The organism is Pseudomonas sp. NBRC 111143 (assembly GCF_001320965.1).
In the GTDB taxonomy this organism is placed as follows: Bacteria; Pseudomonadota; Gammaproteobacteria; order Pseudomonadales; family Pseudomonadaceae; genus Aquipseudomonas; species Aquipseudomonas machongensis.
This window is the reverse complement of the sequence record NZ_BCBT01000025.1, coordinates 1-83,269: the sequence shown is the minus strand read 5'-3', so window position 1 is coordinate 83,269 and position 83,269 is coordinate 1. Positions and strand designations below refer to the sequence as shown.

Annotated in this window: 70 protein-coding genes and 2 pseudogenes; 43 read left to right on the top strand and 29 right to left on the bottom strand. The window is 57.4% G+C overall.

Annotated features, from left to right (window positions below; translation table 11 throughout):
* Positions 1 to 394 precede the first annotated feature (394 nt).
* The 4 genes from efeO (APH44_RS15405) to efeU are packed head-to-tail and all read right to left on the bottom strand — an operon-like array spanning position 395 to position 4,607.
* Positions 395 to 1,207, bottom strand: a complete 813-nt coding sequence (gene efeO / locus APH44_RS15405; protein ID WP_054893471.1) for an iron uptake system protein EfeO — start codon at positions 1,205 to 1,207, stop codon at positions 395 to 397.
* 30 nt (positions 1,208 to 1,237) lie between these two features.
* Positions 1,238 to 2,536 (bottom strand): iron uptake transporter deferrochelatase/peroxidase subunit, encoded by a 1,299-nt coding sequence (gene efeB / locus APH44_RS15400; RefSeq protein ID WP_054893470.1) that lies wholly within the window; start codon positions 2,534 to 2,536, stop codon positions 1,238 to 1,240.
* Positions 2,537 to 2,553: 17 nt separating this feature from the next.
* Positions 2,554 to 3,762 (bottom strand): iron uptake system protein EfeO, encoded by a 1,209-nt coding sequence (gene efeO / locus APH44_RS15395; RefSeq protein WP_054893469.1) that lies wholly within the window; start codon positions 3,760 to 3,762, stop codon positions 2,554 to 2,556.
* A gap of 2 nt (positions 3,763 to 3,764) precedes the next feature.
* Positions 3,765 to 4,607, bottom strand: a complete 843-nt coding sequence (efeU, locus tag APH44_RS15390; RefSeq protein WP_054893468.1) for an iron uptake transporter permease EfeU — start codon at positions 4,605 to 4,607, stop codon at positions 3,765 to 3,767.
* Between the two features lie 243 nt (positions 4,608 to 4,850).
* Between efeU and APH44_RS15385 the strand changes: the two genes are divergently transcribed.
* The 3 genes from APH44_RS15385 to APH44_RS15375 all read left to right on the top strand — a co-directional run bounded on the left by APH44_RS15385 (position 4,851) and on the right by APH44_RS15375 (position 6,654).
* Positions 4,851 to 5,450 (top strand): TetR/AcrR family transcriptional regulator, encoded by a 600-nt coding sequence (locus tag APH44_RS15385; protein WP_054893476.1) that lies wholly within the window; start codon positions 4,851 to 4,853, stop codon positions 5,448 to 5,450.
* A gap of 3 nt (positions 5,451 to 5,453) precedes the next feature.
* Positions 5,454 to 6,044 (top strand): HD family hydrolase, encoded by a 591-nt coding sequence (locus APH44_RS15380; protein WP_054893467.1) that lies wholly within the window; start codon positions 5,454 to 5,456, stop codon positions 6,042 to 6,044.
* 106 nt (positions 6,045 to 6,150) lie between these two features.
* The gene (locus APH44_RS15375; RefSeq protein WP_054893466.1) at positions 6,151 to 6,654 is read left to right on the top strand and encodes a hypothetical protein; all 504 of its coding nucleotides are present in this window, start codon (positions 6,151 to 6,153) and stop codon (positions 6,652 to 6,654) included.
* A gap of 48 nt (positions 6,655 to 6,702) precedes the next feature.
* On the opposite strand, the gene APH44_RS15370 is transcribed toward APH44_RS15375, so the two are convergent.
* A complete protein-coding gene (locus APH44_RS15370; protein WP_054893465.1) occupies positions 6,703 to 8,073 on the bottom strand; it encodes a gluconate:H+ symporter in 1,371 nt (456 codons plus the stop codon).
* Between the two features lie 206 nt (positions 8,074 to 8,279).
* On the opposite strand from APH44_RS15370, the gene APH44_RS15365 reads away from it, so the two are divergent.
* Entirely contained in the window at positions 8,280 to 8,786 is a 507-nt protein-coding gene (locus tag APH44_RS15365; RefSeq protein WP_054893464.1) for a peroxiredoxin, read from the top strand.
* Positions 8,787 to 8,799: 13 nt separating this feature from the next.
* Here APH44_RS15365 and APH44_RS15360 read toward each other — a convergent pair whose 3' ends face one another.
* Positions 8,800 to 9,213, bottom strand: a complete 414-nt coding sequence (locus APH44_RS15360; protein ID WP_054893463.1) for a helix-turn-helix domain-containing protein — start codon at positions 9,211 to 9,213, stop codon at positions 8,800 to 8,802.
* A 67-nt stretch (positions 9,214 to 9,280) separates the two neighbouring features.
* Between APH44_RS15360 and APH44_RS15355 the strand changes: the two genes are divergently transcribed.
* Positions 9,281 to 10,564: an MFS transporter gene (locus APH44_RS15355; RefSeq protein WP_082420883.1), complete on the top strand. Its 1,284-nt coding sequence runs from the start codon at positions 9,281 to 9,283 to the stop codon at positions 10,562 to 10,564.
* Here APH44_RS15355 and APH44_RS15350 read toward each other — a convergent pair whose 3' ends face one another.
* Positions 10,565 to 11,464: an SDR family oxidoreductase gene (locus APH44_RS15350; RefSeq protein ID WP_054893462.1), complete on the bottom strand. Its 900-nt coding sequence runs from the start codon at positions 11,462 to 11,464 to the stop codon at positions 10,565 to 10,567.
* A 313-nt stretch (positions 11,465 to 11,777) separates the two neighbouring features.
* Between APH44_RS15350 and APH44_RS15345 the strand changes: the two genes are divergently transcribed.
* Positions 11,778 to 12,788: an alginate lyase family protein gene (locus APH44_RS15345; RefSeq protein WP_054893461.1), complete on the top strand. Its 1,011-nt coding sequence runs from the start codon at positions 11,778 to 11,780 to the stop codon at positions 12,786 to 12,788.
* 80 nt (positions 12,789 to 12,868) lie between these two features.
* Here APH44_RS15345 and APH44_RS15340 read toward each other — a convergent pair whose 3' ends face one another.
* The 5 genes from APH44_RS15340 to APH44_RS15325 form a co-directional block, all read right to left on the bottom strand.
* Positions 12,869 to 15,067 carry a xanthine dehydrogenase family protein molybdopterin-binding subunit gene (locus APH44_RS15340; protein ID WP_054893460.1) on the bottom strand — a complete coding sequence of 733 codons (2,199 nt, stop codon included), beginning with the start codon at positions 15,065 to 15,067 and terminating at the stop codon, positions 12,869 to 12,871.
* Positions 15,064 to 16,065, bottom strand: a complete 1,002-nt coding sequence (locus tag APH44_RS15335; RefSeq protein ID WP_054893459.1) for a xanthine dehydrogenase family protein subunit M — start codon at positions 16,063 to 16,065, stop codon at positions 15,064 to 15,066. The genes APH44_RS15340 and APH44_RS15335 overlap by 4 nt, the downstream gene beginning before the upstream one ends.
* On the bottom strand, positions 16,062 to 16,589 hold the full coding sequence (locus APH44_RS15330) for a (2Fe-2S)-binding protein (protein ID WP_054893458.1): 528 nt from the start codon (positions 16,587 to 16,589) through the stop codon (positions 16,062 to 16,064). Before APH44_RS15330 ends, APH44_RS15335 begins: the two co-directional genes overlap by 4 nt.
* A gap of 67 nt (positions 16,590 to 16,656) precedes the next feature.
* On the bottom strand, positions 16,657 to 16,782 hold the full coding sequence (locus APH44_RS30400) for a hypothetical protein (RefSeq protein WP_256216421.1): 126 nt from the start codon (positions 16,780 to 16,782) through the stop codon (positions 16,657 to 16,659).
* A 48-nt stretch (positions 16,783 to 16,830) separates the two neighbouring features.
* Positions 16,831 to 17,043: a hypothetical protein gene (locus APH44_RS15325; protein WP_054893457.1), complete on the bottom strand. Its 213-nt coding sequence runs from the start codon at positions 17,041 to 17,043 to the stop codon at positions 16,831 to 16,833.
* Positions 17,044 to 17,449: 406 nt separating this feature from the next.
* On the opposite strand from APH44_RS15325, the pseudogene APH44_RS30700 reads away from it, so the two are divergent.
* The 7 genes and pseudogenes from APH44_RS30700 to APH44_RS29770 all read left to right on the top strand — a co-directional run.
* A pseudogene (locus tag APH44_RS30700) lies at positions 17,450 to 17,683 on the top strand (AraC family transcriptional regulator); the annotation flags it as partial.
* Between the two features lie 465 nt (positions 17,684 to 18,148).
* Complete coding sequence (locus APH44_RS15315) at positions 18,149 to 19,132, top strand: hypothetical protein (RefSeq protein ID WP_054893455.1); 984 nt, start codon at positions 18,149 to 18,151, stop codon at positions 19,130 to 19,132.
* Between the two features lie 1,378 nt (positions 19,133 to 20,510).
* Complete coding sequence (locus APH44_RS15310) at positions 20,511 to 22,373, top strand: Mu transposase C-terminal domain-containing protein (protein ID WP_054893454.1); 1,863 nt, start codon at positions 20,511 to 20,513, stop codon at positions 22,371 to 22,373.
* 182 nt (positions 22,374 to 22,555) lie between these two features.
* The gene (locus tag APH44_RS15305) at positions 22,556 to 23,461 is read left to right on the top strand and encodes a TniB family NTP-binding protein (RefSeq protein ID WP_256216422.1); all 906 of its coding nucleotides are present in this window, start codon (positions 22,556 to 22,558) and stop codon (positions 23,459 to 23,461) included.
* Position 23,462: 1 nt separating this feature from the next.
* Positions 23,463 to 24,317 carry a hypothetical protein gene (locus APH44_RS15300; RefSeq protein ID WP_054893453.1) on the top strand — a complete coding sequence of 285 codons (855 nt, stop codon included), beginning with the start codon at positions 23,463 to 23,465 and terminating at the stop codon, positions 24,315 to 24,317.
* A gap of 35 nt (positions 24,318 to 24,352) precedes the next feature.
* A complete protein-coding gene (locus APH44_RS15295; RefSeq protein ID WP_054893452.1) occupies positions 24,353 to 25,381 on the top strand; it encodes a hypothetical protein in 1,029 nt (342 codons plus the stop codon).
* Positions 25,371 to 25,883: a hypothetical protein gene (locus tag APH44_RS29770; RefSeq protein ID WP_156343759.1), complete on the top strand. Its 513-nt coding sequence runs from the start codon at positions 25,371 to 25,373 to the stop codon at positions 25,881 to 25,883. The genes APH44_RS15295 and APH44_RS29770 overlap by 11 nt, the downstream gene beginning before the upstream one ends.
* 201 nt (positions 25,884 to 26,084) lie before the next feature.
* Here APH44_RS29770 and APH44_RS15290 read toward each other — a convergent pair whose 3' ends face one another.
* Positions 26,085 to 26,540: a helix-turn-helix domain-containing protein gene (locus tag APH44_RS15290; protein WP_054893451.1), complete on the bottom strand. Its 456-nt coding sequence runs from the start codon at positions 26,538 to 26,540 to the stop codon at positions 26,085 to 26,087.
* Positions 26,541 to 26,759: 219 nt separating this feature from the next.
* On the opposite strand from APH44_RS15290, the gene APH44_RS15285 reads away from it, so the two are divergent.
* From APH44_RS15285 to APH44_RS15275, 3 genes are all read left to right on the top strand, one after another.
* Positions 26,760 to 27,491 carry a metallophosphoesterase gene (locus APH44_RS15285; protein WP_054893450.1) on the top strand — a complete coding sequence of 244 codons (732 nt, stop codon included), beginning with the start codon at positions 26,760 to 26,762 and terminating at the stop codon, positions 27,489 to 27,491.
* A 490-nt stretch (positions 27,492 to 27,981) separates the two neighbouring features.
* Positions 27,982 to 28,479 carry a hypothetical protein gene (locus APH44_RS15280; RefSeq protein ID WP_054893449.1) on the top strand — a complete coding sequence of 166 codons (498 nt, stop codon included), beginning with the start codon at positions 27,982 to 27,984 and terminating at the stop codon, positions 28,477 to 28,479.
* A 53-nt stretch (positions 28,480 to 28,532) separates the two neighbouring features.
* The gene (locus tag APH44_RS15275) at positions 28,533 to 29,168 is read left to right on the top strand and encodes an HAD family hydrolase (RefSeq protein ID WP_054893448.1); all 636 of its coding nucleotides are present in this window, start codon (positions 28,533 to 28,535) and stop codon (positions 29,166 to 29,168) included.
* Positions 29,169 to 29,242: 74 nt separating this feature from the next.
* On the opposite strand, the gene APH44_RS15270 is transcribed toward APH44_RS15275, so the two are convergent.
* The 3 genes from APH44_RS15270 to APH44_RS15260 all read right to left on the bottom strand — a co-directional run bounded on the left by APH44_RS15270 (position 29,243) and on the right by APH44_RS15260 (position 33,416).
* A complete protein-coding gene (locus tag APH44_RS15270) occupies positions 29,243 to 30,466 on the bottom strand; it encodes a hypothetical protein (protein ID WP_054893447.1) in 1,224 nt (407 codons plus the stop codon).
* Between the two features lie 419 nt (positions 30,467 to 30,885).
* Positions 30,886 to 31,989 carry a PIN domain-containing protein gene (locus APH44_RS15265; protein ID WP_054893446.1) on the bottom strand — a complete coding sequence of 368 codons (1,104 nt, stop codon included), beginning with the start codon at positions 31,987 to 31,989 and terminating at the stop codon, positions 30,886 to 30,888.
* A gap of 308 nt (positions 31,990 to 32,297) precedes the next feature.
* Positions 32,298 to 33,416, bottom strand: coding sequence for an NAD(P)-dependent alcohol dehydrogenase (locus APH44_RS15260; protein ID WP_371105610.1), 1,119 nt, complete (start codon positions 33,414 to 33,416; stop codon positions 32,298 to 32,300).
* Positions 33,417 to 33,806: 390 nt separating this feature from the next.
* Here APH44_RS15260 and APH44_RS15255 point away from each other — a divergent pair, with 390 nt between their 5' ends.
* The 4 genes and pseudogenes from APH44_RS15255 to APH44_RS30695 all read left to right on the top strand — a co-directional run.
* Positions 33,807 to 35,177, top strand: coding sequence for a hypothetical protein (locus tag APH44_RS15255; protein WP_054893445.1), 1,371 nt, complete (start codon positions 33,807 to 33,809; stop codon positions 35,175 to 35,177).
* A 376-nt stretch (positions 35,178 to 35,553) separates the two neighbouring features.
* Positions 35,554 to 36,483, top strand: coding sequence for an ATPase (locus APH44_RS29765; protein ID WP_156343757.1), 930 nt, complete (start codon positions 35,554 to 35,556; stop codon positions 36,481 to 36,483).
* A gap of 127 nt (positions 36,484 to 36,610) precedes the next feature.
* Positions 36,611 to 37,954 (top strand): RES family NAD+ phosphorylase, encoded by a 1,344-nt coding sequence (locus APH44_RS15240; RefSeq protein WP_054893442.1) that lies wholly within the window; start codon positions 36,611 to 36,613, stop codon positions 37,952 to 37,954.
* Between the two features lie 36 nt (positions 37,955 to 37,990).
* Positions 37,991 to 38,143: pseudogene (locus APH44_RS30695) on the top strand (methenyltetrahydrofolate cyclohydrolase); the annotation flags it as partial.
* Positions 38,144 to 38,263: 120 nt separating this feature from the next.
* On the opposite strand, the gene APH44_RS15235 reads toward APH44_RS30695, so the two are convergent.
* The 3 genes from APH44_RS15235 to APH44_RS30385 form a co-directional block, all read right to left on the bottom strand.
* A complete protein-coding gene (locus tag APH44_RS15235; protein WP_054893441.1) occupies positions 38,264 to 38,632 on the bottom strand; it encodes a histone-like nucleoid-structuring protein, MvaT/MvaU family in 369 nt (122 codons plus the stop codon).
* Positions 38,633 to 38,854: 222 nt separating this feature from the next.
* Positions 38,855 to 40,453 carry an LA2681 family HEPN domain-containing protein gene (locus APH44_RS15230; protein WP_054893440.1) on the bottom strand — a complete coding sequence of 533 codons (1,599 nt, stop codon included), beginning with the start codon at positions 40,451 to 40,453 and terminating at the stop codon, positions 38,855 to 38,857.
* A gap of 89 nt (positions 40,454 to 40,542) precedes the next feature.
* Complete coding sequence (locus APH44_RS30385; RefSeq protein WP_054893439.1) at positions 40,543 to 40,857, bottom strand: hypothetical protein; 315 nt, start codon at positions 40,855 to 40,857, stop codon at positions 40,543 to 40,545.
* Between the two features lie 132 nt (positions 40,858 to 40,989).
* On the opposite strand from APH44_RS30385, the gene APH44_RS15220 reads away from it, so the two are divergent.
* The gene (locus APH44_RS15220; protein ID WP_054893438.1) at positions 40,990 to 41,805 is read left to right on the top strand and encodes an NADPH-dependent oxidoreductase; all 816 of its coding nucleotides are present in this window, start codon (positions 40,990 to 40,992) and stop codon (positions 41,803 to 41,805) included.
* A gap of 931 nt (positions 41,806 to 42,736) precedes the next feature.
* Here the strand turns inward: APH44_RS15220 and APH44_RS15215 are convergent.
* The 4 genes from APH44_RS15215 to APH44_RS15200 form a co-directional block, all read right to left on the bottom strand.
* Positions 42,737 to 44,098, bottom strand: a complete 1,362-nt coding sequence (locus tag APH44_RS15215) for a cytosine permease (RefSeq protein WP_054893437.1) — start codon at positions 44,096 to 44,098, stop codon at positions 42,737 to 42,739.
* Positions 44,099 to 44,111: 13 nt separating this feature from the next.
* Entirely contained in the window at positions 44,112 to 44,786 is a 675-nt protein-coding gene (locus APH44_RS15210; RefSeq protein ID WP_054893436.1) for an isochorismatase family cysteine hydrolase, read from the bottom strand.
* A gap of 538 nt (positions 44,787 to 45,324) precedes the next feature.
* Complete coding sequence (locus APH44_RS15205; RefSeq protein WP_054893435.1) at positions 45,325 to 47,196, bottom strand: UvrD-helicase domain-containing protein; 1,872 nt, start codon at positions 47,194 to 47,196, stop codon at positions 45,325 to 45,327.
* Positions 47,193 to 49,502, bottom strand: a complete 2,310-nt coding sequence (locus tag APH44_RS15200; protein ID WP_054893434.1) for an AAA family ATPase — start codon at positions 49,500 to 49,502, stop codon at positions 47,193 to 47,195. Before APH44_RS15200 ends, APH44_RS15205 begins: the two co-directional genes overlap by 4 nt.
* A gap of 355 nt (positions 49,503 to 49,857) precedes the next feature.
* Here APH44_RS15200 and APH44_RS15195 point away from each other — a divergent pair, with 355 nt between their 5' ends.
* Positions 49,858 to 50,076, top strand: a complete 219-nt coding sequence (locus APH44_RS15195; protein WP_054893433.1) for an MbcA/ParS/Xre antitoxin family protein — start codon at positions 49,858 to 49,860, stop codon at positions 50,074 to 50,076.
* A gap of 303 nt (positions 50,077 to 50,379) precedes the next feature.
* Here APH44_RS15195 and namA read toward each other — a convergent pair whose 3' ends face one another.
* Positions 50,380 to 51,420 carry an NADPH dehydrogenase NamA gene (gene namA, locus APH44_RS15190; RefSeq protein ID WP_054893432.1) on the bottom strand — a complete coding sequence of 347 codons (1,041 nt, stop codon included), beginning with the start codon at positions 51,418 to 51,420 and terminating at the stop codon, positions 50,380 to 50,382.
* A 112-nt stretch (positions 51,421 to 51,532) separates the two neighbouring features.
* On the opposite strand from namA, the gene APH44_RS15185 reads away from it, so the two are divergent.
* The 6 genes from APH44_RS15185 (at position 51,533) to APH44_RS15160 (ending at position 63,735) form a co-directional block, all read left to right on the top strand.
* The gene (locus APH44_RS15185) at positions 51,533 to 51,916 is read left to right on the top strand and encodes a helix-turn-helix domain-containing protein (RefSeq protein WP_054893431.1); all 384 of its coding nucleotides are present in this window, start codon (positions 51,533 to 51,535) and stop codon (positions 51,914 to 51,916) included.
* A gap of 490 nt (positions 51,917 to 52,406) precedes the next feature.
* Entirely contained in the window at positions 52,407 to 55,259 is a 2,853-nt protein-coding gene (locus APH44_RS15180; RefSeq protein ID WP_218187340.1) for a UvrD-helicase domain-containing protein, read from the top strand.
* Between the two features lie 273 nt (positions 55,260 to 55,532).
* Positions 55,533 to 59,474, top strand: a complete 3,942-nt coding sequence (locus APH44_RS15175) for a hypothetical protein (protein WP_054893430.1) — start codon at positions 55,533 to 55,535, stop codon at positions 59,472 to 59,474.
* 462 nt (positions 59,475 to 59,936) lie between these two features.
* Positions 59,937 to 60,374, top strand: coding sequence for a MazG nucleotide pyrophosphohydrolase domain-containing protein (locus APH44_RS15170; RefSeq protein ID WP_054893429.1), 438 nt, complete (start codon positions 59,937 to 59,939; stop codon positions 60,372 to 60,374).
* Positions 60,371 to 61,534 carry a hypothetical protein gene (locus APH44_RS15165; RefSeq protein WP_054893428.1) on the top strand — a complete coding sequence of 388 codons (1,164 nt, stop codon included), beginning with the start codon at positions 60,371 to 60,373 and terminating at the stop codon, positions 61,532 to 61,534. Before APH44_RS15170 ends, APH44_RS15165 begins: the two co-directional genes overlap by 4 nt.
* Positions 61,534 to 63,735, top strand: coding sequence for a hypothetical protein (locus APH44_RS15160; RefSeq protein ID WP_054893427.1), 2,202 nt, complete (start codon positions 61,534 to 61,536; stop codon positions 63,733 to 63,735). Before APH44_RS15165 ends, APH44_RS15160 begins: the two co-directional genes overlap by 1 nt.
* 580 nt (positions 63,736 to 64,315) lie before the next feature.
* Here the strand turns inward: APH44_RS15160 and APH44_RS15155 are convergent.
* Both APH44_RS15155 and APH44_RS15150 read right to left on the bottom strand, forming a co-directional pair.
* Positions 64,316 to 64,885, bottom strand: a complete 570-nt coding sequence (locus tag APH44_RS15155) for a hypothetical protein (protein WP_054893426.1) — start codon at positions 64,883 to 64,885, stop codon at positions 64,316 to 64,318.
* 276 nt (positions 64,886 to 65,161) lie between these two features.
* Positions 65,162 to 66,493, bottom strand: coding sequence for a hypothetical protein (locus APH44_RS15150; RefSeq protein WP_054893425.1), 1,332 nt, complete (start codon positions 66,491 to 66,493; stop codon positions 65,162 to 65,164).
* 157 nt (positions 66,494 to 66,650) lie between these two features.
* Between APH44_RS15150 and APH44_RS29760 the strand changes: the two genes are divergently transcribed.
* The 3 genes from APH44_RS29760 (at position 66,651) to APH44_RS15140 (ending at position 69,140) form a co-directional block, all read left to right on the top strand.
* Entirely contained in the window at positions 66,651 to 66,800 is a 150-nt protein-coding gene (locus tag APH44_RS29760) for a hypothetical protein (protein ID WP_156343756.1), read from the top strand.
* Between the two features lie 1,260 nt (positions 66,801 to 68,060).
* Positions 68,061 to 68,675, top strand: coding sequence for a trans-aconitate 2-methyltransferase (locus APH44_RS15145; protein ID WP_054893472.1), 615 nt, complete (start codon positions 68,061 to 68,063; stop codon positions 68,673 to 68,675).
* Between the two features lie 261 nt (positions 68,676 to 68,936).
* A complete protein-coding gene (locus APH44_RS15140) occupies positions 68,937 to 69,140 on the top strand; it encodes a hypothetical protein (protein ID WP_054893424.1) in 204 nt (67 codons plus the stop codon).
* Here the strand turns inward: APH44_RS15140 and APH44_RS15135 are convergent.
* Complete coding sequence (locus APH44_RS15135; protein WP_054893423.1) at positions 69,131 to 70,042, bottom strand: LysR family transcriptional regulator; 912 nt, start codon at positions 70,040 to 70,042, stop codon at positions 69,131 to 69,133. The genes APH44_RS15140 and APH44_RS15135 overlap by 10 nt on opposite strands.
* Before the next feature lie 119 nt (positions 70,043 to 70,161).
* On the opposite strand from APH44_RS15135, the gene APH44_RS15130 reads away from it, so the two are divergent.
* Entirely contained in the window at positions 70,162 to 71,016 is an 855-nt protein-coding gene (locus tag APH44_RS15130) for an NmrA family NAD(P)-binding protein (protein WP_054893422.1), read from the top strand.
* A gap of 113 nt (positions 71,017 to 71,129) precedes the next feature.
* On the opposite strand, the gene paaX is transcribed toward APH44_RS15130, so the two are convergent.
* Both paaX and paaY read right to left on the bottom strand, forming a co-directional pair.
* Positions 71,130 to 72,053, bottom strand: a complete 924-nt coding sequence (gene paaX, locus APH44_RS15125) for a phenylacetic acid degradation operon negative regulatory protein PaaX (RefSeq protein ID WP_177339347.1) — start codon at positions 72,051 to 72,053, stop codon at positions 71,130 to 71,132.
* 77 nt (positions 72,054 to 72,130) lie between these two features.
* Positions 72,131 to 72,730, bottom strand: coding sequence for a phenylacetic acid degradation protein PaaY (paaY, locus tag APH44_RS15120; RefSeq protein ID WP_054893420.1), 600 nt, complete (start codon positions 72,728 to 72,730; stop codon positions 72,131 to 72,133).
* A gap of 304 nt (positions 72,731 to 73,034) precedes the next feature.
* Between paaY and paaF the strand changes: the two genes are divergently transcribed.
* From paaF to paaE, 11 genes are all read left to right on the top strand, one after another.
* Positions 73,035 to 73,808 carry a 2,3-dehydroadipyl-CoA hydratase PaaF gene (paaF, locus tag APH44_RS15115; protein WP_054893419.1) on the top strand — a complete coding sequence of 258 codons (774 nt, stop codon included), beginning with the start codon at positions 73,035 to 73,037 and terminating at the stop codon, positions 73,806 to 73,808.
* A gap of 37 nt (positions 73,809 to 73,845) precedes the next feature.
* Entirely contained in the window at positions 73,846 to 74,637 is a 792-nt protein-coding gene (gene paaG, locus APH44_RS15110) for a 2-(1,2-epoxy-1,2-dihydrophenyl)acetyl-CoA isomerase PaaG (protein WP_054893418.1), read from the top strand.
* 1 nt (position 74,638) lies between these two features.
* Positions 74,639 to 76,156: a 3-hydroxyacyl-CoA dehydrogenase PaaH gene (gene paaH, locus APH44_RS15105; protein ID WP_054893417.1), complete on the top strand. Its 1,518-nt coding sequence runs from the start codon at positions 74,639 to 74,641 to the stop codon at positions 76,154 to 76,156.
* Positions 76,149 to 76,604 (top strand): hydroxyphenylacetyl-CoA thioesterase PaaI, encoded by a 456-nt coding sequence (paaI, locus tag APH44_RS15100; protein WP_054893416.1) that lies wholly within the window; start codon positions 76,149 to 76,151, stop codon positions 76,602 to 76,604. Before paaH ends, paaI begins: the two co-directional genes overlap by 8 nt.
* Entirely contained in the window at positions 76,597 to 77,817 is a 1,221-nt protein-coding gene (gene pcaF / locus APH44_RS15095; protein WP_054893415.1) for a 3-oxoadipyl-CoA thiolase, read from the top strand. Before paaI ends, pcaF begins: the two co-directional genes overlap by 8 nt.
* 111 nt (positions 77,818 to 77,928) lie before the next feature.
* Positions 77,929 to 79,248, top strand: a complete 1,320-nt coding sequence (gene paaK, locus APH44_RS15090) for a phenylacetate--CoA ligase PaaK (protein WP_054893414.1) — start codon at positions 77,929 to 77,931, stop codon at positions 79,246 to 79,248.
* Positions 79,249 to 79,509: 261 nt separating this feature from the next.
* Positions 79,510 to 80,499 carry a 1,2-phenylacetyl-CoA epoxidase subunit PaaA gene (gene paaA, locus APH44_RS15085; protein WP_054893413.1) on the top strand — a complete coding sequence of 330 codons (990 nt, stop codon included), beginning with the start codon at positions 79,510 to 79,512 and terminating at the stop codon, positions 80,497 to 80,499.
* 26 nt (positions 80,500 to 80,525) lie between these two features.
* Positions 80,526 to 80,807, top strand: coding sequence for a 1,2-phenylacetyl-CoA epoxidase subunit PaaB (paaB, locus tag APH44_RS15080; protein ID WP_004374528.1), 282 nt, complete (start codon positions 80,526 to 80,528; stop codon positions 80,805 to 80,807).
* Between the two features lie 8 nt (positions 80,808 to 80,815).
* The gene (paaC, locus tag APH44_RS15075; protein WP_054893412.1) at positions 80,816 to 81,574 is read left to right on the top strand and encodes a 1,2-phenylacetyl-CoA epoxidase subunit PaaC; all 759 of its coding nucleotides are present in this window, start codon (positions 80,816 to 80,818) and stop codon (positions 81,572 to 81,574) included.
* Positions 81,561 to 82,094 (top strand): 1,2-phenylacetyl-CoA epoxidase subunit PaaD, encoded by a 534-nt coding sequence (gene paaD, locus APH44_RS15070; RefSeq protein ID WP_054893411.1) that lies wholly within the window; start codon positions 81,561 to 81,563, stop codon positions 82,092 to 82,094. Before paaC ends, paaD begins: the two co-directional genes overlap by 14 nt.
* 15 nt (positions 82,095 to 82,109) lie before the next feature.
* Positions 82,110 to 83,186, top strand: a complete 1,077-nt coding sequence (gene paaE, locus APH44_RS15065; protein WP_054893410.1) for a 1,2-phenylacetyl-CoA epoxidase subunit PaaE — start codon at positions 82,110 to 82,112, stop codon at positions 83,184 to 83,186.
* The last annotated feature ends 83 nt before the right edge of the window (positions 83,187 to 83,269 follow it).

Genomic DNA, 83,269 nt, shown 5'->3' with positions numbered 1-83,269 from the left:
GAACTTAAAGTCATCAGTAGGTTCGCGACATTCGTTGGGACTGACTTATTCGCCTTGAGAACTTGCCCGGATAGACAATCTCTGTTTAGCGCAGCGCCTATCCGTTCAAAGCTGAAAGTGGCGCAGCCATGCAGCGCAGCGCCGGCCGCCACTCGTTGCGGCGCAGGTCCGGGAGCGGACATGGCGAGCGGCGCGCCATTCTCCACGCTTTATGCCTGGGGGACGATGAATAGAAGGGGAGATTGGCCGGGTTTTCGATGAAACAAAGTTTAGAAAAGGGGCTGGCCGTGGGGAGTTTTAAATATATTTCATTCGCGCGGTAGTTAGGGTGGAGGTGAGGGTGTTGTTCTGTTCGCGGGCGTGCCTGCGAACAGAACAACACTGTTATTGAAGATCAGTTCAAACCCAACTTCCCGCGCAAGGTCGACAAGTCTTCGGCCAGGGTGTTGACCGGCCCGACCATGGCCTTGCGATCACGCTCTGCCACCTTGTCGTAGGACTGGAACCCGCCGTCCTGGGTCTTGTACTTGGCCAGCAGCTTGTTGACGGTGGCGAAGTTCTTGTCGACCTTGGCGACGAACGCCTTGTCCTGGGATTCCAGGTGGGTGCGGAACAGCTCGAAGATCTTCTGTGCCCCGTCGATGTTGCCCTGGAAGTCGTACAGGTCGGTGTGACTGTAGCGATCCTCCTCACCCGAAACCTTGGTCGCGGCCACTTCTTCGAGCAACGCTGCCGCACCGCCGACGACTTTCTCTGGCGGGAAGGTCAGGGTGGCAATACGGCCCTGCAGGTCTTTCACGTCAGCGATCAGCTTGTCGGCAATCGGGCCTTGGCCGTCGGTGGTGTTCTTGTCGAACAGCGCGTACTCCAGGCGATGGAAGCCGGTGAAGTCATCGGCCTCGACACCTTTTTCGTGATCGTCCACCCGCGAGTCGATGGCCGCGTCCAGGTCGCTGAACAGCTCGGCGATCGGCTCGACGGCCTCATAGTTGACCCGGGTCGTGGCATACAGCGCCTTGGCCTTGGCCAGGTCTCCCTTCTTCACAGCATTGGTGAACTGCTCGGTGTCGCTCACTAGCTGATCGACCTTCTCGGTGACATAGATCTTGTAGTCCGATACCGGCTGCACCAGGGTCAGCGGGTCAACCGCAGCATTGGCGAACAGCGGGGCAAGCGTGAGCAACAGGGCGAGGCGGGTCTTGTTCATGGCGATGTCCTGATCCGTTTCTGTGTCGTGTCATGCGGTTTTTATGGGGGTGGCAGCGTCGAGCAGCGAACGACCGACGAAGTCGTGATCGTTCTTTACGCCGGGGAGGGCGAAGAAGTACCCGCCCCCGACCGGCTTGATGTATTCCTCCAGCGGCTCGCCGTTGAGGCGGTTCTGGACGGTGATGAAGCCCTTTTCCAGGTCGGCCTGATAGCAGATGAACAGCAGCCCCATATCCAGTTGCCCGTTCTTGTTCACGCCGCTGGAGTAGTTGAAAGGCCGGCGCAGGACCAGGTTGGGCTGGCTGGCCGCAGTGCGCGGATTGGCCAGGCGAATATGGGCCTCCAGACGGGTCAGCTTGCCTTCCGGGTCCTTGGTGTAATCAGGTACGTCGGTTTCGCGCTGGCCGTCCATGGGCGCGCCGCTGGCTTTCTTGCGGCCGAAGATCGACTCCTGCTCCTGCAATGGCGTGCGGTCCCAGCGCTCGACCAGATTGCGGATGATCCGCACCACCTGGTAGGTGCCATCGACCGCCCAGGCAGGTTCGTCGCCATGCTGTACCCAGACCAGCTGGTTCATCAGTGCCGCGTCGCTGGAGTCGGGGTTGGCCGAGCCGTCACGAAAACCGAGGAAGTTGCGGGCACTCTGCTCGGGCTCCGCCGCCTTGCGAGGTGCCTGCGGCGGCACCGAGCCTTCCTGTTTCCAGCGTACGTAGAGCAGGTCAGGCAGGTTCTTGATGATGTCGCGCAGAGCGTGGATGTTGGTGTCCGGCGCGTTGGAGCAGAACTGCAACCCCAGGTCGCCATGGCAGCGCTCGGCCTCCAGCGCGTCGTTGGGGAAGCCGAGCATGCGGCTCAGGCGCTTGGGCTTGGCGCCGGTGAGGCCGAATCGCTCGTCGAACAGCGATTCGCCGACCGACACCGTGATGGTCAGGTTGTCCGGCGTGACGACCGGGCCGAGGATGCCCGAGTCCGCTGGCGGAAGCTTCGGGTCGACCTGGGGGACCGGGCCGCCGGCCATCAGGAAGCGAATGCGCTGGTCCAGCGTGCGGAACAGGCGCTCGAGATCCTGCTTGTCCTGCGCCAGGACATCGAAGGCGACGAACATCCCGGCGGTAGGACGCGGCGTCACCACCCCCGGTTGATGTTCGCCGATCCAGGCGTTGCGCTCTTGCGTGCGGTCGCTGTGCGGGGCTTCGGTGACCTTGGCCGGTGAGGGAGCAGCCAGCGCGTTGCCGGTGGCCATGGCGACGCCTGCCACACCAAGGCCTGCCAGCAGGCGGCGGCGCTCTTGGGATTGCGGGGCGTTACGGGTATCGCGGTCTGTCATCTGAGGCTCACTTGTCTTTACTGGTCGGCCAAGCCCAGGGCCTGATCGATGGCCGCGATCGCGTTGGCCAGTGCGTCGGCATCGGCTGCGATCTGCTGTTTCTGCGCCTGCGGCACCTGGTCGTAGGGCAGGTAGCCCTCGGCGCCGCGCAGGGCCTGCAGGTGCTGCTCGAAGCGAGTCATGGCGCTATCGATTGTCGCCAACGGCTCAGAGCCGTTCCTGGCCAGCAAGGGGCGCAACAGATCGATCACTTTGCACACACCTTCGAGGTTGGCGGCAAAACCCGGCAGGTCGAGGTGGCTGTAGCGTTCCTCTTCGCCACTGCTGCGGATCTGTGCAAGGTTGTGCAGGCTGCGCACCACCGCCTCGGTGAATTGCTGCGGCGCGATGGACTGGGCAAGCAGTTGCGTCTTGAGTTCGCCCAGGTCGAGCAGCAGCGTCTCTGCCACCGGCGCCAACCCTGCGGTGGTGCGCTGTTGGAACAGGCCGTACTCGATGCGATGCAAGCCCGTGAACGCCGGGTCCTGCTCACGCTGTTCGAAGTAATCGGCGCGAGCATTGATCCGGTTGTCCAGTTCAGCCAGACGCTGGCTGGCCGGGGCGATGCGCTGGTAGATCACCCGCGCTGCGCCATAGGCAGCTTGCGCCTGCTGCAGGTCGCCGGCCTGGATCGCATCCTTGAGCGCTTGGCCTGCCCGCACCAGGGCGCTGCCCTGACTGGCCAGGTAGACGCGGTATTCGGACAGCGGCCCGATAAAGGCAGTCAGTGCGGGGCGCGCCTTGGCAGCCGCTTCGGAGGCGGCGGTCGGGGTGACGGTCAAGCTGCCACGGGGGTTGCTGAGCAAGCCGCAGGTGATCGCGTAGCGTCCCGGCTGCAGTGTGGCGTTGATCACCTGTGACAAGCCCGGCGCGATGTTCTCGCGCTCCTCGATCACCAGCACGCCATCGAGAATCTCCCACTCGACGGCGCGTTGCGACTGGTTGACGATGCGGAAACTGTTCGGCCCGGCCGGGACGCTCAGGTCGTTCGGCTCGCAGGCGTGATCGCGGATGGTGATCAGCGTTTCATGTCCGGCGTTGGCCGCACGCCTGGCCTGGGCCTGGTGCGAGGCATAGAAGAACACCAGGCCCGCACCGACCATCAACAGGGCACTGCCGGCAACCGCCAGGCGCAGTACACGGGGGGAGGGGGGCTTGCCGGCGGCGCCGGTCTCGTGACTGGTCATGCTTACCCTTGTTTCTGTGCAACGTGGGAAGAGGAAGGCTTGGCCGGTGCCGGCCAGAAGAACAGCACCAGCGCACCGACCAGATAGAGCAGGTAGGCCCCGAGGGTGCTCACGGTCGGGGTGTCCTGGTAACCGAACATCCCCGCCAGCACCGATCCGGTCGGGCCATCCATCGGCAGGCTGTGGCTGATATCGAAGACCACCCCCTGCAGCGCATTCCAGACCCCGGCCTCGTGCAGCGCCTGCACCGAGTTGGCGAGGATGCCCGCCGCCACCACGAGGATGAACAGGCCTGTCCAGCGGAAGAACTGCGCCAGGTTCAGGCGCAGGCTGCCGGAGTACAGCGCCAACCCGACCAGGATCGCCACCACCAGCCCAAGCAGGGCGCCCAGCGGTGCTGTCGGGCCCTCGCTCTGCTGGAACACCGCCAACAGGAAGAACACCGTCTCCAGGCCCTCGCGAGCGACGGCGAAGAACACCATGGCGATCAGCGCCCAGGCCTGGTGCTTCGAACCCGCGAGCGCGGCATCAAGCGAGACGTGCAACGCGTGCTTGATCGAACGTGCCACTTTGCGCATCCACAGCACCATGGAGCTGAGGATCACCACCGCGACCAGCCCGACCAGCGCTTCGAAGAGTTCCTGCTGTTTCTGCGGGAACTCGCTGCTCATCAGCTCAAGGCCGGCGCCGACGAAGAGGGAAAGGGCTGCGGCGAGAAACACGCCGATCCACACGGCCGGCATCCACTGGCCACGGCCGGTCTGGCGCAGGTAGCTGGCGATGATGCCGACAATCAGCGCGGCTTCGATGCCCTCGCGGAGCATGATGAGGAAGGGAACTAGCATGATTCTCCCGGGATGGCTGAAGGCATCGACCCCAGGTCGAGGTCGCCGGGAAATCTACTTCAATGAGAATCATTAGCGCATGTGAATAATATTTTAACTTCTGCCATTTCCACCCTGGCCAGCCCCGGGAAAATGGGCTTTGCAACGGCGGAGTACAAATGTGCTCTGCTGTGATTACCGGGCTGAATGAAAGAACACTCACGGCGGTTGACCATGTCCCTACCAGGAGGTAGGGTGCCGTTCATGAGCACTCAATCCACGACCTACTCCGATATTCTCCAGTGCGCTCGCACCCTGATCATCACGGGCGGGTACAACAGCTTCAGCTACGCCGACATCGCCGAGAGCGTCGGGATACGCAAAGCCAGCATCCATCACCATTTCCCCACCAAGGCGGAGCTGGTGCGCGTTCTGGTCGCGCAATACCGCGAAGAGGCCAAAGCCGGCATGGCTGCCCTGGGGCGTTACTTTCCCGCCCCCGTCGACCAGCTCAAGGCCTATGTAGGCTATTGGCTGGAATGCGTCGGCGAGGCCAGCAAGGGCTATTGCGTGTGTGCCTTGCTCGCCACTCAGATACCGGTATTGCCTGCCGAAGTCGCCACTGAGGTGAGGGCGCATTTCCGCAGCCTCTCGGCCTGGATTACCACAGTGCTCGAGCGCGGCGCGCAGGTGGGCAGCCTGACCCTGTCCGATACCCCTCAGGCTGAGGCTGAACGTTTCATGGCTGCCGTGCATGGCGCGATGTTGTCTGCCCGCGCCTATGGCGAGCCTGGCGTGTTCGGGCTCATCACGCAGCCGCTGATCGACAGGCTTGTCACACCGATTCCGCCCCCCGGAGCCTGAGCCATGCTGCCAAGCCCACTGGAACAGCAACTGGAATTCCTGCGCCAGATCGACCAGTTGAAAAGCGTGCGTCGCCAATCACCGTTGCTGGACCAGAGCCGCAAGGAAAACTCCGCCGAACACTCCTGGCACCTGGCCATGTATGCGTTGATCCTCAATGAGCATGCCAGCGGGGCAGTGAACAGCGACCGGGTCATCCGCATGCTGCTGTTGCACGATATCGTGGAGATCGACGTCGGTGACTACCCCATTCATGGAGGCTCGTCCAGCCAGTTGCAGGCCGAGCAGGAAGCCGAGGCCGCCCAGCGGCTGTTTGGCCTGCTGCCGCAACCACAGGCCACGCAGATGCTGGAACTGTGGCAGGAGTTCGAGCAGGCCGAGACCGCAGATGCGCGTTTCGCCAAGGCGCTGGACCGTTTTCAGCCACTGCTGATCAACATCTTCACCGGCGGTGGCACCTGGTCCGAAAGCGGTGTTTCGCGCCAGCAGGTCATCGAGCGCTACGGGCCGGTCATCCAGCGCGGCGCACCCGAGCTCTGGGCGCTCTGCGAGCGCTGGATCGCGCGGCATTTCGCGGGTGATGGACAACCCTGAGGTTTTCACGGTGAAAAGCCGCTGTGCAGGCGCAGCGGTTTTTTTTGCAGCTATATGCCTACCTACTAGTCGGTAGTAGTCCATTCATAAAGACGGAGTCACAGCCATGCCACACCCTGTATCCACCCTTGGCGCCATCCATACCGCCGTCAGCGTGGCGACCTTCGTCGCCGGGCTTTACAGCTATGCGCGTCATCATCAGATCGAGCCCCGGGCGCCAGTTGCACGCGGCTACCTGTTCGGGATGCTGGTGTCGGTACTGACGGCGTTTGGCCTTTCCAGTACCGGCGGATTCAACGTCGGGCATGCGCTCGGCATCCTCGCGTTGCTGGTGGTCGGAGCGGCGCTGGTCATCCCCAAGCTCAGCCTGCTGGGGCGTGCGCGGCCCTACCTGGCGCAGCTGGCATTCGCATTCAGCTTCTTCCTGCTGCTGGTACCAGGGATCAACGAAACCCTGACGCGACTGCCAAGCGGCCAGCCATTGGCGGACGGCCCCGAGTCGCCGCTGGTGCGCGGCGCGTTGGCCGGATGGTTGGGGATTTTCGTGGTAGGCGCAGCGGTACAGGCCTGCTGGATCAGGTTGCAGCGCCGCAGGGCACCAGCGCTCTGATCGCCGAGGCGACAGCGCAGCCACTGTGGCTGCGCTGTCACTAGCCGCTTACTGGAACCATTGCCACAGCAGCAGGGTGCCGACCAGCCCAACCACCGAGACGATGGTCTGCAGCACCGACCACACCCAGATCGTCTGCTTGAGTTGCAACCCGAAGTACTCGCGGACCATCCAGAACCCGGCATCGTTGACATGGCAGAAGAACACCGAGCCGGCACCGATGGCCAGTGCCACCAGCGAACTCTGGGTGGTCGCCAGGCCCGCCATCAATGGCGCGAGAATACCGGCAGTGGTGGTGGTCGCAACGGTGGCCGAGCCTGTCGCCTGGCGCAGCGCCACCGCGATCAGCCAGGCCAACAGCACGTACGACAGGTGCGCGCCACTGGCCACCTTGCTGATCGTGTCGCTGATCCCGGCTTCGAGCAGGGTCTGTTTCAGCCCACCACCGGCTCCGATGGTCAACAACAGCACGGCGATCGGCGCCAGGCTCTTGCGCAGTACGCTGCCGACCTGGTCACGGGCCATACCGATCGACCAGCCCAGGCAGATCACCGCAGCGATCACCGCCAGCCCAAGGGCAATCAGCGGCTCACCGAGAAACTTGAGGGTCAGCGCCAGGGTGCTTTGCGGCGCCATGGCGACCTTGGCCAGCGTACTGCCCAGCATCAGCAGCACTGGCAGCAGGATGATCAGCAGCGATACGGCAAAGCTTGGCTTGCGCCGGGTCTCGACCTTGGCGGTGAACAGCGCTCCCAGTTCCGCGGGTTCCTGCACATCCAGGCGTTTCGACAGCCAGATGCCATACAGCGGGCCGGCGAGGATCACCGCCGGCACGGCGATGCACAGACCCAGCAACATGGTCATCCCCAGGTCTGCATGCAGGGCGCTGACTGCGATCAGCGGCCCAGGGTGGGGAGGCATCAACGCGTGCAGGGTGGTCATCCCGGCGAGCGCCGGGATCGCCACCTTGAGCAGCGGCTGCCCAGACTGACGGGCGATGACGAAGATCACCGGCACCATCAGCACCAGGCCGACTTCGAAGAACAGCGGCAAGCCAATGACCATCGCCACCAGCGCCATCACCCAGGGCAGCGCCTTGCCCCGGGCATGGCGTAACAGCGTCGAGGCAATACGATCAGCGGCCCCGGACTCGGCCATCAGTGCGCCGAGCATCGCGCCCAGGGCAATGATGATCCCGGCCTCGCCCAGCAGACTGCCAGCGCCTTTGCCGAACGCCTTGGCCACCTCCTCTGGCGGCAGGGCAGCGCCCAGGCCGGCCACGAAGGTACCGATCAGGATCGAAAGGAAGGGTGGCAACTTGGTGACGCTGATCAACACGATGATGGTGGTGATGGCCGCCAGGCAACAGAGCACCAGGCGGGTGTCGTGGGCAAGCCACGCGGCATGTGAAATATCCAACGGAAACCCCTTCTTGTAATGTCTTGTTACGTCTCTTGAAGGAATATACCGGATGGATTCATATAGACGACTAGCTGATCCCGTTTTTCAGGGTTGCAAGACATGAAAGTTTTTTCAGAAACCGCGTAACCCTGCATCGTCCTCGCAAACCTGCTAAAACTGGCCGCCGCGCGCCACGCGCAGCCCACCCACCCTAGGAGAGAGTCATGATCAAGACCGGCGATTCACTGCCTGATATCACGCTGTACGCCTACAGCAACGGGGAGGGCGCCTGCGCGATCGGCCCGAACGCCTTTTCCATCCGCGAGCGCTGCCAGCAGCGCAAACTGGTGATTTTCGCCTTGCCTGGCGCCTTCACACCTACCTGTTCCGAACGTCACGTCCCCGGCTATGTCGCTGCGGCCGACGCGTTTTCCGCGGCGGGTATCGACGAAATCCTCTGCGTTTCCGTCAACGATGCCTTCGTCATGAATGCCTGGGGTAGCAGCCTGCAAGTGGGTGATGCGGTGAAGATGATCGGCGACGGCAATGGTGAGTTCGCCAAGGCCCTGGGCTTGAGCCAGGATCTGTCGGCTCGCGGCATGGGCCATCGTTCCCAGCGTTACGCGATGCTGGTCGAAGATGGCGTGGTCAGGCACCTCGCGGTCGAGGCGCCCGGCAAGTTCGAGGTCAGCGATGCGCAGAGCATGTTGAAGTGGGTTCAACAGTTATAGGGCCAGGTAGCGTTCAGCCTTTTTCATATGGCAGGCCCTCAGGGCAGGCCATACGCAGCAACTTGCGAAACTTCGGGCAGACCAGGTGCGACGGCGCCGGGCATTCGGCGACGTGTCGCAGCAAGCTGCTGAGCGCTGTCATCCTGCGGACCTGGCGGTCGAGCTCATCGGCGCGCTGGTGCAGAGCCGGGCGGGGCAGGTCCGGCTTGCGGTCCTTGCCGAACATGCCCTTGATCTCCTCCAGCGAAAAGCCGGCGGCCTTGCCCAGCGAAATCAGGGCAAGTTGCAGCAGGGTGTCTTCGCTGTACTGGCGACGCAGCCCACTGCGGCCAACGGACTGGATCAGCCCGACTTCCTCGTAGTAGCGCAGGGCAGAGGTCGTCACACCGCTGCTTTTCGCCAGCTCTCCGATATCGACGATTTTCATGCTTGACTTCAAGTTGACTTGAAGTTGCATCGTAGGCCATCGCCTTTCGATCAACAAGAAGTCAACCATGAACGATGAACCAGTTACAAAGATGAACAAGCCTGTACTGGCCGCGCTGGCAGGCTCGATCCTGCTGGCCTCGCTCGGGGTCAGCATCGCCACGGTAGCGCTCGCGAGCCTGGCGCGGGTGTTTTCGGTCAGCGTGCAGCAGGTGCAATGGGTCGTGCTGGCCTACTTGCTGGCTTTGACGGCAGCCATCATCGTGGCGGGGCGGATGGGCGATCTGTATGGCAGTCGCCGCGTACTGCTCATCGGCCTGGCGGTGTTCACCTTGGCCTCCGGTGCCTGTGCCCTGGCCCCAGGGCTGGATTGGCTGATTGTTGCGCGGGCAGTCCAGGGGCTGGGCGCGGCGGTGCTGATGGCGCTGCCGCTGTCCATCGCCAAGGGCCTGGTGGCCAAGGAACGCCTGGGTACGGCAATGGGCCTGCTCGGAACGATGTCAGCCATCGGCACAGCGCTGGGGCCCTCCCTGGGCGGCGTGTTGATTGGCGCCTTCGGTTGGCGTGCTGCATTCGTTCTGTTGTTGCTGTGCGGCGCCAGCATGCTGGTGCTGACATTGACCGGCATACCCCGGACCAAAGCCCCCAGTGCACGCATTACGCGGTCCTCAACCCGTCCGCTGATACCGCTGGCCGTACTACGCAGGCCGGGGGTCGCCACGTCGCTGGCAATGAACATCCTGGCAGGCGCGGTGATGATGTCCACGCTTGTGGTGGGCCCGTTTTTCCTTTCGTTCGGCTTGGGGCTTAGCGATGCGCAGATGGGGGTGGTGATGGCTGCCGGGCCGATCGGCGCGGCAGTCTCAGGTGTTCCCGCCGGGCGCGTGGTTGACCGGTTCGGAACCCGTCGAACCCTGCTCGGCGGCCTGCTGGTCGCCAGCGCAGGCCTGGTGTGTTTCGCCGTGCTGCCCAGGCTTATCGGCGTTGCAGGCTATGTACTGGCTTTGGTGTTGGTCACACCGGGATTCCAACTGTTCCTCGCAGCCAACAACACCGCCGTGATGGCCAATGCCACGGAGGAATACCGGGGCCTGCTGTCAGGGCTGCTCGGTCTGTCGCGCAACCTGGGCTTGATGACCGGCGCCGCCGCTCTGCCGCTGTTGTTTGCCTGCCTGCTCGGAACTCATGGCCTGGCCGACAGTTCGGCGCAGGTCATTGGCACAGCCTTCTCCATCACCTTCCTGTCGGCAGCGGGTCTGTGTGTGCTTGCCGTCGCGCTTGCGCTGCTGGATCAGCGCAAGCGCGGCCCCTATGCGTCTTCTGTCGCGCAAACGGGCAATCACAACGGGTAACTAGCCAATCACTGCCGGCGACAGCAGATCCTGCAGATCGATGGCGTAGTACATCTCGCGGCGAACCCGATCAGCCACGGCGTTGACCACTTCTGCGCCATCCTGGGACGGATCGACGTGCACACGGAACGGGCGCTTGCCCAAAGGCAGGCCAACCACCCGCACGATCTCGCGCGCCACTTCAGCAGGGTCGGCGTCGTCAGGCTCCAGATGCTTCAACCCGTCTAGCACCTTGCCCGGCACATCGGCATAGGGGCCGTTCTCATATTCAGCGGCAATGGCGGTGTCGGCCGGCTTGCCCGAATGGGCGAAGTGGTTGGTCCCTTTGGTGAACGCGCCTGGCACCATGATGGTGGTCTCGATGCCCCAACGCGTCAGCTCGGTCGAATAGGCCACGGCCAATGCATCCATCGCAGCTTTCGCCGCGAAGTAGGGCGCCAGGAACGGTGGTGTGCCGCCGCGCGTGGACGAGGACCCGACCCAGACCAGCAACCCCTTGCCCTGCTTGCGCAGGTGGGGCAGGGCAGCGCGGTTCACCCGTTGCGTGCCCAGCACATTGACGTCGTATTGCTGCATCAGTTGTTCCGGCGTGAACGCCTCCGCCGGACCGAACACCATATGGCCGGCATTGTGCACGAGCACATCGAGGCGCCCGGCGTCTTTCATGATGTGTGCGATGGCCGCCACGGAGGACGCATCCGATTGCACGTCCAGCTCGACGGTGCGCAGGTCCGAAGCGTTATCCCTCGACCATTGGGCGAGCTCCAGCACTCGCGGTGCATTACGGCCCTGGGTTTCGCGCATCGAGGCGTAAACGGTATGACCGGCGTGGGCCAGGGCCTTGGCGGTCATAAGGCCGAAGCCAGATGACGCGCCGGTAACGAGGATGATCTGGGGCATGTCATGTCACTCCTGGGAGACAAGAAAGGGAGGAGCTATCCGGATCTCATCGCGCTGTCGTGGGTATGCACCGCGCTACCGAGTGGGATATGAACCCTACAGTACGGGATGCATGGGCATGAATAATCACCGAGAATTCGTTATTAGAATTCCATCTACGTGAACAGTTATCGTCAGTGACAAAAGGGGGTAAATTCGCGCGCGTGGGGGCTGAAAGTTTAATGTGCAGCAGCATTGACGCCGCTGCCGAAGCAGCAGAGCCTTGTTCACCAATACGACTCGACATTCCCTTGTCAATCTGGGTGCGCGCAGCATGATCAATCGCTTGGCTTTGATGTATCTGCTGTCTTCAGGCCTGCTGTCGGGGGCATCCTCGATGGCGTTGGCGCAGGAGTTCGCATGCAACGCACCGCCACCCGCCGAGACTTCAATCGGCGGCATCGGCTACTACACCGATGCCGCGCATTCCGAGGTCGATCCGCGCCTCAAGGCCGAGAGCGAGGCAGAGCTCAAACCCTTTCATGACTTCTCTGACCGGTTGACGGCCATGACCGACGACTACCTGGGCAAAAACGATCAAGGGGCAGGGCGCTGCGCATTGGCCTGGCTGAATGCTTGGGCGAGCGCAGGCGCGATGCTTGGGGACATGGTACATACGAACAACGACCAGCCCGACTACACCCGGCAATGGACTCACGGCACCGCTGCGCTGGCTTACTTGAAGACAGAGGCGCTTGCGACGGTCGAGCAACGCAGGGTCATAACCAATTGGCTGCGAAGGTTAACGGCGCTCAATCTGGCCTATTGGGAAAACCCGAAGCACAAGCGCAACAATCATTACTACTGGACCGGCATCGGTGTAATGGCGACGGCCGTGGCAACCCATGACCCTGATCTGTTGCAAAAAGCGAAGGGGATCTATCGCACCGGCATCAATGCCATTCAACCGGACGGCAGCCTGCCCATGGAAATGGCCCGCAAGCGCTTAGCATTGCATTATCACGACTATGCCATCGCGCCGTTGGTGCTCATGGCCGAGTTGGCACGAATCCAGGGCGAGGATTGGTACGCCTACAACGGCCGGGCCATTGAGCGGCTTGCCGACCGAGTGGCTGAGGGTTATGCGAACCCAAGCGGGTTCAAACGAGAGACTGGGGTCAAGCAAGCGCAAGCAAAACCCAGAGGGTCCAGTGGTTGGGTGGAGTTCTACCGTCTGCGCACGCGCCATCCCGAATTGTTCGACATGATGCATGCTGCCGGCCCATTTCGTGAGCCGCGACTGGGTGGGGACCTTACGTTGATGGCCAGTCGCGGATTACGCTGAATTCAAGATCGAAGCGATCAAGCAAGAGACCGAGCGCGCTGCCGACAGCGCAAGGCGGGTGGGGACTTGGCCCCACCCGATCAGAGCACTTTATCGAGCGTGATGGGAAACTCCCTCACACGCTTGCCCGTGGCATGGTAGACCGCGTTGGCCACCGCAGCGGCCACCCCGACGACGCCAATTTCGCCCACGCCCTTGGACCCGAGCTCATTGACAATCTCGTCGTGCTCTTCAACGAAGATCACGTCGATATCCTCGATGTCTGCGTTCACCGGGATGTGGTACTCCGCCAGGTTGTGATTGACGATGCGGCCCAACCGATGGTCGGTCAGCGCTGCTTCATGCAAAGCCATGCCCACCCCCCATACCACGCCTCCGAGGATCTGACTGCGCGCGGTTTTCGGGTTGACCACGCGCCCAGCCGCCACGGCGCTGACCACACGTACCACCTTGATCGTGCCGAGGTCTTCGTCGACGTGGACTTCCACGAATACCGCCGAATGCGTGGCGGTGGAGAACGGTTGGCGTCGGGCGCCGGGCTCGGCGTCGATCTGCACCTCGAACTCACCGTCGGGGGCGCTCGCCACGATGTCCGCCAAGGCCCAACGCTGGCTACCAGCGTGCAAGTAGCCATTGGCGAAAACGATCTGCTCCGAGGGGGTGCTGGCCACCTGGGGATACCTGTTGCGCGCATGTTCCAGCACCTTGGTGCGCAGAACCTGGCAGGCCTGGCGCACGGCCGAGCCCACCGACGACACCGTGAACGATCCGCCCTGAAGCGGTGCGGTGGGCAGTGAAGAGTCCCCCAGCACGAAGGTGACGTCCTCCACCCTGGTGCCGGCAGCATCGGCCGCGATCTGTGTCATGACGGTATAGGTGCCGGTCCCGATATCGGTGGTGGCACTGCTGACGGTGAGGTGGCCCTTGGCATCGATGCGCGCCTTGGCGCTGGCCTTCATCTGCATGGCTTCCCAGACGCCACCGGCCATCCCCCAGCCGATCAATTGGTTGCCATTGCGCATGCTGCGCGGTTGGGGGGTGCGCTCATGCCAGCCAAAACGTTCGGCACCTTGCTGGTAGCAGGCCAGCAATTCCTTGCTGGAGTAGGGCTTGCCCTCGTTGCCATTGTTGGCGGCGAAATTGCGCCGGCGCAGCTCTACCGGGTCGATCTTCGCTGTACAAGCGAGCTCATCCATGGCGCATTCCAGCGCAATCATCCCGGACCCGGCCCCAGGTGCCCGCATGTCCAGCGGGGTGTACACATCGAGCGAGGCCAAGCGATAGCTGAGCGCGACGTTGTCGCACTGGTAAAGCATGCCGCTCCATTCCACCAGGTGCTCGGTGAAGTCCTCGAAGCGGGAGGTCTGGCCAAGCGCATCGTGAGCGATTGCCAGCAAGCGCCCGTTTGCGTCTGCCCCCAGGCGCAAGCGTTGCTCGGTGCGGGGCCGGTAGCCAAAGGTGAACATCTGCTGGCGGGTCAGGGTCACGCGCACCGAGCGCTTCAGGTGCAACGCCGCCATCACTGCCAGCGGCAACTGGTACTGCGGGCGCAAGCCCGAGCCGAAGGCTCCGCCGACGAACGCCGCGCGCACACGAATATTGGCCTTGGGCAGGCCGAACACCTTGTGCAGGTAGTCCTGGCAGTTCTGCGTGCCTTGGGTCTTGTCGTGGATTTCCAGCGTGCCGTCGGCCTTGTAGTGCACGGTCGACGCATGGGGCTCCATCGGGTTGTGGTGCTCGTTGGCCGTCAGGTAGGTCGCATCCACCTGCACCGGCGCACCGGCAAACTGCCCGGGGAAGTCGCCACGTGGCGCCGGCGTTTCGGCGGGTGCCGGATGCGACTGCTGGCATGCGCCCAGGTCTGTCTGGTGAGCCTCGTCGGCATAGTCGATCTTGAGCAGCGAGCCTGCATACCGGGCCAGTTCGAGGGTTTGAGCAACCACCAGCGCTACCGGTTGCCCGCTGTAGAGCACTCGATCATTGAACAAGGGCCGAAACGGCGAGCCCTCGGCAGAGTCGGCATCGCTGTAGTCGTCGTCATAACTCGATATATGCGGACGATGGCCATGGTCGAGCACGGCGATTACCCCGGATACGCGCAAGGCCTGCGTACTATCGATGGCGAGTACCCGACCGCGGGCGATGGTACTGGACACGACGCTGCCGTGTAGCAGGCCGGCCTCGGGGTATTCGCCCGCATAGCGGGCCTGCCCGGTGACCTTTGCCACGCCGTCCACCCGGTCCATTGGCGTGCCGACTACTGGTGTGCTTTTGATCATGGTCGTGCTCCCCCGTTAGCGGCGCCGCGCGCCGCGTCATCCAAGGCACGCACGATTGCTCGCTGAGCGAGCGTTACTTTGAAACCGTTGTGGCTCAGGGGTTGTGCACCTTGCAGCAACGTTTGCGCGGCGCGGGTGAAGAGTGCTTCTGAAGGCACCTGGCCGACCAACATGCGTTCGACAGCCAGGTCTCGCCAAGGCTTGTGGGCAACGCCGCCCAACGTCAGGCGCGCCTGTTGGATCACTTCGCCATCGAAGTTCAAGGCTGCAGCGACTGATACCAGCGCGAACGCGTAGGAGGCGCGGTCGCGTATTTTCAGATAACGGTAATGGTGTTCGAACATTGGGGGCGGCAGTTCGATGCCTGTCACCAGTTCATCGAATGCCAGTTGATTGTCGCGCTCGGGGGTGTCCTCGGGGAGGCGATGGAAATCCGCGAAGGGTATCTGCCGTTCACCGGACGGCCCCTGTACGTGCACCACGGCTTCGAGCGCTGCCAATGCCACGCACATGTCCGAGGGATGGGTCGCGACACAGGCATCGCTGGCGCCGAGAATGGCATGCATGCGGTTCATGCCCGTACGGGCAGGGCATCCGCTGCCCGGTTCGCGCTTGTTGCAGGGGGTGCCGGTGTCGTAGAAGTAGTAGCAGCGGGTACGTTGCAGCAAGTTGCCACCGGTACTGGCCATATTCCTCAACTGCGGCGATGCCCCAGCCAGGATCGCGTCGGACAACAGTGGATAATGCTGCTCGATCATGGGGTGCCAGGCCAGGTCGGCATTGCTCACCCGTGCACCGATCAGCACGCCGCCGCCGGGAGTAGGGTGGATATCGTTCAGCCCGAGTCCGGAGATGTCGATCAGGCGCGTGGGGCGAACCACGTTTTCCTTCATCAGGTCGACGAGGTTGGTACCACCCGCGATGAAGTGCGAGCAGGCGTCAGCCAGGTTTACCGCTTCGCTGACCGAGTTTGGCTTGTGGTAGCTGAAGGGTGTCATGGATTCTGCCCTCGTTGTGGCTCGATCCCATCCCTCATCAACGGCAGGGCTTCTTCCACCGCCGCGACGATGTTGCCATAGGCACCACAGCGGCAAAGATTGCCGCTCATCTGCTCGCGAATGGCCTCCCGGTTGTCGGCACGGCCCTCATGAGCCAACCCGACTGCCGAGCAGATCTGCCCCGGGGTGCAGTAACCACACTGGAACGCATCGTGGGTAATGAAGGCGCGCTGCATGGGGTGCAGGACATCGCCGCTGGCCAGTCCTTCGATGGTCACCAGGTCGGCGCCGTCGCACATGATGGCCAAGGTCAGGCAGGCATTGACGCGCTTGCCATCACGCAGCACCGTGCAGGCGCCGCACTGGCCATGGTCACAACCTTTCTTGGTACCGACCAGGTCCAACTGCTCACGCAGCAAGTCGAGCAAGGTGACCCAAGGATGCACCTGCAGTGTTCGGGACTGACCATTGAGGGTCAGGCAGATGGGGTGCGTATCAGCCCCATTGGAAGAGATCGCGCTCATGGTGAGGTCCTCACGGTCAGGGTACGCGCAGTGTGCTGCGTCTCTGTCGTGCGACAGGCACGGCTGACTAAACGTTCAGCCGGGTCGCCGAGGTGGCGGTCACTTCTTGCCAGGCAGCACCGTCTGCATGGTCCATGCGGGCATCGTAGAGGCTGGTGAGCAGGTGCAAGGCGCCTGGGCCGGAGGTAGCCATGCGAACACCGAGCTCGCTGCATGAACAATCGCAGTAGCAGCGCAACCCCTAGACGAATGCCAACACCCGCTTCACATCCGGCGGCGAGTCGCCAGCAGTGGCCTTCTGCGCCCAGCGCAACGCGCTCGCACTGGCGATTTCCGAGCGTGACTCGATGCTCCTGGCCACGCCACCGACCGAACGATCGGCGAAACCTAGCAGCGAGCAACCATTGTTGATCAGTACGAAGAAGGCAATGACCCAGAATCTTGCTCGAGTCATGACAGCAACCCCTGGGCATTGATGGCCGTGAGCGCGAGCATGAACAGGATGTAGCCAAGGATCGCGGCGTAGGCGCCTTGCTTGAACGAGGTGAGAAGGGCGGTGGCCATGCTGGCAGCTCCAGATGTTGCGCGTGGGGCCAAGCATGGCGAAGTTGAGCATTGTCGGGAAACGATGTTCGACAATTCAAACTATCGATCAAGTTGATTATTGAAACGGCTAATCTGCCTCATAGATATCGACAACCAAGATGATTGCGTTGCCGCGCGGTTTTACTCATCCCGAGCGCGGCACAGACGCCGACCCGAGCGCGCTGTTCGATAGCACGGCGGGCGTCGGACCAGGCGGCGCGGGTGGCGCGGGTGGCGCAGTTTCCCGCGCCGCAGGTGGTACGGCCGAGCGGCAAGGCCGTGACCTGGAGCGTGTGGATCGGGCGCGCAGGCTACTTGAAACGCGGCCGGAGCATGACTGGACCATCGAGCCGCTGGAGCAGTGTGTGGAGCTCAATACCCGCAAGTTGAAGGAAGGCTTTCGCCAGCTGCATGACAGTAGCGTATATGGGTACCTGCAGCGGGTACGGATCGAGCGTGCCGCCGGGTTGCTGGGAGGACGATGTTCGGTGAACGAGGTGGCACCGGCTGCGCCAATCGCGATTTGAGTGGAACCCCCCCCCCCCCGTATTCCCTGATCCAAACACAGCCATTCGACAAATGAGTGGAATGCTTCATGGTTTGTCCACTGAAGAAACGAAATAAATCGTGATTTTCCAGTCATTGTTTTTTTCAGATTCGTGATTTTCCACCAGTTGATTCAAACGATTTTTTATCAATATATGAGTAAACCTCTGGCACGTTCAAAGCGCATTGCCAGACCCTGCGCCACCTCTCAGTGTCAACGCTGACGCTGCTCAGAATCGCTGGCCCCCTACCATCCAGATAACCGAAAATATCACCGATGGATAGGGCGGGATGTCCACGTAACGCCTGATTTCCTTTGCTATCATCAAGCTGGAATCCGCATCAGAGCGTGCGAATACATCTGAGATGGTCATGCGCAAGCGCCCATCTCAGGGAATGGCTTTCTTAAACGGAAATAGGATAAACACGTGGCTCAAGGAAACTTCTTCGCCATCGGTGCCAAGGAATTTGTTCATGCCTGCTCTCTAGGCATCAACAGCGCCGTAGCTCTTCTTGTAATGGCCCGCGGCTCCGGTAGGGACAATGCGACAACTTCTTGGAGCGCGCTGTCAATTTTCACCCGTACAGGTATGGCTCGTCGTAGAGCCCAGGTGGCCATTGAGTCACTGATTGAAGCAAAGCTCGTCGAGGTTCTTCAGGTTGGAAAGAGACCTAGGGACAAACTGCACAAGCCTACAGACGATGCTGAGCTGCTCTGGCTCCCAAACGAGCTCATCGACGGCGCCGGCGCAGAAATCCCGCCAGTAACAAAGCTCCGGGAAGCTGGAAACATTGAGCTTTTGCAGAAGCTAATCGAGCTGTATGGCGTCCATGACCTGGATAACGATGGAGGGCTGCCCCGATCTCTGGTCTGGGCGCACTTTGAGAGAAGCACCATCTGCCCCGTGGGATTATTCACTCTGTATGGATTTCGCAATGAGACACGCCGGGCGGCTGCGACTGGGCTGTTTGCTGACTACGCGAATCGTGAGGACGAACGCGGTAACCGTGGCGCTTGGATGGTGCTTACCCCTTTGGTGGATTTGGGGCTGATTGAGCTCTCATTGTACATGGCTGAGTCGCAGAGCCCCGATGCTGAGCTGATCTATCCAGTAGGCCCGCATGGAACCGGCGATGCCATGTATGACCTCATACAGTGGCTGGAGGATACAGGTGGAAAGGGGTATGCCTTCGAGGCACAAACTCATGATGCGCTGGGCATCGCTATGAAGCACATCGAGAATGCCAATCTTGTAGGGCTGTACAGACTTAGGTATCGCCCTAAAACTGGCAAAACGTCGCGGTGGTGGGCGCTGGAGCTTCAGCAAGCCGAGGCAATGGTCGAGATGGTCAGACAGCAATGTAGCGGTGAGAAAGTCCGGCCTGTTCATATCAAGGCTTTTCAAGGCTGATCAAGGTTATTCAAGGAACGTAAGTGTTCATATCAAGGCTAGTGAAGGGAAGTAAGAGCAGGTGCATTGCTGCGCAACGCACGTTCAGTCGAGACATCAACGAATCGTTGAGACATCTACCTACGCTAGTACTATTACGAGCCCCAGATTCCGATGGGCATGGCTACCGGAGTGAATAAACGCTAGAAAACACGCCGCTATCATCCTGGCTGCCCTTGACTGCCGCGCTGTAGGTCGAGCAGATGAGGGGCACTGGCAACTGGAAAGCGCTCCGCGGTGGTAGCAAGGCTGAACGGGGAAGGGCTGCATGATTAACTGAACAGCCAGACCCGTGATCTGAGCGTGGCTAATTGTCAGGATAATGGGGGGCTGATTGGGCTGCCGAGCGCTCCGTTTACTGGCTAAATTTTCAAAGCGTTACCACCAGCAAAAAAGCGCTACCACCAGCCAAAGCGCTACAACCAGCAACAAGCTTCCTCTTTGCAGGGAGGCGGTGGCACTCAGCATGATGGTAGGGGAGTCGTTTCTAGCATGGCTACGACCGTGAGCGCGTGAGCAATCCGTCCTGTCCGCAATCTTGGGCTAATGACCCCGCATCCATCGACAACGCCCGACCACAACCTCTAGAAACCGCAACCTCGTCGCAGCCCTCATGCTCCCTAGCAGCTTTTACTCGAACACGCCCGTATCTATCCCCCATTGAAGAAGTATTCGATTTCTATCAGCGATGTAATCGACTGCCATCAGCACATAAAGCCTTCAATGCAATATTGGCAATAATAAGCAGGTCATCGCCCGTCCCGTCCATGACTAACTGACAATATAACTATAATTGTTTTGCCAATTTATCTCTAAATACTTTCGCAATCCACGAGCAGCGTTCGAAAGCTTAAAACCTAAGAATCTCACGAAAAATCTAGAAGATTTTGGAATATCACGATTGTGATTTGCGGGCGCGTCGCTAACTGGAAGTTATAACTGGAAGTCAATATTGACTTAAAGGCTTGAAAGCTAGTGAGCTGCAAAAATTATTGAAAATTCCTAAAGGCCCCGCAGGCCGCGGCCTTCAGGGTTTTACGCTGATTTAAAGTGCGAGGCAAAAGAGTTATTTATTTATATATTGACATGGCCGGCCGGCACTCTTGACCATCGAATTCTATTTGGGTTTACTGCGCCCCGCTCAGTTGCTGGGCAGATACAACCCGCTCTTTAACAAATCGAAAGTGGTCGTCGTGAAGGTTAGCCTAGGGCTGGCTTGTTCAAGATCCCTGCATGCGGCAATTGCATTCTCACCGCACGAGGTAATGAATGGGTAGTGATGCTGTAATAGCTCATGCAATAAGGCTTTACGTCTGACCACAAATCAGGGAATTAAGTAATGAATGAGCTTAACTCAGACGAAAAGTATGCTGGAGTACAGACACACAGCAACAACCCTCACCCAGCCCGCATGGAAGCGGCCTTAACCGCAGGCAGTGAAGTGGGCGAGATCGCGCGACATCAGCAGGCGGTCACTCGGTTTGACGTTCTCGCGGACTACCTCGCCGGCAAGATTAGCGCTGAGGTGGCAATGGAGATCTTGCAAGTCAAGAAGTCTCGCTTTTACAAGCTGCTCAACCGTATGAAGGGCGCTAAAAGCTACAGGGCGTTGGTGTGTGATCAGTCCGGGCGAAAGCCAGGGCTCGCGGTCACCCATCCAGAAACGCTTAAGCTGATCAAGGAAATGTTTGAGGAGCATTACCCTGCGTACAAGACCGTGGCAGGGGTATGGAAGCACTGCCAAACGCAAGCTGATAACCGAAGAATGCTTAGGCCCAGTTACCACACCGTTGCGACGTGGATCAAGGCTAAGAATGAGTCCCTACTGCACCAGTTAACTCATCAAGCAGACCAGAACAAGCAAAGGTATGGGGCCAAGCCAGGCTACAAGGTCACTACAAGGCCGCTAGAGTGGGTGCAAATCGACCACACGGTTGTAGACCTGATGGTGGTGGATGAGGACGACCGAAAGACAGTTCTCGGGCGGCCCTACATAAGCCTCGCCGTGGATTTGCATACTCGCGTGGTACTGGGGTTCTACGTGTCACTGCTTCCACCGAGCGCTGTCTCGGTGGCAATGCTTATGGAGAGTTGCGTTTTGCCCAAGGCGGCGTTCCTGCAAGGCCTTGGACTCCCGGAACACCTGCTTCCCTACCATGGGCTGCCGGAAGTCATCCATACCGACAATGCCAAGGAGTTCATCTCAGACGTGTTTGTCCTCAATGCCAAGGATTTTGGCATCAGGGTTGAGCACCGGGACATCCCCGCGAAGCACCAAGGAGGTCACATTGAAAGTCTGATTGGCAAGCTGATGCTTAGAACAGTGCACGCGCTGCCAGGCACTACAGGCTCAAATGCCCAACAAGGTAAGCATTTGAAGAGCGATAAGAAGGCTGCGATTGGGTTAACCGGGCTGCGTCGAATGTTGGTCTACACCTTACATGCCTATCACCAGACCAAGCACTCAGAACTGGGGAAACCTCCGGCAGAAGCATGGGAGGCGCATTATGCCAAAAAACCACACAACCGGGTGCTGGAGGCTTCCGACCATGAGGACTTTAAGTATCGATTTTACCCCGAAGTCTCAAACAAGCAGGTTGTACCCGGTGGCATTGAGATCTTTCGCAGGTTCTACTATGGGCGCTCACTGAAGGAGCTAGTGCGGGAGAAACTCACGGTTAAATATGATCCTTATGACCTAAGCTTCATATACGTCAAGCTTGGTGAGCTTTTTGAAAAAATTCGTTGTGTACGAAATAGTTTTAACAGGAGCTCCGATTATGAAATGTATCGCTGGCAGCGCCAACAGAAGGGAGACCGGGATGGCACCATGACGAAAGAGGGGGCTCAATCGTATGGTGAGGTAACCAAGCAGAAAAACGTGGAGGTCAAGCTAACTACCCAGGAAAAACGTACACGGAAAGTCAAAAGGGGCAAGGCTGACTACAAGAAGCAGGCGGCCCTGCATGGTCATAAAGTGGGAGGTGACAACGCACCAGGTAGCTCTAATGCCCATGATAGTAAAGCCAGTACTCACTTCGGCATGAGTAGTAATAATGTAGGACAGCCTAGTGGCAAGCCCAAAAACCTAAGAAAGGGATCAAGCAAATCCAATGTCTTCGATTTCGGAAGTTTCTTCAAGAACTCGGACGATGCCAACTATGACGAACCTCCAACCTTTTACGATAGCAACAAATCGTAATCTAACCACCAAATAAACAAGCGCGCATGATCCTCTATCTGCTATCGGGATGCGTGCAAGTGCACGTGGCTTCTGTCGCATTTTTCAGGGCCACGAAGCAGGTATCGCAACCGTAGGGCACACACTCAGATAATACGCCTAATAATACAGAGAGGCATGCGCCGATATTTGAGCGATTTTGAATGTTTGACTACTCTCACGTACACCCTGCCTCTCGCATTCACTTCAATCAGCCTGATGATGTTCGCTTGATCACATGCTCCGACGATTTTTGGGTGCATCATCCTAGTGCTGAGAAAATCATCATGCGGATGGAATTGGCAATGAAGATGCGTAACAAAATTAACGCACCTAGTATGCTTGTGACAGCCCCTGGAGGAGGAGGCAAGACAGCGCTAATTACCGAGATGAAAGCTAAAAATGCTACCAATCCAAACAAGATGATTTTTGTAACCATGCACCAAAGCCCTAATGGCTACTCACTGAAGGATCTTATCCTAAGCGAGCTGGGGCTCGGGGTCGGTCGAAGGGCGCGGCAAGGACATAACATAACCCCTGAACTTCAATACATAATCAGAATAGAAAATATCCGTGCGATTGTGATTGACGAAATCCATGATGCCCTCACTTTGACCGAGCTCCAGCAGCGTATCAACCTTTCTTTGTTGAAGAATTTGTCTGGTTCTACTTACGGACTTTCGGTGTTTGCCTTCGGCGTGCCGGCCGCTGCGCGCGTGCTGCGGCAGGATCCTCAGTTGGAACGTCGATATCCGGTAGTAGCTCTCAATGGTTGGGAAAATGGCCCAGAGTTCAGGAATTTCGTGTCAACGTACATCCGCCACCTGCCATTGAAAAAGAAAACAAATTTCCAAGACCAGGCGTTGTTTCTCAAAATCATGAACAAAGGGCAAGGCATCACCGATAACGTCGTTAAAATCCTGCAGGCATCGGCGATGGCTAGCATTATTGATGGTACTGAGCACATCAACCATAGTCACCTTGATAACATTGAGGAAATCATGGGGAACTTCAATTATGCACTGCGCGGCGCAGAGACTCCATCTGAGGAAGAAGAGGCTTACGCATGAGATGAAATGTGATCTGTCACTCCGTAAACGACGTGAGATCGCCCGTGCAGTACTGGAAGGCCTTCATGGCTTCCAGTACTACTGGCCTGAACGTAACGAGGTTTACAACGCGCTTGACGCTCTGGCGCAGGCAAAGGAGGCAAAACTTGTAATGTTAAGTGGTCAGGCTGGTGCAGGAATAAGTTCAATCCTGGAGGCGTTCGCATCGAAATATCATGGTCAGGTGATCCTTGTAACACCGCGTGTTTACTCGGAACGGCTTAATATGATAGGCCAAGTCCTTCATGCAATATTTCCTTTCAGTGAATTTCGTAACCACAACCGTGTTCCGGATAGTTTGATTGCTTTCCGGAAGGGTGGTCGAAAAATCATTATTTTTGATGATCTGGATATCATCACCAATCAAAACAACATGCATGAGGTAGCCTTCGATCAGCTCAATCAACTGGTTGGCTTTCCAGGCTACTTTACGGTGATTATGTCCACCAGGTGTAAAAAACTTATGAGGGACTATTTCGCGATCAAGCGCACAGCCACAACGCTCATCCCGGTTTCCGGACTTGTACCAGCGTCCTGTACGCAGGACGTAATCAATTCCTTCTTCGAACGCTGCAATCAACAATATCGGACTAATATTCATCCCTCCTGCATGGCAGGCCTTGGCGCTCCAGAGGCGGACATGCCAATTGACCGTATCGTCTTCGAGTGTGAGTCTGTGTATTGCGCTGAGCTGCTAAATTTAATTCCACGGGCCAGCGAGGAGGAAAGAAAAGCTGACGGTAAGCGATGCTTATCAATCGCGCAGGAAAGGGTATCTCAAATTCGCCACACGGTTGAATGCTGTGTGTTCATCTAAAACTTAGCACTGATCAATCACTTAGGAGCACTACCATGAAGTCAAAGAAATTTTCCATCCCGCAACCTTTTCCGGACGAAACTCTTTCCTCATGGATGTGGAGGGTCAATTCGACCGCAACTATACCGCTCATATCTCATGAACGATTCAGTTCGCCGGAGGGCGAAATTCTGGAGCGAGATGAGCAAGGGCTTCGGGGAGAGGGGTTTGCAGACCGCGACGTATTGTCTGAAAATAGGTTTATTGAACCACTCATGAGGATCTTCGGTATATCTCCCGAGTGGTTGAGTAAGCGATTTCCGGCGTTCAGTCAACTCTCCATACCAATACAGTTTCGACGAGCATTCTGCTCGGAATGCTTGATGGAATCTTTCCAGCATGTAGGCATTCCGGTTAGCAAAGTGCAGTGGTGCTATCTCGCCAAGCCGATGTGCGAGCTACACGGTGTCCCACTTCATGACTCAACAAGGCTTTTTATAGAGCACGACGATTACTCAGTGCAAGCGCTGGTCTCTTACTTAGATGACCCGAAATTCAAAGAAACACAGGATCATGTGCGTAGCGCTGGGAGGTTGACCCATAGCCTTGCCTTTAAAGCACAACAGCATTTTCAAAGGCTGGTAAAGCGAGCACGCAAGTCAGGAGATGAACTGAAGGTGCAAATGTTCATGATTACTCTAATGCGGACAATGATGATGCCTGCCTATCACCATGCGTATCCAAATGTCGCATTCCACAATTGGGGCGGGACTAATCCTTATATGGGGCTTGGGATTCATGCTGATTTCTTCCTGGAAATCTACAGAAGTACTTGCCTGGCTAGGATTCACGCGCTGTATTTCAGTGCAATCGCTTTGGGCTGGATTAGCAGTAAACAAGCTTTCACCACTACTCGAGAGTGTTATTTCGCCCCGTGGCGTGTCGATCAAGTTTGGTCTAGGTTGGATAGTTATCCCAGCGTTCTCAGGATAGTGGCTCTAGAGCTCAAAAATTATCAAACCCAATACCTGAATCTTGCCGACCTCGATAGCCCTGCATTGAATAGAATGAGCTATGATGAATAAAATCGCGACGCTTTGCTGGGTACCTGGCTACACCGTGCATAATCCTGGCACCTATTCACGCTATCATTTTGTTGTAGTATTACAGGTGGACGTCGTTTCTTGGACGATCTTGACTTACACTATCAGGTCTGATGAAGCGGTTGGAAGTCAATTTGCACCTGCATTGATCGATATGAGACACCCCAATCGTTTCTGGTTATGGCAGGCAGACAAAGTGAACTTGGCGGCGAATGCGACTTGGGTCATCCCGAAGATGCGACCTACTCGGTTCGATTATGACGTTCTCGGTCCTTGGCGTGTTGTTGGAAAGCTGCCTCCTGGGAAGCTGTCACACCTGACCAAAAGCCTCATGAAAGGTTTCTACGATCTGAACGCCCTGCATCTCGCGCATTTCTACAGGCCTACAGCCACTACCAACACCCTATTGCTACAACGGATCGAGGGCGCTATTCAATACGCCAACTCTGTTGCCAGTCGTCCTACTGCGCCGCCTCACATCTGATTCCATAGCACAGCAGCGACTTACAAAGCTGACCAATGCTCGGGCGGCTTTCACGGAATAAAGCTCAGATTGCTATGTAGGTGGTGGCGCTGTAGTTCCCGTCAGTCAGCAAACTGCCGCCGACCATGGCGGCGTGACAAAACCTCTGGTTCGTCTCCCTAAGGTGAAGGACTCGGTCGCGCTGGGGTATGGCCAGCACCCTTAGCCCATCTTCTTCAGATGGCTGCTAACCGCCTGGCGAGAGACACCCAGCCGCCTAGCCACTTCGGCCTGGCTGAGGCCTTGGGCTATGAGTGCTCCAATTTGCACCCGCAACTCTTCAGATGCCGTCGTTATCGGGTGGGTGGTCTTAAGGGGCAGGGAAGGTACTTCACAGTCCAGCAGACTATTGATGGTGAGGTTGTCCAGAAGATCAGAAACGACCTGCTTCGGCGTCTGGCGTCGCTCTGCGGCGTAAGCCAGAACCAACAGAGAGAGTGGGTCTACCCCGAGGGCTTTTGCAATGTCCTGGCTAACGTCGATCGTCACCGAACGCTCACCGGTTTCTAGCCGGCTGATGTAAGAGCGATCGGCTGCCTGGCCCAACGCGTCCTGAGTCGACTCGCGGTGCATGCGCAGGAATTTCAGGGCAGAGCCGTAGGCTTTACGAAGCGACATAACCGTTCCCGTTCAAACGGAACGATATGCTGAATTTGCCTTGTCATACGCAAGTGTCTATAGTCACGCCGATTGACAAGAGTATGCTGTTTGCCAAGGAGCGCCTCTGGTAGGCGGCTTCTATCAATATACGTTTAAACCGAATTTCGCTCTGGCGTGCAGCGGATCGGGCCGCCACCCAGCAAGCCGCACCCTAGTGATCAGGCCAACTACCAGCCCATGAAAGTCGTTATCTACTCAGATCTGCACAATGAGTTCGCCCGCTTCATCCCGCCAGAGCTGCCTGCGGATTTGGTGATCCTCGCGGGCGACATCGACATCCAAGCGCGTGGCGTTTTGTGGGCAAACGAGACCTTCCGATGCCCAGTGATCTACTGCGCCGGCAATCATGAGCATTACAAAGGACACCTCGACAGAACGGTCGAGAAGATGCGAGCTGCCGCAGCGCCGCACGTTCATGTATTGGAAAACGAGTCGATGATGATCGGTGGTGTGAGGTTTGTGGCAGCGACGGCATGGACGGATTTTTCGAGCACGGGAGATTTTGCGGCGGCATCGAGGGCATGCGCGCGCGCGATGAATGACTTTCGGATGATCCGTGCGGAAGCGAATTATCGTCGTTTACGGCCAGGGGATTTGGTTTTCAAGAATCTGACTACCAAGGCGTTCCTTGACCGAGAACTGAGCCAGCCATTTGACGGAAAGACATTCGTGGTAACTCATCACTCTCCACTGCCTGAGGTTTCGGGCGATGAGGACGGTGGGCATATCAGTGCGGCTTATTACAACCGTTGGTATAACTTGGTCGAGCAGGCTGACTTCTGGGCGTTTGGTCACACGCATCATTCGGTAGATACGATGCTGGGTGGATGTCGCTTGATCTCGAATCAGCGGGGCTATCCAGGTGAAGACTGCGGATTCGAGCCAGACAAAATAATTGAAATCGTGTGAGGAACCGTGAGTACTTGTGAATTGATCCAACTTCCATTGGCAGTCGTCAAGGCAACCCGGATTGATTGGGGGGTACCGATAGACGCGTACTTGATGGACGTAGCGCGGGTAGGTGATCGCCTCACAGGCTTGGTCTACTGCGACCTGTCTCGCGTGAGCAGTGACGGAATGACTGTCGTAACCCCGGGGATTCGGGATGTCCGGCAGGTCAACGGATTCAAGCTGGTGCGGAGCCTGACCCGTCGTGATCACTATGTGATTGTGTCCGAACTATCTACGGGAGATCTAGGTGACGCATGAGATGCCGGCTTGCTTTCGGCCATGACACACTCATGCCCCGTTGACCTGTAGCGCGCGAGCGCTCTGATAGAAATCAGCCGAGTACAACGCACCCGGAGACGAACCAGCGGCTTTAGCCTGGCGAGTCCCCGTGCCCACTAGCTCGCTCCTAATGGCTATTAAGACCAAGTTGTAATACTTAAGGAAAGGTATGTCTGATCTCAAGAAAACGACACTCACTGTCAAAAACTATAATCTTAAAGCCAGTGGCGACCTAGATGCGGTTTATGACCAGGTTAGATGCGAGGATGTGGAGGGCCGTACTTTTCACTTCAAAGAAGTTGCCATGGTTGACTATTTGAAAAGGCATGGAGCGCTTGTCTTGGACAGTCCTCGCACCTGGTACTATAAGCACCTTGGCAAAAAATCCATCGTCCTCATTGCTGTAGAGAAAAGCAATGGAAAGGTCGAATACGATCTTGACAACCTGCGGCAGGTTGCAAAATCCAGTATTCTGAAAGGGATCTTGATGGCGGTAGCGGCAGTTCCTGGTGGAATAATCATAGCGACAGCCACATATGGTCTTGGTCTACTGTTTATTCCGTTTGCACTTTACTATGCATACCGAGGTGTATTCAAAATTCCAGCAATGTTGCGCCGCAAAACGTTGGTAGATGATTTGGCTGCCCATGGAGTTGTTGTGCGGTAATTGCCAAAGCCATTATCATCGCTGGGCCACTCCGGACTCATGAGGCGCTCCAAATGATAACAGCGGTCATTTTCGATGCGTTCGGTACGCTCATCGAAATTCTGAATCGTGAGAACCCTTACAAGCGTCTTCTCCGGATTGGCGCCCAACAAGGCCGAGTGGCTTCACCTTCCGACCTGCGTACCGTCATGGCGTTGAACGGAGGCCTGCTGGAGTCCGCTCACCATTTTGGAATCAAACTCAAGCTTTCCCAGCTGATCGAGCTGCAGAGTGCGCTGGATCGTGAGCTTGAGTCGATCAAGTGTTTTGATGATGCTCTGCCTGCCATTGGGCGTCTCCGAGCGCATGGGATCAAAGTAGAGGTGTGCTCAAACCTGGCTGGGCCCTACTGCTCAAGAGTCAGGAGCTTGCTCCCTGGGTTGGATGCTTACGCGCTGAGCGCTGAAACTGGTGTCCTGAAGCCAGACCTTGAAATGTACCGAAGCGTTTGCGCCATGCTGGATACGTTTCCTGGCCAGGTCATGGGATCTGGAACCGCCCAAGTGCTTATGATTGGGGATTCCAAACGATGTGATGAGCTAGGCCCTCGCTCGTTTGGAATTGTGGGCCATTACCTGGATCGGAAGGGAGCAGGGCGCTTCCGAAGTCTGATCGAGTTCACTAGTGCCATTACAGAGGCCTGGCAGTGAACCCGATCGCTTAGGTTTCAAAAATCGTTACGCTGTTGCTGTTAAGCGGCCATGAATCCAATTTAAGCTGGTACTCAGTAAGAGTTCAAATCGCTGTCCTTTTCGATGCACTTTACAGCAAGCCAGCGTATCACTGGCACAACCCATCGTAGCGCTTGTGATTCAGCGGTGTACGGTTCGAACGTGGGGGTCAATTGCCCTTTACGAGTCTTCTTTGAATGTACTACTGCGCATCGAATTTCGTAAAGCCAACGAGCTAGGTCTTTACCTGCGCCTGCCATATCATCGTACTTATTTATTTTAATGCCTGAAGATGTAGGTAGGTCTGCTTTAATGAGGGCGATTTGTTTAGCGCCAAGGCTTCCAATGAATCCGCTGACTTCTTGGTCTGTGACTAGCAGTTCCACTACGCATTCTAACTGGTTTTTTTCTGAGCGAGCATCTTTTCCAAGAATACCGGGGGCTTCCTCGAAATAGTACTCCAGTACATTGTAGAGGCCCACAAAGCTCTTAAGTGCATTTAGCTCATGCAGCCCTGAGAAATAGTGTGACAACATGACGGGGTTGTGGAATTTTTTCGCAACAATACGTTCCACTGGAAGAGAGTGGTCACCGCGCCAACCTAAGGCAGCCGATTCTGCCTGCTCTGATATTTGACGAAGAGATAGATCGGTAAGCGCCATGGCTGAGTCGTAGTCAATTAGGCCTAATTCAGGTTTTACGACCCTCATTTTACCCATGTAGCCATCGCGGTTGGCGCTCGGCATTATTACTGCCATTACCTTTTTTTCTAGAACGCCAGTAACGTTTTCTATGTGGCGGTGCAAACTATCTTTAATATAGTTTCGCCCTATGTCCCAATCTTGCAGATCCACCGTGTCACCTGGATCAATGGCTTCGATCGAGTGCACGGCTTCGTCATTCAGAACGTCTGCCACAAGAACTTTTGTCAGTCCGCGATCCGCCAGTAGATAGTGGTCGTGTGCATCATCCTGCCAGAACTTACCCTCTAGAACCTTAAAGCTCATGCGGGATTCAGGGTGCTTCTTGCTATATTCGAAGAGGTAATTATCAATAAGAAATTCTATTTTATCATCAGATAACACGTCTTGATCTTTCTCAAATCGAACCTGGGCAACGGAGTCTAGGTGGTCTAGATAATAAAATGCTTGCGCCGTAAGCGCAGGCTCACCGTGCACGATAGGGTGGATAATTGCAGGAGCAGTTAGTCCTGTGCATACAACGACCTTGCTTAGCCCAATTCCATTTTCAAGTTGAAGCAATCTATTAATGGCCACAAATTATCCCTCAGAAAATACCTGTCTAGGTCTACACGGAGTTTTACCTAGCCCAAGACGGCGGTTATCCGTTTCAGTTATAGTTGTTTAATGGCTTGCCTAAGATTCCGCGCCTGACTGATTCGCCATAACAAGTTTGTGATCGAAATGCTCTGACCGAAACGGTGCGAAAAGGGGAGCACTTAGTGCCTCATCCGATGGAAGATCTTATTCCATAGCGGTCATCCACGGGCGACCGCTATCGACCCATAGTCGACCTTCGCCTAGGCCCGCTCACGACCATTTCGTACGTTCGAGGGTACAATCTTGCTCGTGTCTGGAAGAGCGCGGACATCTCCGCTTAGATCAAGCGGGTTCTTGCATAAGTAGATTTATCATGTGGTTAACTTGAAAGATCCTTAAACTTCGGCGGTGGTTGATCAGTTTTTAACTCGATCAAGAGTTAAAAAGCTCCCCTCTAGGGATTTCCCCACCTCATAATCATAATCAGTTATAGAGAATTCGAAATCATGGCAGTAATTGTAATCGTCGAACTGAATCTCCCAGTAATCGTCGTCAGTGTATTTCAGAGTTTTCATCGCACTTATCACTGCATCATAAAAGACAAACTCTGTATCACTGGCTGAGAACACGAATTGATTTAGCTCAAAGCTACAATCCATCTGAATTCGTGCCACGCCGGTGATCTCCACATGGCCGCTTTCAACATCTATTTGCTGGGCTTGTAGTTCTTTTATGCTGACTATGATATTGCTTGCGCTGTTAGGGCCAATCATAAGAAGCCCATAAATCTCAGAATTATAAAATGGTTCTTCGATGGAGTCTTTGAGGAGTTTCTCAATTTCCTCGCGAGTCCAAGGGGATGCTACGTTAGTACGATCCAGGTTTTCTGATAAAATCGCTGATAAGGCCTCGACAGTCTCAACTACATATACGCTGCCCATGTCTAACCTTTCGTTTACCGGTATCAATCCTTTTTTACCAAGAGCACCCCCTGTGGTGCAAAAATCTTTTGCATTTCTTGTCAAAATCACTGTAATATCATTCGGATCTAGATGCTCTTTTATAGAGCTCAATATGAGAAAATCTTTATATCCGACTTCTGTTTTCTCTAACCTGAAGGGTAGTGACCCTTGATACATCTCTTTCACTATAGAGCGATGACTTATACTTGGGTAGGCTAGCTTCTTGATGCCGTTGTTTTTTATAAATTTATCTAGTTTAGGCTTGTAATAATCTGAAAGCTTAGAGAGCTCACTCATCAGCTCAGCATGATCAAACTTCGTCTTCTTTATATTCACTAAGAGTTTTTTATATTTTTCTATATCTGCCGCGATGGCTGCGCGAGCTTCAAGCGAGTCTTTTCTATAGTTACCAATACACTCATCATATACGACGTCAGGCATTATAAGGCTGAGCTTGTAATAATCCTTAATCTTTATTAGCTGAGCTGTCTCATGGGAATTAAGGTTGTAGTCCTTTATTAGAAAGTTACTGTCAATCACAACGCTTTTAACTTCCAAGTCCCTGCCCCCTTTTGGCGTGTAAATGTATTCGGTTATAACGAGCTGTTTTTTTCCGCATTCGCAAGAGTATTATATTTCTGCGGTGAATGAAACAAAATTGCCAATTTGTAATGAGCGGAGCGCTGCTAGTGGCTGATTGCTGCTCCTCGCGGCAGACTGCTCTGGGTCGATAGCATAGAGTCGCGAAGTGCAGCTTTCGACCCAATGCAGCCTTTCGCAGAGTACAATTTTAGGCAAGTAAGGGATTTGGCCGGGCGCCGTCGGCCAGCCTCGGATCCTTGCCATCCGAGGTCAGAACAAACGAGTCAGGAGACCTTGATAACTACTTTGCCAAAGGCGCCTCGTGCCAGGTGTTCGAAGGCTTTGTGAGCGTCGTACAACGAGTAGGTCTGATCGATGACCGGGCGAATCGCGTGTTCGCTCAGGAATTGGTTCATGCGATCAAAGGACGAACGAGGTGCCACCGCAATGCCACGAATCGTGGTCTGGCGGAAGATAAGCGGCATGAGGCTCAGCGAGGTGGACTGACCGGTGAGGAAGCCGATCTGAGCGATCTTGCCGGCGGTCTTGGTTGCCAGAATGGACTGGTTCAAACCCTCGCCTCCAGCCACATCAAGCAGCAAGTCGACGCCTTTGCCGTCGGTGAGTTTCAGAACTTCCTCTTCCCTGCGCGGGAAGGTGCGATAGTTCACCCCAGCCACGGCGCCGAGCTTTCTCACCGCCTCCAGATTGGCGTCACTGCTTGAGGTTACGATCACCTTGGCGCCCAGTGCGGTTGCCAGCTGCACGGCAAAAATCGATACCCCTCCGGTGCCTTGCACCAGCACCGTCTGGCCGGGCTGAATCTGGCCATAGTCAACCAGCGAATACCATGCGGTCAGCGCTGCAATCGGGAGGGTTGATGCTTCCTCGTCGGTCATGTTGTCCGGCGCACGTACAGCGCTTTGTTCATGGATGATCATGAATTCGGCCAAGCCACCTGGCAATGGCATGCCGAAGCAGTACGCTGGTTCGTCCGGCCCAGGCTCCCTATCGATCCAGCGCGAGTAGAGATGCGAATTGACGCGGTCACCCACCTTGAATCGGCTGACGCCTTCACCCACGGCAACTACGGTGCCCGAGGCATCGCTGACAGGTATCAATGGCTTCGGTACCAAGTGAGGTTCGTAAAAGCCATCGACGATGGCTTTATCGCGATAATTCAGAGAAACGTTGTCTGGCTTGCACCTGCATAGCCCCGCAGGGGCTGAGGGGGAATCGCCTTCTTCGCAGCCGAAGGCTGCGCTTATGCTTTGGATACAAACAAACTCGCCAGATTTTGAAAAAATGGGGTTCGGCAGGCTTCGCTGCCTAGTTGGGTGGTTATCGTCGTGGGGCTGGCTGGCGCAAGGGGGAAAGGCCTGTCTGGCCTTGGTCAGGAGCAACAGGACGCCATTGTCTATGAACTGGATCTTCGGCTGCGCCAGCGCTTAAGTTCTAAATACCCAATCGAAATGATGATGCAGATGATGGCGCGGAATCAGGATACCTCCTCTCCAACACAATAGCCCAGTGCTGCACTCGGCCTCTGAAACCGCCCCTCCTTGAATTCAGGATACCCCCCGAATCTGCAGAGCGAGCATGCTACAGGGGGAGCCGGCCATTATCCGATCGTTCAATGGCCGCGGCTTTATCGGCCTGGGATAATCGCAAAGCAGATACCAATTCGTTTTCCTCGCTGGGCAGCGTGTCGTCGACAGCGGATAGTCCCATTTTGACGCGAGGATACTTGGGCGACCTTAGCGCTAGTTTTCGATACGGCAGGGCATGGGTACATGGATATTGGCTTTGTAGATTTAGACATCTTAGTCACAAGAATTCGAAATCCCGCTTCCAAACGTTACTTTCTCGATGCTGTCAAAGCCTACAAAGCCGGGGCACTACGGGGGTCACTCACTTCACTTTGGGTTGCATTAGCCTACGATCTGATCGCCAAGTATCGTGAGATCAGCGCACAAGGAGATGCAGCGGCTGCTCAATTCATCAAACAATGGGACGCTGCCACTGCGGCTGACAATATTCCTAAATTGTTGACCCTGGAAGGTGAAATTCTTGATCACGCTACGGACACGACGCAGGTTCTTGACCCGATCGCCAAGCGTCATTTACACCGCTTGCGACTAGATAGGCATCTGTGCGCACACCCTGCATTCTCAGCCGAAGCTGAGCTTTTTGAACCATCACCAGAGCTGGTTAGGCTTCACCTTGTCAATGTCATCGATTGCGTTCTGTCGCGTGAGCCGCGCCAAGGAAAGGCGATCTATGACATTTACAGCCTGGATGTCCAGTCAGCTGGGTTTCCGACATCCCCTGATCAGATCCATGAATATGTTGATCAGCGGTATTTGAAGCGAATCAAGACGCAGAATGTGCAAAATTTCGGCACAGTTTTGGGCAAGTCCTTATTGAAAGGAACTCCTCCGGAGTGGGAGACGCACCAGCAGAAAATTGCGCATACCTTGATGGCTCTGCGCAATAGGGCTCCTGACGCTTGGCCAGACATCTGCACAGCAATCCTGAGGCTCATTGACAGCGCTGAGCCTGCCTCACGCCCTCGGGCAATTTCCCTGCTGGCGGTGTTCCCCGCGTTCTGGCCACAACTGGAGCCTCCAACTCAAACCGCGCTCGTTGAAACCGTCGCGAATTTTGACCCTACGAATGCGCCTGATTATCGGACTCTCGCTGGCGTTTCAGTACCTGCCTTGCGAGAAGGGTTGCTGAGCGTGATCCGAGACATGAGTGAAGCTCATCTTGAGCAGGCGATCAGCGCATCGCCGATTCCAGAACTCTGGGATCGGGCTGTCTCGAGCTACGGCGATTCAGGAAGTTTCAGGGGGTCAGAGATCCGTTTCCGCAGTCTCCTTGCACCATTTTCCGGAAGGCTCACAAGTCCACAGCTTGACCTTCTCCTGGCTACACTCATGAGCAACAGTCAATGCTGGAATGCTGCCGCCACTGAGGGCCTTGTGTTGGGACTGCTCCGAGACGCCGGCCCCCATGATTTGCCAAGTAATCAAGCAAAGGACAGGTTTTTCCACGAAGCTGTCCGCAGAAGCGCATATTCCCAATTTGCGAATGTTTTCAGCTTCTTCATTAGCCGCGGCTGGATTCAGCCGCAACCAGAGGTCGATGATGAAGTTGAGTAGTCTCCGGTAGGCAGACTGAGCGCCCCGCCATCCCGACCGAATTGTCGAAACAGTTGCTTGAGCGGCTGATCGGTTTGGAAGAGCGGGGGGCTGTGAACGCAAATCCTGCGGCGTACTGGGAATTACGCAACAGGAGAATATCGTTTAGTACTCCATGATGGAGGCAGCCCTCAGAACCTCCAACTCTGACCACAATGACATCGTGAACCCGCCACGCCCTCGGCCGATGTCATTTTCCCGATGACACTGTTCGACCAAGGTCTTAGCTAACAGCTCTATCTCAAGCCTTGGCGCTCCACGCACCACGCGTTAGTCTCAAGCTTTTGCGTTGAGGCTGCCGATGCGAACGAAGCGAAGGATCACCCGGGCATACTGTGTGGAGTTGGGCGAGGAGTTAACCATAGGCGGTGCACGCCAGGCCTATTTCAATCAAAACCAGCCACGCAGCCGCTTTCTGTTCCAGTGCTCATCGCCCGAATGCAGGGCTCTCAAGGTGGTTCCTAAAATCACAGGCGTCAATTACGACATCCACCCGACCGAAAAAGCGCGTGTCAAATCTCCGCACTACAAGGACAACGAGCACTATGCTCACCATGCGGAGTGCGAGTGGGTGCTGCCCGATGAGGACGAGGGGAGCGATGCACCTTTGCCAGGAGAAACGGAGTTGCAGACGCGCACCCGTTTGGCTAAACGCCATCTAACCTCAGTCATTGATATCTTTGTTCCTCCTACGCAGCCAGAAGAACCAGTAGTACGTCCACCTCGAGTCGCTCCAGGCAACGACGAGGCGGAACCCCATCGTCGACGGGACGGTGGTGGCACAGAAGGCTCCCGTACCGATCGGAAGCACCGTACCCGCGATCTTCGAGAGCTAGTGGATTACTACCAGGAGAGCCGCGACACCCTGAAAGACCTCTTCCCCGAGGTGACCATCAACGTAGCAGGGCGGGGCGTGATTCCGCTGCGTTCGTACTTCAAAAAGGTGGTTTGGGCCAGGCCTGATACTGCAGGGTACGTCTACAACGGTGGAGGACGCATTGAGCGGAGAGAAGGGGCTGGTTTCGTATTCAGTTTCTTTGACAAGGTCGCGGATAAGGACGCCTTCCTCCACGTCTCAGATGAAGTGATGACTCAGCACCGATCGAGGCGCTATGTGAATGAGCTTCTCGAGCAGGCGCGGTTAGTGCGGTACTTCACGTTCTATTTCTTGGGAACATTCACGCATCATGAAGCCAGCAACACCATGGTTGCACAGGTCACTGACCTTCGCTGCCTAGCGATTGACTTGGGGCCGTTGAAGAGCTGAGGTTCAGTCGAATTAGCAGCTCCTAACCATTGGCAAGGGCTGCGCCCGATGGGTAAGTGCTTAAATTAGCGAGAGGCCTTCGCCTGGCCGTAGACAAGTGCGGTGGAATGCAGCCAAGGAGCAAGTGATGCGTCAAGTGGTGTGTACCGATTGCCTTACCGAAACCTTCCTGCAGCATCACGCTTCGGACAACGAGATCAGCGAGTGTGACTACTGCGACCGAGAGCTTCCTGTCATGGACATGGAAGAGCTGGTAGATCTCTGCGAAACAGCAATCCATGCCTCGTTCCGGGCTATCCAACAACCTGGCTCAGTGATTCATCACGGTTACCCACCGATCGGTGAAAGTCTGTATGACGTTCTGGAGCGCATGCTGGGTTCCGATGAGACCCTTCTTTCTGACATCCATGAGCGATTGCTCGACTCTTGGAGCCTTCCAGATGATGACGATCCTTACTTCGAAGAGGAAACAGAGGCATCGTCGGAGCTGACTGTAGGCTGGCGAAAAATGGAGCACAGCCTGCAGTTTGAATCCCGGCTGGCAAACCCCTTGGTGGGGTCAATCCTGACTATGGTCTTCGACGGCATAGAAGATTTGCGCTCGAAGGACGACCGGTCACCCATTGTGATCGCAGGCCAAGGTTATCAGATCTCGTCATTCCAACGGGGTAGGGTGTTCCAGAATGAGCAGAGCATGGAGGAAGCGCTTGCTCACCCTGAAAAGCATCTCGGCCCGGTACCAGGAGGCAAGGGATCTCCTGGCCGAATGAACGCCAAGGGGATTTCAGTTTTTTACGGCGCAACAGATGACCACACGGCGATTGCGGAGGTGCGCCCTCCCGTTGGCAGCATGGTGGTTACCGCGCGGTTCGACGTAATCCGGCCTCTGCGGCTTCTCAACCTGAACGACCTGGCTTCAATGCGTCCGCACCGGGGGTTGAGCTACTTCAATCCAATTCGCAGGAGCCTCACCGAACGATGCGCGTTTTTGAAAGACTTGCAGCGGCAGCTGACCATGCCAGTCATGCCGGACTCGGCGGAAAGCGGGTATCTGATCACGCAAGCTATTGCCGATTTCCTAGCAACCCATGAAAAGCTGAATCTCGACGGTATCTTGTTCCCCTCTGCGCAGGTGCAGCAGGATACGTCACCAGGGCAAAACGTCATTCTTTTCCACAAAGCAAGTGGTGTAGAGCGGCTGGATGACATGGAAAAGGCTGAGTATGTGAGTCTCTGGGAGTCGGATGAAGATAGGTGGGTGTATTACCCAGAGTTCTGGGAAGCCGAACCTAAAGACTCAGATCAGTCCTCCCAGTACGTCCCTCTTGTACCTCCGCCGGAGCCAAGCCTGCGCCTAGCTCGAGACGGCATTGTGATTCACAAAATCCAGGGAGTCCGCTTCAGCACCGAGACCGACCCAGTCCGCTATGTTCCTTGGTCGAAGGACAGGAAATACCATGAGTTTCGATAGCGTGGCTGCTATCTGACGAAAGAGAGCGGATCTTGGCTTTACGCGTCGAAAGACTCCGGTGAGCGCGAGCTGGCGCTGGCGCGGTGCTCCCGGTTCAACAACCAGAACCTGGTTTCACTGGCCCAGCAATTCGGTGTCTCGGATTCGGCCATGGCCATCCGGATTAAGGAGCTGGAGTTGGTGCGCTAGCGGGTGGGGCTTTGGTACGGTTCGTGTCGATGGTTTTCGAGGCGCTTGGGGGCATTCATCGATCATCTAGCCCCCCAAAAAAAGGGGCCATCACAAGGGCCCCTTTTCTTTTAGGAGGATTTACTGAGCCAACCAGCTCTCGACTTCCTCGGAGCCATACTGGCTTTTCCACTCTTTTAGGGTCTTGTGGTTACCACCCTTGGTCTCCACGAGCTCTCCCGAATGAGGGTTTTTGTAAACCTTAAGCTGGCGCGGCTTGCGGCTACTCTTCTCAGCTCCAACGACTGGAGCACGTCGGGTGGCAGCTTGTGGGTCAAGAATGGCCACAATATTGCGCAGGCTGTAACCATACTGGTTGAGCAGATCACGAAGCTTTTTCTCGAATTCGATTTCGCGTTTCAGGCCATCATCGTTTTTGAGGGACTCAAGTTCGGCGAGCTGAGCAGCTAGTTGTTGCTCAAGGGCACGGAATTCTGCGAGTCTGGACATTTGACACTCCTGTATGTGGTGCGTTGAGTATAGGGGCTGAAGTCCAAGCCATCACTACAATTCGTACCCCACCTCAACGCGATGCTGAGCAATTTCATCCTCAGCAGTCGCAACACGAATTGCTGACCTAATCGATGAGGCTAACCTCCGGCCGGCGAACCCAAAATTTCGCTCTGTCGGCTGGTTCAGCCAAATTTGATGACGGAGCAATCTCCGCCAGCCTCAGGTTTTGAGGTCGTCCGGGTAGTCCTCGACTGGCAACTCCCCAACCGGGCCATCAAGCTTATGCTGCGATTCCTCAAAGTGCATTGCCAGGCACAGATAGATAAGCGCAGCCCTGGACAGCTTCAGCATCAACAGACTCTTCGCAGAGAGGTCATCCCTATCGAGCACAAATGCCAAGTGATCACTCCGGAGCCCTGAAGGCTCGCCAATCCAATGGCAAGAGTCCACGATTTTGGCGTACTTGTGCTCGAGGTGGTTTCTCAATTCATCAAGCGCCTGAGCATCAGGTCGAGCCACATCTTTTAGCTCCTTGGAATAGATGTCCTGGGATACCCAATACAGCGCGCGAAGCGGAAGATTCCGCGTGGATACGAACTCATCACGCACAACCCGCGGCTGGAGTAGGCGGCTATTTTTGTCCGATTTAAACCATACAGTCCGGAAGCCTACCGCCTTCTCGGGTATGCCCAGCTTCCAGTAGGCGTTGATAAAGTAGGCAAGCTTATCCAGCAACGAATAAGCGCTGCGATAGGCGGTCTTGATCTGCTCTAGACCCATGCCATAGAGCGCGTAATCGCAATTGGAGGCGAGTGACATGCCCCTGTCCGCCACATGACCGGCTTTGGCGTGATCCCCCAAATAGAGACAATGACGAGCGAACCCGTACTCCTGCTTCAGTTGGTTGTAAAAGCCGAGGTAAGTGATTCCGGCCTTGGCATCATGCCCGGGTAACCTTAGGACGTCTTGAGCGGCGGCGGGGAACGCTCCTAGGTCGTTCATGGGATTGAGGAACAACTGTTCCTCAAGGCACCATCTCCGGTAACGTCTTTCCTCCTTCGAGGAGCCAAGGCTGTGCTCAAACAGCTCTGCGTTACCATCGTCGTCGACGGACTCGACCAGCCTGTCGTGATGCCTTTTGAAAAACTCTATCGCTTCAGGATAGGTCGCGCCATCACGGCCCACGCCACCCTCGATGGCTGATGCCAGCTTGCGCTGGGCATGCACAAGGAGCCAATAGGTGTGACTAGGGTCGTAAAGCGCACTGCCGTATTGAGCCAAGCCAATGCCAAGGTTGCCCAGCGCCATACCCAGGATCGGATTGTCTTCCAAGGCATTGCGCCATTCCCTGAGCGCCTCAATCCAACGCCCACACGCCCTGAGCGCATTGCCTAGATTGCAATGGATTCTCGAGCGAAGCATTGGTGCCAGCTCTTTAAATCCTGAGTGCTGTACAGAGGCGCGCAGGAAATAAAGCTGTTTGAGCAGAGCAGGGTGGTCTAGGGTATCGTCTTCCCATGACTGCACCTCCAGCCTCCTCAGCTCGGCCCATGCATTGGAACATGAGTAGTAAACGAGGCATCCGTTCTCCGGCTCGACGCGCGAAGCCACTAAGTCCGCTAGCTGCGTCGCATGCCGCAAGATGCCTTCATCGGCGCCATCACCTGCAGCATCGATCACTGAGTCATAGAGACGTCGAAGACGAGGAGCGTCACTTGGGCTGCCGAGCTGTTCAATCAATGCTTTCAGAAGGTGAGCGCGGTCGTCGGCGTGGGGTTCATAACCCTGCTGAGAAAAACGGCTGGCGAAATCGTCCATGGGCAATCACCGCGATGAGGAGCTGATTATCTTAGCGGCCTTAGCCGACCGTCTAGTAAGTCAAACCCGCGTAGCTCCCTTATGGTCGGCTACGAGGCACTCAACAGCTTTTCAAGCTGCGCATGCTCCCAAGTGCTCAATAACTCTACAGGGTCAGTGCTGTAAGACTGCGAGGAATTGAAAACGTATGCGCGGCCATCAGGGCTGTAGCAGCTGTCGCAGTAATCGAGGGCGTCGCAGTCGTTGTAAAACGTGAGCACCCAGCCATCGCTCTCAATGGTCATCTGGCCACAGTAGATTTCAGACCAAGACTGTGCGCCCAAGCGGCGCATGGTACGAACCCCAAGAGAGATGTCGCGCAGGACTTGATAAACCTCGCGGGCGGTTAGTGGTTTTGCTACCAAACGAAAGGTACCTGGCTGGGATGTTTGGGCTGGCCGTGCCCGGATTGGATCGCATGGTAAATGAAACTTGGCCTCCTGGGCGTGTTACCCCGACATCTATTTGATAGCCTTCGGCCTTTTTGGAGGACGCTCATGACAGCCCACTCAAAACTCACCGCACGCTACGGCACGCCTGACATTTCGCCGCTCACTCAATGCAATGAGATCATCGAGCAGCTCCTTGATCACCGGAGCGTCCGGGCCTTCACTGACCGACCTCTGCCTGCGGGTACCATCGAGACTTTAATCGCAGCCGCTCAGTCTGCGTCTACGTCCTCAAACCTGCAGGTCTGGAGTGTCGTCGCCGTTCAAAATGTCGATCGTAAAAAGCGCCTGTCCGCCCTGGCCGGTAATCAGGCCTACATCCATCAAGCGCCGCTCTTTCTTGTCTGGCTTGCAGACCTGTCCCGAGTGTCTCGCATCGCGGAGCAACAGGGGGTTGAGCTGGAAGCACTGCCTTACCTGGAAACCTTGCTGCTCGGCACCATCGATGCAGCACTGGCGGCGCAAAACGCCGTCGTTGCACTGGAATCGCTGGGGCTTGGAAGCGTATACATCGGTGGCATCCGTAACGACATCGAAGGCGTAGCCAAAGAGCTGGCGCTGCCTACTCAGGTTTATCCAGTTTTCGGCATGTGCGTCGGATACCCATCCCTTGACCGACCTGCCCAGGTGAAGCCGCGGCTGCCGCAGGTAGCCGTGCTGCATCACGAAACCTACACGACAGCCGGTGAGGAGGGCGCTCTCGCGGACTACGATGACCGCCTGGGCGTGTTCTATCAACGCGAAGGCATGAAGGCTTCAGGATGGTCAGAGCAAGTGGTAAGTAGGCTGCGGAGTGTTTCGAGCCTGCATGGGCGTGAAGAGCTACTTGGTGAGCTCGCGCGGATGGGATTCGGGCTGCGCTGATATTCGTAGGTTTGTTAAGTTCTTCAGTTGTGGCGCCGCTCGCTAGGATTGGCGAAATCTCAGTTGCGTAGGGTATTAGACGCTCACGCCCCGGCGCAGTGACGCTGGCTTGATCAATTCGGAGAGCGAAGGAAGGGGCGTGGGCAGAACGCTCGAGCAGGGGTGGAATAAAGCAGAGTAGGTCAGCTCAGTTTCCGGCTCCTACCGTGGAGACGCTTGAGCGACCTGGTGCGCAGCACGAGGCTGACGTTGTTAACGCTTGAGCGGCCGACTGGGGCAATCACCTGCCGACAACTGTTTATCCATACAGTTTTTTTTATTTCATCCCCACACCTAGCCACCTGACCGACCTTTTCGACGAGAATTTCTAGATGAACGCCCATCCCTGAAGAATGGCTGCAGGCCCTGCGACGCCTGGCATTGGGCCGGATGAGAATGATTGAGAGCTGACCATGGTGCTGCTCGATCAGGCGGGCTCTCATTTTCCGTGAGATTTCAATAGCACTGTATGTGCATACAGTTATTGAGGGTGAGGGGTAACACCCTTTCTACTCGTGGCTGGTTCCACGGGCGCGCCAAATGGTACGGTGACCAATCCACCACTAGTGTTTCGAGTAACCGGATTGGGACATTTGGAGACCGGCTCATGAGAAGGAATGGACGCCGACAACGTGCGCGACTTGGCATCGCACGGATGATTGCCAGGATTGAAAGACTTGAGAGGATTGGCAGAGCAGCAAAGCAAAGCCTGCGGCAACGTCTGCGGGATAGCTTGGCGGGATTGCTCCGCGGCTTCACTGGAGCCAGGCACTAATGACCTGCAGGAGCAAAGCGAAGCGATGAGGGTAGACGACGCAGATTTCATTTTCCCGGCAGGCAATGCGCCCTGAGCAATCAATCAAGTCGTATGCTCAGGGCGCTACAGCGCTTCTTAGATTTTGGCGAGTGTAGACATCGGAGTCTTACGGCGTTTCATGAGCCAGTAATAAGCGACTGCGGGGAAGATAAGACCTACAGCCCAAGCCAGATCAATGCCCTCCAGCTGTTGAGCTACCGGCCCTACGTAGAGCGAGGTACTCATGAAGGGTATTTCGAGGATGATGGTTGTGAGGAACACCGTGATGGCTATCCAATTCACCTTCCCATAGATGCTATTCGGCTCAAAGATATCTGCGATCTGGTAGACGCCTTTGCGTAGGGCGTAGTAGTCCACAAGGTTGATTGCTGTCCAAGGGATGAGGAAATAGCTCATGAAGAAGATGAAGTTGAGGAAGAACTGAAGGAAGTCATCCTGTGCGAGAGTGCATAGTCCTGTCGCTGCCGCACAAATGACCAGCATGAAGCCGGCGCGTACCCCAGGCGTCACCTTCAATCTTGAGTAGGGCTCTACTACCGTCACGGTCGACATGAAGGCCCCGTACAGGTTGAAAACGTTAATCGCGATTTGACCGTACAGTACGAACGCAAAGGTGAGAATAGTGCCACCCCCCAGTACGCCAACCAGATTCAAGCCCACGTTATCCGAAAAGCCAGCCATGCTCTTTGCAAGCACCGCTCCCAAAATCATCATCCAGCTCCCGCCAATCACCGTTCCGAGGTAGCTGTACCAGAAAACTTGCTGGCTAGATGTCTGCGTGGGCAAGTAGCGCGAGTAATCGGCCACATAGGGGGCGTACGACAGTTGCCAAGTCACTGAAATGCTCACCGACGCTAGGAAGCTTACCCAGCTAAAACCTTGCAGTGTCCACTGTCCAGGTTCAATTGCCATGGTGAGAGCGTAGTAACTGGCGATGCCAAAAACTACTATCGATACCAATGACAGGATCTTTTGGAAGCGATGGATCAGTTGGTAGCCAAATAAAGCCACGAGGAAGCAAACCGCACCTAGCAGCGCGATATTGGTCTCATTGCTCAATGGGCTCGCGTTTACGATGGCCTGAGCGGCGAGCAGCGTATTACTGACAAAGAAACCGAGATAAATCATCATGACGAAAAGCAATGGTACGATTGCACCAAAGACGCCGAATTGTGCCCGGCTCTGGATCATTTGAGGAATGCCCAATCTTGGCCCCTGCGCGGAGTGCGAAGCCATGAAGATTGCGCCAATCATTGACCCCACCAGAATAGAGATGACGCTCCAAAAGAGGTTAAGCCCTAGATTGATTGGCAATACGCCGGCCGCAACGGTCGTGATATTGGCATTCGCACCAAACCACACAAAAAACAACGAGCGAGGCTTGCCGTAGCGCTCATTTTCGGGAACGAAATCAATACTTCTATTTTCTACTTTCATTTTGACTCTCCAATCAGATCTCTTTGACAAGGCTCTTTTCAAGGCGCTGTATAGCCTCTACAAACGCCTCAGGCTGGAACGCAAGATGATCAGGCTCAGCAGTCAGCAATGAGGTCGCTGGCTCACTGCGTAAGCGCCTTATCAACTGCTCCGTAGAAAAGATCTCAAGCCCGTAGACCCAGTTGGAAAGAATGAACAAAGCCGAATAATGAGCGGCTAATGTGGTGGCGGTACAAGCGTCATTGACAATGGTTATGTTGAAATCGTGCTGGTATGCGTCGAAAACAGTGGTCATTACACAGACATCGGTCAGGACGCCTATTACAACAAGATTTTTGATCCCCCTGCGGTGAAGCATTTGAGCCAACCTAGTTCCGTGAAATGCACTGTAACGGTGCTTATCGATTACTACATCGCCCTCGATTGGAGCAAGCGCATCGAGAATCTCAATTGCATAAGTGCCGTCGAGGTAGGTAGTTGGTTGGCCATGACCGTCCACGGGCTCACCAAGCATCAGGTCATCACCTAGGGCCTCATTAACATGGCGGGTATAGAACAGAGGGATTCCGAGATTTCGGGCGGTGTCTATCAACGCGGCTGCGTTCTCGACCACCTGGTCAAAGCGCTCAAGAGAAAAGCCGTCTTCTTTTTGTAAATCGATAACCAATAAGGCTGTATCGTTGCTCATCACGTTTCTTCCGAGTGCAGAACTCCGCAGTAAGCGCCTTGGCGGGCATACCGGAGGATTATCAGGAAATGGGTTGAGTGATGCGGGATCACTCCTCACCGCGAGGTGGATGCTCGCGGAAGGGATTTACCTGACTATCTGCCAGAAACCGTTTTGCTTTGCTGCCACGCAGGCAGGCATTCGTCTTAGCTCCACCTGGGATGGCGAAAAGGTTCGACGAAGGTAGGCCCTCATAGCTCCAGACGGCAATGCATTGCCACAGCTAGCGCTGCGGACTCTTGCATTGATCTGAACAGCGTTGAGGTTGAACATTGAAAAATGCTCTACGAAGGGATGCCTTAGCAGAGCAAAAATCAAGCCAACACCTACGCACCGTCTGGCCTGCAGCTTACGAGGAGAGGGGGATAGTCGCCCGTTACCTTTGGTATTCGGTATGCCGTAATACTGTGGTACCAAACGTAACGAGGGTGTCACTAGCTACTTCCCCCTGATGCAGCGTCGTGCCTGACGGAGCAGTCTCACAGCGCTACATTCCGTCTCAAAGCACCACGATCTCGTCCGCCTTCAACCAGCCGGCCTTGATGACGCTCGCCTTGGCAACCTCTGGCTCAGCGGTGTAGACCACGATTGCCAGGCTTTCCTCAGCGCGGCTGCAGGTGACATACAGAAGTCGTCGTGTTCGAGAAAGAGAATCGTCCTTACCAGCGAGCTGGTTTTTCACGTCGTTTGCAGACGCAGGCACTACGCCTAGCAGCTTTTCATAGCTGAACAGAAATCCGCGTGCTTCATCATCGTTAAGCACGACCATTACCCGCGGGAACTCCAGCCCCTTGACGCCCTGGTGGGTGTCAAGCGGCGACAGCCCATTTGCATAACCCGCAAATGCTGCCATCTCCGAATAGGGGCGACCTAGCACAACCCGATACGCATGAACCTCAAGCGCATCATGATCTGTAGTATCCGGCGCGTCGTCCGTCGTGGCGCCCTGAGCCAAGGCTTCCACGAAACGTTCCGGCAGCTCGAGTAGGCCAGTCTGCAGAAGGATCTGGGATACTTCCTCTATCGACGGATCGTTGTCCCTGAGCAGCTCACACAGGGTAGCTGTGGCTTTACCAACCGACTCCAACAAGTCGAGCTGATCAGATACCGACTGCAGGTGCTTGGGATCAAGAAGTGGAGAGCGTAGACGCACCGCCTCCATCAACGCGAAGTCATCTGCTTGCGCAGCTTCAAGGATAGGGCCGACTTGTTCGAAGAAAAGCTTAAGTATGGGCAACGTTCCGTCCAGCAATCCGGTACCAAGGTGCTCAACCTCATACAGCGGCGAGAATACCCCCTCAAATCCCATGCGCCGCCCAGCCATTTTGTGCTCCAAGATGAGCGTCTTGCGGCCTTTCGTGCCAGCTGCCCACTGCGCATCTCCAGTGACTTTTGCCATCTGCTCTGCGATTTGGTCTTCCAAGCTAAAGTCCAGACTTGCAACCTGTCGAGTGCAGAACATACGCACAGTGCCTTGCGCCGCGCCTGGCTTAGGTATCTGCTCATGATCATCTACGCTGGCGCGGATCACGTTGATCAGTTCAACAACTCGCGTCGGGCAACGGCGGTTTATGCGCTTCTCAGGCTTGGCCCAATCCGGCGGGATCGCATCATCCAGCCCAACCTTTCCATCGTTGTAGATCCGCTGCATCGTATCGCCCAGCAATCCCAGACAGAAACGTTTGGGAGCTGCGGCTTGAGCTTGTAAAAATGCATCCATCAGAGGGCCATTCGTATCTTGGCTTTCATCGATCAGCAGCACCGGATGCCGATCCGCCATGACGTCAAGCAACGGCGGCTTGGGAATGAACGCCGCGGCCATCTGGATGACCTCACTATGGTTCAACGACTGCCTGCTTCGGTTGTCACCGGTAGGGCTATATGTGAAGGCAGTTATGTCGTCCAGGTTGGCCAAGCGGCGCGCTTTGCTGTCCCGACTGGCCTGGTTCGCCAGAAAGGTTTTGTTAACCCCCCGGGCGCGACTGAGCTTGTCATCAAGCTCCTCGATATCTTCGGCAAGCTTGATGCGCAACCAATCACGTATGTCGTCGTTGAAGCCCTTGATCATTCGCCAAGAAAACGCATGAATTGTAGAGACCTCAACCAAGGGGTCGTGCTCGAGGCGGCGAGCGATTTCCTCACAGGCTGCATTGGTGTAGGTAATGATCGCGATTTGGCGCCCCTCAAAGGTCAGGCGTTCGCGTTCACGATCCTTGAGCGATTTCACGGCCATCACAAGCGAATGAGTCTTGCCAGAGCCGGCACCTGCGTACAGGAAAAAGCTGCGTGGATGTTCAAGGTTAAGGCACTCCTGGATAACATCGTCCGCGTTCCGCTTCGGGTCAGCAGGTACCTCAGTCACGATGCTCATTGCTCTGTCACCTCGATACTGGCCGTTGGAACAATCAGCAGCTCCTTGCTCTTCTTCTTGAGCTTTTCCTCTAACCAGACGAGCCCTTCTCGGATGTATTCTGGAACCGTCAACTTCGCAAAATCCGGGTCACCCAAAACCTGGAGGGCGAACTTCGCTTTGTCACCCTCCCTAAGCGCGTCGAACAATGCTCTGCCAAGATCATCTGCGGTCTTCGACTCACGCAGCGCCGCCGCAAAGGGTTTGGTCAGACCTTGGCCTTTTTTCTGTTTAAAGTGCTGCACATTGCTCAACACCAGGCTGTCCTCGAAGGTATTGGGGAGCGCTTCGGCTTCATTCTCAGTGCTGGGCAATTGGATCTTGATGGGCGTCTGATATGCGATTCGGATCGCAAACAGGTCGTCTATCTGTTGAGCCTTGTGCTCATCATCCAGATCCAGGAGCGTGTCGACATCGTGTCCAACCTGCTGCGCCGTCACCCAGTTACGCAGGGTAGGGTTATTGGTCGCCTGTGATGCTTTGCGCTTCACGGGTACAGCTGATTTCTTGTGCCCTGCGTCGAGATCCGTGATTACCAGCGTCACAATACCAAGCGCATCAACCAGGGGCCTGAGGCGATGCGCATGGCTGCCCCCGATATCCAGAATGGTGATGTAGCACCGATCAAGGAAAGGGAAGTGGCTGCGCAGGAAATGCGGCAGCATCATTCTTTCCGCCGCACCTTCGACCAAGATGACTGCGTCGGCAAAGAAGAGATCAGCATGTTGGGCCCTGAGGTAGCGGGTTACGAACTCTTTCGTTTGCTTGTGACGGTTCTTGTCCCCAAACACCGTGCTCAGATTGGAGACGGTCGATACCGGTACCGGCACACCGGCCATTCCTGCCGGCAGCCGCCGGAAGTATCGTAGATTCGCGTACTCCGTCTCATGAGCAACGTGGCTCGAGTGAGAGCTGACGACCATCTGGGTGCTGAGCTTCGGATACTTCTTCAGCAGCGGGTCATTACTCAGGACGTGATACGCATGCTTGATGAAAGCTTGCTGCACCTGGACATGCAGGTGGGCCTCAGGCTCCTCAATGAGCACGAGGTGGATTGGCTCGACCCCTGCGTCGGTTCGCTCCTCCGAATCCTTGTACTTTTTCAGCCAGTCATCCCGGAACGCCATCAATTGGAAAATCATGGAGATCAGGTTCTGGTAACCCAGCCCGTTAGAGGTTTCGGGCAACCGCATGGGAGGTGCGCCGGGCGCACCGGCGACTGAATCTAGCTCGAACAGCACCGCTGCTTCGTGGTTCATACCATCTGTAGGAGACAACCGGGTCTCCACTTTAATGGCGGGATCAGAATGGTTGGGATAGCCCAAGCCAGCGACTTCTAAAAGAGCTGGCGCAAAGCTCGAGGTGAGCCGAGAATCGAACGCAGTCTGGGCAGCCTGGATAGCTGTCAACGCTTCTAGATCTGATATGTCTGGGCTGTCACCTGGATCCAGATGCCGGTTGTAGTAGGCGCGTAATTGCTCTGTCAGTCTTTTCCCCGAGCCCCCTCTGCCCTCAGTGACAGATTCTTCTGCACTGTCTCCGAAGCCACGCTGGGCGTTGATTTCATGAACGCGTATCAGGTCAGTGAGCGGATTGGCATCCAGCGCCATAGCGGTCGAGGATAGCGGTTGCAGTTTGGCATGGCGCGTTTTGGGATCTGGCGCCTGAAGCTGAGTAGGGTCGAGGCGATACCAGCGAACGACGAACATGGTACCTAGCCGCCGATTCAGGTAGTCGTGAAGACTTTGTGGCCAGAGGGGCAGGGTGGGTGGCGTTTTCCCTTCCGCGGTCTGCTTCACGATCTCTTGCTGCAGCTTTTTTACGCGGGCTCGCTCTTTCCGATAATCGGTAAAGAGCTTGGCCATGTCTTTGGGCTCAAGCCTGAAGCGCATCCCTACATGGCCGCCTTTCCAGGCAAAATTGGGGATTAGGTCTCTAATGTGGTGCAGCTCCCCCTGCGAAGCTTCCACCCACAGATCCAGCGTGGGCAACCAATTCGCCCACTCGTTAGCCTTAGGGGTCTCAAGGGTTTCGTCAGCAGCCTCCCAATCGGCACCAGTGGCATCAATCGTTGCAAGGTGGGAAAGGGTCAAATCCTGCAGTCTGAACGCGGTCGCTTTCGACAGCAGGAACTTGCGCAGGGCCAACATCGCGGAGGACTTACCGCTGTTGTTGGCGCCGACCAGTAGGGTGGTGGTGCTTGCCAGGTCGATTCGAACGGATAGGAGCTTGCGGAAATTCGCAATCTCCAAGTACTGGATCTGCATAGCCTCTTCCTTGTGACGACTCACGGCGGGTTGCCGCGGTGGTGGATTCCGAGACTCTAGCCCAGCGTCTGCAGGACTCCAATAGCCACAGTGGCGTTTTGCCAATGCGCCCGGAGAGCCCAACAACAATCGCTAAGTTTCGGTTCTCGAAACGCATCCGGGGGCAGTCCGTTTCTGCTCAGCCGTGCTAGAGAAGTGCCTGATCGCCTACCTGCAGGGTCTACCTAGTAGCCGGCAGGCCACCTGATAGGCGTTTTTCCGCGGTGCCATAGGGCCTATGCTTGCCTAAGCTGGCCGCGGGCTAGAAAATGCTAGCCTGGCTTGGCATCACAACGAACGCAGACGGAGTTTACCCATGAGCACTTTGCCTCCTGATCAACACGTTCGCTATTTGGAAGTGCTCGAGGCAGCAAAGCGCTTGTATGGCGGCGATGCCGATGCAGCCCTGCACTGGATGTCACGGCCGGTCAAAGCGTTTTGCGGCAAAGCTCCTGCCAGCATGATCACGACCCGGCAGGAAACTGACACGGTTATCGAGTTTGTCAGGCGCTTAGAGCATGGGTTTGTTGTGTGAGTGAGGCTGGGCAGCGCCCTACATCCCGCAATGTGGCGATCGGGGTGCGGCAACCACCTCCGAGCGTTACGTTCCGACGCTCAAAGCGGGCTGTTCTACCGTCGATGGGTTGGCCCCAAGGCGATGGCCGACTACCCGGCATTCAACCTCGCTCCATTCTTGTACTCAACAGCGTTAGCGTCCGGCAAACTCACCCTCACATCTGAGCATTTGGAGTGAGGGCGCCTCTATCAAACCAGGGTAGCTAGTGCCCGATACCAGGGTTATGAGAGGAGGTTTGCTGAACGCAGAGAAGGAGTGCGGCTAGGCGTTTGTATCAAGCCAGACAGCACCGTACCGGGTGTAAGGCTTCGGAATTTCGATTTGCTCCTTCAAATCATCGGCGGCGGAGCGAACCCAGAACGGATCCCTTAGCATCTGGCGCCCCACGAAGACCAAGTCAGCGCGACCGTTCTGCAAAATCTCCTCTGCTTGGCGACCGCTCTGAATCAGCCCTACTGCACTTGTGGCAATAGCCAGTTCCTTACGCAGCAGCTCGGACGCCGGTACCTGGTAATTTGGATAGGTGTTCACCTTGATCATTTTGATGCCGCCCGAGCTACAGTCGATCAGGTCTACGCCTTGTTCTTTCATCCAGCGGCCGTACTCCAAGAACGACTCTGGCGTGTTACCGCCTTCGGCATAGTCGGTGCTCGAGATGCGCACGAAGAGCGGGCGATCACCCCACACTACCTTCACTTCATCAATGATTTCCCGAACGATCCGGTAACGGCGTTCGGCATCGCCGCCGTAGCCATCGGTACGGGTGTTGGCTAGCGGCGATAGGAATTCGTTAAGCAGATAACCGTGTGCAGCGTGGATCTCCAGTACATCAAAACCCGCCTCAAGTGCACGGCGAGCACCCTTGCCGAACTCCTTGACCAGCGCGGCGATTTCTTCCACTTCCAAAGCCCGGGGTACAGGACTCTGCTCAGTGAACGGAATAGCCGAGGGCGCCACGCGAACCACGTTTGGCAGATCAGCATTTCGACCAGCATGACCGATCTGCGCACCAGCCTTGGCGCCGAAGCTGTGGAGCAATTCCACCAGGCCCTTCAAACCGTGCACATGATCGTCGCTCCAGATGCCCAGGTCGCCTTCACCGATGCGTGCATCTTGGGCAACCGCCAGGGTTTCAGGAAAGATCAGGCCAGCCTGGCCTTGAGCGCGCGCCCCATAGTGCACCCGATGCCAATCGGTGACGAAGCCATCTTCACCAGCCATGTGCATACACATGGGTGACATAACGACCCTGTTTCTCAGTTTGAGGCCTTTGATTTCGTAAGGGGACAGCAGCAAGCTCATTGAGCGGATTCCATATAGGAGGAGGTGGAATCATGCTAACGTTTGCATTCAGATATCGTAAGTACGCACATTTTTGTGCAGTAGGCACATTTTTTATACTTAGGAGGCGTTTATGAAGCTGGGTGTACCTCATGGCGAAATCGAAGCCTTCGCCTGCCCAGTCACTTTTACAGTCGATGTGATAGGTGGTAAGTGGAAATCACTGATCCTGTTTCACCTAATGTCAGGCACCAAGCGCTTTAACGAGCTAAGGCGCCTAATGCCAGAAGTGACGCAGAGGATGCTGACCCTCCAGCTCCGAGAGCTCGAGACTGACAGGGTCATACACCGCGAAATCTATCGTGAGGTTCCGCCGAAGGTAGAGTATTCCCTGACCGAACTAGGGAGCACGCTTGTGCCCTTGATCAGCGCGATGCGCGAGTGGGGGGCGACCCACGAAGAGACGATCCTTGAATTCCGACGCTCGGCAACAGATCTCGCTAGCGTTGAGAATTAGCACTCAATTTAGGCGTTCTGGCAGATGAATACCGCTGACGTTGGCGTGACCGCGAGCGATCGCAGCGGGTTAGTGAGATCTGCCACCGACGAGGATGGAAACATCGTCTGGTGGCATTAGCTGGGTTCGAGCTTTGCATACCGCGCTTCATACAGCGACCTAACGAAGCCTGCGAGTGAGATCTACAGCCTCCTAAATGCGGGGTCTGAGTGGGCCTGTCCCGTGACAACAGACGCTGTCCAGGACAATTTGGACACGCTCATATGAGCTCGGAAAGCCTGGAGGTCATTAAACGTTTCCGAGACACCCTAATTTTAGAACCACAGCCGCATGATCACAAAACTGAAGATCAGTCTTTGATCGCAGAGATCGCCAGCACGGAACCATCTGAGATGGTGCTAGACCCGAGATCTGAACCTGTCGATGCGCACCGTCCGAAAGCCCTGAAGATTGGGATAGAATTGCGCCTATTTGGGTGTAGGAATCGTGTATGTTTTTGGAATGGACGCCATCCAGGCTAGGGCGCTTGCTGACTAGATCAGCCAAATGGCGTCTGCTTGTCGAGAGCGATCGTCTTGTTGTGGCTGTCGGTGAGCGGCAATACCACATAGCCCCTGAAACGCTCGCGAGCTTTGAAATCAAACGCCGCTTGCTATGGTCGGAACTCGTGTGGCCTGCAAACGCGGGTGTGCGCTTTGGTGGTCTCTCGAACCTACGAGCTCCGGCTCTGCACCGGGCGGTGGATGATCTCCTCAAACGATTCCGCTGCCAGCGCTTCGATTCCTACTATGCCAAGCTTTCCCAGTGGCTCGCAGATGTTGACCACGCTTTGGCAACAGCTGATCAAAAGCACCGCTGGTTCACCCATGAAAATCAGCAAGCATTACTGGGTAGCAAACCAACCCTAGAGTTGAGCGTGGCGGCCCTGAGAGAGCTGCTCGAAACCCCGGAGGTGAGGGCTCATCTAAAGAGTGGGTATGCCCAAGCAGAACTTGATATTGAACGCTGGACGTCTGATTGGGCGGGCGCATGGGAGCAGCGCAATAAGCTGCACACAGAGCGAGAGCTTCGTGAATGCCGGGAGCTTTTCGACAAGGTAGAAAGCAAGCCTTTAACTGACGAGCAGGCGGAGGCAGTTGTGTGCTTTGACAACCGCGTGCAAGTTGTCGCATCGGCTGGCTCCGGCAAGACCTCCACGATGGTGGCCAAGGCCATCTATGCCATGCAGCGGGGGATTGTCAGCCCCCAATCTATCGTCATGCTAGCTTACAACAAGGATGCGGCTGCAGAGCTTCAAGCACGGGCCAACGCTTCCCTTGAACGCCTTGGCAGGCCTAGCGTCGAGATCGCAGCCATGACGTTCCATTCTTTAGGGCTGAAGATTATCGGTTCGGCCACCGGAAGCACGCCGCATGTACCCGCTTGGGCACGCAAAGAGCGTCTCGCGTTGGCCAAGCTAGCCGAGATTGTTGATGACCTCAAAGATAAGTCTCCAGCGTTCCGTACGCGCTGGGATATTTTCCGCTTGGTGTTTGGTCGACACCTACCGCTTTCACGCAATGACACGCTCTTCGATACGACAAATTCGGACGGCGAGGGGAAACTGGTCACCCTAAAAGGCGAGGAGGTGGCCAGCCAGGAGGAGTGCATCATTGCCAACTGGCTTTTTTACAACGGGGTCGAGTACCAGTACGAACGTGAGTATGAGCACCCGACCGCGACGGCGGAACATCGTCAGTACTTCCCGGATTTTTTCTACCCAGGTCTAAATCTCTACCACGAGCATTTTGCTCTGGACGCAGAGGGCCAGCCCCCCGAGCAGTTCAAGAAATACCTGGACGGGGTGGCTTGGAAACGTCAGATCCACAAGCAGAAGGGAACGCACCTGATCGAAACGCTTTCTCACCAAGTCCGCAGTGGGGAAGCGTTCACCCATCTGGCTAAAGAGCTCACCGACAGGGGCATCAAGCTTGATCCCAACCCTGATCGGCCGATCCCATTTAATGGTTTGGAACCCATCAAACATGCCGACCTGCTTGGACTGATCCGTACGTTCATCAACCATTTCAAAAGCAACTGCTATACGGAACAGGACTTGAAAGCTCGCTTGGCTGAGATTGACAGCGGCGCCTTCAAGTACCGGTTCAACATGTTCGTAGACCTGCTGATCCCGGTGCTCAAGAAATGGGACAAAGCCTTGGCAGCTGAGAACGGCATCGACTTCGAAGACATGATTAACAAGGCTGCAGGGTATTTGGAGGCCGGTCACCGGTCGCCATACGACCTGGTTATGGCTGACGAATATCAGGACGCATCGCGTGCCCGGGCGCGGCTCTGCAAAGCCCTCGTTCGTCAGCCCAATCGGTTTCTGTTCGCCGTCGGGGACGACTGGCAATCGATCAATCGGTTCGCGGGTGCTGACGTTTCCGTAATGACAGGTTTCAAACCCTGGTACGGCCATGGCCAGGTTCTTCGGCTAGAAACGACATTTAGATGCCCTCAGGCCATTTGTGACGTCTCCAGCCGATTCGTGTCGAAGAACCCAGCGCAATTCAAGAAGAATGTGAACTCTGTGACGGCGCCCATCGGGCCGGCCTTTCAGGCTATACAGGTCGGGCACCGAAACAAGGTAGCCCAAGCGGTTGATAAGTATGTCGAGCGGCTCTACCAGCAGATCTGCGAGGGGAAAGTGCCTTTGGGGCGGGGCGGCAAAGTGAACGTCTTCGTGCTGGGGCGCTACAAGCTTGATGCCAAATTCCTGAGTCACGATTGGCAGCAACGTTTTGGCGATCGTATGGCGTTCAGGTTCAAGACCGTGCATACCTCAAAGGGTGATGAGGCCGACTATGTGATTCTTCCGGGCATGGTCATGCGTGGGTTTCCAAGCGTAAAAGTAGACGATCCACTGTTCTCCCTGGTTATGCCGCAGGGCGATACCTTTCCATCCAGTGAGGAGCGCCGGCTGTTCTACGTCGCACTCACAAGGGCAAGGCGCAGCGTTGCCATGTTCACAGTCGCAGGGCGCCGCTCATCTTTCCTGCAGGAGTTGATCGACGAAGGTGTCGTAGCTCCCTGTGATGACAACGGCCGGGCCATAACACAGCCGGCGGCCGCTGAACACAAGTCCGATAGCGCCGCTGCCGGGTCAGCCGCTGCGCAAGCTCCCGCCAAGGCCAAGGGGCCTGTCTGTCCAGGCTGTAAGGTTGGTGAGCTGATATGGCGACGAGGGCCGTACGGAGAATTCCAATCCTGCTCAACCTATCCCAGGTGTAAATACAAGCCGCCGAAGAAAACGCCGTTCAAGGCGTCAGTGCCTAGTAGCGGTCGTAAGCCTATGAAATGAGCTCCCGGGGACGGATAGCGCGTATGCGGGATGAGAGGCTCTCGAACGCTAAACGTCCGACGGCTGATCTAGGTTGCTGAACGACAGGCCAACAGCTGGGCGAAGCTACTACCGGGTGAATAAAGCGTTCGCGGGCAAAGATGGCCGTGAGCTATCATTCCAACCCTCGTATTAGGCTCACCGGAAGTTCACCTTCCCGCTCAGACCCAAGATCGATCATTCAGTCTTCGGCAGATGAATGCCTGGTAGCCGCCAGCCTGCTTGGAGACACGGATGTTCATTCGATTGCGCGCCATCTTTCGCCGGGCATTAGATGCCTATAACGCCTGGAGCAATGAGACTCGCTGCAAGCTAGCCGCCTTGAAGAGATACCCACGCGCGGCCGTCAGTGCTTATGAGGCCGCACATGCGTTCTTGGCCGCGCCCACTCATGAAATCCTGTTTGAGCCGCTAACCCCTGTACTCATTGAACCTGGGAAGATCCAGCGCTATGAACGCGAGTTACTAAACGGTCTGAGGAACGATCAGGTCAGGAACATCGCGATCACTGGTGAGTACGGAGCAGGGAAGAGCAGCGTGCTTCGAACCTTCGTCCATCGCCACCCTGAGTTCGTCTACGCGTTTGTTTCACTGGCAACGTTCGGCAAGGACACTGAGATCGCTGGGGCGTATGAGCTTGTTACCGATACCGACCTGGCCTCGGAGTCTCCGCGCTCAACCGAGTCCTCTGCCAAGGCAGGGCAGGAATCTAAATCCGAGGAAAACAAGGCTGAATCCGATCTCGTTGCTCGGATCGAGGAGACGATCGTCCAGCAGCTACTTTACTCCGTCCCTGCAAAGACGCTTCCCAAGACCCGCCTTAAGAGGATCGACCAGGCCTCAGGCCTGAAGATCTGGTGGAAAACACTCTGCTATGGCCTCCTCGCCTTAGCGGCGCTGAGGCTTTACGTTCCTGTGGCAGAGAAGCTGCCGAAGATTGAACCGGCCTGGCTCCTGGAATGGTTGCTGTGGATCCCGAGCTCGCTCGCAGTCGGGATCGCAGCATTAGGCTGCATACACCTGCTCCACACGTGCCTGAGGCTCTTTTCGCTGTTCAGTATTGATGGTTTGACACTCAAAGGCGGCAAATTGGAGACCACTCACCATGGCTCCGTTCTGCACAAAAATATCGATGAGATCATTTACTGCTTTGAGCGAAGCAGCATTGACGTGGTGATCATTGAGGATCTCGACCGATTCGGCATTCATGACGTGTTCACCCGATTGCGGGAAATCAATTTCATCATCAAGCAATCACCTCAGGTGAAACGACCTGTCTATTTCGTCTACGCGCTGCGCGATGAAATGTTCGTCGTTGGCGAGAAAACCAAGTTTTTTGACCTCATCGTCCCAGTGATCCCCGTCATCAACTCGGAAAACTCCCAAGAAAAGATGATGGAGCTTCTGAACCTTCGAACCTTCAAATCGAAACCCTTGGGCGAACACCTCGACCGTCGACTGGTGGAGACGGTCTGTTACTACATCGATGACCTCCGGCTGGTGAAAAATATCGTCAATGAATTCGATATGTTCTCAAATATCCTTGCCAGCGGCTTACGCCTAGAGCCTGACAAGCTGTTTGCGATTGTCGCCATTCGAAATCTGCATCCCGGCGCGTATGCCGACCTGGTCAAACGACGGGGAGCGATCTATACGATCATCAGGGGCCTCGATGCTTGGAAAACCCAGCAGAACAGCGCCTTCGCCAGGCGGCTTGATGAGTTGCGACGTGAGCGAGATGACCGAGTCTCCGAACTGGCCAACAATGTCACTGAGCTGAGGGCCTACGTCTGGTTCACGCTTCTTCGACTGGCCGAAATGGACACGGCAACCCATGTCCAAATCACTGGTACCCAGTACACGCAGAAGCAGTTCGTGACCGACGAGGTGTTCGACGTATTAATGAATCAAGCCGGGCCACTCTCAATGGCTGCCTTGGATCACTACGGGCGCGCCAGAAACTCATCTCGAAATGTCTCGAAGGCTGAGCTGCTCACCGCTACATCCTATGAGCGGCGCCATGCTTTGCTTGGGCGGCGACTTAGCACCATCGCGGACGAAATCGCAGAGGTGCAGAGACAATCGGATCAGGTCATCAGGATGTCGTTCAAGACCGCGGTCAAGAAAGGTTATGGAGACGTCGTAAGACACAATCTTCCGGGCTTGGACGTCGTGAGCTATCTAATGCAGCATGGCTTTCTCGATGCCGACTACACCGACTACCTAGGCTACTTCTATCAGGGATCGCTGACCCCTGGTGACAAAGATCTGATCCTGTCGCTGAGACGTGGCGTGCTGCCCGAGGTAGCCACACCTGTCGACAGCCCGAGTACCGTGCTGGAGAAGCTTAAGAGCGACGAGCTCGACGAGGGAAGGGGGATCATCGTCGATTTGATCGCTTGTCTCAGCGCCCGCCCGACCTTGCTCGCAACTACCTCAGCAGACGTCCAGCTAAGCCATGTACTGAGGAGCGGCCTTAACGAACACACCGAACGAATGGCCATCGCAGTGCGCGAGCTTTTGAGCCGAACAGAAGCGGATGGATTTGTTCACGCCGTGTACCGACTTGAACCCAAACTTTTCCGTAGGCTTTTCGACGCTAAGGACACTGAGGGCGCGGGCAGTGTGTTTGAAGGAAGCGAGGCCCGTCAGTCCCTCGTCAAAGCAATCGTCGACAACCTGTCGGAATCCGACTTCAAGACCCTGGCCGATGATGCCTCGACGGATCTGGTGCCCACAATCGACGGTCTGGAAGACGTTTCACGACTGATGCCAGGATTAGAGAGCAATGTGGGAGCCTGGGCGTGGTTGAGGGCTTATCCAGTCCAGTTTGCCTCACTGGGCCATGCGATGAGTCTCGCAGAACTCGAAAGGCTGATCGACTGGGGTTGTATCAAGATCAACCTGCCAATGCTGTCGCTGATATGCGCGAAGTCGGAAGCCGGGCAGGATTCTAAAGACGCCAAATCCGAACCAGCAGATTTGGGCATCGTGTCCTTGCGTAGGCTGCAGGCTTTGGGCATCAATGGACTCGCTGATTATCTGCTATCTCACGCCGATGAGCTCGTCACCGCATTGCTGGATCAGTCTGCTGCCTTGGACGAGTCAAGCGAGACATTGGCGAGTCTGCTGGCAGAAGTAGACACAGATCACGACCTGACAGATAAACTGTTCGATCACACGACATGTGACCTACAAGCACTCACTGACGCCCCGAAGCACCTTTGGGCAAAAGCACTTGAGAGTGATCGCGTGGCGGCAGAAGCAGAGGCCGTATGGACTTATTTCGACGAGATCATTGCACCGGACGGCCACGTTTCGGGCGAAGAAAGTGGGTCGGAATCCACATCGGTGTTCACCGGTTTCATCGTTCGGAACGCATCGTCTCTCAAAGGCAAGCTGTGGCAGTCAACAAGCGCCGACTGGGCGCTGCAACAGTATCTTCTGAGCTCCATCAGCCTCAGTAATAACGTGCTCAAGGTACTGCTCGATGGCGTCGTGCTCCAAGACCTATCAATAATCAAAGCAGCGTTACCTGAAGGGCGCTGGATCATGCTCGTGGCCTCAACATTCCTTCCATACAGCTCGGAAGTCAGGAGCATCGTGTTGAGTACTTGCCCACATCTCGAAGGCCAGTACCTGGCTGAACGGTGGGATCTAGCAAAGGCAGAGATCGATATCGGCTCACTCCAGCTCGACTCGATGCTCACGCTGAGCAGAAGCAAAGCGTTGCCACTCACACAGAAAATTCAGATGTGGTCAGGGCTTAGCCTAGAGACCATTGAAAGCAGACCCGAAGCGGTTCCTGAGCTAGGCCGTGTATCTACGCTTGCCAACCAAGCTGGCGAAAGGTTTGCTGACTCGCTGATGCCTGTGCTGCGACATCTGGTTCGCAACGCAAGCCTCACCCCGGAGCATCGCGCTGAAATGCTGACACAGTGTCTTCCAGGGATGAAGTGGCCGGACGTTTCACCAGCTCTGGCGTTGCTTGATGACGAGGACTTCAAAACAGTGAGCGCGAAGGTCAAGAAGATCAAGGTAAGGAACACTCAGTCAAATCTGAGGTTGGTCGGTGCGATGAAAGCTGAGGGCTACCTGGCAACGGTGACCCCAGAGGACGACGTCATCATCGCGACCACCAGGCCCTCGTCAATGACTGAGGACGGATGGCTGTAGCCTGATCATTGAAGGAAGCTGCTCACGCGAAACAAGCATCCACCGCTTCGATGGCCTGCTCAGTGGTGAATGTGACCATCCGTGCTGGCTTCCCGTGACTGGTAGCCGATCATTGCCTGATTGGCCACTTCGGGAAGAGGCGATTGGAGACTATCCCGTGTACCCTGATCATTAGGGCTGACTCCCTAAGCGAAAAGTGCTGCTGGCAGTTTGGGTTCTTGATCGGCCGTTGAGCTAATGGAGTAGGGGATACGATGCGCTTGTTACCGCACACTAAGTGTTTCGCCACGAAACCCAGTCTCGCCTTACTTTGCACCCTCAGTACCTGCTCGGTGTCTGTGCTCAACAAGGGGCTAGCCCAACTCACTGTGACCCATCATCGCGACGCTCAGCTCCGTATTTTTGGTTTTGCATTAGGCAAGGCGGACTTGCCATTTTTGACTTATCGAGAAGGAAGTACTCATGAGTAAGCCTTTCAAAGACCGCATTCACGCCATGAATCAGATGTATAAGCTACCGATCAACAGCGCTCCCACGCTTCTGGCCGATCCAGCGGACAAGCTCAGGAAGTTCAAAGCCACACTGATGGCTGAAGTTCATGAGATCGATGAAATTGTCGAGAAGATCGAGAAAGGTGAAGCCGAAATCGATATCAAGGTTGCCATTGCCGATCTGCTGGGTGACGTGATTGTTTACTGCCGGTCTGAGGCCCTGAAATACGGGTTGCCGCTGGAGGACGTCCTGGACGTCATCATGGACAGCAACGAAAGCAAACTGGGAGCGGACGGAAAACCTATCTACGACGAGAACGGGAAGTTCCTCAAAGGCCCGAATTACTGGAAGCCAGAGCCCAAGATCAAAACCTTGCTTCTTGGCGCTGGGGACAAAGCGGACGTTTGATTGGAGAAACAGGCTTGAAACCTATCAACCTTGGCAAGACGCGTACGCTCAAAGACATCGAAGCGGCCATTCGCAGGATCTGCGACAGCCAGGGTGAGAGGTTTCTCATTCAGGCAGATATGCTGAGTGCTCGGCATGGCGCCATGCATGATGCCGCACGCCTGCAATTGATTGTTACCCTGGCTCGGCAGCAGTTGCAGAGCGACTACCTGGATTTCAACCCGCAAGCCGATGCTCAAGCGTTGCTGCACAACCTCGCTAACTGTTCGCCAGGTATTGCAGCCTTGCGCCTTTCCAAGGGTATCCGGCTGGGCGAGCAGACATTCAATCGGCGAGAGGTCTTTCAAGAGTCGGTCGAACGAATGCAGGCCATGGACGCCGGCAGATACGAGGACGTCGTCAACGGCCGAGTCGTCGATCTGATCTGTGTTGCAGGATCGAAGGTTCAGCACCTGCGACCGCTTTTTAGCGCAGAAGGCAAGGTGAAGCCTGCGTCCGAAATGACCACTGAGATGCGTAGACTCGTTGACTTCGTCAACAAGCAGAGCGGGCGTACCAGTGTTCCGGATTCTCTCCTCGAAAGCTTGGGGCTGCTCTGTTCTGAGCTGGTATCCAACACTCAGGAACATGCGACTTCAGACCATTTGGGTCATGCGTATTTCGCCCATGTTGAGGGCGTCATGGTCGGCTGGAAGCGACTTGAGGACGAGATTTTCGCTGAGGACTTTGACGGTAGTGAGGATTTGCGCCGCTACTGGCAACGAGAGTCGTCGACCACCGACAACAACAAGACCAGCCTGCGCGCATTGCACATCAGCTTCTTCGACTCAGGCCCCGGATTTGCCTCCAGGCTCAGCGGCAGGTCGGTGCAAGAGATGTCGCTCCAGGAAGAGCGAAACTACCTGCTCAAATGCCTGCAGCCACGCCAGTCCAGCAAAACTCTGGATGCTGCGGGCATCGGCCTGCCGGCCATCCTGAACGAGCTTCGCAAGGTGGGCGGGTTGATTCGTATCCGCTCCGGTCGGCTGTGCATCTACAACCAATTCGAAGAGAACGACCAGCACCGTCATCCTGACGATTTCAGGGATTGGGACACCACCGATTTGGCGCCCGCTGCAGGGGCTGTTGTCACCATCATGATTCCATTGAGGGGCATGTAATGGAACGTTTCTATCAATGGATGTCCGTTGTCAGCGACCCCAGTGGCAGTCATGAAGCGTTAGTCGTCTGCTACAACGATTCCGAGCTCTCGGTTCAGCATGTCTTCACTGATATAGAGGTAGCTCTCAAGGCCCAACGGCATCTACCTGACTGCGTCTACATCCTGGGGACATCTGATCAGCTATCCGTGTTCAGGAGTGGTTGGGCTGACGACCAAGACCGCCTGGCCAACCTCCTGAAGCGTGGCGAGAAAAATTCGCGCGTATGTGTCCATGAATACGTGTTCCTGGAGTGGAATGGCGCGAGCTTCAACGCTCATGTGCTGGGCGGCAAAGAGCTTGTCTACCGTCATGATCCTAGCGCTCTCTTGAGGGAGGGTTTGAGAACGCTGATCGAGAAGAACAACGTCATCCATGCAGCGCCATCCGCGCATTCCTTCAAGCACCCCTCCGGCACACTAAACAACGTGTTCATCCAGACCAGGGAACTGGCGAGCGATGAGGCCGAGGTGTGTGTGGTCGGTTATGCAATTGCACTTGAGTACGGTGCCAGGCTGCGCCAGGCTGGCAAGGTCTACATCGACACCATGGGCATCTATCCATTCGTGAAAAATGCGCTCGCTCGCTTGGATAGCAAGGCCGAAGTCATGAGTTTTCACTCTTACGAGCGGCTCAAGACCATCTACCCGCCGGCAGGTGAGTATTTCTGTGTGGTATCAGCCTCCACATCTGGCGGCATGGCCAAGCAGATGGGGGAGCAGGGCTTCGCAGAGGAGTGCGTAGCCACACTAATCGATCGCACGGCGGATGGCCGATACGGGGGTGTGCTGGTCGCCCTGGACGACGTTGCCTTCCCACTGCCAGTCAAGGCGGAGGAAGGCTACACTCTGATTGAGATCATAGGAGAGAACTTCTCGGCGAAATCAAAGCCACCCAAATCGATCACGATATCCTTGAAGCATGACCCGAAGCGACTGGCCAAATTCCACAAGTACTTCGGTATGGGAGGCATTGATGGATTCAACAAGTCGAGCAAGCCTCGCAAGCTGTTGACACTCAATCCTGATCTGTTGCTGGCGGACGCTGCCTTCAGAAAATGGCTGGCCGCTGAAATCGACTGGTCAGTATCCATGGCGACAAACCTGATCGTCTACGCCGACGATGACGGGTCGAAGAAGCTTGGCGAGGTGGCCCATGAGATGCTCAGTGAGAAATGGGGCGCGACCAAGTCAATCCGATGCGTGCCTTACAGCGAGCTTGATCAAGTGGATTTCAAAACCGTCTCCGGGGTGCTGGTCGCGACAGTGGTTGCGCGCGATGGCGGCATCCTGAGAGAGATCAGTCGTGATCTGCGGGCCTACATGGAAGCAACCGTGCCGCGCAGGTTCCTTGCACCGATCGGGATTCCACAGAGCGCGAGAGCCTGGACACTTCTCAAAACATTCCTGATGAAGAACCCCACGCCCCGGGAGTATGGATTCTCTAACTGGCTGTGCCTGCCCATCGGAGATGACGGGAAAGAGAACGCCTGGAGTCGGTTGACCAAGATTACCTCTGCCGGGCAGGTCGATGACGTCGGCTTCACGCCTGCAGTCGCGGACAAGGTTCGTCATCAGGCTCTTGATGAAACCGCTGAGCTGGTTATGGCGCACAAGCACAGCTTCCTGCCAAAACATGACGGCAGCGCGCTCGCCTTATCTGATGGCTTTCTGTTCTTCGACGCCTCAAGCAACGTGGGCCAAGACTGTCCGAACGTACCGCAAAGCACGGTGTTCTTTACGATTGCTGCCGTCCTGCAGTTCGCTCGGGAACACGAAGATCATGAGCTGCGTCTGCAGCCGACGGGGTATGAGTCCGTGGTCTTATCGCCGGAGTGCTTCCTCCGGTTTAACGACAACGTCCTACAGGCGTCCTTCCTCCGGGCGTGCCTCCCTTCGGAGCTTGATTACTCAGCAAGCCCGGAGCTGAGCAAGCTGATGAAGGAGTTCATCGCCAAGGTATTTGCCCGCTGGGAGCGGACTTACGGCGATGCCGCCTTGGAGTTTGCCGCCGCACTGGCTACCGGTACGCTGAAGCTCACGCAGGAAGACGCCCGGGCACTGCTCGAGGAGGCTATCGAAAACCGTAAGGACAAGGCCTCCAGCCTGCTGGGGTTGCTCTTGCTCACCCAACGGGCGCTTTTCCCTGCCTCCGAAGGTTAGAGAAGAGGCTGTAAACCAATTTTCTATACTGTTAACCACTGTGGTTTACAGTGCAAAAAGTTGGTCGATACAGCTATCTCTATGAGGCGGCAGCGGCTGAAAGACTCCTTTGAAAACTAAGGTTTACCTTAGTTTTTGCGGTTTTTTGGGCGGCCGGATTGAGAATCTAAGCTATAGCTTAGATTTTTCCCTGGCTGCACAAACCGCTGACGCTTGTGCGGAAAAGGGCGAGGGTGAGGGCAGGGTGCGGACGTGGCTGGTCGAGCGCTGTATATGCATACAGTTTTATTTGTAGTCCCAATAATCTGGCATCCGCATGTCCTGATTAACGATGTCGACCATGCCAGGTGGTCGCCAGTGGAGAATGGCTATAGGCCCCGTACCACGGGCTTTTGAGGCTCATTAAGAACCCAGCACAAGGGGCGACGGTGCACTTGGGGCCTAATGGGTGCCATGCTTTGCCTTAACTGTATATATGTACAGTTTGTGATTCACGGCTGGGCCAAGCAATGCACTGCACAGATGGAACCGCGAAGCAGCGCATGACTGGCGGTGGCTCCAGGATGGCCAGGTGGGCTTATCACCGGGACTGTTCCTGATCCTGAAGACTCAACAATTGAGCAGAGCCGCCCGTTGCACCTTGATTCTGTTGTGCGAACTGGAGGGCATTTCGAGGCGGTTGGCCTACGAATCTCACGATTTCAAACTGTACGTGATCAGGTTCGCCCGTGGGGAGATTGGCCAGCCACGCTTGAACACGGTCTTCCCAACCGGCTTCGCAGAAACGCCTGTCGGGCCAGAAGTTGTGTGCTCCGTCAGCAATCAGTTGCTTGGCAAGCACTCGCTCGGGCGTACCGATCAAGCACCAAGCCACGAAGAATCTCTCGTCCCAGTTAGCAGAGCATAATAGATGTATTGGGGCGTCAGCTCCGATGCTCAGTTGATCAACTTCGCGGTCGAAACAAAACATTCCATTCAATTGATCCAGCAAGGATCCTTCCGCCATAATGTCGACGGCTTTGAAAAACCAACCAATCGCCTGGAATTGGCTAAGCCTTACAAGTTTTTTCTGGGCGACAGATAGTGGGCGGGTACCAAACCATTTTTTGGTTCGAGCGCGAGTGCATGAAGTGGACTTAGTGCTGGGCATTCAAATGCCTCCATTATTGTTATTACACGCATACTGACATATTACGTATGGAGCATCCGTACGTGCAATCTGACGATTAAGACTCACTCAAAAATTCTGAATTACTGGTCTATCCACCGATGCCAGACCAAGTAGCGCAGCTTATCCCTGAGCAACCTGGCACTGATGTATTCAACTGCTGAAGGGTAGTTGGCACAGTCGCGACTGACTGTATTCGGCTGATTGAGATTCCAATGCCGCCTGGTAAAGATAACTGCTATGGAAGCGATGGGGCTGTTAACCCCTGTCGCGCATGCCCACGCCACGCACAGAGAGACTACGTTCTTGGTCGTGCGAGTGGTAATAGACGTTCTGAGTGGTGCTGAGACTGCTATGGCGCAAGTCCATCTGTAGATCTTTTGGGCTACGCAGCGGCGCATCAAACGTTGCAGATGTATGCCGCAGCCAGTGCGCAGACGCTGCACGCAGGCTATTCATCTCGTGTTCTTCGCGCTCTTCATCGCGCATTCGCGCGACAGCGTTATCGAAGACTGATTGGAGGAGGGCGCGTACTTGTCGCCCCGAGAGTCCTGAGCGGCCTCGAAGTGTCATCAGCAGAGGCGTCTGCTCGTTCCATTCCGGCAACGGCGAAAGGCCAACAAACCGGCGGTAGCGCTTCAGGTACTTGGAGACATACTCATCCCTGACTGCGACCTTGCCGGCCTTGTTGCCTTTCCCGATCACGTGGTACCACCAGTTGCCCTCGGCATCCTGACGAAAATCACCCATGACCGGGTGCCAGTTCGGCCGGCCAACGATGTCGGAGACCCGGAGATACATGGCAAACAGTGTGGCCACGATGAATAGAGTGCGCTCGTGCCGCTCGGGCTCATCCTGGGCCATCCGTTCAGCGGTCTCCAGCACGTAGTCCCACTGCAAGGGTGTCAGGGCGCGATTCGAGCCTTCCTCTTGGGGCGCTCCACGGTTGAGGGTGCGCTTCTTGATCATCCGGAAAGGGTTCGCCGCAGCCGTCCCGTCTTCGATCATGTACTCAAAGAACCGGCTGCAGATCGTATAGATCTGGTTGAGGGTGCTCGGAGAAGGCTTGTAACGACTGACGCTCGACGCCACGCCAGGCTCTGCATCCTTGGAGGTAGCGTCTGGCCCTGACTTCAGCTCATTCAATGAGTCCTTAGCTTGCTTCAAGCTGAATGGCCTCCATTTCTCGTTTGGCATGACAGGATCACCCCAAGCGGATTCAGTCTGATCGCTGGTCACGAAACGGCCGCGTACGACCGGGCCAATCCAGTCTGCTGGAGGATTACGGCAGAATTCTAGGTAATCTTCTGCATCCTGGCGTTTGAGCTGATCGAAAGGCTTCTGCTTGATGATGAGCGCCCATAGCAGCAGCCGCTCAACATGAGTTCTATAGGAATTGAATGTCAGGCTGTTATCTGAGAAGGCTCTCAGAAAATCACGGGCTGTGAGGTAACCCTTGATGGCGTCTACTGAAGCTGGAAATTTCTCGATGTAATCACGGACGCAAGCCATACCAGGTGTACGCAAGCTAAAGTCCAAATCAATGAAGATTTCATAGGACTCGAATAGAGGCATTGGCTGCGTAGACATTGTGGTGCGTTACCGTGTGGTTTTGCTGTAGTAAGAAACTTCCAGTAATGGAAGTAATTGGAAGTTAGGGCAGGGTGATTGCATCTGATTCCGCATTTTCATCTCCCCTAACCTAAACTGATTGACATTGCTCGATGTTAGCCCTTGACGGTGTCTGTTGCAACTTCCCCTGCTCAACGGCGAGATTTCCAGTTATCGCTTGACAAATGATTTAACCATGGCTATTTGGCTTCGCGGTTTTTCCACTCAATATTCTTTAGCTGTGGTTTTGGTTTCTCGTGTTGTAGTTTTTATTTTTGGTTCTTGAGTTGATTTAAACGTTAATTGTCATGCCGCGATCACTGCCCCTACGTATTTGGGGGCTTTGGTTTACATAGGCATTTAAGTAAATATTGGCTGTTGTCAGGTTCGGGCCGGGCTTTCTGTGCGGTCTTGGTGCTGGTTGGTGGTTGGTGGTTGGTGGTTGGTGGTTGGTGGTTGGTGGTTGGTGGTTGGTGGTTGGTAATGCCTGTTCGAGGCAGCCGCTGAGTGTCAATTGTTGGATAAATCATGTGAACGACTAAAGGCTTCACTCGAAAAAACCGTTCGAAAGAATGAGTGGAAAATCACGGATGGTTTTTCCATTCAAAGATTTAAATGGAAAACCATTTGGAATGTCCACTCATTTCTTCAAATTTTGGGAAGTGCCCGGTTTTCGGGGGCTTCAGGGCTTTATTGGTGAAATGGGCGTATGGATTTTCCATTCGTTGTTTTAACGGATGGCCGCAAAATCTCAGGATCCGCAGATATGGCCATACGGCATTCTCGCGTCGACTTGCGTTCCATCGAGCGTGATTTGGAGCAGCTGGAACGCCGAAGCGCATGCTTGTGCGCAATTAGGTGGATAATGTGCGGGCCAGGAGCCACGAGGGCTTGAGGGGATCTGGCAGCTGGAGATGGATAGATTACAGGGCGCGTAGTTTGCTTGATCCCGAGACCTCCAGGTGCTGGACACAGGATGCTGGGTGGGTCAGTTCATTGAGGGAATGTCCACTCATTACGTCTCAGGGATTGGTGGGTGGGAATGTCCACTCAAACGTTCAAATGGAGCTGGAGCCCTTGTCCTACATGGGCTCCAGGGTTGGTGGGGTTTCGCATCGTCAAAACCGATTCCACTGATTTCTCCTTGGGCAAGGGAGCTATTCCATTTAGAGCGATTTACGGAAAAGCCATATAGATCAGTAGGTTAGGATTTAGTGGCGGAGGAATTTTTCCACGCATTTCGTTGAAAGATCCTGCTGGATCAGGGCGTTGGGTGTGCTGAAACGCCCGGAATACAAGGGCTTGCGGGTGCTGGAGGGGGACGTTCCACTCAAAACGCGATTGGCGCACCGGCGGTCGGGGCTAAGAAGCTCATGTAAGAGGAAAGGCGTATGGCAAGTGTTACATCCAGATACCAGATTTAACATAATATACATTATGCGCATCTCTGTATTTCCCATACGGGCCACACCCAGGGTACATTCGACGCTCAGCAAGCTCCTCATGAACCTTCACCCTTCAAAGCCGATCAAGGATGCTCCAGTTCATGTCTCACCATCCATCTGCAGAACAGATCATCAGTCTCTACGACCGCCACGCCGCTACGTGGAACGATCTGCGCGTCAACCATTTCATCGACCGCAAATGGATCGAACGCTTCCGTTTATTGCTACCGCCGTCTGCAACCGTTCTGGATCTGGGCTGCGGGTCCGGCCAACCCGTGGCACGCTATCTGATCGACGCCGGCGCGTCTGTCATCGGTGTGGATTCGTCTGAGCAGATGCTCGCACTGTGCAGCGCGCAATTTCCAACGCAGGAATGGATTCACGCAGACATGCGCACATTGGCGCTCGATCGCCAGTTCGCGGCCATCCTGGCCTGGAACAGCTTTTTTCATCTCAAGCCCGACGATCAGCGCAAGATGTTCCCGGTATTTCAGCGTCATGCCGCACTTGGAGCGCTGCTGATGTTCACCAGTGGGCCTTCTCATGGCGAAGCCTTGGGCGTTTTCGAGGGTGAAACGCTGTATCATGCGAGCCTCGACCCTCAGGAATACACTGCACTGCTTGCCAACCACGACTTTGAGTTGCTGGAGCACATCGCAGAGGACGCGGAATGCGGTGGCCAGACGGTTTGGCTTGGGCGTCGCCTGCCTGATTAATAGGCTAAATTATAGCTACGCTAAATAGTTATTTAGTTGAGTTATGCTTACTACGCATTATGTCTACCCCCAGATACCTCGCCGACAGCACGCAAGCCGACAAGCTCACGCGCTACCGGCCGGCTTCGAGGCTTTCCGGCCAGCGCCGCACTCACCGCATTCACGAAGACGGCCTGCTCGTCATACAGCGAACTGGGCGACTCGGCATTTTTCCAGGTCGACCACTGCACCACTACTAGACGCTCCCGTGGATTGATCGCAATGCTCTGCCCGAATATTCCCAGCGCCCAGAAGGTCTGCGCGCCCTGTGCCGTGGCGCCGTCGCGGATCGACGAGGCGGTCGCACTGGAAAGCTACCAGTTGCTCACCCCTCCCCACCCTCCAGGCGACGATGCCCTGTGGTTCATGGGATGGCTCGCCGAGGCGCTGCACGCGCACGTAGCTACGCCCTGCCCTCACACCTGAGGTGCATTGAGCAACTCCAGGACGAAGTCGAGAAATGCGCGAACCTTGGCCGGCGGGTGATGCCGCGAAGGGTACAGTGCATACAGCGGAAAACGCTCGTCCGGCCAGTCGTCGAACAGCTCGACCAGGCGGCCCTCGGCCAGTAGCAGCTCGCTACCCAAAGCCATCACCTGCGCAACTCCGTAGCCGGCAAGGCAGGTGCTGTGCAGGCTGCCCACATCGTTGACCAGCAATTGCCCGCGCGTGTCCACGGTCAGGCGCTCGGCACCGCGGTGAAACTCCCAGGCAAAAGGCTGACCACTCTGCGGATCACGGAACTGGATGCAGCGATGTTCGCTGAGGGCCTGCGGCTGTGCCGGGCGGCCAAAACGCTTGAGGTAGGCCGGTGCCGCCACGGTCAGGATACGAGTGTCCAGCAGCTTGCGCGCCACCAGGCTTGACGTGCGGGGCTCGCCGAAACGCACGGCCAAGTCGAAACCTTCAGCGACCATGTCGCCCAGGCGATCGCGAGTGATCAGTTCCAGGTTCAGTTGTGGGTGCGCCTCGAGAAACCCGCCCAGGCGCGGCCCAAGTATCAGGCGAGCGAAAAACGGATCGACATTGACCCGCAGCCGCCCCCTGACCACCACTGCCCCCTCGGTCACCGAGCTGGCCGCCTCGTCCAGCGCTGCCAGCAACGGCACCACCTGTTCGTACAGGCGGCGCCCCTCGTCGGTCAGGGTGACCGAGCGTGTGGTGCGGTCAAACAGGCGAATCCCCAGGCGTTTCTCCAGGCGCGCCAACGCCCGGCTGACCCCCGGCTGGGACATGTCCATCACCTCGCCAGCAGCGGCAAAGCTGCCACTGTCGACGATGGCGACGAACACACTCATGCCACTGAGGCTGCGCTCATCGAAACTCATATTGATGCCAATCAGTCATTATTGAAATGAGCTTCATGTTATCGATTAATCAATCGACGCACCACAGACTGGCTCCCGAACGCGGCGCTGTGCCGCCTTCCACTCAGGAGTTACATACCATGTACGTTATCACTGGCATTACCGGCCAAGTCGCCGGCGCCTTGGCGCGCAACCTGTTGGCCGCATGCAAGGAGGTGCGCGCTGTGGTGCGCGATGCTGCCAAGGGCGAAACCTGGCAGGCCCAGGGGTGCAGCGTCGCGGTAGCCGACATGCAGGACCGTGTCGCCCTGACCCGGGCGCTCCAGGGCGCTACCGCTGTGTTCGTGCTGCTGCCGCCGAACTTCGACCCTCGCCCTGATTTCCCCGAAACCCGCGCGATACTCGCCAACCTGCACGCGGCACTGCTGACCAGCCAACCGGAACGCGTAGTGTGCCTCTCCACCGTTGGCGCGCAGGCCAGCCACCCTAACCTGCTATCGCAGCTGAGTGAAATGGAACATGTGCTGGGGCAGCTGCCCATGCCGGTAACGTTTCTGCGCGCTGCCTGGTTCATGGAGAACAGCCTGTGGGACATCGCCCCCGCTCGGGAACATGGCGTCCTGTACAGCTTCCTGCAACCGCTGGACAAGCCGGTGCACATGGTCGCCACGGCCGATGTCGGGCGCGTTGCAGCGCAGTTGCTGCAGGAGCCTTGGGAGGGTGTGCGGGTAGTGGAGCTGACCGGCCCGCAAGCGATCTCACCGCTGCAGCTCGCTGCCACGCTTGGCCAGGTGCTCGGGCGTGAAGTGAAGGCGCAAGCAGTCCCGCGCGATAGCTGGGAGGCACTATTCCTTGAGCAAGGGATGGAGAATCCGGTACCGCGCATGCAAATGCTCGATGGCTTCAATGCGGGCTGGATCGACTTTGAAGGGACGCCGCGCCAGGCGCGCACCGATCTGCAGACGGTATTGGCGGGGTTGGTCGAGCGGAGTTGAGCACGACTCTTTGGCTGGCGCGCCCTGCAGGGCGCTTCAGCTTTCAGGGGTGGCCATAGAAGTATGGTCGACCTCAGTCGTCATAACATACCGTGATACGTACCACGTATGTTTCAGCTCAAACCACCAAATCGACGGTAGAAACTCTCGCTGGCATCCGGCAGCGGTCCGTCCGCCGTCTCCAGCATGTCATTGAGCCAGACTTCAGCCTTGGGCGACACCAGGCGATAGAGGTTGCGGCACAACTGGCGCGCTGCACGGCCCTCCCAGTCACCGGGCAGCAGTTCATCGGGCAACTGCGGATCGCGCAGCAGCAAACGCCGGTATTCGTGGATCAGCAAGGTGCGCGCCAGGAAGCAATCCTGCGCCTCCAGCGTTTCCTGTTCGCGCAGTGCCTGCCACAGCGGACGGAACAGGCGAATGAACTCGCTGTAATGCTGGCCCAGCTCGTCGATCCCCCAGCTCTCCCTGACCTGCGCGCGCATGGCCTTGGAGGCGAGAATTTCCTGGGCATGGGTCTCGAAGACGATACTGTCTTCCTCGGCCTCCAGCTCGCGCAGGGTCGCCGCCAGATCCGCACGATCAGCACGCGGGCAGCCCATCACGTTAGGGGCGATGGCTCCGAAGCCTTGCCACTCCAGCTCTTCACGTACCGACTTGCGCTTGGCAACGTCCAACTGCGAGAGCAGCACCAGCGTCCAGGCGCCGTCCCAGGCTGGCAGGCTGGCACTGTAGACCCGTTTGAATGCCTTCTCGAAACGCCGTCGGCCGGTGCCGGTCAGGCTGTAGTAGCTACGGCGACCGACCTTTTCAGCGGTCAGCCAGCCTTCTTTGGTCAGGCGGAAGATCGACGTGCGAATCAGTCGCTCGTTGATGCCGAAGGGCTCCAGCAAACCGATCAGGCTACCCAGCCACACCGTGCCACCGTGGGGCTCGACGGCATCGCCATACAGCGTGATGATCAGCGAGCTGGCGCGGATTGGCGTCTGCTCCTGGAAGCGGGTGATCAGGTGGTTCAGGGGTGCGAGGCTGCTCATGGGGGAACTGGGCGCGGAGAAAGCCCCGACTATACCGTTACCCCGCCCCGCCTGGCCATGGCGCGACACGGCAATGCTCATGCGCCATGCCCCGTCTTCGGCCGCAGGCCGGTATCGCCCATGCGCGGGCGTGCGGGCTCGACCGCACTCAGCGGTGAACACTCCACCATCGACGCCATGCAGCGTCTGGCGAGCGCCTGGTACTCCTGCGTGCCGCGCTGCTTCCAGGCGACTTCCTCATCGCTGAGCGTACGCTTGGCCTGGGCCGGCGAGCCCACCACCAGGCTCTGCGCCTCGCAGGTGAACCCCGCCTTGACGAATGCCGTGGCCGCCACGATGCAGCGTGGCGCGATGTGCGCACCATCCATCACCACCGCATTCATGCCCACAAGCGCATCCGCCCCTACTCGGCACCCGTGCAGCACCGCGCCATGCCCAACATGACCGTTGCGCTCGATGACCGTGTCACCGCCCGGAAAGCCATGCATCACGCAGGTGTCCTGCAGATTGGCGCCCTCCTCCAGGACGATGCGCCCAAAGTCGCCCCGCAACGCAGCGAGAGGCCCGATATAACAGCCGGGGCCGACGATCACATCGCCGATCAGGACGGCACTGGGGTGGACGTAGGCGGTGGGATGGACCACTGGGGTCAAGCCGTCGAGGCGATAGCAGGGCATGGGAGCGACTCAATGTGATTCATGACGATCAAGGATCATGTATCACTTCAAATAGATCAGTCAATTTTGAAATTGCTGTATCGCTTTCTTGAATCGTCTTTCTCATGGAGTGGTTGATCGGAACTTATGCGCACCAGGGGTTTCAGCGATCCCGCCGATCAGCAGTCAAGATTTAGATACATCATGCCAATTTTGATGTTGATATTTCGTATCGCTTTGCGCCTATACTTGCGCCACCACTGCAACCGACTCCAAGAACTGGCCGGCACTGACCGGCGCCAAACGTGCAGCCTGAGGTACCACCATGCCAAGCAACCTCGTTGTGCAGGCCCCGGCGGACGGTGTCCGCCTGATCGCCCTGCACCGCCCGCAAGCCCTCAACGCCCTGAATACCGAGCTGCTGGCAGAGCTCGCCGACGAACTCGACGCTGCCGCCCATGACGAGCACACCCGTGCGGTGGTCATCACCGGCAATCGCAAGGCCTTTGCCGCCGGCGCGGACATCAACGAGATGGCCGAGCGCGACCTGGTCGGCATCCTCAACGATCCCCGTGTCGCCCACTGGCAGCGCATCGCCGCTTTTCCCAAGCCTCTGATCGCCGCCGTCAACGGTTTCGCCCTCGGCGGCGGCTGCGAGCTGGTGATGTGCGCCGATATCGTTATCGCCGGGTCCGACGCACGCTTCGGCCAGCCAGAGATCAACCTCGGCATCATTCCCGGCGCCGGTGGCACCCAGCGCCTGCTTCGCGCAGTCGGCAAGCCACTGGCGATGCAGCTGGTGCTCACCGGCGAAACCCTCGATGCCCGCCATGCCCTGCAAGCCGGGCTGATCAGCGAAATGACCCAGCCCGAATTGACCGTTGAACGCGCCCTGCAGGTGGCGTGCAGCATCGCGCAAAAGGCGCCCCTGGCCGTGCGCCTGGCCAAAGAGGCGCTGCTAAAGGCCCAGGATACCGACCTCGCCAGCGGCCTGCGCTTCGAGCGACATGCCTTCACCCTGCTGGCTGGCACGGCCGACCGCGACGAGGGCATCCGCGCTTTCCAGGAAAAACGCCCGGCCAGCTTCATCGGCCGCTGACCCACCCGATTCCACCGACTGACGGAGCGCGCTTGCCATGAGCTTCCAGCACATCCTGTTTTCCATCGAGGACGGCATCGCCCTCCTCTCGCTCAACCGCCCCGAGCAACTCAACAGCTTCAACACCGCCATGCACCAGGAGGTGCGCGAGGCTCTCAAGCAGGTACGCCAGAGCGAACAGGCGCGGGTGTTGCTGCTGACCGGCGAAGGCCGCGGTTTCTGCGCCGGCCAGGACCTCTCCGACCGCAACGTCGCACCTGGTGCCGAGCGGCCCGACCTGGGCCTGTCGATTGAGCAGTTCTACAACCCGCTGATCCGTAGCCTGCGCGACTTGCCGATGCCGGTGATCTGTGCGGTCAACGGCGTAGCTGCCGGCGCCGGGGCCAATATTCCCCTGGCTTGCGACCTAGTGCTGGCCGCCCGCTCGGCCAGCTTCATCCAGGCGTTCTGCCGCATCGGTCTGATTCCGGACTCTGGCGGCACCTGGCTGCTGCCACGGCTGGTCGGCATGGCCCGCGCGAAGGCCCTGGCGATGCTGGGTGAGCGCCTGAGCGCCGAACAGGCCGAGCAATGGGGGCTGATTCACCGCGTGGTCGACGACGCCGAGTTGCGCGACGAAGCACTGCGCCTGGCCCGGCACCTGGCCGCTCAGCCCACCTACGGCCTGGCGCTGATCAAGCGCAGCCTCAACGCAAGCTTCGACAACAGTTTCGATCAGCAACTGACGCTCGAGCGCGACCTGCAACGCCTGGCCGGGCGCAGCGACGACTACCGCGAAGGCGTCAGCGCCTTCATGGAAAAGCGTACGCCCGTGTTCAAGGGGTGCTGAGATGAGTGCACTGCACATTGAAGCCCAGGTTGCGGTGATCGGCGCTGGCGCCATGGGGGCCGGCATTGCCCAGGTTGCAGCCCAGGCCGGGCATGCGGTCCGGCTTTATGACAATCGCCCGGGCGCCGCAGCGCAGGCCATCGACGGCATTGCTCGGCAATTGGCGCGCCTGGTGGACAAAGGCAAGCTGAACGCCTGCGAGCGCGAGTCGACCATAGCCCGCCTGCAGCCTGCCGAGTCGCTCGAGGCCCTGGCCGATGCGGCGCTGGTGATCGAGGCGATCGTGGAAGACCTCGATATCAAGCAGCAACTGCTGCGCCAGCTTGAAGCCCTCTGCGCTGAAACCTGTATCCTCGCCAGCAACACGTCGTCGTTGTCGATTACCCGCCTGGCAGAGGGGCTGGCCCGACCCGAGCGCGTGATCGGCATGCATTTCTTCAATCCTGCCCCCTTGATGGCGTTGGTCGAGGTCGTGTCGGGGCTTGCGACCGAACCGGCGGTGGCCGATACGCTGTACGACACCGCCAAGGCCTGGGGCAAGCAGCCCGTGCATGCACGCTCCACCCCCGGTTTCATCGTCAACCGCGTGGCCCGTCCGTTCTATGCCGAGAGCCTGCGCCTGCTGCAGGAAGGTGCCGCCGATTGCGCTAGCCTCGATGCGCTGTTGCGCGAGGCTGGCGGGTTCCGCATGGGCGCGTTCGAACTCACCGATCTGATCGGCCATGACGTCAACTACGCCGTCACCTGTTCGGTGTTCGACGCCTATTACGGGGATTTGCGCTTCCAGCCCTCGCAGGTACAAAAGGAACTGGTGGCCGCCGGGCGCCTGGGGCGCAAGAGCGGCCAAGGTTTCTACGACTACCGCGAAGGCGCCGAACGCCCGCAGCCTGCCGAATTGCGCAGCTCTGCCGAAGTTACACGCTGCGTGGTCGAGGGCGACCTCGGTGTCATGCAGCCGCTGCTGCAGCGCCTGAGCGCCAGCGGCGTCGAACTGACCCAACGCGCCGGCCAGGGCTTGTTGCGCATTGGTGATGCCACCCTGGCCCTGTCCGACGGTCGCCTGGCCAGCCAGCGCGCCCGCGACGACGGCCTGCAGAACCTGGTCCTGATCGACCTTGCCCTGGATTACAGCAGCGCGACACGCATCGCGATTACCTGGGCCAGGAACACCACGATCGAAGCCCGCGATCAGGTTGTCGCGCTGCTCCAGCGTGCCGGTTTCAACGTCAGCGCCCTGGCCGACCTGCCGGGCCTGGCCGTGCTGCGCACGGTGGCCATGCTCGCCAACGAAGCCGCCGATGCGGTGCTGCAAGGTGTCGCCTCGGCGGCCGACATCGACCTGGCCATGTGCGCCGGGGTCAATTATCCGTTGGGGCCTCTGGCCTGGGCCGAACGCATCGGCCTTGCCCACACGTTGCACACCCTCGAACACCTGCAGCAGGCCTACGGCGAAGAACGCTATCGCCCTTCCCTGCTGCTGCGCCGCACCCATGCCGAAGGAGGCCGCCTGCATGACTGACACACCTCGCACGCCCGAAGCGCTGGCCCGCGCCTGTGCCGACGCCATGTACGCCCGTGACCGGGCCACTCAAGGCATGGGCATCGAACTGCTCGAGGCCGGCCCCGGCAGCGCTGCCGTGCGCATGACCGTACGCGCCGACATGATCCAGGGCCACGGCACCTGCCACGGCGGCTTTCTCTTCGCCCTGGCCGATTCGGCGTTCGCCTTTGCCTGCAACAGCCACGACGAGGCCACTGTGGCCCTAGGCTGCAGCATCGATTATGTGGCCCCGGCGCTGCTCGGCGACCAGTTGACCGCCACCGCCCACGAGCTGGTGCGCAAGGGCCGCACTGGCCTCTACGACGTTCGCCTGGAAAACCAGCGTGGCGAGCTGGTGGCGCTGTTCCATGGCAAGTCCTACAAGTTGCGCGGCAGCGTGCTGACGCAGGAGACGCAAGATGACTGAACCGACCCTCAACGACGCCCTGATCATCGACGCCGTGCGCACGCCCATCGGCCGCTACGGCGGCGCCCTGAGCAGCGTGCGTGCCGACGACCTGGCGGCGATCCCGATCAAGGCCTTGATCGCCCGCCACCCGACACTGGACTGGCACGCCATCGACGATGTGATCCTCGGCTGCGCCAACCAGGCCGGCGAAGACAATCGCAACGTTGCGCATATGGCCACGCTGCTGGCCGGGCTGCCTGTCGAGGTGCCGGGCACCACCCTCAACCGCCTGTGCGGCTCCGGCCTGGACGCCATCGGCAACGCCGCCCGCGCCCTGCGCTGTGGCGAGGCCGGGCTGATGCTGGCCGGCGGCGTCGAATCCATGTCCCGCGCGCCGTTCGTCATCGGCAAGGCCGAACAGGCCTTCGGCCGCAGTGCGGAACTGTTCGACACCACCATCGGCTGGCGCTTCGTCAATCCCCTGATGAAAGCCCAATACGGCATCGACTCGATGCCCGAGACCGCCGAGAACGTCGCCGAGCAGTTCGGCATCTCGCGCGCCGACCAGGATGCCTTTGCCTTGCGCAGCCAGCACAAAGCCGCCGCCGCCCAGACCAATGGCCGCCTGGCGCGGGAAATCGTCCCGGTCGAGATCGCCCAGCGCAAGGGCCCGCCCAAGCTGGTCGAGCAAGACGAACACCCGCGCGGCGACACCACCCTGGAGCAGCTGGCGCGCCTTGGCACGCCGTTTCGCGAAGGTGGCAGCGTCACTGCTGGCAACGCGTCGGGGGTCAACGACGGTGCGTGCGCACTGTTGCTGGCCAGCAGCAGCGCAGCCCGCCGCCACGGCCTGAAGCCCCGCGGGCGAATCGTCGGCATGGCCGCAGCAGGTGTCGAGCCACGCATCATGGGCATCGGCCCGGTGCCTGCGACGCGCAAGGTGCTGGAGCTGACCGGTCTTGCCCTGGCCGACATGGACGTGATCGAGCTCAACGAAGCTTTCGCGGCCCAAGGGCTGGCAGTGCTGCGCGAGCTGGGTGTTGCCGACGACGATCCACGGGTCAACCCCAACGGTGGCGCCATCGCCCTGGGGCATCCGCTGGGCATGAGCGGCGCGCGGCTGGTCACCACCGCGCTGCACGAGCTGGAGCTGACCGGCGGCCGCTACGCGCTGTGCACCATGTGCATCGGCGTCGGCCAGGGCATCGCCATGGTGATCGAGCGCCTTTGAGGCACTTCGACCAACGGACCGCGACCCACGCTGCAACGGGCAGTATGCTGCCCACCATGACACTCACGGCCCCTCGACGGGCCGGCGTACAAGAACAACTCGAGTGAAGCCATGAACATGTACCACGATGCCGAACGCGCCCTGCTTGACCCCATGGAAACTGCCAGTGTCGATGCGCTGCGCCAGCACCAGCTCGAACGCCTGCGTTGGAGCCTGCGCCACGCCTATGACAAGGTGGCGCTGTACCGTCAGCGCTTCGACGCCTGCGGCGCCCACCCGGACGACCTGAAGTCGCTCGAGGACCTGTCGCGCTTCCCCTTCACCGGCAAGAGCGACCTGCGCGACAACTACCCGTACGGCATGTTTGCCGTCCCCCAGGAAGAAGTGGTGCGCCTGCACGCCTCCAGCGGCACCACGGGCAAACCTACGGTGGTCGGGTACACCCAGAACGACATCGACACCTGGGCCAACGTGGTCGCCCGCTCGATCCGCGCCGCAGGTGGACGCAAGGGCGATAAGGTGCATGTTTCCTATGGCTACGGGCTCTTCACCGGTGGCCTGGGCGCTCACTATGGCGCCGAGCGTCTGGGCTGCACGGTGATCCCCATGTCCGGCGGTCAGACCGAGAAGCAGGTGCAACTGATCCGCGACTTCCAGCCCGACATCATCATGGTCACGCCCTCGTACATGCTCAACCTGGCCGATGAGATCGAGCGCCAGGGCATCGACCCCAACGACCTCAAGCTGCGCCTGGGCATCTTCGGTGCCGAGCCCTGGACCGACGAGCTGCGCCGCTCCATCGAGCAACGCCTGGGCATCAACGCCCTGGACATCTATGGCCTGTCGGAAATCATGGGGCCAGGCGTGGCCATGGAGTGCATCGAGACCAAGGACGGCCCGACCATCTGGGAAGACCATTTCTACCCCGAGATCATTGACCCGGCGTCTGGCGAGGTCCTGCCGGACGGGCAACTGGGCGAGCTGGTGTTCACCTCGCTGAGCAAGGAGGCGCTGCCGATGGTGCGCTACCGCACCCGCGACCTGACCCGTCTGCTGCCCGGCACGGCACGGCCGATGCGGCGCATTGGCAAGATCACCGGGCGCAGCGACGACATGCTGATCATCCGCGGGGTCAACGTGTTCCCTACGCAGATCGAAGAGCAGGTGCTGAAAATAAAACAGCTTTCCGAGCTTTACGAGATCCATCTGTATCGCAATGGTAATCTCGACAGCGTGGAAGTGCACGTGGAGTTGCGCGCCGACAGCCAGTACCTGGACGACGCTACGCGCAAGGCGCTTGTGGGTGAGCTGAGCAAGCAGATCAAGACCTACATCGGCATCAGCACGCAGATTCGCCTGCAGCCCTGCGGAACGCTGAAGCGCTCAGAGGGCAAGGCTTGCCACGTCTACGACAAACGGTTGGCCAGCTGACTTTCGATTCGGCTGCCTTTTTCTGCCCCGGCCTGGTCCGGGGCTTTTTTTGCGCCGCATTTGCCGGCCCTATCGCGGGACGCGCCCGCTCCCACAGGCGGCTCGCTGATCTTGGAGTCAGTGGGAGCGGGCTCGTCCCGCGATAGGGGCGCAACGTGATACACAATTTTATCTGATACATGATTTTATGTTTGATGTTCGATCGCGTATCGCTTATAAAAGACTCCATGCCCCAACCACCCCTGCGGCGGGAGTCCGAACATGTACGCACAGCTAGTCGAAACCGGCGTCAAACGTGTCAAGTCACTGGAAGAGATGTCGCCCGAAGAGCGCCACTTCCAGGAGAAGATCGACGCCGAGATCAAGATCGAACCGAAAAACTGGATGCCCGAGGCCTACCGCCAGACCCTGATCCGGCAGATCTCTCAGCACGCCCATTCGGAAATCGTCGGCATGCTTCCCGAGGGCAACTGGGTCACCCGCGCGCCGAGCCTCAAGCGCAAGCTGCAGTTGATGGCCAAGATCCAGGACGAAGCCGGCCATGGCCTGTACCTGTACAGCGCCATGGAAACCCTCGGCGCCGACCGCGACGAAGAGATCGCCAAGCTGCACAGCGGCAAGGCCAAGTACTCGAGCATCTTCAACTACCCGACCCTGAGCTGGGCCGACATGGGCGCGGTGGGCTGGCTGGTCGACGGCGCGGCGATCGTCAACCAGGTGGTACTGCAACGCACCTCCTACGGCCCCTACTCGCGCGCGATGATCCGTATCTGCAAGGAAGAAAGCTTCCATCAGCGCCAGGGCTACGAGCTGCTGCTGACCATGATGCGCCACGGCACCCAGGCGCAGAAGGACATGGTCCAGGATGCAATCAATCGCCTGTGGTGGCCCTCGCTGATGATGTTCGGCCCCAGCGACGAACACTCCCCCAACAGCGCCCAGTCGATGGCCTGGAAGATCAAGCGCCAGACCAACGACGAGCTGCGCCAGCGCTTCATCGACCAGACCGTGCCGCAGCTCGAGCTGCTCGGTTGCACCGCCCCGGACCCGGAACTGAAGTGGAACGCCGACCGCGGTCACTACGACTTCGGTGAAATCCAGTGGGACGAATTCTACGAAGTGATCAAGGGCAACGGCCCCTGCAACCAAGAGCGGGTCGCCACCCGTCGCCAGGCCATCGAAGACGGGGCCTGGGTACGCGAGGCCGCCGTGGCCTATGCGCGCAAGCAACAGAACAAGAACGCCGCCTGAAGCGGCGACCGATGCGGAGATCGAACATGTCTGTCTGGACCCTCTACGAAGTATTCGTGCGCAGCAAGCACGGCCTGAACCACAAGCACGTGGGCAGCGTGCATGCCGCCGACGCGGCCATGGCCATCGAGAACGCCCGTGAGCTGTACACCCGGCGCAGCGAAGGCGTGAGCCTGTGGGTGGTGCCTTCGGCGCTGATCACCGCCTCCTCGCCTGATGAAAAAGACCCGCTGTTCGCCCCTTCGGACGACAAGGTCTACCGCCATGCCAGCTTCTACGAGCTGCCTGACGAAGTCGGACACATGTGAGGCCCGCCATGCACAACGACGATCTGATCCCCTACCTCTTGCTGCTCGGCGACAGCGCCCTGGTCCAGGGCCAGCGCCTGTGCCAATGGTGTGGCCACGCCCCGGCACTGGAAGAAGAGCTGGCACTGATGAATGTCGGCCTCGACCTGGTCGGCCAAGCGCGCAACTGGCTGGAGTACGCCGCCGAACTGCTCGACGACGGCCGCGATGCCGACGCCCTGGCGTTTTGCCGCGACGAACGGGCCTTCCACAACCTGCTGCTGGTCGAGCAACCCAACGGCGACTTTGCCGTGACCATGACCAAGCAGTTTCTCTACGACGCCTGGCATCTGGCGATGCTCGAGGGCCTGTGCACCTCCAGCGATCCGCGCATCGCCGGGATCGCGGCCAAGGCGCTCAAGGAGGTCACCTACCACCTGCGCCGCTCCGGTGAGTGGGTGCAGCGCCTGGGCGGCGGCACCGACGAAAGCCGTCGCCGCATGCTCGCGGCAATCCCGGCACTGTGGCGTTTCACCGTGGAGCTGAGCCAGGGCAGTGAAAGCGAGACGCGCCTGGCCGCCGCGGGTATTGCCGCTGACCCGACGCAAGTAGGGCAAGCCTGGCTCGCCCAGGTCAGTGCCATCTTCGCCTCGGTTGAGCTCCCGCAACCCACGCCCGCCAGTCATTTCTACCTGAGCGGTCGCAAGGGCTTGCACACCGAACACCTGGGCCTGCTGCTGGCCGAGATGCAGTTCCTGCCACGGGCCTACCCCGATGCGATCTGGTGAGCTGATCGCTGGCGACCGTGGCGCCCGCAGCCTGCGCGAGGGCGACCTGGCGCGGGCCTGGGCGGTGCTGGAGCAGGTCATGGACCCGGAAGTGCCGGTGGTCAGCGTGGTAGACCTGGGAATCGTGCGCGACCTGGATTGGCGCGCCGGCCATCTGCACCTGGTGGTGACCCCTACCTACTCCGGCTGCCCGGCCACCGAGGTAATCGAGGGGGATATCCGCCAGGCCCTGGAACAGGCCGGTTTTGCCCAGCCAGCGCTGGAACGCCGCCTGACCCCGGCCTGGAGCACCGACTGGATCAGCGATCAAGGCCGCGAACGCTTGCGGGTCTATGGCATCGCCCCGCCACAGGGCAGTGCCAGCAAGCGCAGCCTGCTCGGCGAAGCCCCCCAGGTGTGCTGTCCGCAATGCGGCAGCGCCCACACCGAACTGCTCAGCCAGTTCGGCTCCACGGCCTGCAAGGCGCTTTATCGCTGCCGCGAGTGCCTGGAGCCGTTCGACTATTTCAAATGCATTTGAGCCGTGGAGACGACCATGAGCCAGTTTCACAGCCTGACCATCAAGCAAGTGCGTCACGAGACACGCGACGCCGTGTCGATCGCCTTCGACGTCCCCGCCCATCTGCAGGACGCGTTCCGCTTCACCCAGGGCCAGTACCTGGTGATGCGCACCTTTCTCGACGATGAGGAAGTGCGCCGCTCCTATTCGATTTGCAGTGCCGTGCAGGACGGCGAGCTGCGCGTGGCGGTCAAGCGCGTGCCGGGCGGGCGCTTCTCGGCATTCGCCAACGATGTGCTCGCGGTCGGCCAGCAACTGGACGTGATGCCGCCCAGCGGCAGCTTCTTCGTTCCACTGCAGGCCGAACGCCATGGCCATTACCTGGGGGTCGCCGCCGGCAGCGGTATCACCCCGATCCTGTCGATCATCGCCACCACCCTGGCCTGCGAGCCCAACAGCCGCTTCACCCTGCTGTACGGCAACCGCGCCAGCAACAGCGCACTGTTTCGCGATCGCCTGGAAGACCTGAAGAACCGTTACCTGGACCGCCTGAACCTGATTTTCGTGTTCAGCCGCGAACAGCAGGATGTCGACCTGTACAACGGCCGAATCGATGCTGACAAGTGCGGCCAGTTGTTCTCTCGCTGGCTCGACGTGCAAGCCCTCGATGCCGCCTTTATCTGCGGGCCGCAGGCGATGACCGAAACCGTGCGCGCCAGCCTAGAAGACAACGGCATGCCGCGCGAACGCATCCATTTCGAGCTGTTTGCCGCCGCTGGCAACGAGGCTAGGCGCGAAGCCCGCGAGGCTCAGCGTCAGCTGGACTCGGCGCTGAGCCATATCACCGTGATCAGCGATGGCCGTGCCCTGGCCTTCGACCTGCCGCGCAACAGCCAGAACATTCTCGATGCCGGCAACGCCATTGGCGCCGAGCTGCCCTATTCGTGCAAGGCCGGCGTGTGCTCGACCTGCAAGTGCCGGGTGATCGAGGGCGAGGTGGAAATGGACAGCAACCATGCGCTGGAGGATTACGAGGTGGCGGCGGGGTATGTGCTGTCGTGCCAGACGTATCCGCTGAGCGACCGCGTGGTGCTGGATTTCGATCAACTTTGAGACCGCGGCGCCCTCATCGCGGGACAAGCCCGCTCCCACAGGGATTGGCTGGACTTTAAAGGGACAAGCTTGCTCCCACAGGG

What these genes read in the sequence shown, in the direction of transcription:
- efeO (WP_054893471.1), bottom strand. Translation starts at nt 1,207, where the DNA reads ATGAACAAGACCCGCCTCGCCCTGTTGCTCACGCTTGCCCCGCTGTTC.
- efeB (WP_054893470.1), bottom strand. Translation starts at nt 2,536, where the DNA reads ATGACAGACCGCGATACCCGTAACGCCCCGCAATCCCAAGAGCGCCGC.
- efeO (WP_054893469.1), bottom strand. Translation starts at nt 3,762, where the DNA reads ATGACCAGTCACGAGACCGGCGCCGCCGGCAAGCCCCCCTCCCCCCGT.
- efeU (WP_054893468.1), bottom strand. Translation starts at nt 4,607, where the DNA reads ATGCTAGTTCCCTTCCTCATCATGCTCCGCGAGGGCATCGAAGCCGCG.
- APH44_RS15385 (WP_054893476.1), top strand. Translation starts at nt 4,851, where the DNA reads ATGAGCACTCAATCCACGACCTACTCCGATATTCTCCAGTGCGCTCGC.
- APH44_RS15380 (WP_054893467.1), top strand. Translation starts at nt 5,454, where the DNA reads ATGCTGCCAAGCCCACTGGAACAGCAACTGGAATTCCTGCGCCAGATC.
- APH44_RS15375 (WP_054893466.1), top strand. Translation starts at nt 6,151, where the DNA reads ATGCCACACCCTGTATCCACCCTTGGCGCCATCCATACCGCCGTCAGC.
- APH44_RS15365 (WP_054893464.1), top strand. Translation starts at nt 8,280, where the DNA reads ATGATCAAGACCGGCGATTCACTGCCTGATATCACGCTGTACGCCTAC.
- APH44_RS15360 (WP_054893463.1), bottom strand. Translation starts at nt 9,213, where the DNA reads ATGAAAATCGTCGATATCGGAGAGCTGGCGAAAAGCAGCGGTGTGACG.
- APH44_RS15355 (WP_082420883.1), top strand. Translation starts at nt 9,281, where the DNA reads ATGAACGATGAACCAGTTACAAAGATGAACAAGCCTGTACTGGCCGCG.
- APH44_RS15350 (WP_054893462.1), bottom strand. Translation starts at nt 11,464, where the DNA reads ATGCCCCAGATCATCCTCGTTACCGGCGCGTCATCTGGCTTCGGCCTT.
- APH44_RS15345 (WP_054893461.1), top strand. Translation starts at nt 11,778, where the DNA reads ATGATCAATCGCTTGGCTTTGATGTATCTGCTGTCTTCAGGCCTGCTG.
- APH44_RS15340 (WP_054893460.1), bottom strand. Translation starts at nt 15,067, where the DNA reads ATGATCAAAAGCACACCAGTAGTCGGCACGCCAATGGACCGGGTGGAC.
- APH44_RS15335 (WP_054893459.1), bottom strand. Translation starts at nt 16,065, where the DNA reads ATGACACCCTTCAGCTACCACAAGCCAAACTCGGTCAGCGAAGCGGTA.
- APH44_RS15330 (WP_054893458.1), bottom strand. Translation starts at nt 16,589, where the DNA reads ATGAGCGCGATCTCTTCCAATGGGGCTGATACGCACCCCATCTGCCTG.
- APH44_RS30400 (WP_256216421.1), bottom strand. Translation starts at nt 16,782, where the DNA reads ATGGCTACCTCCGGCCCAGGCGCCTTGCACCTGCTCACCAGCCTCTAC.
- APH44_RS15325 (WP_054893457.1), bottom strand. Translation starts at nt 17,043, where the DNA reads ATGACTCGAGCAAGATTCTGGGTCATTGCCTTCTTCGTACTGATCAAC.
- APH44_RS15310 (WP_054893454.1), top strand. Translation starts at nt 20,511, where the DNA reads ATGAATGAGCTTAACTCAGACGAAAAGTATGCTGGAGTACAGACACAC.
- APH44_RS15305 (WP_256216422.1), top strand. Translation starts at nt 22,556, where the DNA reads ATGTTTGACTACTCTCACGTACACCCTGCCTCTCGCATTCACTTCAAT.
- APH44_RS15300 (WP_054893453.1), top strand. Translation starts at nt 23,463, where the DNA reads ATGAAATGTGATCTGTCACTCCGTAAACGACGTGAGATCGCCCGTGCA.
- APH44_RS15295 (WP_054893452.1), top strand. Translation starts at nt 24,353, where the DNA reads ATGAAGTCAAAGAAATTTTCCATCCCGCAACCTTTTCCGGACGAAACT.
- APH44_RS29770 (WP_156343759.1), top strand. Translation starts at nt 25,371, where the DNA reads ATGATGAATAAAATCGCGACGCTTTGCTGGGTACCTGGCTACACCGTG.
- APH44_RS15290 (WP_054893451.1), bottom strand. Translation starts at nt 26,540, where the DNA reads ATGTCGCTTCGTAAAGCCTACGGCTCTGCCCTGAAATTCCTGCGCATG.
- APH44_RS15285 (WP_054893450.1), top strand. Translation starts at nt 26,760, where the DNA reads ATGAAAGTCGTTATCTACTCAGATCTGCACAATGAGTTCGCCCGCTTC.
- APH44_RS15280 (WP_054893449.1), top strand. Translation starts at nt 27,982, where the DNA reads ATGTCTGATCTCAAGAAAACGACACTCACTGTCAAAAACTATAATCTT.
- APH44_RS15275 (WP_054893448.1), top strand. Translation starts at nt 28,533, where the DNA reads ATGATAACAGCGGTCATTTTCGATGCGTTCGGTACGCTCATCGAAATT.
- APH44_RS15255 (WP_054893445.1), top strand. Translation starts at nt 33,807, where the DNA reads ATGGATATTGGCTTTGTAGATTTAGACATCTTAGTCACAAGAATTCGA.
- APH44_RS15240 (WP_054893442.1), top strand. Translation starts at nt 36,611, where the DNA reads ATGCGTCAAGTGGTGTGTACCGATTGCCTTACCGAAACCTTCCTGCAG.
- APH44_RS15235 (WP_054893441.1), bottom strand. Translation starts at nt 38,632, where the DNA reads ATGTCCAGACTCGCAGAATTCCGTGCCCTTGAGCAACAACTAGCTGCT.
- APH44_RS15230 (WP_054893440.1), bottom strand. Translation starts at nt 40,453, where the DNA reads ATGGACGATTTCGCCAGCCGTTTTTCTCAGCAGGGTTATGAACCCCAC.
- APH44_RS15220 (WP_054893438.1), top strand. Translation starts at nt 40,990, where the DNA reads ATGACAGCCCACTCAAAACTCACCGCACGCTACGGCACGCCTGACATT.
- APH44_RS15215 (WP_054893437.1), bottom strand. Translation starts at nt 44,098, where the DNA reads ATGAAAGTAGAAAATAGAAGTATTGATTTCGTTCCCGAAAATGAGCGC.
- APH44_RS15210 (WP_054893436.1), bottom strand. Translation starts at nt 44,786, where the DNA reads ATGAGCAACGATACAGCCTTATTGGTTATCGATTTACAAAAAGAAGAC.
- APH44_RS15205 (WP_054893435.1), bottom strand. Translation starts at nt 47,196, where the DNA reads ATGAGCATCGTGACTGAGGTACCTGCTGACCCGAAGCGGAACGCGGAC.
- APH44_RS15200 (WP_054893434.1), bottom strand. Translation starts at nt 49,502, where the DNA reads ATGCAGATCCAGTACTTGGAGATTGCGAATTTCCGCAAGCTCCTATCC.
- APH44_RS15195 (WP_054893433.1), top strand. Translation starts at nt 49,858, where the DNA reads ATGAGCACTTTGCCTCCTGATCAACACGTTCGCTATTTGGAAGTGCTC.
- namA (WP_054893432.1), bottom strand. Translation starts at nt 51,420, where the DNA reads ATGAGCTTGCTGCTGTCCCCTTACGAAATCAAAGGCCTCAAACTGAGA.
- APH44_RS15185 (WP_054893431.1), top strand. Translation starts at nt 51,533, where the DNA reads ATGAAGCTGGGTGTACCTCATGGCGAAATCGAAGCCTTCGCCTGCCCA.
- APH44_RS15180 (WP_218187340.1), top strand. Translation starts at nt 52,407, where the DNA reads ATGTTTTTGGAATGGACGCCATCCAGGCTAGGGCGCTTGCTGACTAGA.
- APH44_RS15175 (WP_054893430.1), top strand. Translation starts at nt 55,533, where the DNA reads ATGTTCATTCGATTGCGCGCCATCTTTCGCCGGGCATTAGATGCCTAT.
- APH44_RS15170 (WP_054893429.1), top strand. Translation starts at nt 59,937, where the DNA reads ATGAGTAAGCCTTTCAAAGACCGCATTCACGCCATGAATCAGATGTAT.
- APH44_RS15160 (WP_054893427.1), top strand. Translation starts at nt 61,534, where the DNA reads ATGGAACGTTTCTATCAATGGATGTCCGTTGTCAGCGACCCCAGTGGC.
- APH44_RS15155 (WP_054893426.1), bottom strand. Translation starts at nt 64,885, where the DNA reads ATGCCCAGCACTAAGTCCACTTCATGCACTCGCGCTCGAACCAAAAAA.
- APH44_RS15150 (WP_054893425.1), bottom strand. Translation starts at nt 66,493, where the DNA reads ATGTCTACGCAGCCAATGCCTCTATTCGAGTCCTATGAAATCTTCATT.
- APH44_RS15145 (WP_054893472.1), top strand. Translation starts at nt 68,061, where the DNA reads ATGTCTCACCATCCATCTGCAGAACAGATCATCAGTCTCTACGACCGC.
- APH44_RS15140 (WP_054893424.1), top strand. Translation starts at nt 68,937, where the DNA reads ATGCTCTGCCCGAATATTCCCAGCGCCCAGAAGGTCTGCGCGCCCTGT.
- APH44_RS15135 (WP_054893423.1), bottom strand. Translation starts at nt 70,042, where the DNA reads ATGAGTTTCGATGAGCGCAGCCTCAGTGGCATGAGTGTGTTCGTCGCC.
- APH44_RS15130 (WP_054893422.1), top strand. Translation starts at nt 70,162, where the DNA reads ATGTACGTTATCACTGGCATTACCGGCCAAGTCGCCGGCGCCTTGGCG.
- paaX (WP_177339347.1), bottom strand. Translation starts at nt 72,053, where the DNA reads ATGAGCAGCCTCGCACCCCTGAACCACCTGATCACCCGCTTCCAGGAG.
- paaY (WP_054893420.1), bottom strand. Translation starts at nt 72,730, where the DNA reads ATGCCCTGCTATCGCCTCGACGGCTTGACCCCAGTGGTCCATCCCACC.
- paaF (WP_054893419.1), top strand. Translation starts at nt 73,035, where the DNA reads ATGCCAAGCAACCTCGTTGTGCAGGCCCCGGCGGACGGTGTCCGCCTG.
- paaG (WP_054893418.1), top strand. Translation starts at nt 73,846, where the DNA reads ATGAGCTTCCAGCACATCCTGTTTTCCATCGAGGACGGCATCGCCCTC.
- paaH (WP_054893417.1), top strand. Translation starts at nt 74,639, where the DNA reads ATGAGTGCACTGCACATTGAAGCCCAGGTTGCGGTGATCGGCGCTGGC.
- paaI (WP_054893416.1), top strand. Translation starts at nt 76,149, where the DNA reads ATGACTGACACACCTCGCACGCCCGAAGCGCTGGCCCGCGCCTGTGCC.
- pcaF (WP_054893415.1), top strand. Translation starts at nt 76,597, where the DNA reads ATGACTGAACCGACCCTCAACGACGCCCTGATCATCGACGCCGTGCGC.
- paaK (WP_054893414.1), top strand. Translation starts at nt 77,929, where the DNA reads ATGAACATGTACCACGATGCCGAACGCGCCCTGCTTGACCCCATGGAA.
- paaA (WP_054893413.1), top strand. Translation starts at nt 79,510, where the DNA reads ATGTACGCACAGCTAGTCGAAACCGGCGTCAAACGTGTCAAGTCACTG.
- paaB (WP_004374528.1), top strand. Translation starts at nt 80,526, where the DNA reads ATGTCTGTCTGGACCCTCTACGAAGTATTCGTGCGCAGCAAGCACGGC.
- paaC (WP_054893412.1), top strand. Translation starts at nt 80,816, where the DNA reads ATGCACAACGACGATCTGATCCCCTACCTCTTGCTGCTCGGCGACAGC.
- paaD (WP_054893411.1), top strand. Translation starts at nt 81,561, where the DNA reads ATGCGATCTGGTGAGCTGATCGCTGGCGACCGTGGCGCCCGCAGCCTG.
- paaE (WP_054893410.1), top strand. Translation starts at nt 82,110, where the DNA reads ATGAGCCAGTTTCACAGCCTGACCATCAAGCAAGTGCGTCACGAGACA.